Annotated in this window: 79 protein-coding genes and 1 pseudogene; 37 read left to right on the top strand and 43 right to left on the bottom strand. The window is 72.3% G+C overall.

The genetic code is table 11. The features are described from left to right. Positions 1-213: 213 nt before the first annotated feature. The gene (locus MKK68_RS06925) at positions 214-456 is read left to right on the top strand and encodes a hypothetical protein (protein WP_147729926.1); all 243 of its coding nucleotides are present in this window, start codon (positions 214-216) and stop codon (positions 454-456) included. 10 nt (positions 457-466) lie between these two features. Here MKK68_RS06925 and MKK68_RS06920 read toward each other — a convergent pair whose 3' ends face one another. Then, the gene (locus MKK68_RS06920) at positions 467-1957 is read right to left on the bottom strand and encodes an amidase (protein ID WP_244029463.1); all 1491 of its coding nucleotides are present in this window, start codon (positions 1955-1957) and stop codon (positions 467-469) included. A 74-nt stretch (positions 1958-2031) separates the two neighbouring features. Further along, positions 2032-2553: a DUF2244 domain-containing protein gene (locus MKK68_RS06915; protein ID WP_147728907.1), complete on the bottom strand. Its 522-nt coding sequence runs from the start codon at positions 2551-2553 to the stop codon at positions 2032-2034. Between the two features lie 20 nt (positions 2554-2573). Here MKK68_RS06915 and nth point away from each other — a divergent pair, with 20 nt between their 5' ends. Together nth and purC are read left to right on the top strand one after the other, a co-directional pair. Beyond that, the gene (nth, locus tag MKK68_RS06910) at positions 2574-3302 is read left to right on the top strand and encodes an endonuclease III (RefSeq protein WP_147728906.1); all 729 of its coding nucleotides are present in this window, start codon (positions 2574-2576) and stop codon (positions 3300-3302) included. Between the two features lie 328 nt (positions 3303-3630). Next, positions 3631-4425, top strand: a complete 795-nt coding sequence (gene purC / locus MKK68_RS06905; RefSeq protein WP_147728905.1) for a phosphoribosylaminoimidazolesuccinocarboxamide synthase — start codon at positions 3631-3633, stop codon at positions 4423-4425. On the opposite strand, the gene MKK68_RS06900 is transcribed toward purC, so the two are convergent. From MKK68_RS06900 to MKK68_RS06885, 4 genes are all read right to left on the bottom strand, one after another. Next, positions 4373-6121, bottom strand: a complete 1749-nt coding sequence (locus tag MKK68_RS06900; RefSeq protein WP_244029461.1) for a glycosyltransferase family 2 protein — start codon at positions 6119-6121, stop codon at positions 4373-4375. The two genes, purC and MKK68_RS06900, sit on opposite strands and share 53 nt — an antisense overlap. A 2-nt stretch (positions 6122-6123) precedes the next feature. Further along, complete coding sequence (locus tag MKK68_RS06895; protein WP_244029467.1) at positions 6124-7956, bottom strand: glycosyltransferase family 2 protein; 1833 nt, start codon at positions 7954-7956, stop codon at positions 6124-6126. A gap of 190 nt (positions 7957-8146) precedes the next feature. Further along, positions 8147-8800, bottom strand: coding sequence for a hypothetical protein (locus MKK68_RS06890; RefSeq protein WP_147859469.1), 654 nt, complete (start codon positions 8798-8800; stop codon positions 8147-8149). 17 nt (positions 8801-8817) lie between these two features. After that, the gene (locus MKK68_RS06885) at positions 8818-9354 is read right to left on the bottom strand and encodes an invasion associated locus B family protein (protein WP_243938115.1); all 537 of its coding nucleotides are present in this window, start codon (positions 9352-9354) and stop codon (positions 8818-8820) included. Positions 9355-9630: 276 nt separating this feature from the next. On the opposite strand from MKK68_RS06885, the gene MKK68_RS06880 reads away from it, so the two are divergent. Beyond that, positions 9631-10005: a hypothetical protein gene (locus MKK68_RS06880; protein ID WP_147727962.1), complete on the top strand. Its 375-nt coding sequence runs from the start codon at positions 9631-9633 to the stop codon at positions 10003-10005. Positions 10006-10212: 207 nt separating this feature from the next. Here the strand turns inward: MKK68_RS06880 and MKK68_RS06875 are convergent, their stop codons facing one another. The 4 genes from MKK68_RS06875 to MKK68_RS06860 form a co-directional block, all read right to left on the bottom strand. Beyond that, positions 10213-10947 (bottom strand): M48 family metallopeptidase, encoded by a 735-nt coding sequence (locus MKK68_RS06875; RefSeq protein ID WP_147727963.1) that lies wholly within the window; start codon positions 10945-10947, stop codon positions 10213-10215. A gap of 85 nt (positions 10948-11032) precedes the next feature. Then, positions 11033-12310, bottom strand: coding sequence for a polyhydroxyalkanoate depolymerase (locus tag MKK68_RS06870; protein WP_147727968.1), 1278 nt, complete (start codon positions 12308-12310; stop codon positions 11033-11035). A 209-nt stretch (positions 12311-12519) separates the two neighbouring features. After that, a complete protein-coding gene (locus tag MKK68_RS06865) occupies positions 12520-13596 on the bottom strand; it encodes a tartrate dehydrogenase (RefSeq protein ID WP_147727964.1) in 1077 nt (358 codons plus the stop codon). 42 nt (positions 13597-13638) lie between these two features. Beyond that, positions 13639-14937 (bottom strand): MFS transporter, encoded by a 1299-nt coding sequence (locus MKK68_RS06860; protein ID WP_244029459.1) that lies wholly within the window; start codon positions 14935-14937, stop codon positions 13639-13641. A 156-nt stretch (positions 14938-15093) separates the two neighbouring features. Between MKK68_RS06860 and MKK68_RS06855 the strand changes: the two genes are divergently transcribed. The 4 genes from MKK68_RS06855 (at position 15094) to MKK68_RS06840 (ending at position 18527) form a co-directional block, all read left to right on the top strand. Further along, a complete protein-coding gene (locus MKK68_RS06855; RefSeq protein WP_147859472.1) occupies positions 15094-15798 on the top strand; it encodes a GntR family transcriptional regulator in 705 nt (234 codons plus the stop codon). Positions 15799-16106: 308 nt separating this feature from the next. Beyond that, positions 16107-17198, top strand: coding sequence for a pilus assembly protein TadG-related protein (locus MKK68_RS06850; protein WP_147729039.1), 1092 nt, complete (start codon positions 16107-16109; stop codon positions 17196-17198). A gap of 11 nt (positions 17199-17209) precedes the next feature. Continuing rightward, positions 17210-17878 carry a TadE/TadG family type IV pilus assembly protein gene (locus tag MKK68_RS06845; protein ID WP_147729038.1) on the top strand — a complete coding sequence of 223 codons (669 nt, stop codon included), beginning with the start codon at positions 17210-17212 and terminating at the stop codon, positions 17876-17878. 16 nt (positions 17879-17894) lie between these two features. Then, positions 17895-18527 carry a TadE/TadG family type IV pilus assembly protein gene (locus MKK68_RS06840; protein WP_147729037.1) on the top strand — a complete coding sequence of 211 codons (633 nt, stop codon included), beginning with the start codon at positions 17895-17897 and terminating at the stop codon, positions 18525-18527. A gap of 79 nt (positions 18528-18606) precedes the next feature. Here MKK68_RS06840 and MKK68_RS06835 read toward each other — a convergent pair whose 3' ends face one another. Together MKK68_RS06835 and MKK68_RS06830 are read right to left on the bottom strand one after the other, a co-directional pair. Further along, positions 18607-19224, bottom strand: coding sequence for a YqgE/AlgH family protein (locus MKK68_RS06835; protein ID WP_187274848.1), 618 nt, complete (start codon positions 19222-19224; stop codon positions 18607-18609). Positions 19225-19288: 64 nt separating this feature from the next. After that, positions 19289-19573 carry a hypothetical protein gene (locus tag MKK68_RS06830; RefSeq protein WP_147859474.1) on the bottom strand — a complete coding sequence of 95 codons (285 nt, stop codon included), beginning with the start codon at positions 19571-19573 and terminating at the stop codon, positions 19289-19291. A gap of 488 nt (positions 19574-20061) precedes the next feature. Between MKK68_RS06830 and MKK68_RS06825 the strand changes: the two genes are divergently transcribed. Continuing rightward, a complete protein-coding gene (locus tag MKK68_RS06825) occupies positions 20062-20544 on the top strand; it encodes a peroxiredoxin (RefSeq protein WP_147728447.1) in 483 nt (160 codons plus the stop codon). A gap of 108 nt (positions 20545-20652) precedes the next feature. Then, positions 20653-21294, top strand: a complete 642-nt coding sequence (locus MKK68_RS06820; protein WP_147728441.1) for a DedA family protein — start codon at positions 20653-20655, stop codon at positions 21292-21294. 20 nt (positions 21295-21314) lie between these two features. On the opposite strand, the gene rnhA is transcribed toward MKK68_RS06820, so the two are convergent. The 6 genes from rnhA to MKK68_RS06790 form a co-directional block, all read right to left on the bottom strand. Continuing rightward, positions 21315-21785 (bottom strand): ribonuclease HI, encoded by a 471-nt coding sequence (rnhA, locus tag MKK68_RS06815; RefSeq protein ID WP_244029457.1) that lies wholly within the window; start codon positions 21783-21785, stop codon positions 21315-21317. Continuing rightward, positions 21782-22747 (bottom strand): homoserine kinase, encoded by a 966-nt coding sequence (locus tag MKK68_RS06810; RefSeq protein ID WP_147728443.1) that lies wholly within the window; start codon positions 22745-22747, stop codon positions 21782-21784. The genes rnhA and MKK68_RS06810 overlap by 4 nt, the downstream gene beginning before the upstream one ends. A 114-nt stretch (positions 22748-22861) precedes the next feature. After that, positions 22862-23872 carry a 4-hydroxy-3-methylbut-2-enyl diphosphate reductase gene (gene ispH, locus MKK68_RS06805; RefSeq protein WP_243931827.1) on the bottom strand — a complete coding sequence of 337 codons (1011 nt, stop codon included), beginning with the start codon at positions 23870-23872 and terminating at the stop codon, positions 22862-22864. A gap of 165 nt (positions 23873-24037) precedes the next feature. Further along, positions 24038-24445: a type II toxin-antitoxin system HicB family antitoxin gene (locus tag MKK68_RS06800; RefSeq protein WP_243931825.1), complete on the bottom strand. Its 408-nt coding sequence runs from the start codon at positions 24443-24445 to the stop codon at positions 24038-24040. Positions 24446-24501: 56 nt separating this feature from the next. Further along, entirely contained in the window at positions 24502-24711 is a 210-nt protein-coding gene (locus MKK68_RS06795; RefSeq protein ID WP_243938135.1) for a type II toxin-antitoxin system HicA family toxin, read from the bottom strand. A gap of 211 nt (positions 24712-24922) precedes the next feature. Next, the gene (locus tag MKK68_RS06790) at positions 24923-26611 is read right to left on the bottom strand and encodes a methyl-accepting chemotaxis protein (RefSeq protein ID WP_244029455.1); all 1689 of its coding nucleotides are present in this window, start codon (positions 26609-26611) and stop codon (positions 24923-24925) included. Positions 26612-26878: 267 nt separating this feature from the next. Here MKK68_RS06790 and MKK68_RS29890 point away from each other — a divergent pair. The 3 genes and pseudogenes from MKK68_RS29890 to MKK68_RS06780 form a co-directional block, all read left to right on the top strand. Continuing rightward, a pseudogene (locus tag MKK68_RS29890) lies at positions 26879-28783 on the top strand (monovalent cation:proton antiporter-2 (CPA2) family protein); the annotation flags it as partial. A gap of 249 nt (positions 28784-29032) precedes the next feature. After that, complete coding sequence (locus tag MKK68_RS29885; RefSeq protein WP_409567187.1) at positions 29033-30436, top strand: MATE family efflux transporter; 1404 nt, start codon at positions 29033-29035, stop codon at positions 30434-30436. A gap of 201 nt (positions 30437-30637) precedes the next feature. Continuing rightward, positions 30638-31432 carry a DUF937 domain-containing protein gene (locus MKK68_RS06780; RefSeq protein WP_147728603.1) on the top strand — a complete coding sequence of 265 codons (795 nt, stop codon included), beginning with the start codon at positions 30638-30640 and terminating at the stop codon, positions 31430-31432. 6 nt (positions 31433-31438) lie between these two features. Here MKK68_RS06780 and MKK68_RS06775 read toward each other — a convergent pair whose 3' ends face one another. The 3 genes from MKK68_RS06775 to MKK68_RS06765 form a co-directional block, all read right to left on the bottom strand. Next, the gene (locus MKK68_RS06775) at positions 31439-31648 is read right to left on the bottom strand and encodes a Flp family type IVb pilin (protein WP_147728602.1); all 210 of its coding nucleotides are present in this window, start codon (positions 31646-31648) and stop codon (positions 31439-31441) included. A gap of 221 nt (positions 31649-31869) precedes the next feature. Next, the gene (locus MKK68_RS06770; protein WP_147728601.1) at positions 31870-32166 is read right to left on the bottom strand and encodes a DUF3072 domain-containing protein; all 297 of its coding nucleotides are present in this window, start codon (positions 32164-32166) and stop codon (positions 31870-31872) included. A 127-nt stretch (positions 32167-32293) separates the two neighbouring features. Then, entirely contained in the window at positions 32294-33181 is an 888-nt protein-coding gene (locus MKK68_RS06765) for a branched-chain amino acid aminotransferase (protein ID WP_147728600.1), read from the bottom strand. Between the two features lie 249 nt (positions 33182-33430). Between MKK68_RS06765 and MKK68_RS06760 the strand changes: the two genes are divergently transcribed. Together MKK68_RS06760 and MKK68_RS06755 are read left to right on the top strand one after the other, a co-directional pair. Further along, positions 33431-33943, top strand: coding sequence for a MarR family winged helix-turn-helix transcriptional regulator (locus tag MKK68_RS06760; protein ID WP_147859478.1), 513 nt, complete (start codon positions 33431-33433; stop codon positions 33941-33943). Then, entirely contained in the window at positions 33943-34656 is a 714-nt protein-coding gene (locus tag MKK68_RS06755; protein ID WP_147729183.1) for a response regulator, read from the top strand. The genes MKK68_RS06760 and MKK68_RS06755 overlap by 1 nt, the downstream gene beginning before the upstream one ends. A gap of 16 nt (positions 34657-34672) precedes the next feature. Here MKK68_RS06755 and MKK68_RS06750 read toward each other — a convergent pair whose 3' ends face one another. From MKK68_RS06750 to MKK68_RS06740, 3 genes are all read right to left on the bottom strand, one after another. Beyond that, positions 34673-36604: a potassium transporter Kup gene (locus MKK68_RS06750; RefSeq protein WP_147843773.1), complete on the bottom strand. Its 1932-nt coding sequence runs from the start codon at positions 36602-36604 to the stop codon at positions 34673-34675. 310 nt (positions 36605-36914) lie between these two features. After that, positions 36915-38153: a type II toxin-antitoxin system HipA family toxin gene (locus tag MKK68_RS06745; protein WP_244029451.1), complete on the bottom strand. Its 1239-nt coding sequence runs from the start codon at positions 38151-38153 to the stop codon at positions 36915-36917. Continuing rightward, positions 38137-38457 (bottom strand): helix-turn-helix transcriptional regulator, encoded by a 321-nt coding sequence (locus MKK68_RS06740; RefSeq protein ID WP_147729654.1) that lies wholly within the window; start codon positions 38455-38457, stop codon positions 38137-38139. Before MKK68_RS06740 ends, MKK68_RS06745 begins: the two co-directional genes overlap by 17 nt. A gap of 292 nt (positions 38458-38749) precedes the next feature. Between MKK68_RS06740 and msrA the strand changes: the two genes are divergently transcribed. From msrA to MKK68_RS06725, 3 genes are all read left to right on the top strand, one after another. Then, complete coding sequence (gene msrA, locus MKK68_RS06735) at positions 38750-39490, top strand: peptide-methionine (S)-S-oxide reductase MsrA (protein ID WP_409567186.1); 741 nt, start codon at positions 38750-38752, stop codon at positions 39488-39490. Positions 39491-39780: 290 nt separating this feature from the next. Further along, on the top strand, positions 39781-41088 hold the full coding sequence (locus tag MKK68_RS06730; protein ID WP_147729794.1) for an MFS transporter: 1308 nt from the start codon (positions 39781-39783) through the stop codon (positions 41086-41088). 180 nt (positions 41089-41268) lie between these two features. Next, the gene (locus MKK68_RS06725) at positions 41269-42138 is read left to right on the top strand and encodes an amidohydrolase family protein (RefSeq protein WP_244029449.1); all 870 of its coding nucleotides are present in this window, start codon (positions 41269-41271) and stop codon (positions 42136-42138) included. 13 nt (positions 42139-42151) lie between these two features. On the opposite strand, the gene MKK68_RS06720 is transcribed toward MKK68_RS06725, so the two are convergent. Beyond that, on the bottom strand, positions 42152-42460 hold the full coding sequence (locus tag MKK68_RS06720; protein ID WP_147728656.1) for a YciI family protein: 309 nt from the start codon (positions 42458-42460) through the stop codon (positions 42152-42154). 298 nt (positions 42461-42758) lie between these two features. Between MKK68_RS06720 and MKK68_RS06715 the strand changes: the two genes are divergently transcribed. Further along, positions 42759-43988 carry an ABC transporter substrate-binding protein gene (locus tag MKK68_RS06715; RefSeq protein WP_409567185.1) on the top strand — a complete coding sequence of 410 codons (1230 nt, stop codon included), beginning with the start codon at positions 42759-42761 and terminating at the stop codon, positions 43986-43988. A gap of 48 nt (positions 43989-44036) precedes the next feature. On the opposite strand, the gene catC is transcribed toward MKK68_RS06715, so the two are convergent. After that, entirely contained in the window at positions 44037-44312 is a 276-nt protein-coding gene (catC, locus tag MKK68_RS06710) for a muconolactone Delta-isomerase (RefSeq protein ID WP_147728655.1), read from the bottom strand. A gap of 163 nt (positions 44313-44475) precedes the next feature. On the opposite strand from catC, the gene MKK68_RS06705 reads away from it, so the two are divergent. From MKK68_RS06705 to MKK68_RS06685, 5 genes are all read left to right on the top strand, one after another. Then, a complete protein-coding gene (locus tag MKK68_RS06705) occupies positions 44476-44724 on the top strand; it encodes a FitA-like ribbon-helix-helix domain-containing protein (RefSeq protein ID WP_147728654.1) in 249 nt (82 codons plus the stop codon). Next, positions 44721-45143 (top strand): type II toxin-antitoxin system VapC family toxin, encoded by a 423-nt coding sequence (locus tag MKK68_RS06700; protein ID WP_243986722.1) that lies wholly within the window; start codon positions 44721-44723, stop codon positions 45141-45143. Before MKK68_RS06705 ends, MKK68_RS06700 begins: the two co-directional genes overlap by 4 nt. A gap of 205 nt (positions 45144-45348) precedes the next feature. Next, positions 45349-46686, top strand: coding sequence for an aspartate aminotransferase family protein (locus MKK68_RS06695; protein WP_409567184.1), 1338 nt, complete (start codon positions 45349-45351; stop codon positions 46684-46686). Between the two features lie 154 nt (positions 46687-46840). Next, positions 46841-47902, top strand: a complete 1062-nt coding sequence (locus MKK68_RS06690; RefSeq protein ID WP_244029446.1) for an SDR family oxidoreductase — start codon at positions 46841-46843, stop codon at positions 47900-47902. A 183-nt stretch (positions 47903-48085) separates the two neighbouring features. After that, the gene (locus tag MKK68_RS06685; RefSeq protein ID WP_244029444.1) at positions 48086-49765 is read left to right on the top strand and encodes a methyl-accepting chemotaxis protein; all 1680 of its coding nucleotides are present in this window, start codon (positions 48086-48088) and stop codon (positions 49763-49765) included. 10 nt (positions 49766-49775) lie between these two features. Here the strand turns inward: MKK68_RS06685 and MKK68_RS06680 are convergent, their stop codons facing one another. Then, positions 49776-51059 (bottom strand): ArgE/DapE family deacylase, encoded by a 1284-nt coding sequence (locus MKK68_RS06680; RefSeq protein ID WP_147843007.1) that lies wholly within the window; start codon positions 51057-51059, stop codon positions 49776-49778. Positions 51060-51270: 211 nt separating this feature from the next. Then, on the bottom strand, positions 51271-51468 hold the full coding sequence (locus MKK68_RS06675; RefSeq protein ID WP_243986715.1) for a hypothetical protein: 198 nt from the start codon (positions 51466-51468) through the stop codon (positions 51271-51273). A 178-nt stretch (positions 51469-51646) separates the two neighbouring features. Here MKK68_RS06675 and MKK68_RS06670 point away from each other — a divergent pair, with 178 nt between their 5' ends. Both MKK68_RS06670 and MKK68_RS06665 read left to right on the top strand, forming a co-directional pair. Continuing rightward, positions 51647-51856: a hypothetical protein gene (locus MKK68_RS06670; RefSeq protein WP_243937249.1), complete on the top strand. Its 210-nt coding sequence runs from the start codon at positions 51647-51649 to the stop codon at positions 51854-51856. A 231-nt stretch (positions 51857-52087) separates the two neighbouring features. Continuing rightward, on the top strand, positions 52088-52819 hold the full coding sequence (locus MKK68_RS06665) for a Crp/Fnr family transcriptional regulator (protein ID WP_243937247.1): 732 nt from the start codon (positions 52088-52090) through the stop codon (positions 52817-52819). 233 nt (positions 52820-53052) lie between these two features. Here MKK68_RS06665 and MKK68_RS06660 read toward each other — a convergent pair whose 3' ends face one another. Beyond that, positions 53053-54171, bottom strand: a complete 1119-nt coding sequence (locus MKK68_RS06660) for a molybdopterin-dependent oxidoreductase (protein WP_244029442.1) — start codon at positions 54169-54171, stop codon at positions 53053-53055. Positions 54172-54333: 162 nt separating this feature from the next. Further along, complete coding sequence (locus MKK68_RS06655; RefSeq protein WP_147727309.1) at positions 54334-54855, bottom strand: DUF1993 family protein; 522 nt, start codon at positions 54853-54855, stop codon at positions 54334-54336. Positions 54856-55041: 186 nt separating this feature from the next. Here MKK68_RS06655 and MKK68_RS06650 point away from each other — a divergent pair, with 186 nt between their 5' ends. Both MKK68_RS06650 and MKK68_RS06645 read left to right on the top strand, forming a co-directional pair. After that, complete coding sequence (locus MKK68_RS06650) at positions 55042-55551, top strand: DUF2268 domain-containing putative Zn-dependent protease (RefSeq protein ID WP_244029441.1); 510 nt, start codon at positions 55042-55044, stop codon at positions 55549-55551. A gap of 345 nt (positions 55552-55896) precedes the next feature. Beyond that, positions 55897-56130 carry a hypothetical protein gene (locus tag MKK68_RS06645; protein ID WP_244029439.1) on the top strand — a complete coding sequence of 78 codons (234 nt, stop codon included), beginning with the start codon at positions 55897-55899 and terminating at the stop codon, positions 56128-56130. 29 nt (positions 56131-56159) lie between these two features. On the opposite strand, the gene MKK68_RS06640 is transcribed toward MKK68_RS06645, so the two are convergent. Then, positions 56160-57539 (bottom strand): HD-GYP domain-containing protein, encoded by a 1380-nt coding sequence (locus tag MKK68_RS06640; RefSeq protein WP_147728367.1) that lies wholly within the window; start codon positions 57537-57539, stop codon positions 56160-56162. Positions 57540-57701: 162 nt separating this feature from the next. Further along, positions 57702-60116 carry a PAS domain S-box protein gene (locus tag MKK68_RS06635; protein WP_244029437.1) on the bottom strand — a complete coding sequence of 805 codons (2415 nt, stop codon included), beginning with the start codon at positions 60114-60116 and terminating at the stop codon, positions 57702-57704. Positions 60117-60388: 272 nt separating this feature from the next. On the opposite strand from MKK68_RS06635, the gene MKK68_RS06630 reads away from it, so the two are divergent. Continuing rightward, the gene (locus MKK68_RS06630) at positions 60389-61597 is read left to right on the top strand and encodes an FIST N-terminal domain-containing protein (RefSeq protein ID WP_244029435.1); all 1209 of its coding nucleotides are present in this window, start codon (positions 60389-60391) and stop codon (positions 61595-61597) included. Further along, on the top strand, positions 61594-62970 hold the full coding sequence (locus tag MKK68_RS06625) for a hybrid sensor histidine kinase/response regulator (protein WP_244029433.1): 1377 nt from the start codon (positions 61594-61596) through the stop codon (positions 62968-62970). Before MKK68_RS06630 ends, MKK68_RS06625 begins: the two co-directional genes overlap by 4 nt. Positions 62971-63055: 85 nt before the next feature. Here the strand turns inward: MKK68_RS06625 and MKK68_RS06620 are convergent, their stop codons facing one another. Next, entirely contained in the window at positions 63056-63355 is a 300-nt protein-coding gene (locus MKK68_RS06620) for a hypothetical protein (RefSeq protein WP_244029431.1), read from the bottom strand. A gap of 244 nt (positions 63356-63599) precedes the next feature. Then, positions 63600-67349: a trifunctional transcriptional regulator/proline dehydrogenase/L-glutamate gamma-semialdehyde dehydrogenase gene (putA, locus tag MKK68_RS06615; RefSeq protein ID WP_244029429.1), complete on the bottom strand. Its 3750-nt coding sequence runs from the start codon at positions 67347-67349 to the stop codon at positions 63600-63602. A 133-nt stretch (positions 67350-67482) separates the two neighbouring features. Between putA and MKK68_RS06610 the strand changes: the two genes are divergently transcribed. After that, complete coding sequence (locus MKK68_RS06610; protein ID WP_244029427.1) at positions 67483-67944, top strand: Lrp/AsnC ligand binding domain-containing protein; 462 nt, start codon at positions 67483-67485, stop codon at positions 67942-67944. Positions 67945-68243: 299 nt separating this feature from the next. Here the strand turns inward: MKK68_RS06610 and MKK68_RS06605 are convergent, their stop codons facing one another. Then, on the bottom strand, positions 68244-68606 hold the full coding sequence (locus MKK68_RS06605; protein WP_147729553.1) for a darcynin family protein: 363 nt from the start codon (positions 68604-68606) through the stop codon (positions 68244-68246). A 76-nt stretch (positions 68607-68682) separates the two neighbouring features. Between MKK68_RS06605 and MKK68_RS06600 the strand changes: the two genes are divergently transcribed. Next, entirely contained in the window at positions 68683-69297 is a 615-nt protein-coding gene (locus tag MKK68_RS06600; RefSeq protein ID WP_244029423.1) for a TetR/AcrR family transcriptional regulator, read from the top strand. Positions 69298-69442: 145 nt separating this feature from the next. On the opposite strand, the gene MKK68_RS06595 is transcribed toward MKK68_RS06600, so the two are convergent. Both MKK68_RS06595 and MKK68_RS06590 read right to left on the bottom strand, forming a co-directional pair. Continuing rightward, a complete protein-coding gene (locus MKK68_RS06595) occupies positions 69443-69850 on the bottom strand; it encodes a hypothetical protein (RefSeq protein ID WP_244029421.1) in 408 nt (135 codons plus the stop codon). 106 nt (positions 69851-69956) lie between these two features. After that, positions 69957-70241, bottom strand: coding sequence for a hypothetical protein (locus tag MKK68_RS06590; protein WP_147860344.1), 285 nt, complete (start codon positions 70239-70241; stop codon positions 69957-69959). 321 nt (positions 70242-70562) lie between these two features. Here MKK68_RS06590 and zwf point away from each other — a divergent pair, with 321 nt between their 5' ends. Beyond that, positions 70563-72035, top strand: coding sequence for a glucose-6-phosphate dehydrogenase (gene zwf, locus MKK68_RS06585; RefSeq protein WP_244029419.1), 1473 nt, complete (start codon positions 70563-70565; stop codon positions 72033-72035). Then, positions 72032-72388, top strand: a complete 357-nt coding sequence (locus MKK68_RS06580; RefSeq protein ID WP_244029417.1) for a hypothetical protein — start codon at positions 72032-72034, stop codon at positions 72386-72388. The genes zwf and MKK68_RS06580 overlap by 4 nt, the downstream gene beginning before the upstream one ends. Before the next feature lie 304 nt (positions 72389-72692). On the opposite strand, the gene MKK68_RS06575 is transcribed toward MKK68_RS06580, so the two are convergent. The 3 genes from MKK68_RS06575 to MKK68_RS06565 form a co-directional block, all read right to left on the bottom strand. After that, positions 72693-72986, bottom strand: a complete 294-nt coding sequence (locus tag MKK68_RS06575) for a hypothetical protein (protein WP_244029415.1) — start codon at positions 72984-72986, stop codon at positions 72693-72695. Positions 72987-73040: 54 nt separating this feature from the next. Further along, positions 73041-73313: a hypothetical protein gene (locus MKK68_RS06570; protein ID WP_244029413.1), complete on the bottom strand. Its 273-nt coding sequence runs from the start codon at positions 73311-73313 to the stop codon at positions 73041-73043. A gap of 107 nt (positions 73314-73420) precedes the next feature. Continuing rightward, positions 73421-73648 carry a hypothetical protein gene (locus tag MKK68_RS06565; protein ID WP_147729635.1) on the bottom strand — a complete coding sequence of 76 codons (228 nt, stop codon included), beginning with the start codon at positions 73646-73648 and terminating at the stop codon, positions 73421-73423. Positions 73649-73789: 141 nt separating this feature from the next. Between MKK68_RS06565 and MKK68_RS06560 the strand changes: the two genes are divergently transcribed. Next, the gene (locus MKK68_RS06560; RefSeq protein ID WP_244029411.1) at positions 73790-74290 is read left to right on the top strand and encodes a hypothetical protein; all 501 of its coding nucleotides are present in this window, start codon (positions 73790-73792) and stop codon (positions 74288-74290) included. 36 nt (positions 74291-74326) lie between these two features. On the opposite strand, the gene mdoH is transcribed toward MKK68_RS06560, so the two are convergent. Continuing rightward, entirely contained in the window at positions 74327-76288 is a 1962-nt protein-coding gene (gene mdoH / locus MKK68_RS06555; protein WP_147860341.1) for a glucans biosynthesis glucosyltransferase MdoH, read from the bottom strand. A gap of 238 nt (positions 76289-76526) precedes the next feature. Between mdoH and MKK68_RS06550 the strand changes: the two genes are divergently transcribed. Together MKK68_RS06550 and MKK68_RS06545 are read left to right on the top strand one after the other, a co-directional pair. Next, a complete protein-coding gene (locus MKK68_RS06550; RefSeq protein WP_147863031.1) occupies positions 76527-78116 on the top strand; it encodes a glucan biosynthesis protein in 1590 nt (529 codons plus the stop codon). 266 nt (positions 78117-78382) lie between these two features. Further along, positions 78383-79078 (top strand): TetR/AcrR family transcriptional regulator, encoded by a 696-nt coding sequence (locus MKK68_RS06545; protein WP_147729814.1) that lies wholly within the window; start codon positions 78383-78385, stop codon positions 79076-79078. A 486-nt stretch (positions 79079-79564) separates the two neighbouring features. Here MKK68_RS06545 and MKK68_RS06540 read toward each other — a convergent pair whose 3' ends face one another. Both MKK68_RS06540 and MKK68_RS06535 read right to left on the bottom strand, forming a co-directional pair. Further along, on the bottom strand, positions 79565-80584 hold the full coding sequence (locus tag MKK68_RS06540) for an ABC transporter ATP-binding protein (RefSeq protein WP_244029409.1): 1020 nt from the start codon (positions 80582-80584) through the stop codon (positions 79565-79567). After that, positions 80581-81561 (bottom strand): ABC transporter ATP-binding protein, encoded by a 981-nt coding sequence (locus MKK68_RS06535; protein WP_244029408.1) that lies wholly within the window; start codon positions 81559-81561, stop codon positions 80581-80583. The genes MKK68_RS06540 and MKK68_RS06535 overlap by 4 nt, the downstream gene beginning before the upstream one ends. Positions 81562-81837: the final 276 nt, after the last annotated feature.

Below are 81837 nucleotides of genomic sequence, written 5' to 3'. Positions count from 1 at the left end.
CCGCCGCCCCGTCTCGATGAACAGGGGTATACGGACCACCCAGCAGCCCGTCAACAGCCAAAACGGAACTTTCTCCGATTTCGACGACAGAACCACGACAGGCCGCCCGAAAGGCCCTCCAGCGATCCCGAGACGGGTGCGCCCTCTCCGGGAACGATCGGCCTCTCCATCCGTAGAACCGCGTCGCCGCGGGGGCGGCACGGAGCATGCGCGATGGCGATCCAGGCCCTGAACGACCGCAAGAAGCTGTCGAGCGATTTCAACGAGGCCAACGACGCCTTCATCGATGCGGTGCTCAACGCGCTGAAGGCCGGCGAGATGCCGCTGGAGCTGGCCCGCGCCTACCTCGCCCACCCGGTGGCGATGATGCATGCGGACGGGGCGCAGGCGGTGGCCAACTACTTCGACCGCATCCTGGCGCAGCGCCCGACGATCGACTGGGCGCCAGGCGCGTAGGGACGACCGGTCAGATCGCGGGCGGCGCGAAGCCCCCGAAGCTCGCCTCGAGATGACGGCCGAGGGCGAGGGCCACGTCCTCGCGCCACGGGTGGGCCGCCACCTGCACCCCGATCGGCATCCCCTCGGGCGAGGTGCCGACGCGGACCGCCACCGCCGGCCAGCCGGTGAGGTTGTGGTTCTGGGCGTAGCCGACCCCGCGCTGCAGCGCCGGATCGAAACTGGTGCCGTGCGCCGGCGCGACGTAGGGCGCCACCGGCGACAGCACCGCGTCGTAGCCCTGCAGGAAGGCGAGCTGCGCGTTGCGGAACGCGTCCCAGCGGGCGAACGCCGCCAGCGCCTCGGTGATGCCGGCCATGGCCGGCGCCGCGCGCGTGCCGAGCGACTGCTCGAACAGCGGCGAGATCCGCTCGGTCCCGATCGAGCGCAGGAAGGCGCGGGTGCCGGCGCCCCCGTCGCCGCGGGTCATGTCGAAGTAGACCGCCGCCGCCGTCTCGGCCTCCGGCAGGCGGCGCTCCTCGACCGTCAGGCCGGCCTCCGCGAACGCCCTCGCCGCCGCGCGCACGGCCGCCGCGATCTCCGGCGTCGGGGCCGAGGCGCCGTCGTCGTCGAAGAAGGCGAGCTTCAGCCCGCGCAGGCCGACGGCGTCCGGATCGCGCAACGGCATGTCGACGATGGTGTAGTCGCGAAAATCCGGCCCGGCGACGATGGGCAGCGCGAGGGCGAGGTCGTCGACGCGGCGGGCGATCAGGCTGACGTGGAACACGCTGTTGCGGGCACCCATCGGCCGGGGAAACTGCCCGGTGCGCGGGATGCGGCCCGAGGTCGGCTTGAGCGCGGCCAGCCCGCAATAATGCGCCGGCACGCGGATGCTGCCGCCGGCATCGGTGCCGAGGCCGAGGGGCGAGCCGCCGGCCGCGACGATCGCCGCCTCGCCGCCGCTGCTGCCGCCCGGCGTGCGGGCGAGGTCGTAGGGGTTGTTGGTGCGGCCGTAGACGAGGTTGCCGGTCTCCAGCGCGCCGGCGAGCTCCGGCACGTTGGTCTTGCCGAGCACGATCGCGCCGGCCGCGCGAAGGCGGGCCACCGCAGTCGCGTCGGCCTTCGGCACGTAGGCGGCCCGACCCAGCGTGCCGCCGGTGCAGACCACGCCCGCGGTCTCCAGTGTGTCCTTGATCGTCACCGGGACGCCGTGCAGCGGTTTCGGCGCCTCGCCCCGCGCCAGGGCGGCGTCGGCGGCCGCCGCCTCGCGCCGCGCGGAGTCGGCGGTGAGCTGCACGACGGCGTTGAGCTGCGGGTTGACCGCGGCGATGCGGGCCAGATGCGCCTCGACCACCTCCGCGGCGGTGACGCGCCGGGTGCGGATCGCCTCGGCCAGCGCGCTCGCGGAGGCGGCGGTGAGCGCGTTCGTGCCGCCCGCCCGGGCGGGCGATGCCGCGAGGGCCGCAGCCGTCGCGATTCCGCCGAGCAGGGCGCGTCGGTCGATGGTGGAGGTGTCGTGCACGGGCGTCATCCGCTGGGGTGTGGGGGACGAGGCATCTTCCGTGCCGACGAGCCGGGAAACACGCGGCGCGCCGGTCAGTACCCCTTCTTCACCTGCGCCAGCGCGCCGGTGAGGCCGCGGGCGATGCGGGCGCGCTCGTCGGGCGAGGCGTCGCGGGCGACGACGACGTATTCCCGGCGCGAGACCAGGGTCAGGCGCTGCAACCCGAACTCCTCGTCCTCGACCTGGGTGAGCTTGGTCCAGAGCGGGTTGAAGCGCCATTGGTGGCGCTCGCCGCGGTGGCTGACGCGGGTGAGCAGGATCTCGAGCTGGGAGATCATCACCTCCTCGAAGGAGCGGCCGCGGCGGAAGCTGACCTTGAGCGCGGCGTAGATCGCCAGCATGTCGAGGCCGAAGAAGCCGGCGACCGGCCAGAAGCCCATGCGCCAGCACCAGACCGAGATCACCAGCGAGACCAGGCAGCAGCCCGTCATCACCACCTTGAAGCCGGCGCGGCTCAGGGACTGGGCCGGCCGGATGGTGGCCGAGAACACCGGCCGGTCGATGGTATCGGGATCGAGGCCGTCCGGGTGGACGTGGAGGTTGCCGCTCGCCATGGGGCCAATATAACCCGACGATGCCAGCCAGGAAGCCGCCCGCCGTGAAGAAAGCCGCGATCGGGGGCACGCTCGCCCGACCGATCGTCGCACGCGCCACCCGCGCGCCCGATCCGGTCGGCCCCGAGGCCGTCGTCGCGATCTTCTCGCGCCTGCGGGCGGCCAATCCCGAGCCGCGGGCCGAGCTCACGTTCCTCAACCCCTACACGCTGCTCGTCGCGGTGGTGCTGTCGGCCCAGGCGACCGACGTCGGCGTGAACCGGGCGACCGGGCCGCTCTTCGCGATCGCCGACACCCCGGAGGCGATGCTGGCGCTCGGCGAGGACCGGGTGCGCGACTTCATCCGCACGATCGGGCTGTTCAACACCAAGGCGAAGAACGTGATCGCGCTCTCGCGCATCCTGGTCGAGCAGCACGGCGGGGTGGTTCCGCGCAGCCAAGCGGAGCTGCAGGTGCTGCCCGGCGTCGGCGCCAAGACCGCGAGCGTGGTGCTCAACGTCGCCTTCGGCGAGGCCCGCATCGCGGTCGACACCCACATCTTCCGCGTCGCCAACCGCATCCCGCTGGTGGTCGCCGCCACCACCGACAAGGTCCAGGCCGGGCTGGAGGCGCTGGTGCCCGAGCCCTTCCGCCTCAATGCCCACCACTGGCTGATCCTGTTCGGCCGCTACGTCTGCAAGGCGCGCAAGCCCGACTGCCCGAACTGCCCGATCGCCGACCTGTGCCGCTACCCGGACAAGACGGCGTGAGGGGCGCCCCGGTGTGAGGCCTGCAAGGGGGAAGGCATCCCGTCATCCCGCCCGCCATCCCGGGGCGCCGAAGGCGAGCCCGGGATGACGGGGCGGGGGCGGGAAGCGTGCGCGCGACGGACGAACGCCGCCGTCGACCAAGGCCGAGGAAGGCGCGCCGCGCGTATCCCCCACCCGGCTAACGCGTTGTGCTGCCAGCGCGCTTCGGGTAGTTTGCGGCACGGTCGCCGGGGTTCCCAGCCATGACATGTGCCCGCGGCCCGACCTCTCCCGAGGTCTGAACGCCGCGGAATCCGCGCACGTCTCGTCGCCAAGGAGCCACGGCCCGATGGACTTCCTCAAACCACGGTACACGCCTATGAACCGCCGCCGTCGCATCTACGAGGGCAAGGCGAAGGTCCTCTACGAGGGTCCGGAGCCGGGAACGCTCATCCAGCACTTCAAGGACGACGCGACCGCCTTCAACGCGAAGAAGCACGAGATCATCGACGGCAAGGGCGTGCTGAACAACCGGATCTCGGAGTTCGTCTTCCAGCACCTCAACGACATCGGCGTGCCGACCCATTTCATTCGCCGGCTCAACATGCGCGAGCAGCTGATCCGCGAAGTCGAGATCATCCCGCTCGAGGTGGTGGTGCGCAACGTCGCCGCCGGCTCGCTGGCGACGCGGCTCGGGCTCGAGGAGGGCACCCAGCTGCCGCGCTCGATCATCGAGTTCTACTACAAGAACGACGCGCTCAACGACCCGATGGTGTCGGAGGAGCACATCACCGCGTTCGGCTGGGCGACGCCCCAGGAGATCGACGACATCATGGCGCTGGCGATCCGCGTCAACGACTTCCTGTCGGGCCTGTTCCTCGGCGTCGGCATCCGCCTGGTCGACTTCAAGATCGAGACCGGCCGCCTGTGGGAGGGCGACATGATGCGCATCGTCGTCGCCGACGAGATCTCCCCGGATTCGTGCCGGCTGTGGGACATCAAGTCCGCCGACAAGCTCGACAAGGACCGCTTCCGCAAGGATCTCGGCGGCCTGATCGAGGCCTACACCGAGGTCGCCAAGCGGCTCGGGATCATGTCGGAGAACGAGAAGGTCCAGACCGGCGGACCGCGCCTGGTCCAGTAGGGCCGTCGACGGCGCCCGCGCGCAGCCGGGCGTGGGTCGAGAGATCGGGATCGAAGCCCGGATGATAATGGGGGTCCTGCACCAGCAGCGGCCCCCATCGAATTTTGAATGCCGCGACCTCGCGGGCGTGGCGGCTTTCGGCCTCCGGCGAGCGCCTTCGGCTCGCGCCCTCGCGGTGATGCAGCACCGCGCCTGGCACCATCAGCGTGCGGTGGCCGGCCGCGTTCAGGCGCAGGCACAGGTCGACGTCGTTGAAGTCGACCGCGAAATGCGCGGCGTCGAAGCCGCCGACCGCGTGGAACTTGGCCGCCTCGACCACGAGGCAGGCGGCGGTGACGGCCGAGACCGCATGCGTCGCCCGCAGGCGCATGCCGTCGCCGGGAGCGTCCCCGGGGAAGTGCCGATGCGCATGGGTGGCGAGGCCTCCGGTGCCGAGCACGATGCCGCCGTGCTGGATCCGGCCCTCCCCGTCGAGCAGCTTGGCGCCGACCGCGCCGATCTCGGGCCGCAGCGCCTCGCGCGCCATCCGCCCGAGCCAGTCCGGCCTGAAGGCCTCGACGTCGTTGTTGACGAAGGCGAGCAGCGCGCCCCGCGCCAGCGCGGCGGCCGCGTTGTTCATGCCGGCGAAGTCGAACGGCCCCGGGCAGGCGACGACGCGCACCCCCTCGCCTTCGAGGGCGCGGAAGTAGGCCAGGGTCTCGGGCGCGCGGCTGTCGTTGTCGGCGATCAGGATCTCGAGGCTCGGCCAGTCGGTGCGGGTGCGCAGGCCGTCGAGGCACGCGCGCAGCAGATCGACCCGGTCGCGGGTCGGGACGATGACGCTGACCAGGGGAAGCGGATCGGGCAGCGGATGCAGGGCCGAGACGACGCCGTCGGGTTCGCGCGCGAGCCGGGTCGCGGCCCGACCGGTGCGGTCGAGGTGCCGGCGTAGGCTGGCGAGCCGGGTTTCGAGATGGGCGTCTCGCGGCCCCCGCCTTCCCTCGCCCTGAAGCGGGAGAGGGTGGGCCTCGCGCGAGCGAGGGTCGGGAGCGGGGAGCGCCGTGACCGGATCGGTCGCTCCCCTCTCCCGCTCGCCTTCGGAGGGTCCCCTCCCCCGCAGAGGGGGGAGGGAAGGCGCGCGGTCGGAAGCGAGGTCCGGCCCGATCCGAACCGACACGATCCCCGGCAGGTGCCCGATCGCGTCCGGGCCGAAGCGCTCGACGATGCGCAAGGCGGCGTCGAGGGCCGAGATCTCCGCGTCCCCGCCGGCGATCGCGCAAAGGCTCGTCCGGCGCACGGCGAGCACCGGGCCGAGCCAATCGACGGCCATCAGGTAGTCGGGATCGAAGGCCGGGCGCAGCAGCGGGAACACCGGGCCGCTGGGCGAAGCCTGGACCAGCGCGTCGCCGTAGACTGCGTGCAGGCTCGGATCGGCGGCGAAGGCGGTGGCGAAGGCCCGGCGGGCGCCCGCGACGAGCGCGTGACCCGGTGCCGTGAGCAGGCGGAGGTCGGGATCGTCGGACGGGACGGGCTCGGTCGGAAACCGGTCCAGGATCCCGGGCGGCAGCGCCAGGCGGTGATCGATGCCGACGAGGGCCGCGCATTGCTGGCGCGCGCGCAGGCGCCGGCCGGTGAGGCGGGCCCAGAGGATCGCGAAGGTCCGCCGCGGATGACGCGCCAGGGTGGCGGCGACGGCGCGCGTGCCCGAGCCAGCCATGGCTATTCCAGGTCCTCGCCGAAGGTCGTGAGCGACAGGGCGGGATGATAGAACGGATCGTGCCGGACCACGTCGCGCCAGCGCTCGGTGAAGCGGGCGGCCTCCGCCTCGAACCGGATGCGCTTGGCGCCCACCGACGGGCCGCGGCTCACCGATTCGAGGTGGGCCAGGGTGGCGGCCGGCGTCCACACCGTCTTGCAACCGGCCGCCCCGAGGCGGAGGCAGAAATCCACGTCGTTGAAATCGACCGGGAACGCCTCCGCGTCGAAGCCGCCGACCGCCCGATAGTTTTCCCGTGAAACAGCGAGGCACGCGGCGGTGACGGCCGAGACCTCATGCGCGACCCGCATCTGCCCGAGACGGCCGGGGCTGCCCGCGGGGCGCTTGCGCAGGATGTGCCCGGCCCGCCCGCCGAGCCCGACGACGACGCCGGCATGCTGCAACGTGCCGTTCGCGTAGAGCAGCTTGGCGCCGACCGCGCCGACCTCCGGCCGCAGCGCCTGCCGGACCATCGCGTCGAGCCAATCCGGGTGCAGCACCGCCACGTCGTTGTTGAGCAGCACCACGACGGCGCCGGTCGCGGCCGCCACCCCGGCATTGACCATCGCCGAGAAGTTGAAGGGCGCATCGAACGCGACGATCCGCACCCGCCGATCGCGCCGGAGCGCGTCGTAGTGAGCGAGCACCGCCGGATCGGTCGAGCCGTTGTCGACGATCACGCACTCGATCGCAGGGTAGGCGGTCTCGTGCAGCACGCCGCGGCAGACCCGCTCGATCAGGTCGAGCCGGTCGCGCGACGGGATCACGATGCTGACGCGCGGCGCCGGCTCGGGCAGCGGCCAGAGCAGGTCGACGACGCCGTCGCGGATCGCCGGCTCGGCGGCGTCGGTGCGATGCCGGGCGAGCGCGGCGGCGCGCGGCGCGGCATCCGGCGCGGCCCCGGTGGTCTCGGCGAGGATGCGCGGGAGGTGCGCCACACGGGTCGCGCGGGCGCCGAGCCACAGGTCGAGGGCGAGCGGAAACGCCGCGATCGCCCCGGCCGGGTCTTCGGGAAGGCGCGCGAGCAGGGCCGGCGCGGCGAGCCACGGCCGGCCCTGGTAGCCGGTGGTGCGGGCGAGATCCGGGCTCCAATCCGGTTTCAGCCGGGGCGCGCCGTCGCGCAGCTCGTCGGCGTAGATCAGGTCGGCGGTGCCGATCTCCGCGAAGAGCTGAGCGAGCGCCTCGGGCCTCAGCCGGTCGCCGGCGCGGAGCAGGCAGAGGGGCGCGGTTCCGAGGACATCCCCGAGGCCGCGATCGTCGCGCCAGGCCTCGTGCGCGATGCGAGGGTCGTCGGGCGTGGCCTGCAAGGTGGCGGCGTGCAGGACGATCGCGCGCCAGTCGGGATGGGTCTGCGCGCGCAGGCTCGCGAGCGTCGCGGCGAGGCTTTCGGCATCCGCGTCGGCCAGGACGAGCACGCGGATCATGCCGAACGCCCCCTTCCCTCCCCCGCCTTCGGGGGAGGGCGGGGGGAGGGCGCGGTCCGCCGCCCAATCTGAGAACCGCGCGCGCGGCGTCACCGCGCAGGTCCCGCGGAGGGTGTCGCGATAGCGGCGCTCGTCGCCGCGCAGGCGTTCGTAGAGGGCGGAGACGGCGCGGAGCGGCCGGGTCGCGAGCGCTTGCAGGAACAAGCTCGCCTCGGTGCGGCGGCCGACGCGCTCCAGCACGAAGCCGGGTCCGGCGGCGAGGCGGATCTCGCGAAGGTCGTCCGGGAGCAGGCCGAGCCAGTGGGCGCAGGGCTGCGCGACGCCGGGCAGCACCACGTCCTGCGCGCCCTCGGCGCGGATCAGGCGCAGCATCGGCCGGCGCGGCCGGGCGGTCGGCGGCTCGCGATAGGTCAGGACGACCCAGCCGCCGCGGCCGATCTCCGGCAGCACGAGGCGGCGGTCGAAGACCGGGTCGGCCGCCGGCACGCAGTGGAACGCGGTCGCGCGCCCGAGGTCGAGCCGGGCGGTCAGGCGCGGAACGGGCCGTCTCCCGGCTTGGGCTTCACTGCGCGGCGCCCGCCTCGGCCGGGGCTTCGGAGGGCGCCTCGGACGGGGCCTGGGCCACCGGCGCGCGGCGGCGGGGTTTCGGCTTCGCCGCCGCCGCCTTCGGGGCGCCGCCCAGGCCGACGACGATCTCGTAGTCGGCGCTCACGGCGGCCGGCACGGGGATGTCGTCCTCCACCACCGTGGCGAAGCCCTGGGCCTCGCCCGACCCGACCGAGACCGCGACGCGGCGGGTGCGGGTGCTGACGGTCTTGTCGTCGTGCTTGATCGCGATGGTGAAGGGCACGTCGAACCGGCCGGGCGCGCCGGAGGGACCGAGCAGGACGCGGGCCTCGATGCCGACCTTGACCGTGATCGACCCGTCCGCGCGCCGGGTGCACTCGCGGGCGATGCGCCCGAGGGAGACCTGGCTGCGGATGCCGGCGCCGGTGGCGCCGGCCGGGTTGGTGAGCGCGGCGCCGCCGTCCGGCACGTCGACGGTCGGGCAGTTGGGCGCCTCGAGCTCCTTGGGCTGCGACGGCGGCACGGTGGTGCCGCCGTACTTGAGCAGGTTGGAGAAGATGTTGCCCTCCTCGGCGCCCGCGGGCGCCGCGCCGAGCGCGAGGGCGAGCCCGCAGAGGGCCGTTCGCCCGATCCCCAAAGCCCCGATCATGCCGCGCCTCCCGATGGTCACTTCAGGCTGTCGAACCCGGCCGCGAAGCCCTTCATCGACAGCGGGATGCCGACGCCCTCTTCCGGCGTCTGGAACACGATGAAGGTCGCCTGCGTGCCGGCCTTGAACTGGCGCACGAGGCCCTCGTCCATCACCACCTCGGCGACGCAGCCGGTGGTGAGGCAGCGCACGAAGCCGGCGCGGCCGACGTCGGTCTGGTCGATCTTCAGACCGAGGCCCGACGGCAGCAGCACGCCGAGCGGCGCGACCACGCGCAGCAGGTAGCCGCGGTTGTCGGCGGTCTTCAGCACGATGACCACCAGGGTGAGGTTCGGGCGGTCCTCGGCGGCGAGATACTGCACCATGGCGCATTGCTCGGCCTTGGCGCCGGCCGGGGTCTCGCAGCGCAGCTGCCAGTCCTCGAAGGTCTTGCGCACCATGCCCTGCGCCTGCGCCGCGCCGCCGAGGCCGCCCAGCAGGCCGCCGGCGAGGGCCACGGTTGCCAGCGCCGACGACAGGCGCCTGACACGGTCGAAACTCCTGTGCAGCCGCACCGACGATCCCTTCACGAGCGCGCCCCCGAGCCCGTTGCGGGCGGGAGGCCTTGCCGAAAACCCGGGTGTTCCGACCATGCGGGGCCCGGCGCTGTCAAGCGAGCCGCGCCGGCGCGCGCGGCAAACGCGCGGGCCTCAGCGCCGCCTCGTCCCGCCCGGGCCCGAAACGCGGCGGCCGGACACCGTGCGGACCGAATGTTGCCACAATGCGCTATCGCCGGGACGCGCCGCGACCTAGATATCGCAGCGATGCATCATCACACGAGAGCCGGCGCCATGCGTGTCCTCGCCCTGACGGTCCTGCTGCTCGGCGCCACCGGCGTCGCGGCGACGGCCGAGCCGCTTCCGATCGGCGAGACGACCTACGTCGAGCGCTCGCTCAACCGCAGCGGCCTGCTCACGGTCGAGCATCCGCCGGTGGAGGTGAACCCCTACGGCCGCCGCAACGGCAACGCCGCCATCGCCGGCTTCTGCCGCGAGGGCGGGCTGATCCGTCGCCGCGACGAATTCGGCAACCCGATCGTCGTGCGCCAGCGCGAGCTCTGCGACAGCGTTGCCCCGCGCACCCTCGATCCCGGCGAGGTCGACCCCCGCCCGGCCTGGCCGGCGGAACGGGTCTCGCGCGAGCGGGTGCTGCGCGCGAAGGGGTGAGATTCGCGAAGCCGCACCGTTCGCCCACGCGGTTTCACGCTCCTTCCCGTCATTCCGGGGCGCCGAAGGCGAGCCCGGGATCCAGAACCGCAGGTCGTGTTCCCGTATGCGCCGTCGCGGTTCTGGATTCCGGGCTCCGCTGCGCGGCCCCGGGATGACGGGGAGGGACCGGTGGAATGGCGCGTCCTCGGTCCGCGATCCGCACCCTCACCCGTAGCGATGCAGCGCCGTGCCGTTGCGCTTGAGCCAGGCCTCGGCCGCGTCGACCTCGGGGCAGAGCTGGCCGAGCAGCGTCCAGAACCGGGCCGAATGGTTCATCTCGCGCAGGTGCGCCATCTCGTGGGCGACGAGGTAGTCGAGCACGACGGGCGGCGCGAGGATCAGGCGCCAGGAGAAGTTCAAGGCGCCGCCGGCGGTGCACGAGCCCCAGCGGCTGCGCGTGTCGCGCACCGTGATCCGCACCGGGCCCTGGCCGAGCTTGGCCGTGTAGTGCGCCACCGCACGCGCGAGGTCGCGGCGCACCTCCCCGTCGAGGAAGGCCTGCACCCGGCGGGCGACGTGCTCGGGCCCGCAGGAGACCGACAGCACCGGCTCGGCCGCGTCGGCCTCGATCCGGGTGATGCCGCTCCGCGAGCCCCGCCGCACGATCCGGTGCGGCACGCCGCGCAGGGGCACCATCGCGCCCTCCGCGAACGGCACCCGCTCGGGCACGCGGGCGAGGCGCGCGGCGATCCAGCCGCCGTGGCTCACGGCGAAGCGCTGGGCGGTGCTGATCGCGCTGCGGGCCGGCAGGGTGATCACCACCTCGCCGGTGGCGGCCGAGACCCGCAGCGTCAGGCGCCGCGCGGTCGGGCGCCGACGCACCGCGACGCGGTAGGTCTCGCCGTCGTGCACGATATCGAGATGGTCGGGATCGGGGCGTCGCAGCAGCGCGAAGGGCATGGTGCCAGTCTAGCTGCGTGGCCGCCGCCCCTCCAGGGCGGCGACGCCAGATTCCGGCGCGTTTTCGCCCCGTCGGAAGCGCCGCTCAGCTCGCGAGCTGAATCGGCGCCGCGGCGTCGGCCGGAAGCCCCTGCATCGCGCGCACGAAGGCGGCGATCCGCGGGGCGATGATCGTGCGGTAGCGCGAGCCGTTGAACACGCCGTAATGCCCGACGCCCGGCTGCAGGTGGTAGGCCTTGCGCTCCTGGGGCAGGTTCGGCGTCAGGTCGAGGGCTGCGAGCGTCTGGCCGACGCCGGAGATGTCGTCGTTCTCGCCCTCGACCGCGAGGATCGCGCAGCGGCGGATCGCCGTCAGGTCGACCGGCACGCTGCGGTGGCGCATCGTGCCCTTGGGCAGGTCGTGGTTCACGAACACCGTCTCGACGGTCTGGAGGTAGAACTCGGCCGTCAGATCCATCACCGCCAGGTACTCGTCGTAGAACTCGCGGTGCTTCTCCGCCGAATCGCCGTCGCCCTTCACGAGATGGTCGAACATGTCGGAATGGGCCGTCACGTGCCGGTCGAGGTTCATCGCCATGAATCCCGAGAGCTGCAGGAAGCCCGGATAGACCGCCCGCCACGCGCCCGGATGGATCGGCGGCACGTAGGAGATCGTGTTGGTCTCGAACCAGGCCTGCCCGCGCTCCTGCGCCATGCAGTTCACGGCGGTGGGCGAGCGGCGGGTGTCGATCGGCCCGCCCATCAGGGTCATCGAGACCGGCACGCCGGGATCGCCCGCGGCCTCCATCACCGCGATCGCCGCCAGCACCGGCACCGCCGGCTGGCACACGGCCATCACGTGCAGGTCCGGCCCGAGCGCGGCGAAGATCGCCTTGCAATAGTCGATGTAGCTGTCGAGATCGAACCGGCCGGCGAGCAGCGGCACCATGCGCGCATCCGACCAGTCGGTGACGAAGACGTCGTGGTTCGGCAGCATCGCCTCGACGGTGCCGCGCAGCAGCGTCGCGTAGTGGCCCGACATCGGCGCGACCACGAGGAGCTTCGGCTGCGGGCTGGCCGGCGGGGTCGCGAAGGCGCGCTCGAACGCGATCACCCGGCAGAACGGCCGCTCCCACACGATCCGCTCGGTCACCGGCACGGCGACGCCGTCGACGACGGTCTCGGACAGCCCGAAGGCCGGCTTGCCGTAGCGGCGGGTGGCCCGCTCGAACATCTCGCAGCCGGCGGCCATCGAGCGGGCGTAGGGCGAGTAGGCGAGCGGGTTGGCCGGGTTCTGCAGGCCGAACCGCGCCATGTCGGCGGCCATGCGCGCCGGCGCCATCAGGAACCGCATGCCCTCGAAGGCGGTGTAGGCGAGATCCATCCGGGCCATCGAACGCTCCTTCGCCCGGACGCGGCCGTCGGGCGTCGCAGGCAACCACCTTACCCGGGCGATGGTTCCGGTGAAGGCCCGTCGCGCGGACGTGATGCGATGGTCCTCGGCTCGTTACGCGACACGGCGTGGTCGAGGCGCGGGTCCCCTCTCCCGGACGGGAGAGGGGCGGGGCGGTGCTTCCCGGCCCCCCGAACGACCTACGCGTTGTCGCCGCGGATCGCGGCGATGACCGCGTCGGTGACCTGGCGCGTGGTGGCGGTGCCGCCGAGGTCCGGCGTGTGCAGGCTCGGGTCGGCGGTGACGCGCTCGACCGCGCGCATCAGCCGGTCGGCCGCCGGCGCCTCGCCGAGATGCTCCAGCATCTGGCACGCGGTCCAGAAGGTGGCGATCGGGTTGGCGATGCCCTTGCCCGTGATGTCGAAGGCCGAGCCGTGGATCGGCTCGAACATCGACGGGTAGGTGCGCTCCGGGTTGATGTTGGCGGTCGGCGCGATGCCGAGCGAGCCGGCGAGCGCCGCGGCGAGGTCCGAGAGGATGTCGGCGTGGAGGTTGGTCGCGACGATGGTGTCGAGGGTCTGCGGCTTCATCGTCATGCGCATGGTCATGGCGTCGACCAGCATCTTGTCCCAGGTCACGTCGGGAAAGTCCCGGGCGACCTCCGCCGCGATCTCGTCCCACATCACCATGGCGTGGCGCTGGGCGTTCGACTTCGTCACCACGGTCAGGAGCTTGCGCGGGCGCGACTGCGCGAGCTTGAAGGCGTAGCGGATGATCCGGTCGACCCCGGAGCGGGTCATCATCGAGACGTCGGTGGCGACCTCGTTCGGATGGCCCTGGTGCACGCGCCCGCCGACGCCCGCATACTCGCCTTCCGAGTTCTCGCGCACGATCACCCAGTCGAGCTCCGGCCCCGACACGTGGCGCAGCGGCGAGGTGATGCCGGGCAGGATCCGGGTCGGGCGGACGTTGGCGTACTGGTCGAAGGGCTGGCAGATTGCGAGCCTGAGGCCCCAGAGCGTGATGTGGTCGGGCACGTCGGGCGCGCCGACGGCGCCGAAGAAGATCGCGTCGTGGTGGCGGATCTGGTCGCGCCCGTCGGCGGGCATCATCACGCCGTGGCGCTTGTAGTAGTCCGAGCCCCAGTCGAAGTGGTCGAACCGGAAATCGAAGCTGCCGGCCTTCTCGGCGAGCGCGTCGAGCACCTCGATGCCGGCGGCGATGACTTCGATGCCGATGCCGTCGGCGGGAATGGCGGCGATTCTGTAGGTGGTCATGACGGGTCTCCGTGGGATGCGGTGCGCGGATCGAGCGGGGTTCTAGCGCGCGGTGGCGCCGGCCGGCTCGGCCCGCCGCCCGGAACGGGCGACGACGAGCGTGAGGACGGCCGAGAGGACGAGGAGCGCCGCCACGAAGACCAGGCCGCCGGTGAAGCTGCCGGTGCGGTCCTTGATCCAGCCGATCGCCCAGGGGCCGACGAAGCCGCCGAGGTTGCCGATCGCGTTGATCGTGGCGATGCCCACCGCCGCGGCCGAGCCGGACAGGAACATCGTCGGCATCGCCCAGAGCGGGGGCTTGGCCGAGCTGATGCCGACGTTGACGAGGCTCAGGGCCGCGACGACCGCCAGCGTCGAGGCGGCGCCGCCGGCCAGCATCAGGCCGGCCGCCGCGACGAGGCAGGCGACGACCACGTGCCAGGTGCGCTCGCCGGTCCGGTCGGAATGGCGCGCCCACAGAATCATCGCGACCACCGCGATCGTCGGCGGCACGGCATTGAGGAAGCCGACCGCCAGCGTCGACAGGCCGAAGCTCCTGATGATCTGCGGCGCCCAGATGCCGAGCGTGTAGAGGCCGGCGGAGGTGCCGAGATAGATCAGCGCGAGCGCCAGCACGCGGATGTCGGTGATCCCGGCCATGAGGCCGTGCTTGGCGTGCACCCGCTTGCCGGCGCGCTCGGCGTCCATCTCCGCGACGAGCCAGGCGCGCTGGTCGTCGGCGAGCCACGTCGCCTTCTCGGGCCGGTCGGTGAGGTAGAACAGCACGACGACCCCGAGGATCACGGCCGGCACCGCCTCGACGATGAACATCCACTGCCAGCCGTGCAGGCCGAGGAGGCCCTCCATCTCCAAGAGCGCGCTGGAGAGCGGCGAGCCGAGCAGCACCGAGATCGGCGCCGCCGCCATGAACAGCGAGACCACCGCCGCGCGGTAGCGGGCCGGGAACCAGTAGGTCAGGTAGAGGATGATGCCGGGAAAGAACCCGGCTTCCGCCGCGCCGAGCAGGAAGCGCAGCACGTAGAAGCTGGTCTCGCCTTGGATGAAGGCGAAGGCGCCCGACAGCATCCCCCAGGTGATCATCACCCGGGCGATCCACAGGCGCGCGCCGACCTTGTCGAGGATGTAGTTCGAGGGCACCTCGAACAGGAAGTACCCGAAGAAGAACACCCCGGCGCCGAAGCCGAACACCGCCGAGGTGAAGCCGAGGTCCTTGTTCATCGTCAGGGCGGCGAAGCCGATGTTCACCCGGTCGATGAAGGCGACGAAGTACAGCAGGCAGATAAACGGCACCAGGCGCCACGCGACCCGGCGCATGGTCGCCTGCTCGAGCGAGCGGTCCATCGTGTCCTCCTCGGATGGGCTCCGGCGATCGAGTCGGTCTTCAGTGCCAACTTCCATGCAAGATGGCATGTGGTAAGATATTGCAGGCGGCCGCGTCAAGCCTGCATTGCAGCCTCCATGGAAGCTGATAGGCCTGCGCCGCGGTGGGAGGTCGTGATGGTTCGGGTGCGTGCGGAGAAGGCCGAGGAGGGCGACCGGCGTCCCTCCCTCGTCGACGACGCCTATGCGGCGATGAAGGAGGAGATCCGCGAATCGCGGTTTCCGCCCGGGTACCAGGCCTCCGAGCAGGAGATCGCGCTGCGCCTCGGCATGAGCCGGACGCCGGTCCACGAGGCCGCCATCCGCCTGCAGGAGGACGGCCTCGTCCGGATCCTGTCGCGCAAGGGCATCGTCATCTGCGCGCTGGCGCCGGCCGACATGCGCGAGATCTACGACGTGGTGATCGCGGTCGAGGGGCGGGCGGCGGCGCTGATCGCGGGCCTGCCGGAAGCGGAGCGCGAGGCGGCGGCGGCGCGGCTCGCCGCCGCCACCACCGCGATGGCCGAGGCCCGGGCGGCGGGCGACCACGCGGCCTGGGGCCATGCCGACGAGGATTTCCACCGCACCCTGGTCGAGCGCGCCGGCAATGGCCGCATGATCCGGATCAACCAGACGATCAACGACCAGTCGCACCGCGCCCGCATGCTGACGCTCAAGCTGCGCCGGGAGCTCGGAGCCTCGGTCGCCGAGCACGAGCGGATCGTCGCGGCGATCCGCCTCGGCGACGCCGCCGCGGCCCAGGAGCGCGCGCAGAGCCACCGCCTGCGCGCCCGCGACGAGCTGCTTCCGCTGCTCGAGAGCTTCGGGCTGAAGCACCTCTGACCCGAATGCGGCCGTGTCCCGGCGCCGTTCGGTCCCGCCGGGGACGGAGGCGGCGGTGGACGCCCGGTCTCACGCCGTCCTTCGCGCCACCGCCGGCCCCTCGTTTCGGCGCGGAAACGATGAGATCGGGACGCGTTGCTGTGCGTTAAGCGCTTTTTTACGGTCTTCGGAAAATCGAACCGAGCAATGACGCCTCATGGACGGTCGTTCGCGCGGAACAACTTCACGTTAAATATTGCGGTTCTATACATGCACCGTGGATTGCAGGCTCGGTGATCTCGGGCCTGGGTTGCGTGTGGAGATGTCGGATGCGTCGGGCCGTGTCGCGCGCGAGACCAGCGCTGGCTCGAAACCAGAGCGGCAACGTCGTCGTGATCTTCGCCCTGAGCCTGCCGTTGCTGCTCGGCGCCGGCGGGCTCGCGATCGACTACGGCAATGCCGTCCGCATCCGCGCCGTCGCGGCCAGCGTCGCGGACGCGACCGCGCTCCTCGTCGCCAACGCCGATACGGTCGCGGCGGCGGCCGAGGGTTTCCGCCTCGCCAACGCCCAGCTCACGTCCCGCCTCGGCACGGCCAATGCGGCGAACGGCTATCAGATCAACGGCACCTGGATCGACGGCGCGAACTATCGCGTGACCATCTCGACGACGCTTCGGACGAGCCTGCTGCACCTGCTGCCCGGCATGCCGCGCCAGATCACCGTCGCGACCGCGACCACGGTCAACCGCGTCGCCCCCGTCTACGAGACGGCTCCGCCGACGGTGAGCCAGCTGTCTCCCGATGCCGCCGACTACAATCGGATCTACATCTACTGCTATTCGTCCGACCCGGCCCGGCAGGCCTCCGCCGACAAGGGCCGCACGATCCCGGTGCCGATCGCCGACAACGCGACGCCGCCGTCGGACTATTCCAAGTACAAGGCCCCGACCTGCGGCGCCAACGAGGCGCCGTCCTACATGCTGCGGAACGTCCGGAACGGGCGCAGCAACAAGTCCGCCTGGGACGACCCCAATCAAGAGGTGTATCAATACTACACCGATACGATGATCGACACCGGACTGCGCGTTCAGACGATGGGCATGAAGGGCTATCGCGTCAATTCCAACGGCAGCATGACCACGGTCAACATGGTCTCGAACCCGATCCTCGAGACGATCGTCTGCGACAACCTGAGCCAATGCCGGAACAAGTCCAACGGCGGCATCCTGCCGAACAACAACACCACCCATACGCCGGCGACCTCCACCGCGAGCTGCAGCGAAGGGAAGTACATGTATTACGGGTGGGAGGATCGGCCGCCGAGCGCGGGAAGCGATCGCGACTACGACGACATCCGCATCGTCGTCTCCTGCCCAACCACGACGAAAGTCTCCGACAAGAAGCTCCGGATCGTGGAATAGGCGTTGTGTTCATGAACGCCCGCCCGACCCGTGAACCCCCTCCCCTGAGCCCGGGAATTGTCGTCGATCCGATCCGCCATCCTCGTCATCGGCAGCGGAAGACCGGCCCGGCCCTGCGTCGCTTCCCGGCGGCGCGCGATGGAGCCAGCGCCGTCGAGTTCGCGCTGGTCGCGATGCCGTTCATCGCCCTGCTGGCCATGGTCCTGCAAACGGCCCTGCTGATCTGGGCCTCGCGCGATCTTGACGATGCGCTGCAACGCGCCGGGCGGACGATCTACACGGGAGAATTCCAGACCTCGAACGCGGGTCAGAGCGACGCCGGCACCCTGCTCGCCGCCATGAAGACCGCGATCTGCGGCACCACCGCATCGCGCGTCGTCACCGTGTTCGATTGCGACACCCTGAAGCTCGACGTGGCCTTGGGCAGCTCGTTCGCCGGCAGCACGATCCCGACCCCGTTGGACACAAAGACGCGCGACTGGTCCAAGGGCTTCGGCTCGAACTATGCGTGCGCGCAGCCCGGATCGATCGTCGTCGTCACCGCGGCCGTCAAGCAACGCGTCGCGTTCGGCTTCCTCTACGCGAGCCTGCCGAGCTTCGGCGACGGCTCGCGCCTGCTTCAATCCACGGCGGTGTTTCGAACCGAACCCTATGACACGTCTTCCAGCAAGAGCTGCTAGGCCGAGGAACCGGGCGATGCTGCGGACGGCCGATCGGCCGGCATCGTCCTCCGCCTTCGGATCCGATGCCCGCGGCGTCTCGGCGATCGAGTTCGCGCTCGTTCTTCCGATCCTGCTGACGATCTCGCTCGGCATCTCGGAATTCGCGCGTGCGATCGACCATTACCGGAAGGTCACGCTCCTGGCGCGGACGGTCGCGGATCTCACCGCGCAGGGCGACGCCGCGACACCGATGGCGACCGCCACGATGACCGACATACTGGCCTCGGCCAAGCTCGTCCTCACGCCCTATGCCAGCGGCTCGGCCAGCATCGTGGTCAGCGCGCTCGGCGTGTACGCCGACGGCGGCGGCCAGCGTCCCAAGGTCTGCTCCAGCTACGCCACGAGCAACGGCACGGCCCGCGGGCTCGGGACGGCGGCCGACCTCACCGTTCCCGACGGCTTCCAGATCGGCGGCATGCGCTACGTGCTGGCCGAGGTGAGCGTTCCCTACGCGCCGCTGCTCGGCAGCAACCTGATCCGCTTCGTCGGCGGGGCCAACAACCAGTTCACGTTCAAGGCCAACGTGCCCTGGCCGGTCCGCGGCGGCCAGCCCGCCAAGTCGACCTACAACGAGGTCGTCATGCCCGGCGGCAAAGCCTGCACCTGACGAGGCTTGCACCTGAGCGCGCCTCGCCGATCTGCAAGGCGCGCGACAGCCGGCCCTTCGCGCGGGCGGGACCGCGCCGTCAGGCCCGGCCCATGCTGACCGAGAGCATCGCCGGGTCGATGCCGTTGCCGCGCAGCGCCCGGTCGTACTTTCCGGCGAGGTCGGCGTGGAAGATCAGGTCCGGGTCGGCCGGGCAGTTGAGCCAGCCGTTGGCCATGATCTCGCTCTCGAGCTGGCCCGCCTGCCAGCCGGCATAGCCGAGCGCCAGCACGGCGCTGGCCGGCCCGTCCCCCGCCGCGATCGCGCGCAGGATCTCGACGGTGGCGGTGAGGCAGATGCCGTCGTCGATGATCAGCGTCGACTGGTCGATGTGGAAGTCGTCGGTGTGGAGCACGAAGCCGCGCTTGCCCTCGACCGGGCCGCCCATCAGCACCGGCATGTGGCCGACCCGCTCGCGCAGGCGGATCGCGTCGGCCTCGCCCGCCACGTCGAGCTGCACCAGGAGGTCGGGCATCGACAGGTCGGTCACCGGCTTGTTGACGATGATGCCCATCGCGCCGTCGGCGGAGTGCGCGCAGACGTAGATGACGGAGCGGGCGAAGCGCGCATCCGTCATCCCCGGCATCGCCACGAGGAACTGGCCGTCGAGGTAGGCGGGATCGCCGGAATCGGGCATCGGTATCGAAGGCCTGGGCATCCGCGCATGCTACGCTCCGCCCCCCCGATGTCCAGCGGACAAAACGCCGTGCGGGTGTCGCCGGTCACGCGGGCGGGTCGCGCTCCGGCGTCGCCCGGTCCGGCAGCGCTCCCCGCCCTTGGGCGGTCGCCGGCGCCGAAGCGAGCACATGAGCGAGCACGCGCGCGCGCAGCAGCGGGTCGTCGATCCCCTGCCACAGGCGAAGCAGCTCCGCCGTGTCGCCGAGCGGGCCGCCGAGCGGGCAGGCGCGCGGGTCGTCGAAGGCGGAGACCGGGATCGCGAGGGACCGGGCGATCTCCGCCAGCCTGGCGGCCGCTCGGCCGGAACCTGCTACGGATTCGGAACCCATGCGCATCACCGATCGAATGATCGGAAATCAGTTTTACAGTCGGCCATGCGGTCAGCGTAACCGATCTACGTCCGACAAAAACTATCGGATGATGGCACGACAGCTCGATGTTTTCGGGCCGCGCGTCAAACCCGTATCGAGGACGGATGAATTCGCATCGCGATCTCGCGACGACGGTCGATGCCTGCATCGCGGCGCAGGCGGCGGTCGAGGCGGCGGGGACGCCGGAGATGCGGACCCTCGTCCGCATCCTCCTGTTCCGGCCCAGCCGGGAGCTGGCGCGCCTGGAGCGCGCGCGGGCGAAGGCGGTGCGCCGAGGCGCGCGGCCCGAACCGGCGACCGCATCCCGATCCCGCGGCGCCATCCCTGCGATCACCCTGGCGATCGCCCTTGCGCGCGCCGCCTCGCTCGACAGCCCCCGCGGGCCGCGCTACGTCACCGCCGATCCGAAGCGGCGCGATGCCGCGATGCGCGAGGAACGGTCCAACATGACGATTCAGGTCGGCGATCACCTGCCCCAGGCCACCTTCCGCATCACCGGCCCCGAGGGCCCCCTCGCCAAGACCACGGACGACGTGTTCAAGGGCCGCCGCGTCGTGCTGATCGGCGTGCCGGGCGCCTTCACCCCGAGCTGCCACCGCAACCACCTGCCGGGCTTCGTCAACAACAAGGACGCGATCCTCGCGCGCGGCGTCGACGCCATCGCGGTCACCTCGGTCAACGACGTGTTCGTGCTCGACGCGTGGTCGAAGGCCAGCGGCGCGGAAGGGCTCGAGTTCCTCGCCGACGGCAACGGCGACTTCGCCAAGGGCCTCGGCCTGGAGATGGACGGCAGCGGCTTCGGCCTCGGCATCCGCTCCAAGCGCTACGCGATGCTGGTCGAGGACGGCGTGGTGCGCGTCCTCAACGTCGAGGAATCGCCCTCGAAGGCCGAGACCTCGAGCGCCGAGGCGCTGCTCAAGGTGATCTGATCCCGGCGGGGACGCCCTTGGGAGGGCGCGCCGGCCGAGGCCGGACATGCGCCCTCGAATGGCCACCTTCCCGTTGCGAATTGCGGCCCGATCAACCTCAGGGGCCGCATGTCCTTCCTGCACGAACTGCCGATCGCCGACCTGATCGCGTCCTACGGCTACGTCGCGATCTTCGTCATCATCACCCTGGAGAGCGCCGGCGTGCCGATGCCGGGCGAGACCGTGCTGATCTCCTCGGCCGTCTATGCCGGCAGCACCGGCAACCTCAACATCGCGCTGATCATCGCCGCCGCGGCCGCCGCCGCGATCATCGGCGACAACCTCGGCTACTGGGTCGGCCGGCGCTGGGGCATGCCGCTGCTGCTGCGCTACGGCCGCATGATCGCCCTCGACCACGGCCGGCTCAAGCTCGGGCAGTACCTGTTCCGCGAGCACGGCGGGAAGATCGTGTTCTTCGGCCGCTTCACCGCGATGCTGCGCGCCTACGCGGCACTGCTCGCCGGGGTGAACCGGCTCGATGCCCGCCGCTTCATGCTGTTCAACGGGCTCGGCGGCCTCGCCTGGGCGACCAGCATGGGGCTGGGCTCCTACTATTGCGGCCGCTCGATCGAGCAGATCGCCGGCCCCGTCGGGCTGGCGCTGCTGGCCCTGGTGATCTTCGGCGGCCTGGCCCTGTGGCTGTTCGTGCGCCGCCACGAGACGCGGCTGCTCGCCGAAGCCGAGCGCGCGATCCCCGGCCCGCTCGCCTGAGCGGCGCGGGTCCTCCCCCCTCAGCGGCGGGTCTTGAACGGCGCCATCGCGGCCACCGCCAGCGCGTCGACGCGGTTGTTCAGCGGGTCGCTGGCGTGGCCCTTGACCCAGTGCCACTCGACCGTGTGGCGGGTGCGCGCCGCGTCGATGCGGCGCCACAGGTCCTCGTTCTTCACCGGCTTCTTGTCGGCGGTGCGCCAGCCCCGCGCCTTCCAGCCGTGGATCCAGCTGGTGACGCCCTGGCGCAGGTACTGCAAGTCGGTGAACACGTCGACGCGGCAGGGGCGCTTGAGCGTCTCCAGCGCCTCGATCGCGGCGAGCAGCTCCATGCGGTTGTTGGTGGTGTGCGCCTCGCCCCCCGAGATCTCGCGGCGCGTGTCGCCGTAGATCAGGATCGCGCCCCAGCCGCCGGGGCCGGGATTCCCCGAGCAGGCCCCGTCCGTGTAGATCTTGACCCGGGTGGGGGCCGCGTCGGTCGCCGCCTCGCTCATCGCGACCATCCGTAGGCCGAGGCGTCCGCGGCCTGCCGGTGGAAGCTCAGGCGGCGGTCGTACTCGCGCGGGTCCTTCGGCTGCACCAGGGCGCCGGGCGGCACGTTCAGCCAGTCGACCAGCCGCGTCAGCATGAACCGCAGCGCCGCGCCGCGGCACAGGATCGGCAGGGCCTCGATCTCGGCGGCCTCCAGCGGGCGCACCGCCTCGTAGCCGGCGATCAGCGCCGCGCCCATGTCGCGGTGGTAGGTGCCCTCAGGAGAGAAGCACCACGCGTTGAGGCAGATCGCGAGGTCGTAGGCGAAGGCGTCGGTGCAGGCGAAGTAGAAGTCGATCAGCCCCGACAATCCGTCGCCGATGAAGAACACGTTGTCGGTGAAGAGATCCGCGTGGATCACCCCGCCGGGCAGGTTCGCCGGCCAGCGCGCCTCGAGCAGGGCGAGGTCGTCGCGGGTGCGCGCGGCGAGCCCGGGCGCGACGCCGTCGGCCTGGCGCTCGGCCTGGTCGAACAGCCCCCGCCAGGCGCCGACCGAGAGGCTGTTGTCGCGACGCATGCCGAAATCGGCGCCCGCCGCATGGAGCCGGGCCAGGGCGCGTCCGAGCTCGGCACAGTGATGCGCGGTCGGCGCCTTCACCGAGACCCCGTCGAGGAAGCTGACGATCGCCGCCGGGCGGTCGCACAGGGTGCCGAGCGCCGTGCCGTCGCGGTTGCGGATCGGCTGCGGGCAGGCCAGCCCGCGGCTCGCCAGGTGCTCCATCAGGCCGATGAAGAACGGCAGGTCGCCGGCCCGCACCCGCTTCTCGTACAGGGTGAGGATGTAGGCGCCGCCGGTGGTGTGCAGGAAGAAGTTGGTGTTCTCGACCCCTTCCGCGATGCCCTTGTAGGAGAGCAGCCCGCCGATCTCGTAATCGGCGAGGAAGTCGGTCAAAGCCGCGTCGGATACCTCGGTGTAGACGGCCACGGCGCTTCTTTTCTACGGATCTTCAGATCAATCGGCACGCGACGATGTTCCCCGCCGGCCCGAGCCGGCGAGACGGGCGGGCGATGGCACCCGCCGCCCAAAGTCGCAGAGAACCTACTCGGCGGCTTCGCTGCGCAGCTCGCGCGGCAGCGGGAAGACCATGTCCTCGACCACGGTCTGCACCGTGTCGACCGTCACCGTGTAGCGGGCGGCGAAGGCGTCGATGATCTCCTCGACCAGCACCTCGGGTGCCGAGGCGCCGGCGGTGAGGCCGAGCTTGGTGATGCCCTCGAAGGCGGGCCAGTCGATCTCCTCGGCGCGGAGCACGAGGCGGGTGATCGGGCAGCCGACGCGCTCGGCGACCTCGCGCAGGCGCTGCGAGTTCGAGGAGTTCGAGGAGCCGACGACGATCAGCGCGTCGACCAGCGGCGCGATCTGCTTCACCGCCTCCTGACGGTTGGTGGTGGCGTAGCAGATGTCGTCCTTGTGCGGCCCGGTGATGGTCGGGAACTTCGCCTTCAGGGCCGCGACGATGTGCAGGGTGTCGTCGACCGACAGCGTCGTCTGGGTGACCCAGGCGAGGTTGTTCGGGTTCTCGGGCTCGAGCGCGGCGATCTGCTCGAGGTCCTCGACCAGGGTGATCGAGCCCTTGGGCAGCTGGCCCATGGTGCCGACGACCTCCGGGTGGCCGGAATGGCCGACGAGGAGCACGTGGCGGCCGCGCTTGTGGTGGATCTCGGCCTCGCGGTGGACCTTGGTCACCAGCGGGCAGGTGGCGTCGATGGTGATCAGGCCGCGGGTGTCGGCGTTGGCCGGCACGGTCTTGGCCACGCCGTGGGCGGAGAAGATCACCGGCGCCTCGCCGTCGGGGACCTCGTCGAGCTCGCGCACGAACACCGCGCCTTTGCGCTTCAGGCTCTCGACCACGTACTTGTTGTGCACGATCTCGTGGCGGACGTAGACCGGCGGCCCGTAGATCGCGAGCGCGCGCTCGACCACGTCGATCGCCCGCACCACGCCGGCGCAGAAGCCGCGGGGGGCCGCGAGCAGGATCTCCAGCGGCGGCTTTGCGGCCGTTGCGGTGGCCCCGTCCGAGGCGGTGTCGAGATTCGTGATGGCGCTCATGATCCGGGATGTGGCGAGGAGGGGCCCGCCCTGTCAACCGGGCGGCCGCGGCAAACCCGCCGCGTGGGCACGCGCTATAGCACGTTTGCCGGCGCGGGTGACCCCCGGAACCGGCGTTCGTCGAAGGGTGGGGATTCGGGGGCGCTGCGCGGTTCGCGTCGGGGTTCAGGTCCCGGCGCCGACGAGTCGCGCCTTGGCGGCCGAGGCGAGAAAGCCGGACCGGGTCTCGCCGGCCGAGGCGGCCGCGCGATCGATCCGCTTCAGCAGATTCTCCTCGACCGAGATGTTCACCCGCACGGCGCGCCCGGGGAGGTCGACGTCGAGGACAGCGACGATCGCATCGGCGCTGTCCTCCCGGAACACGCGATCGCGGCGCAGCGCGTCGAGCGAGCGGATGCCGGGGATCGGCTCGCCATCCTCGGCCAGGCCGCCGACATGGAAGGCCAGCATCTCGGCCGCCTTCACGTAGAGCGTGTCGAGGTCGTCCGCGCCGGTGGTGGCGCCGGGGAAATCGGGGAACGAGGCGCCGTAGTTTCCGGCCTCGCCGTGGATCAGCATGACGACACGGGCCATGGGCGGTGCTTCCCGTCGGGCCGACGATCCGGCCTCGTCCTCGAAGGGCGGAGGCGTCACCACGCCCACCCGGCTTGCCGATACACGCTTCGCAGCGGGCCGATCGCCTGCTCGCGCCGACCGGCATCCACCGTCACCCGTCCTGGCCTGGTCGGATGCTTGAGCTGGACATGGTCGCCCGGGCCCTTCCGTGCGATCCCCCATCCGTCGGCTTCGAGGGCGGCCAGCAGGTCGCGGGTCTTCGAGAGGCGGACGCGAGGCGGCATGGCGATCCCGTCCGGGTCGCTCGCTGCGGCCGCAGAGCGGTCGATCCGCGGGCCTGCAATCCGGATTATAAGCGTCGCCCGTCGTTGCGCAAGCTTGTGTATGGCAAGCGCGCGTGCGGACGGCGCGATCGGCAGCGCGCGCCTGCCGTCCGACCTTCGTGACCGCGCGTCCCGCATCCGGGACGCGACCGCCGCCCCCTCCGGCCCCGCCTCAGGCGGCGCGGAGCGAAGCCAGCATGCGGCTCATCTCGGCGTTGAGGTGCTCGGACTGGCGCGACAGCTCGGTGGCGGAGGTCAGCACCTGCGAGGCCGCGGCGCCGGTCTCGTCGGCCGCCGCCGCGAGCCCGCCGATGTTGGCCGTCACCGCCCCCGTCCCGGAGGCCGCCTCGCCGACGTTGCGCACGATCTCCTGGGTCGCCGCGCCCTGCTCCTCCACCGCCGCCGCGATCGAGGCCGACACCCCGGAGATCTCCCGGATCCGTCCCGCGATCGCGTCGATCGCCGCGACCGCCTGGCGGGTCGAGTCCTGGATCCGCCCGATCTGGCTGCCGATCTCGCCGGTGGCCCGCGCCGTCTGCGCGGCGAGCTCCTTCACCTCGGCCGCTACCACCGCGAAGCCGCGGCCGGCCTCGCCGGCGCGCGCCGCCTCGATCGTGGCGTTCAGGGCGAGCAGGTTGGTCTGCCCGGCGATCGACGAGATCATCGCCACCACGTCGCCGATCCGGGCCGCCGCCTCGCTCAGGTCCTGCACCACGGCCGCCGTCTGCGCCGCCTCGGCCACCGCCCCCTGCGCCAGCGCCGAGGAGCCGCCGACCTGCCGCCCGATCTCCAGCACCGACGAGCCGAGCTCCTCGGCCGCCGCCGCCACCGTGTTGACGTTCGAGGCCGCCTCCTCGGCGGCCATCGCCACCGTCGTCGACTGCGATGCCGTCTGCGTCGCGGTCGCCGTCATGCTCTGCGCCGTCGCCTGCAGCTCGGTCGCCGCCGCGGTCACCGTCGCGACGATGCCGCCGACCGAGCGCTCGAAGGTGTCGGCCATCTGCCGCATCGCGGCCTTGCGCTGCGCCTCCGCGCCGGCCCGCGCCAGGGCGGTCTCGCTCTCCAGCGCCCGCATGCGCAGCAGCGCAGCCTTGAACACCTGCACCGCGTCGGCGATGCGGCCCATCTCGGTGCGCGTGCCCTGGAGCGGGATCGCGGTCTCGAGGTCGCCCTCGGCCAGGGCCTGCATCGGCCGGACGACGCGGTCGATCCCGCGGCCGATGCCGGCGATCAGCAGCACGGCCATCGCGACCGCCAGGGCCAGGGCCGTCCCGAGGGCCGCGACCATCCAGAACCGGGTGCGCGCGACGGATGCCGCGGCGGACGCTTCCGCGCGCGCGGCGCCCTCCGTGTTGAGGGCGATGATCCTCTCCAGGGCGATCGAGGCGTTGCGGCGCGCGCCGATCCCCTTGCTCTGGTAGGCGAGCAGCGCCTCGGCCTTCTCGCCGGCGCGGGAATGGGCGAGGATCGGCGCCTCGGTGGCGGTGAAGGCGCCCCACTCGCGCAGGAAGCTCTCGTACAGCGCCCGCTCCTCGGGCTGCGCGATGCCGCGCGCGTAGGCGGCCATCCCGGTCTCGATCGCCTGGCCGCGCTGGGCGATGTCGCCCTCGATGGCGGCCAGCGCCTTCGGCTCGGTGGTGAGCATGTGCCGCAGCAGGCTGGTGGTGTACCGCCCGGTCAGCGCGTCGAGGGCGCCGGCGTCGCGGACGTTCGGCAGCCACCGCGTCTGCACGTCGACCAGCCGTTCCTCGACCGTCGCGATGCCGGACAGGCCGGCGAGCCCGAGCCCGAGCACGAACAGGGTCAGCGTCGCGAAGGCGGCGACGAGCCGCGTGCGGATCGAAACATTTCTCAGGGACACGCGCGACTCCGGGAATAAAGTCTTCATGGGCTTCGGCGCCCGAACATTTGCTCGCAATAAAGTATAGGTGGCCCGCGTTAAGGAATACAAAAGCGCAACCCCGATCCGTGCCCGACGCCCGGGGGACGGCGTTCCGCGCCGGCCGTTCCGGCGGGCCCGCGCGCCGCCGCGGGCCGGCCGGGTGACGAACGGCACCCGCAAGGCCCTCGCGCCTCCGCGCCGTCCGCGGTAAGGGCAGGACGTCCCGTCCTCGCGATCAGGCGCTTCATGGCGAGCCCGGCCGAACATGCGAGCTTCCTGCCGCCGGTGCTGACGTTCCTGTCGGCGGCGGTGATCGGCGTGCCGATCTTCCGGCTGCTCGGGCAGAGCGCGGTGCTGGGCTACCTCGTCGCCGGGGTGCTGATCGGCCCGTCCGGCCTGTCGCTGATCGCCGAGCCCGAGACGGCGGCGAGCGTCGCCGAGATCGGCGTGGTGCTGCTGCTGTTCATCGTCGGGCTCGAATTGCACCTGTCGCAGCTCGTCTCGATGCGCCGCGACATCTTCGGGCTCGGCACGGCGCAGCTCGTCGTCTGCGCGATCGTGCTCGGGGGCCTCGGCGTGCTGCTCGGCGCGGCGCCCAGCGCCAGCGGCATCATCGGCATCACGCTGGCGCTCTCGGCCACCGCGGTGGCGCTGCAGCTCCTGGAGGAGCGCGGCGACCTCGGCACCGCCTACGGCAGCCGCGCCTTCGCGGTGCTGCTGTTCCAGGACATCGCCGTCGTCGGCATCCTGGCGCTGATGCCGCTCCTGGCATCGGCCGGCGGCGGCAGCCGCGCGCCCTGGCTCGGGGACGCGGCGCTCTCCACCGGCAAGGCGCTGGCGGCGATCGTCGCCGTGGTGCTCGTCGGCCGCTACGGCCTGAACCGCTTCTTCCGCCTGCTCGCCGCGAGCGGCGCCCGCGAGGTGATGACGGCGGCGGCCCTCCTGGTGGTGCTCGGCACCGCGCTGCTGATGGCCGAGGTCGGCCTGTCGATGGCGATGGGCGCGTTCCTGGCCGGCATCCTGCTGTCGGAATCGAACTTCCGCCACCAGCTCGAGGCCGACATCGAGCCGTTCCGCGGCATGCTGCTCGGCCTGTTCTTCATGAGCGTCGGCATGTCGATCGACGGCGGGCTGGTGCGCGCGGTCTGGCCGCTGCTGTTCGGGGCGACCTTCGCGGCGATCCTGGTCAAGGTCGCGCTGGTGGCCGGGCTGTTCCGCCTGTTCGGCTCGACCTGGCTCGACGCGGTGCGCGGCGCCGCGATCCTGGCGCCGGCCGGCGAGTTCGCCTTCGTGCTGCTGCCGCTCGCCGGCTCGCTGGGCTTGACCGACGCCACCGCCACGCGCTTCGCGGTGGCGCTCGCCGCCCTCACCATGCTGATCGGCCCGGTGGCGGCCAAGGGCCTCGACAAGGCGCTCGACCTCGCCCGCGCCCGCCGCGGCGGCGAGGCGCTGCCGGCCACCGACGTGGTCGAGAGCGCCGAGGCCCGCGTCCTGGTGATCGGCTTCGGCCGGTTCGGGCAGATCCTGACGCAGGTGCTGCTCGCCGAGGGCATCGGCGTCACGGTGATCGACAAGGACGTCGAGCAGATCCGCTCGGCCTCGCGCTTCGGCTTCCGGATCTACTACGGCGACGGCACCCGCCTCGACGTGCTGCGCGCCGCCGGCATCGGCCGGGTCGACCTGGTGTGCCTGTGCATCGACGACGCCGAGGCGGCGCTGAAGATCGTCGACATCGTCCACGAGGAGTTCGAGTCGGTCCGCACCTACGTCCGCGCCTACGACCGGATGCACGCCGTCGAGCTGATGAACCGCGACGTCGACTTCCACATCCGCGAGACCGCCGAATCCGCCCTGGTGTTCGGCCGCGCGACGCTGGAGGGCCTCGGGCTGTCCGCCGACGCCGCCGCCGCGCGGGTCGAGGACGTGCGCAAGCGCGACGTCGCCCGCCTCGTGCTGCAGCAGGCCGGGGCGCTCCCCGAGGGCGGCGGCTGGCTGCGCGGCATCGGCGTGCCCGAGATGAAGCCCGAGCCGCTCACCGCCCCGCAGCGCCCGGCCCGCGCGCTCTCGGCCGAGACCCGCGACATCATCGGCAACGACCGCCGCGAGGCCACCGGCCGCCGGTCGACACCGCCGAGCGGGAGGCCGAGCGCGAGGCCGAGGCCGCGGCGCAGGCGGAGGCGGACGCCCAGGCCGCGCGCGCGATCCGCACGCCGGCGATGGAGGTCCAGAGCGGTGAGCGGTGAGGCGGACGCCGCCCTTCCCCCTCCCCCTGAAGCGGGGAAAGGTCCCCCCCGCAGCAGGGGGAGAGAGCGGAGCGCGTCGTCCCGAGACGGCGCTCCCCTCTCACGGCCCTCGCCGACGCGAGCCCCTCCCTCCCCCGCTTCGGGGGGAGGGAAGACTGTGCCACCCGATGCCGGCCGCTTCGTCACCGGCTCGATCCTGCGCCACGTGGTGGTGATGAGCGCCACCGGCTCGATCGGCCTGATGGCGGTGTTCGTCGTCGACCTGCTGTCGCTGCTCTACGTGTCGAAGCTCGGCGACACCGACCTCACCGCCGCGGTCGGCTTCGCCGCGATCGTCCAGTTCTTCGCCATCGCCATCAACATCGGCCTGATGATCGCCGCCGGCGCCCTGGTCAGCCGCGCGATCGGCGCCGGCGACCGGGACGGCGCGCGGCGGATCGCGACCTCGTCGACGCTGCTCGGGCTCGCCGCCTCCGCCCTCCTCGTGGCGCTGCTGCTGCCGCTGTCGGACCCGCTGCTGCGGGCGATCGGCGCGGAGGGCGAGACGCTGACCGTGGCCGAGCGCTTCCTCTGGATCGCCCTGCCCTCGAACGTGCTGATGGGCCCGGGGATGATGTTCTCCGGGCTGCTGCGCGCGGTCGGCGCCGCGCGCCAGGCGATGTTCGTGACGCTCGGCGGCGCGCTGGTGACGGTGGGGCTCGATCCGCTGCTGATCTTCGGGGCCGGGCTCGGGGTCGACGGGGCGGCGATCACCACCTGCGTGGCGCGCGCCACCTTCGCGCTGATCGGCTGGCACGGGGTGCGCCAGCACCGGATGCTGGCGCCCGCGAGCCTCGCGGCGACGGTCGCCGACGCGCCGCTGGTGTTCCGGATCGCGCTGCCGGCGGTGCTCACCAACCTCGCGCCGTCGGTGGCGAGCGCCTTCCTCGCCCACGTGCTGGCCCGCTACGGCGCGGTGGCGGTGGCGGCCAACGTGGTGATCGACCGGCTCACCCCGGTGGCCTTCGGCGGGCTGTTCGCCCTGTCGGGCTCGATCGGCCCGATCCTCGGCCAGAACTGGGGCGCCCGCCGCTTCGACCGGATGCGCGGCGTGCTCCGCGACGGCGCGCTCGTGACCTTCCTCTACGTGGCGGTGGTGTGGGCCGCCCTGGTGCTCGCCCGCGGCCCGCTGATGCGGCTGTTCGCGCTCGACGGGGTCGCCGCCGACCTGTTCGGCTTCTTCTGCCTCGTCAGCGGCGGGGTGTGGTTCTTCAACGGCCTGCTGTTCCTGGCCAACGCCGCGTTCAACAACCTCGGCTTCCCGTTCCGCTCGACCCTGCTCAACTGGGGCCGGGCGACGCTGGGCACGATGCCGCCGGCGCTCGCGGGTGCCGCCCTGTACGGGCCGCGCGGGGTTCTCGCCGGCGTCGGCATCGGCTCGCTCGCCTTCGGGCTGGCCGGCATCCTGATGGCCGCCCGCACGGTCACGCTGCTCGAGCGCGACGTCGTGGTGCCGGCGCGCGCGCCCGATCCCGAGGCGAGCGTCGCCGCTGGCCCGGCCCATGGCGGCGCGCTGGTGTAGCGCGCCGCGTCGCGTCGGCGGGCGCGACATCCCCGGCATCCCGGCCGCGACGCGATCCCCGGTGGATGCGCGGCACCGATCGCGCCGGGACGCGCCCGAACGTTGGCCGGCAACTGGCCAGCGGCGTCGATAAGGGTCTAGACTTGGAACGCGCGGCCCGCGATGCGGTTTTCCGCGCGGCGAACAGACCAAGGCCGCGTGATGTTCAACCCGCTCGACATGCTTCAGGCCCAGAACGGCGCCGGGATGCAGAGTGTGGCCCAGCAGTTCGGCCTCACCCCCGAGCAGACGCGCCGGGCGATGGAGGCCCTGATGCCGGCCTTCGCGCTCGGGCTGCAGCGCAGCGCCGTCCCTGACCCGACCGGCCTGTCGCAGATGTTCGGGCTGGCCGGCGCCCGCCCCGCCGCGAGCCCGGCACCCAGCCCGGCCGAGACCATGCTCGGGCAGATGTTCGGCTCGCCGGCCCTCACCCAGGCGATCCTGCAGCAGGCCTCCTCGGCCAGCGGCGTCGGCTCGCAGGTGCTGCGCCAGATGCTTCCGATGATGGCCGGCGCGGTGGTCGCGAGCATCGTCCACATGCTGCTGAACCAGCAGGCTCCGGAGGCCAAGCCGGCGCCCGCCCCGGCGCCCTCGCCGTTCGCGGTCGCGCCGGGCTGGGCCGAGATGATGAAGGCGTTCGTCCCGGCGCAGGCCGCGCCGGAGGCGCAGAAGCAGGCCGCCAGGCCCCCAGTCTCGAAGCCCCAGGTCTCGAAGCCCGCGCCGAAGCCGGAACCCGATGCCGCCGGCGGCATGTTCCAGCAGATGCTGAAGACCGGCGCCGAGGTTCAGGAACAGAACGTCAAGGCGATGCAGGGCCTGTTCGAGGCGTTCTGGGCCGAGGCCGACCCGGCCAAGGCGGCCGCGGCCAAGCCCTCGGGCACGACGCCGAACGCCGACCCCGCTTCGGAGCCGGACGCGTCGCACCGGTCGCGCAAGGGCCGGCCGGGGACGCGCTGAGGTTGGTCAGTTCTGGCTGACCGCGTTTCCGATGGTCTGGTAGACGGTGCTGACCTTGGACGCGTAGAGGCGCAGGCTGCCGACGATGGCCAGGAAGACCAGCCCCGAGATCAGGGCGTACTCGATGCTCGTCGCGCCGCGCGCGTCGGCGGCGAAGCGGCGCTTCGGCGGCACGGCTCCGGCCCCTTTCGACAGTTCGACGGCCGTCCTCGACATCGATGATCGCCTTCCTCGGCCGAACCGGCACACGGCGACCCTATCCGCGCGACCTTGAGGATGTTTTAACTCGATCGGCGACGGGCGACGGTCGCGGCATCCGCCGAAGCAGGATCCGTGCGACCGGCCGTTTTGCGGGTCCCCTCCCCCGCTTGCGGCGAGAGGGGATGGGCGCTCGGGCGACCCGTCGGGAGCGGGCCCCGCGGGCGCCTTCGCCCCGCTCAGCCGTGGCCGGCTTCCTTGCGCAGGGCGTCGATGCGCTTGGAGGCCTCGGCCTTGTCGATGTCGGGATCGAACGCCTCGGGCTCCTTGGTCTCCTCCGACAGGGTCTTGAGATAGGAGGCCTGCGCACCGGTCATCGGCTCGCCGCCGGTGGTCCACTGGTCGGGATCCTTGATCTGGTTCGACACGTCCTTCGGGTCGGTCTTCGGGTTCTCGTTCGAAGCGGACTTCGTGTCGGACTTGGCGTCGGACTTCGAATCGGACTTCGCCGTGGTCTTGGCAGCGGCCTTGGTCATCGGGCACTCACGCGTTCATGGAATGTTCCGTCAGAACGCGGCCCGCATCCCCGAGGTTCCCCGCCGGCCGGAACCGGCGGGGGATAAGACGCCTCAGGCCGCGCGAACCTTCAGGCTGCGCGAACCTTCAGGCTGCGCGCGCCTGCGGCTGCACCTCGGCGAGGTAGTCGTCCATCAGCGTCCGGGTGATCGCGCCCGGCGCGAACCGGTAGGGCCCGATCTCGGAGACCGGGGTGACCTCGGCGGCCGAGCCGGTGATGAAGCATTCCGAGAAGTCGGCCATCTCCTCGGGGCGGATGCGGCGCTCGGTGACCGCGAGGCCGCGGCGGCGGGCCAGCTCGATCACCGTCTGCCGGGTGATGCCGTTGAGGAAGCGGTCGGCGGTGGGGGTGTGGATCGCCCCGTCGCGGATGAAGAACACGTTGGCGCCGGTGCACTCGGCGACGTTGTCCTCGAAGTCAAGCATCAGCGCGTCGGCATAGCCCTTGTTCTCGGCCCTGTGCTTGGAGATCGTGCAGATCATGTACAGGCCCGCCGCCTTCGAGGCGCAGGGGGCGGTGCGGGGATCGGGCCGGCGATACTCGGCGATGTCGAGGCGGATGCCCTTCATCTTGGTGGCGGCGTCGAAGTAGCTCGGCCATTCCCAGGCGGCGATCGCCAGGTGGATGGTGTTGCCCTGGGCCGAGACGCCCATCATCTCCGAGCCGCGCCAGGCGACCGGGCGGAGATACGCGTCCTGCAGGCCGCTGACCTTGAGCACGGCCTCCTTGGCCGCGACGATCTCGGCGGCCGAATACGGCACCGCGAAGTCGAGCAGCTCGGCGGAGCGGCGCAGGCGCTCGGCATGGGCGAGGCTCTTGAAGATCACCCCGCCATAGGCGCGCTCGCCCTCGAACACCGACGAGCCGTAATGCAGCCCGTGGCTCAGCACGTGGATCTTGGCGTCCCGCCACGGCACCATGGCGCCGTCGAACCAGATGGTGCCCTCGCGCTCGTCGAACGGGATCACGGACATGGGAACGTCTTCCTGGAAATCGTCGCGGCCCGCGCAACCTGCGGGCCCTTCGGCGGGGACGATGTCGATGGGCGCGCATGCGGGCGGCGCCGGCGGGGTTGACGGGTACCAACCGGCCTGGAATATGTCAACGACACTGACGTATATCGCGCGCACGCTCCTGTTCCCATCCTCTCCGCTCCGACGTCCTTCGCGCCGACGTTCGTCTCCTCTCCCGCCCTTCGCGCCGCAACCGGACCCGGGCCGCACGTGACATCTCCCGCCCTCCGCGAACGCAAGGACGCCGCCGAGCCGGCCGCCGCCTGCAGCAGCGACGACCTGATCGAGCTCCTGTTCTTCGCCTATCGCGACTTCGTCGGCGATCCGGACCGGATCCTGGCCGAGTACGGCTTCGGCCGGGCGCACCACCGGGTGCTGCACTTCGTCGACCGCTATCCCGGCCTGACCATCGCCGAATTGCTCGACATCCTGCGCATCACCAAGCAGAGCCTCAACCGGGTGCTGAAGGACCTGATCGGCCAGGGCTACATCGCCCAGCGGCCCGGCACCCAGGACCGGCGCCAGCGCCTGCTCACCTGCACGCCGAGCGGCGCGGCGCTGGCCGCCGACCTCACCCGCGTGCAGGCGCGGCGGCTGGCCCGCGCGCTGGCCTCGCCGGAGGATGCGGCCGCCCCCGAGAGCTTCCTGATGGCGATGATCGAGCCCGACGAGCGGGCGGTGGTGCGCCGCCTGATGGCCCGCCGCGGCGGCGGGGCCGCCTGATGGCCGCCCATGCCCGCACCGAGCTCTCCGACGGGGCGCCGCACGTCCTCGTGGTCGACGACGACCGGCGCCTGCGCGAGCTGCTCGCCCGCTACCTCGCCGAGCAGGGGTTCCGCGTCACCGCCGCCGCGAGCGCGGCCGAGGCGCGGGCCAAGGCGCAGAGCCTGGTCTTCGACGCGATGGTGCTCGACGTGATGATGCCGGGCGAGGACGGCTTCGCCTATGCGCGCAGCGTGCGCGAGACCTCGCGCGTGCCGATCCTGATGCTCACCGCCCGCTCCAACCCGAACGACCGGGTGATGGGCCTCGAGATCGGCGCCGACGACTACCTGCCGAAGCCGTTCGAGCCGCGCGAGCTGACGCTCCGGCTCACCAACATCATCAACCGGGCGTCGGGCCCGCGCCGCGACACCGGCACCGGCGACGTGGTGACCTTCGGGCCGTTCTCCTACCGGATCGAGCGCGGGGAGCTGCGCCGCGAGGACGAGATGATCCGCATCACCGAGCGCGAGCGCGAGATCCTGACGATCCTGGCCGGCGCCCACGGCGCCAACGTCGAGCGCGAGGTGCTGGCCGGAGGCGGAGGGCTCGCCGCCGAGCGCACCATCGACGTGCAGATCAACCGCCTGCGCCGCAAGACCGAGGTCGACCCGGCCAACCCGACCTTCCTGCAGACCGTGCGCGGGGTCGGGTACCGGCTCGCGGTGGATTGAGGGGCGATGGCGCCCCTCAGATCTCGATCTCGGTCCCCACCTCCACCACCTGCCGCGTCGGCAGCCCGAAATGGGCGCCGGTGCGCTCGGCGTTGCGCTTCATGAAGGCGTAGAGGCCCTCGCGCCAGCTGTGCATGCCGGGGTTGGTCGGCGACGGGATGATGGCCTCGTGGCCGACGAAGTAGGTGATGTCCTCCACGAACTCCGCCGGCAGCAGGCCGCTCGCCACCGCGCATTGCAGCCCTTCGGGAATCGAGGCCGTCTGCATGAAGCCGTAATGCAGCACCACGCGCTCCATCCCGGGCGTGTATTTCGAGATCGCCTTGCGGATGCCCGAAGCCACGAGCGTCACCTCCGCGCGCTGCGACGCCGGCACGATCGGCTCCTCCTCGTAGATCACGGTGATCAGGAGGATGCGCTCGTGCAGGCAGCGGCTGCGCTCGACCAGGCGCCCGAGCGCCATCGGGATGCCCTCGCTCGCCGCCGAGAGGAAGGCGGCGGTGCCGGGCAGCGTCACCGGCGGGTGCGAGGCGAGGCGGGCGAGGAAGGCGTCCTCCTTCTGCCGCAGCGGCTCGCGCACCGCCTCCAGCACCCGGTTGCCCTTCATCCAGGTCAGCATCAGGAAGGCGACCGAGAAGGCCAGCACCAGCGGGAACCAGCCGCCCTCGAGGAGCTTCGCGCTGTTGGCCGCCAGGAACACCAGGTCGATGGCGAGGAAGAAGCCGTTGACCGCGAGCACCGCGGCGAGGCCGTAGCCCCAGCGCAGCGCGATCAGCGCGGCGAGCAGCGTGGTGATGCCCATCAGCGCCGAGACGGCGATGCCGTAGGCGCCGGCCAGCGCATCGGAGGAGCCGAACAGCACCACCGCGACGAGGGTGGCGAGCGCCAGGAGCCAGTTCACCGCCGGCACGTAGATCTGCCCGCGCTCGTGCTTGTCGGTGTGGACCACCCGCATCGCCGGCATGAAGCCGAGCTGGATCGCCTGCTGCGTCAGGGAATACACCCCCGAGATCACCGCCTGCGAGGCGATGACGGTGGCCATGGTGGCGAGCGCCACGAGGGGATAGTGCGCCCAGTCCGGTGCGAGCCGGTAGAACGGGTTCTCGATCGCGTCCGGCTCGGCGATGAGCAGCGCGCCCTGCCCGCAATAGTGGATCAGCAGCGCCGGCAGCACGAGGCCGAACCACGCGGTGCGGATCGCCGGCGCCCCGAAATGCCCGAGATCGGCATACATCGCCTCGCCGCCGGTGACCGCGAGGAAGGCCGCGCCGAGCATCAGGAACGAGACGTGCCAGCCGGCATGGACCAGGAAGTCGACCGCCCGCCACGGGTTGACCGCCGCCAGGATCTGCGGCGCGTGCCAGATGCTCGGGATCGCCAGCAGCACCAGGACGGAGAACCACACCAGCATCACCGGGCCGAACACCCGGCCGATCACCGCCACGCCCTGCCGCTGGACCAGGAACAGCCCGATCAGGATCAGGATCGTCAGCGGGACGACGAAGGGGCTCAGCACCGGCGCGTCGACCTTCAGGCCCTCGATCGCCGACAGCACCGAGATCGCCGGGGTGATCGCGCCGTCGCCGTAGAGAAGCGCCGCGCCGACGAGCCCGACCACCAGCAGCAGCGCCTGCCAGGTGCCGGCCTTGGCGTGGCGGGCGCCGAGCAGCGCCAGCATCGCGACGATGCCGCCCTCGCCGCGGTTGTCGGCGCGCAGGATCAGCACCGCGTATTTCAGCGAGACGATCAGGATCAGCGCCCACAGGATCAGCGAGACCGCGCCGGTGGCCGCCGCCGCGACCGGCGCCCCGCCGGAGATGCCGGCCTTCACCGCCTCCTTGAAGGCGTAGAGCGGGCTGGTGCCGATGTCGCCGTAGACGACCCCGAGCGCCCCGAGCGTCAGCGCCGGCCCGGCCGCGTGCCGCACCGCCCCGGGCTTTCGCGCCACCGGGGCGACCGGAAGCGCACGCTCCTGCGAAGGGCTGACGGCTCGGCTCACGGACACGCCCCTCGGATCGAAGATCGGCGCGAGGCTGCCTGCATCCGCGCGGCCGTTCAAGATGCCGGTGCGGGCGAATGCTGTGGGAACACGGCGATGTGTCCGGGTTGCACAAGTCGGGACGGCCCGGAATCGCGGAGAGACGGGATCCGATCCGTCGACCGCCCCGACGTGGCCTGCCTCGACGTGACCTGCACCGACGGGATCTGCACCCAGTCGGTCCGGCTGCGCCCCGCGTGCGGCCGGGGCCGGCACGATTTCAGGACGCGCGTGCGGCCGGGGCGAAACTCGCGGCGAGCATCGTCCGGTCCCCGGCCGGCATCCCACGCGCCGCCATGAACTCCGGCACGCGCCGCATCGCCGCCTGGACCGCCTCGCGAATGCTGTCGGCCGCGATGCGCGACAGCTTGAACCGCGGATGGGACGCGAACGCCCGTTCGGCATCCCATTCGGGACCGAGGCCCGGCGCCGGCGCGCAGACATGCCGCATCACGCCCGGATGCGGTGCGATGTCGAAGACCGGCGACAGCCGCCACCCGTCGCCCGCACCGAGGAACGCGTGGTTGCGCAGGTGGTCGTCGGTGTTGTGGAGGCACGCGTTCACCAGGAGCCGCCGGAACATCTCCGGAAACGCGTTCGCGACGCCGATCGACTCCGCGACCGCCGCGATGTCGACGTAGGTCTTCCGGGTGCCGTAGCCGAAGCTCGGCTCCTTGAGCAGCGTGGCCGCACTCAGATAGGCGATCGGCTCGCCTTCCGAGGTGCGGTCGAACCGTTCGACGAGAAGCACGCTTCGACCGCCGATATCGAGAAGCTCGCGAGCCGGGACCGACAGGCCGGCCGCCTCGGCGACGTCGAGGCAGACCGCCTCCGCGCGCGGATCGTCGAACCTGTCGCCCCAGGCGGGAAACTTCGCGATCCACTGGCGCCCGCGGTGCCGCAGCCGCGCCTTGGGGCGGGCGCCCCCGACGTCGGCGCTGTTGCGGAGGAGCACCTGCAGGTGATGCGAGGCGCTGCGGCCGTCCTCGATCGCCTCGGCCGCCGCCAGCAGCGCCGCGATGTCGTCCTCCGCGGCGGGCAGGTGCAGGAGCGGGGCTTCGTCCGGAACCCAGGTTCGGGGACCGTCCGGGGTCGGGCCGAAGGCGAGGTCCCCCGTTCGCGTGGTTCCGCCCAGGGCAAGATACTCGGCCATCCCGAGGCGTCGATGCGGGAAGGCCCGATCGAGGATGCCCTTGCCCCAGCCGTCGGGCCCGGCATCGTGAAAGGCGAGGTGGACCTCGTCGGGATGAGCCGACCTCGACCGGCCGCTGATCGGAAGCCCGATCGGATCGATCGGCCTCGGGGTCCCGGAGCGAAGGACGGACTTGGCGTAGACGAAGCGGCCGATCCGCCTGTCGCCCCCTTCGAAGCGGAGCGAGCCGACGGGGACGTAGCGCGCCGCATCCCATCGGAAGACGACGAGCTCGTCGAGGCGGCCGGATTCAGAAATCCGCCACATGGGCAGACCTCCTCGATCGCCGGCGGCCGAGCACGGCGTCCATGTCGTCGCCGATCGGATCGGCGGCGACGATCTCCCCGAGGCGTTCGGTATAGCCGAGGACGGTCAGCGCCTTGAGCAGGATGCCGACCGCCACGCCCGGACGCCCGTTCTCGATCGCGACCACGGATGGGCGGCCGACCCCCATGCGCTCGGCGAACGCGGCCTGGGTGAGGTTTCGGCGCAGCCGTGCGAGCCGGATGGTCTGGCCGAGCCTCGCGAGGCTCGCCAGTTCGTCGCTCGACAGGACCGTGGTCGTGCGCATGGCTAGAACTCCATACGTTATCTTGGTTTGTGATATATCTTCTGATCGCCTGAAGGACTAGCACGGACTGCCGGGCGGCAACCCTCCGCCGAACCGACCGGACACGGGCTCGCGTCGCCTCCGTGGGCTCGCCGACGCGCCGGCCGCCTGAGCTGGGCGCCGCGACGCACCCGGCGCGCTCCGGTGCCCACGATGCCGCGTAACCGATGGCCTCGGCTGCGCGTACATGAGGATCGGCCCCCGCCCCGCGCGCGCCGCGCCCCCTCGCTCGGAGACCGCCATGTCCAAGAACATGTCCCTGACACCCAAAGCGTCCGGCCTGCGCGGGATCGCGCTCGCGACGGTCGCGGGCCTCGCCCTGATGGCCGGTGCGGTCTCGCTGCGCGGCCTCGCCCATGCGGAGGAGCCCGGCCGGCGCCTGCCGGAGGCCGCCGTGACCGCCCGGGAGACCGCGAAGGAGACCGGCCTGCGCACCGCGACGCTCGCCGGCGGCTGCTTCTGGGGCGTGCAGGGGGTGTTCCAGCACGTGCGCGGCGTCCGCCGGGCCGTGTCGGGCTATGCCGGCGGCGACGCGTCGGATGCGCGCTACAGCGCGGTCAGCACCGGCGGCACCGGCCATGCCGAGGCGGTGCGCATCACCTACGATCCCAAGGTGATCCGCTACGACGAGCTGCTGCGGATCTTCTTCTCGGTGGCGCTCGACCCGACGCAGGTGAACCGCCAGGGCCCGGATTCCGGCCCGCAATACCGCTCGGCGATCTTCCCCGCCGACGCGGAGCAGGCGCGGGTCGCCGAGGCCTACATCGCCCAGCTCGACGCCGCGCACGCCTACGCGAAGCCGATCGCCACGCGGATCGAGCCGGGCGCGACCTTCTACCCGGCGGAAGGCTACCACCAGGACTTCATGGCGAGCCACCCGAACCACCCCTACATCGCCGCCAACGACGCGCCGAAGCTGCGCGACCTGCAGGCGCTGTTCCCCGAGCGCACCGCGCCGGAGCCGGTGCTGGTCGGCGGCCGCCCGCCGGCCTGAGGCGGGCAGCGTCCGCGCCGCCTCGTCCCACCCGACCCCCTCATCCTGAGGCGCCGCGTGAGCGGCCTCGAAGGAGGGCTCCAGGGATCGCACCGACGGCGGGAGGGCTCCTTCGAGGCCCCTTGCCGAGGCAAGGGGCACCTCAGGATGAGGGGGTGGGTGGGATGACCGGCTCCGTGCGGCGCACCGCGACAATCCTTCGTCCTTCCCCCCTCCCGTGCCGCCGGCGCCCTTGTCCTGCCGCTCCGATCCGCGCCAGGATCGCCGGGTCGGCGAAAGGGGACCGGATCATGGCTGTGGCGTCGGGACCCGGAGCCCCAAACCCCCTCGACCTCGTGCCGATCGAGGATGCCAGCCTCGGGGCGTTCTACCGGATCATGACCACGCCCGAGCGGCGCACCTTCTGGGCCTGCGCCGCCGGCTGGGCGCTCGACGGCATGGACTTCATGATCTACCCGTTGGTGATCGGCACGATCATCAGCCTGTGGAGGGTCGATCCGGGCACGGCCGGCCTCGCCGCCACCGTCACGCTGCTGGCCTCCGCGCTCGGCGGGTGGCTCGCCGGCTTCGTCGCCGACCGCATCGGCCGCGTGCTGACGCTGCAGATCACCATCCTCTGGTTCTCGGTCTTCTCGCTGGTCTGCGCCTTCGTGCAGAACTTCGAGCAGCTGCTCGTCGCCCGCGCGCTGCTCGGCCTCGGCTTCGGCGGCGAGTGGGCGGCCGGCGCGGTGCTGATGGGCGAGACCATCCGGGCGCAGTATCGCGGCCGGGCCGTCGGCTCGGTGCAGTCCGGCTGGGCGATCGGCTGGGGGATGGCGGTGCTGTCGCAGGCGGTGCTGTTCTCCTATCTCCCGCCCGAGAGCGCGTGGCGCTGGATGTTCGCGATCGGCGCGCTGCCGGCGCTGCTGGTGTTCTACCTCCGCCGCTACGTCGCGGAGCCGAAGGTCGCCGCCGAGACCCGCGCCAGGGCGCGCGCGGCCGGCGAGGAGCCCAAGCTCTGGGAGATCTTCGCCGGCCCGCTGCTGCGCACCACGATCCTGGCCTCGCTCGCCGCCGCCGGCTGCCAGGGCGGCTACTACGCCATCACCACCTGGCTGCCGCGCTACCTCACCACCGAGCGCGGCCTGTCGATCGTCTCCTCCACCGGCTACCTCTCGGCGCTGATCGTGGGCTCGTTTGCCGGCTACCTCGTCGGCGCCTGGCTCGCCGACCGGCTCGGGCGGCGCCCGCTGTTCCTGATCTTCTCGATCGGCGCGATCCTGGTCATCGTCGCCTACACCCAGCTGCCGCTCTCGAACGCGGTGCTGTGGGTGCTGGGCTTCCCGCTCGGCTTCTTCGCCTCGGGCTACTTCTCGGGGATGGGCGCCTTCCTCACCGAGCTCTACCCGACGCGGCTGCGCGGCTCGGGCCAGGGCTTCTGCTACAATTTCGGGCGGGGCCTCGGCGCGCTGTTCCCGTTCCTGGTGGGCGAGCTCTCGAAATCGATCGGCCTCGCCTCGGCGATCGCGGTCTTCGCCGCGGGCGCCTACGGCGTGTTCTTTCTCGCCGCCTTCGCCCTGCCGGAGACGCGGGGGAAGGTGCTGCACGCCGACGGGTAGGGGGACGGGTTTGTCCCTCCCCCATCTGCGGGGGAGGGTGGGCCTCGCGTCAGCGAGGGTCGGGAGAGGGGAGCGACCTCTCCGGACAACGCGCTCCCCTCTCCCGACCCGCTGCGCGGGCCACCCTCCCCCGCTCAGGGGGGAGGGAAAGACTGCGTCGAGTTCGGAGGAGAGGACGCCATGATCCCGATCCGCGATTGCCCCGCCCCCGATCCGCATCCCGCCGGCCCGACGCGCTACGCGGTGCCGGCGGGCGCGGTCGACAGCCATGCCCACGTGATCGGCCGGCCGCCGGCCCATCCGTTCGTGGAGAATCGCAGCTACACCCCGCCGGCGGCGCCGGCGCAGGCCTACCTGGCGATGCTCGACGCCACCGGCATGGCCCACGGCGTGCTGGTCCAGGTCAGCGTCCACGGCACCGACAACCGGCTGCTGCTGGAGACGCTGGCCGCGAACGCCGAGCGCCTGCGCGGCATCGCCGTGATCCCCCTCGGGCTGCCCGAGCGCGACCTCCGCGCGATGAAGGACGCCGGCATCGTCGGCCTGCGCCTCAACGTGCTCTACGGCGGCGGCATCGATTTCGCGGCGGTCGAGGCCTACGGCGCGCTCGCCCGCGAGATGGGCTGGCACCTGCAATTCCTGATCGACGCCCGCATCCTGCCGCCGCTGGCCCAGCGCCTCTCGCGGCTGCCGGTGCCCTTCGTCGTCGACCACATGGGCCACATGCCGACCGCGGCGGGCCTTTCGGACCCGGGCTTTTCCACCCTCGTGGCGCTGGTGCGCGACGGCGCCTGGGTGAAGCTCTCGGGCGCGTTCCGCACCTCGGTGGCGGGCGCGCCCTACGCCGACACCATCCCCTTCGCCCGGGCGCTGAACGACGCCGCACCCGAGCGCTGCCTGTGGGGCTCCGACTGGCCGCACGTCGCCGCCTGGGACGGGCCGCCGAAGCTCGCGACGCTCCTCGACCTGATCGCCGACTGGGTGCCGGACGAGGCCAGGCGCCGAAGGCTCTTCGTCGAGAACCCGCGCGCGCTCTACGGCTTCGGCTAGGCCTGGGCTTCGGCTAGGCCTGGGGCTTCAGGTAGCTCCGACCGTCGAGATAGGCCTTGCGCCAGCGCTGGATCGCGACCCGCTCGAACAGGCCGGCCTTCGCGAACGGGTCCTCGGCGATGAAGCGCTCGGCCTCCGCCCGCGTCTCCACGTCGACGAGGTAGAGGCCGCCGCCCGCATCCGACCCGTCGTCGGACAGTTTCGCGCCGCAGGCGAGCAGCCGCGCGGCCTGGGCCTCCAGGAAGGCGAGGTGCTCGGCCCTCGCCGCGCGGCGCAGGTGCTCGTGGCCGGGCTTGTCGAAGGTCTCGATGATGAACGGCATGGCGGCTCCGGGGGCGGGCTGCGGATGGCGGCGATCGTTTGTGTAGCGCGGCGCAGGCGATGGCGCGCCCGGGCTTCCTGACACCCGCGGGCGGTTCTCACCGGTTCGCCCCGGCCGGGCGCGATCGCGCACCGGGACGCCGCTATAGGTGAAGCCGGCCGCGCGCGAGGCCTCGCGCACGGCGTTGGCCTGCCTCCGGACGCGGGGAAAAACCGCCAACCGGGCGAGGCCGGATCACCGAATCCGCGGGCGGGCACGCGAATCGGATTCGCGACCACAAGCCCCCGGGAGGACGATCGTGGCAAGGACCATTCCCGCATCCGCGCTCGCTGCAGCGCTGTCCACGGCCGTGCTGCTCGCGGCCACGCCGGCCTCCGCCCAATACGCCGACGGCGGCATCAGGATCGGCGTGCTGACCGACATGTCCGGCGGCTACTCGGACCTCGCTGGCAAGGGCTCGGTGACGGCGGCGCAGCTCGCGATCGAGGATTTCGGCAGGGCGATCGGCGGCCGCAAGGTCGAGCTGATCTTCGCCGACCACCAGAACAAGGCCGACATCGCCTCGACCATCGCCCGCCGCTGGTTCGACACGGAGGGGGTGGACGCGATCTTCGACACGAACTCGTCGGTGGCGGGGCTCGCCGTGCGCGAGGTCGCCCGCGCCAAGGGCAAGGTCGACATCAATTCCGGCGCCGGCTCGATGGCGCTGACCAACGCCGCCTGCTCGGCCACCGGCGCGCACTGGTCCTGGGACACCCACGCGCTCGCCGCCGGCACCGCCGCGGCGCTGGCCGACGACCCGAAGAACACCTGGTTCTTCATCACCGCCGACTACACCTTCGGGCACGACCTCGAGGCCCAGGTCACCCGCGTGGTGCGGGCCAAGGGCGGCACGGTGCTCGGCTCGGTCAAGCACCCGTTCCCGAACGCCGACTTCTCGTCCTACCTGATCCAGGCGCAGGCCTCGGGCGCCCGGATCATCGGCATGGCCAATGCCGGCGCCGACACGATCAACACCATCAAGCAGGCCGCCGAGTTCGGCATCGCCGAGGGCGGCCAGTCGCTCGGCGGCCTCAACATCTTCCTCACCGACGTCAACTCGGTCGGCCTGAAGGCGGCACAGGGCATGATCCTGACGACGGGCTTCTACTGGGACCTCGACGACCGCACCCGCGCCTTCGCGAAGCGCTTCGGCGAACGCATGGGCGGGCGGATGCCGACCATGGTCCAGGCCGGCGACTACTCGGCGGTGCTGCACTACCTCAAGGCGGCCGAGGCGGCGGGCACCGACGACGGCCTCGCGGTGATGGCCAAGATGCGTGCGCTGCCGATCGAGGACGCCTTCGCGCGCAACGCCAAGCTGCGCCCCAACGGCCGCATGGTCCACGACATGTACCTGGCGCGGGTGAAGACCCCGGCCGAGTCGAAGGGCCCGTGGGACTTCTACACGATCCTCAAGACCATCCCCGGCGACGAGGCCTTCCAGCCGCTGGCGCAGAGCACCTGCAGGCTGGTGACGAACCCGTGACCCCAGCCTTCCCTCTCCCGCAGAGGGGAGAGGGAAGGGGCCCCCCGCTCACAAGGCCGACGGGTGCCGGGCCAGCGGCGTCACCGTCACGCTCATGAACGGGAACAGCGGCAGGCCGGAGAGGATCGCGTGCAGCTCGTCGTGGTCGGCCACGTCGAACACGCTGATGTTGGCGTACTGCCCGGCGATGCGCCAGAGGTGCACCCACCGGCCCGATTCCTGGAGCGCCCGCGCCTGCGCCTTCTCCTCGGCCTTCAACCGGTCGAACTCGGCCGGCGGCAGCTGCGTGGGCGGATGGACGTCCATCCTGACGTGATACAGCATCGATGCGTCCTCGCGTCACGAGCCGGCGCTCGCCCCTCCCGGGAGCGCTCGGCCATCGCGTATCATGGACGGCGACCGTGCGGATGACGACCGCAGGCCCGAGCGATCCTTGCCGGTCGATCCGTCAAGGAATAATCTGCAGTCATTGACGACAGGCGCGCCCATGGCCGTGATGACGATCCGCAACATCGACGACGCGCTCAAGGCGCGCCTTCGCATCCGTGCCGCGATGCACGGCCGATCGATGGAGGACGAGGCGCGCGACATCCTGCGCTCGGCGCTCTCGAGCGAAGTTTCCCGCCCGCGCGATCTCGGCCGGGCGATCCATGAGCGCTTCGCGGCGCTCGGCGGCGTCGACCTGCCGGAGGTGCCGCGGGACCCGGGCCGGGAGCCGCCGAGCTTCGAGGCGTGATCGTCCTCGACACCAACGTCCTCTCCGAGCTGATGCGGGCGAGCCCCGAGCCGAAGCTCCTCGCCTGGCTCACCCAGCAACCGATCGCGGGCCTGTTCACGACGACCCTGACGCAGGCCGAGATCTTCTACGGCCTCGCCCTCCTGCCGGAAGGGCGGCGGCGCATCGGGCTGACGGAAGCGGCACGGACGATGTTCGAGGTCGAGATGGCGGGGCGGGTCCTGTCCTTCGACGGCGAAGCCGCCTCGGCCTACCCGGAGATCGTCGTCGGACGGCGTAAGGCCGGCCAGCCGATCAGCCAGATCGACGGACAGATCGCGGCAATCGTGCGGTCGCGCGGAGCGCGCCTCGCGACGCGCAACGCCCGGGACTTCACCGGATGCGGGATCACCGTCATCGATCCCTGGGCGTCCGCCTGACGGACGCGTCTCGACGGCGCGGGGCGACCCGGCGCCGGCCGAGCGCGTCGGCGCAGCCGGGAATGCGGCGCGCCCTCGACCGCCGCCCACGCCGGGCGGCCGTTGCCGGGCACATGCCGGAGGCGCCCGGCTTGCGCGAAAGGGGGTTGTTGCGGCGCGCGAAACCGGGTCCCCTGCCGGCACGATCGCGAGCCGAGGAGCCCTCATGTCCGACCTGAACGCACGGAAGAACGCGCCCTCGCTGGAGGCGTTCTGGATGCCGTTCACGGCCAACCGCCAGTTCAAGGCGGCGCCGCGGATGTTCGTGGCCGCCGACGGGATGCACTACACCACCGACGACGGCCGCCAGGTGCTCGACGGGACGGCGGGCCTGTGGTGCTGCAACGCCGGGCACGGCCGCCGCGGGATCGCGAGCGCGGTCGAGCGCCAGCTCGCGACGATGGACTTCGCCCCGACCTTCCAGATGGGCCACCCGATCGCGTTCGAATTCGCCGAGCGCCTGGCCGAGATCGCGCCTGGGCCGGCCGGCGCCGCGCTCGACCGGGTGTTCTTCACCGGCTCGGGCTCGGAATCGGTCGACACCGCGCTCAAGATCGCGCTCGCCTACCAGCGGGCGGTCGGCCAGGGCACCCGCACCCGGCTGATCGGGCGCGAGCGCGGCTATCACGGCGTCGGCTTCGGCGGCATCTCGGTCGGCGGCATCGTCTCGAACCGCCGGGCCTTCCCGACGCTGCCGGGCACCGACCACCTGCGCCACACCCACGACCCGGCCCGCAACGCCTTCACCAAGGGCCAGCCCGAGCACGGGGCCGAGCTCGCCGACGACCTCGAGCGCCTCGTGGCGCTGCACGGCGCCGAGACCATCGCCGCCTGCATCGTCGAGCCGGTGGCGGGCTCGACCGGCGTGCTGGTGCCGCCGAAGGGCTACCTCGAGCGCCTGCGCGCGATCTGCGACGCGCACGGCATCCTGCTGATCTTCGACGAGGTGATCTCCGGCTTCGGGCGGCTGGGCGCGCCCTTCGCCGCCGACTTCTTTGGGGTGACGCCCGACCTCGTCTGCACCGCCAAGGGGCTGACCAACGGCACCATCCCGATGGGCGCGGTCTTCGCCGGCCGCCACGTCCACGACGCGCTGATGAACGGCCCGGACGGGATCGAGCTGTTCCACGGCTACACCTATTCCGGGCACCCGGTCGCCTGCGCGGCGGGGCTGGCGACCCTCGACATCTACCGCGACGAGGGCCTGCTCACCCGGGCGGCGGACCTCGCCGACGACTGGGCCGCGGCGATGCACGACCTGCGCGGGCGCGCCCGCGTCGTCGACATCCGCACCATCGGCCTGATCGCCGGGATCGAGCTGGAACCGCGCCCCGGCGCGCCGGGCAAGCGGGCCTACGACGTGTTCGTCGACTGCTTCGCGCGCGGCCTGCTGATCCGCGTCACCGGCGACATCGTCGCGCTCTCGCCGCCGCTGATCCTGGAGCACGGCCAGATCGGCGAGATCGCGCAGGTGCTGGGCGACGCGATCGACCGGGTGGCGTGAGGCCGGGGGCCCGGTTCCGCAATCCGGGCGATGCGGGCACCTCCCCTCCCCCGCAGAGGGGGAAGGGAAGAGGCGTCTTCGCTGCAACGCAACGCACGCCCGCTGGTTGAACCCGCATACGAAGGCCGCGCGCCTTCGGCAGCGAGGGTCATGCATGACGGGTTCGGTTCTGATCGTGGGCGCCAGCGGCATCGTCGGGAGCGCGGCCGCCGAGCGGTTCTCCGCCGAGGGCTGGGCGGTGGCGGGGCTGGCGCGCAAGCCCATGGCGCAGGACGGCGTCGTGCCCGTCGCCGCCGACCTGCAGGATCCGGCCTCCCTCCAGCGGGCGCTCGCGGGCCTCAAGCCGAGCCACGTGGTGCTCGCGACCTGGATGCGCCGCGACACCGAGGCCGAGATGATCCGCGTCAACGGCGCGATGGTGGAGAACCTGCTCGACGCGCTGCGGCCGGCGGCCTCGCTCCGGCACGTCGCCCTGGTCACCGGCCTGAAGCACTATCTCGGCCCGTTCGAGGCCTACGGGAAGGGCTCGGTGCCGCAGACCCCGTTCCGCGAGGACCAGGGCCGGCTCGACGTCGAGAACTTCTACTACGCCCAGGAAGATGCGGTGTTCTCGGCCGCCGCCCGCGACGGCTTCCGTTGGAGCGTCCACCGCCCGCACACGATCATCGGCAAGGCGGTCGGCAACGCCATGAACATGGGCACGACGCTGGCCGCCTACGCCACCCTGTGCCGCGAGACCGGCCGGCCGTTCCGCTTCCCAGGCTCCGGCATGCAGTGGAGCGGGCTGACCGACATGACCGACGCGCGGCTGCTCGCCCGCCACCTGCTCTGGGCCTCGACCAGCGCCGACGCGGCCAACCAGGACTTCAACGTCGTCGATGGCGACGTCTTCCGCTGGAGCTGGATGTGGGGCCGGATCGCGGCCTGGTTCGGGCTGACGCCCGAGCCGTTCGACGGCACGGTGCGGCCGCTCGAGGCGCAGATGGCCGAGGACGGCCCGGTCTGGGCGGAGATCGCTTCGCGCCACGGCCTCGCCGAGCCCGACCTCGCCAAGCTCGCCTCGCCCTGGCACACCGACGCCGACCTCGGCCGGCCGATCGAGGTGGTCACCGACATGAGCAAGAGCCGTCGGCTCGGGTTCCTCGCCTACCAGCCGACCGACGACGCGTTCTTCGACCTGTTCGCCCGCCTGCGGGCCGACCGGCTGATCCCGTGAGCCGCGCCTGACGGGACGGCCGGCGCGATCCCGCATCGAGCCGGCCGATGCCTCGCCCCGGCGGCGTAGACCGGCAAGGTCGCGCCAAGGGGAGATCTTGCGCATCCGAGGACCGTCCGGTCCTTATAGGGTGATCTTAACCGGGATCGACAATCACGGAGCCTTGCGACGAAGGATTCCGCGATGCTGGCCCATTTCTCGATCCGTGCGCGCCTGGTCGGCGCGGTGCTGGTGCTGTTCCTGCTGACGGCCGGGCTCGGCGGCTTCTGCTACGCGCGCCTGCACGCCCTCAGCACCGTGACCGACGCGCTCGCGGGCAATGCGCTGCCGTCCACCCGCATCCTCGGGCGGCTCGCCACCAACTTTGAGGCGCTGCGCAGCCGGCAGCTCGCCTACCTCGTCTCCAGCGACGAGCGGCGGCCGCAATCGCTGCCGCGGCTGCGCGCCAGCATGGCCGAGCTGGACGCGGACCTGAAGGACTATGCCGCCTTCGTCAGCCCCGGCGAGGAGGCGCTGTGGGAGGCGGTGAAGGCAACCGTGCCGGCCTACTCGGCGATGGGCGAGGAATTCCTGCGGCGGCTGCAGGCGGGCGACGCGAAGGGCGCGAGCGCGCACCTCCTCGACGGCATGCTCCCCGCGCTCAACGCCGCGCGCGCCGCGCTGAAGGCCGACCTCGCCTTCAACGACGCCGCCGGCCGGGCGAGCGCCGAGAGCGCCACGGCGCTCGGCGAGCAGGCGCGCTTCGCCATCGCCGTCGGCCTCGGCCTCGTCGCGGCGACGGCGTTGGCGGTCGGGTGGATGTCGGTGTTCACGATCTCCGTGCCGGTGCAGCGGATGGCCCGGGTGATGGACACGGTGGCGGCGGGCGACACCGCGATCGCCGTGCCGCATACCGGCGAGCGCAGCGAGATCGGCGCCATGGCGGCGGCGGTGCAGGTGTTCAAGGACAACCTGATCCGCACCCGCAAGCTCGAGGCCGACACGGCGCAGGCGCGGCTGGCGGCCGAGGCGCAGCGCAAGGCCGGCATGCGCCAGATGGCCGACGACTTCGAGGCGGCGGTCGGCGGGATCATCGGCATGGTGTCGTCCTCGGCGACCGAGCTGCAAGCCACCGCCCAGACCCTGACCGCGACGGCGACCGAGACGGCCGGCCAGTCCACCACGGTCGCGGCCGCGGCCGAGGAGGCCGGCACCAACGTCAACACGGTGGCGGCGGCCGCCGAGGAGCTCGGCTCCTCGGTGGCCGAGATCGGCCGGCAGGTCGGCGGCTCGGCCGAGCTCGCGCATCTGGCCGTGCGCGAGGCCGACCAGACCGGCGCCCGGGTGCAGGAGCTGAGCGCGGCGGTGTCGCGGATCGGCGCCGTGGTCGGGCTGATCTCGGACATCGCCGGCCAGACCAACCTGCTGGCCCTGAACGCCACCATCGAGGCGGCCCGCGCCGGCGCGGCCGGCAAGGGTTTTGCCGTGGTCGCCTCCGAGGTGAAGGCCCTGGCCGAGCAGACCGCCAGGGCGACAAGCGAGATCTCGGGCCAGATCGCGCAGATCCAGGCCTCGACCGGTCAGGCGGTCGCCTCGATCGGCGGGATGACCGGGCGCATCCGCGAGATCAACGCGGTGGCCACCGCGATCGCGGCGGCGGTCGAGGAGCAGGGCGCGGCGACCCAGGAGATCGTGCGCAACGTCGGCCAGGCGGCGATGGGCACGGCCGAGGTGACCAGCAACATCACCGGCGTCGCCGGCGCCGCCGAGGAGACCGGGGCGGCCGCGACCCAGGTGCTCGGCGCGGCGTCCGAGCTGTCGCGCCAGTCCGAGCACCTCGCCGCCGAGGTCGGGCGCTTCCTCGCCACCGTGCGCGCCGCCTGACCGGGCGGGATCAGGCCGGCTCGGTCCCGCACCATTCGGCCACGAACAGCGCCATCGCCGTGGTGATGCGCCGGACCGAGGCGAGGCTGACGCGCTCGTCGAAGCCGTGAATGTTCTCGCTCCGCGGGCCGTAGCACAAGGCCGGCACCCGCTCGTAGAGGGCGTGCACCCGGGTATCGAGGTAGCAGGGCGACATGACGCTCGTGAGCGCCGTCCCGACCGCCGCGCGGTGGGCGGCGGCGAGCACGTTCTCGGCGTCCGAGCCCGGCTCCAGCACGTAGCCCTCGGCGAAGAAGCCGTCGAAGCTCACCCGCGGCGGCGTGCCCGACAGGAACGGGTCGGTGCGGGCGAAGGCGCCGACCGCCGCCTCGATCTCGGCGGCGGCGTCGGCCGCGCGGAGACCGGGATAGAGCGCGATCCGGCAGCCGATGCGGCACCAGGCCGGCACCGAGGAGATCCAGTCGCCGCCCTCGATCCGGCCGATATTGAGGTTGATCGGGTGCTCGGCCTCGGCGAAGTGCGGCCGGCCGGCCCGGTCGGCGTTCCAGCGCGCCTCGACCGCGCGCAGGGCGCCGATCACCCGGTAGGTCGCGTCGATGGCGTTGGCGCCGGCCCCCATCTCGCGCACGTGCACCGGGCGCCCGCGCACCTCGACCGTGAACCACAGCACGCCGGTGTTGGCCCGCACCAGGGCCTCGTCCATCGGCTCGGGGATCAGCACCGCGTCGGCGCGGTAGCCGCGCAGATGCGCCGCGAGCGCGCCGTTGCCGGTGGATTCCTCCTCGACCACCGACTGGATCGTCACGGTGGCGGCCGGCTGCAGGCCGATGCGGCGCAGGGCGTCGAGGGCGAATAGGTTGGCCGCGTGCCCCGCCTTCATGTCGGCGGCGCCGCGCCCGTACATCCAGTCGCCGGCGATCACCGGATCGAAGGGCGGGTGCGTCCACAGATCGAGCGGCCCGGGGGGCACCACGTCGACATGGGCCTGGAGGATCAGCGAGCGCCCGCGCTCGTCCCGCGGCCGGTGGATGCCGACCACCACCGGCGCCTCGGAATGCCCGGCCGCGACCTTGGCGCCGCCGGGATGGGCCTCGACCGCGGCGGCGTCGATGCCGAACCGCTCGGTGGCGTAGCCGCGCGCGCGGAAGCCGCGGAACACGAAATCCTGGATCGCGTGCTCGGCGCCGCGGGTCGAGCCGAACCGCACCAGCGCCTGGGTGTGGGCGACCTGGTCGGCGAACCCGTCCGCGACGGAAGCCGCGATGCGGGCGGCCAGGGCAGGATCGAGGCGCATGCGGGGTCCTCAGGGCTCGCGACGGCGGAACGCCGCGAGCCTACCGCGCCCGCGCGCGCCGGCCTAGGCGAAGGCCGGCGCGGCATGCCTTCGCGCAGCGGTCGCCGGCGAGACGACCGGAAGCCCTGGGCCGGATCGCACGCGTCGCCCCATCGAATGCGGAACGCGATCGGGACATCGCCTCGTTCCGACGCCGCGATTCGCCCCGAGGTCACCCGACCTCGTCGCCTCGGAGATCTTGCGGTTCGCGCGCAGGCCGGCTGCGCTGGGCGATCGCCTTGCCGACCGTGAACAGGAGCATCCGACTCATCGTCTTCATCTCGTGCGTGCCGTGCTCGTCGATGACGGCATGCGCGGCCATGACCGCGTCGGCGACCGCTTTCAGATCAGGCGTGTGATCCACAAGCATTTCCTTCCTGCACGGGAAGATAAAATGTAAAATTTTTACAGAGCTGTGCCTGTCTCTATTTTTGTACATTATTTACGATTTTACTACCCCCTCTGCAATGCTAAGATGCATTCCCGTCGAGCTAGAGACGGATACACGAGGGAATAGGATGGATATGCCGACACCTAAGGGGACCGACATGGCCCCTGAAGTCAGCGGTTCCGAGACGCTCGCTCAGCTCGCGCTGATGCTCGGCTGCTCCCCAGACTCATTCTTCGAGCAGTCCAACGCCGGCTACCCGAAGGATGCCTCGCTGCTCATCCAGACTTGGCTGGCGATCAAATCGCCGAAAGGGCGCGACGCGGTGTTCGCGTTCGCCCGCGAAATGCTGCGGGCGGAGAAGCAGTAAGATCACGCGGATTGCTCGGCACCTCTCCCTTGGATGGAGAATCGGATCACGCTCGATAAGTAAAAATATGACGATTTATCCGGGAATTCCACCTGATTGATGTCCATGGTACGGCTCGGAGCGATTGCTGATCTATGTATCGCGCACCATGTATTCTTGGTGGTCGGCTCGTTTCAGGGCGCTGACGATTGAGGGACAGCGTGTGCTCTTGCCCGCAACGCGAGAGCACACGTGGCAGATCTCCAGCAGCCCGCCCTGCGCAACCGCCTCCTGCGCGCGCTGCCTCCGGAGGACTTCGCCGCCCTGGCGCCTGCGCTGCGTCCCGAGGCGATCCCGCTCCGGCGCGTGCTCATCTCGGCCAACACGCAGATCACGAGCGTCCACTTCGTGGAGGCGGGCATTGTCTCCGTCACCTCCGATGCGCCCAGCGGCCGCATCGAGATCGGGCTGCTCGGCCGCGAAGGCTTGGTCGGGGCCGCCCCGGTCCTGCTCGACGACGATCGCAGCCCGTTCACCCACTTCGTGCAGGCGGCCGGGCACGTCTTGACAGTCGATGTGCCCGACCTGCGCGCCGAAGTGGAGCGACGCCCCGCCCTACGGAGCCTCCTGCACCGATACATCCAGACCCAAACCATCCAGACCGCACAGACCGCGTTCGCGAACGCCCGCGGCGGTACGCCGACCCGCCTCGCCCGTTGGCTGCTGATGTGCCACGATCGCGGCGAGGGCGACGACATCACGGTCACGCAGGAGTTCATGTCGCTGATGCTGGGCGTCGAACGGCCCGGCGTGACGATGGCGATGAAGGTTCTCGAGAAGGACGGCCTCGTCGGCAAGCGCCGGGGCCACGTCCAGATCATCGACCGCGAGCGTCTGCTCGATGTGGCGGGGGACGGCTACGGCTTGGCCGAGACCGAGTACGCCCGGCTGATCGAGGGAAGCGACGCTCCGGAGGCGCGGTAGTCCGCGCCACGACCGCGTCACGGGTCGGGCCGACACCGAGCCGCGGAGGGGACTTGCCGCCGGTGGATGCCCGCGGGGCGGACGCCTCGGGAGCGGCCGTCGCGCGCCCGCCGGCTCGCGACCCGCCTCATGCCAAGCCTCGCCGAGCGTGACGCATCGCGGCTTGGCCCCCGCGACTGCGGGGCGGCGGTCGTCCGCCGGACCTCATGGGTCCTGACCCATGAGACCCGGTATCAGTCGTGCGCCGCGGGGATCGCGCTATCGATGCGCGCTGCGGTGACGCTCACCCGCACGCGGTGCCAGCAGGCGCAGAGGTAGCCCTTGTGGTTCCAGGTGTCGTCCGGCAGCGCCGGCTGCGTCTGGCTGGCGGCGTCCCAGGCGCGGACCGCGAGCTCGTGCTCGCCCGGCGGCAGATCGAGCTCCACCGCCCAGAACGTCCAGGCGAACGGCGCGCCGGCCGCGTGCTCCAGGTCGGCCTGCCGCCAGGACCGGCCGCCGTTGCCGGAGACGTCGACACGCACGATGGCCCGGTCGCCGCTCACCGCGTAGCCGCGAACCCTGGTGCGACCGGCGCGGAGGGCGGCGCCGCGCTCCGGCTCGCAGATCGCGGCGTTCAGCGGCATCGTGTCGATGGTGTGCCCCCGGGCCGGGTCCGCCGTCTCGGCGCCGACGTCGGGCGGGTACAGCTTGTAATCCTCGGCCTGGATCGGGTTGTCGGACGGGCGATCCTGCACGGCGAGGCGCCGGAGCCATTTGGGGCTGCGCACGCCGGCGAATCCCGGCACCACCGCGCGGACCGGGAAGCCGTGCTCAGGCAGCAGGGCTTCCCCGTTCATGGCGTAGGCGAGCAGGGTCTCGGGCGCCATCGCCTTGGCGAGCGGGATCGAGGCGCCGTACGGGCGGCCGTCCACCCGGTCGTGGCTCTCGAAGGCCACGTGGAGATCGGCGCCCTCGGTGACGCCCGCCGCGCGCAGGAGGTCGCCGAGGCGCACGCCCGTCCACGCGGCCGTGCCGATCGCCCCGGCATCCCACGGGTCGCCCGAGACCGGGGCGACCGCCCGCATGTCGGCGCGCCGGTTGCCGGCGCACTGCAGCGTCGCCGTGACCGTGACCTGCGGGAAGCAGGTCCGCAGGTCGTGCAGCGAAAGCGCCCGCGCGGCACCGTCTCCGCCCTCGACGGCGAGGCGCCAGGTGTCGGGGTCGAGGTCCGGCAGGTCGCCGTGCGAGCGGACGTAGAAGTCCTCCGCCGGGGTCCGGTAGGCGGCCCGCAACCGGGCGAGCGGCGGCTCGGCGTTGTAGGGCCGATCGCCGTGGACGATCAGGCGTGCCTTTCGCTCGGCCAGGCTCGACATCGGGGCTCCCGTTCGGATGCGGACACGGGCCATGAACGCGCCGGCGGCGCGAAGGCTCACGCGCCGCCCCGAAACGGCCCGGGCGACATCGTCACAGGCGTTGGCGCGCTCCCGCGCGCGCCCGATCCCGGGGATCGGGTCCGGGCCGGGGAGCCCGAGCGGCTACTTCGTGGCGTGGAGGGTCGGCGGCCCGAGATGCTGCAGGAAATCCGGCTTGCCGAGGCTCACCCCGGCGGCCCGCAGAATGCCGTAGGCCGTGGTGACGTGAAAGAAGAAGTTCGGAAGCGCGAAGCCGGTGAGGTAGCCCTGCCCGCTGAAGCGGTATCCCATGCCGTTCGGGAACGTCAGCTCCACCGCGCGCTCCGCACCGAGGGCCAGAGCCGCCGGATCGACGCCCTCGACGAAGGCGATCGTCCGGGCGCAGCGCGCCTTGAGCTCGGCGAAGCTCGCCTCGACGTCGGGCATCGCGGGCGCCGCGATCCCGGCGAGCCGGGCCACCGCGTTCTTCGCGCTGTCGGACGCCATCTGATACTGGGCCGGCAACGGCTTCATGTCCGGAGCCAGCCGCCGGCCGAGCAGGTCGGCCTCCGGCTTCTCCGCCGCCGCCTTGTCGAGCCACGCGCTCATGTTGCCAAGCGCGTGGACGAAGACCGGGACGCTGACGTCGTGGATGCTGATGCTCATCCGGCCTGGCTTAGGCGGCGGCCCGGGACGACGCGGTGACGGGGCGCACACCGCGCGCGGGCACGCCGGGCGACGGGGCCGCACGGCCGGCGGGTCGCGTCGGGACCGTGCGGTCCGGGCGCCGGCCTGGGCTGCCGGTCGAAGGGCGGTTCGCCGCGACGCGGTCGGCAGCGCCTGCCCGGCGCGGTGATTCCGGAGACCGGCACGACGGGAGAGGCGGTGCGCCCCGGCCTGTTCTCCCTCACCATCGACCACGGCACCCCCAACTTCGCCCGCGCGCTGCGTGACGGGGATCTGCGCCGGACCGTCGCGCACGAGGCGCACCACGGCATGCGCATGGCCGGGCCCGGCTACGGCTGGACGCTCGGCGAGGCCCTCGTGAGCGAAGGCTTGGCGGGGCGGTTCGTCGGCCACCTGTTCGATTCGCCGCCCGAGCCGTGGGAATGCGCGGTGACCGACGCGGAACTCGCGGCCAACCTGCCGGACGACGCGACGCTCGCGGGCGCCGGGCACGACCACCGCGCCTGGTTCTTCGGGGCAGGACGGTATCCGCGCTGGCTTGGCTACACCCTCGGCTACCGGATTGTGGGCGACTGGCTCGAAGCGGACGCCGACACCGGCGGTGGCGCATGGGTCGACATCCCCGCGCCCGACGTCATCGTGGCGGCGCGCGGGCGCACGCTGCCGAACCTCTGACCGCCGGCCCGGGCCGCCTCCCAGCCCCGAGGCGGAATGGCCAAGCCGGTCGATGACGGCGGCTTCCGACACCGGCGGATGCTTGTCCGCACGGCCGGCACGGGCCGAGATCGGCCGGTCCGCTCTGCGACCGGATCGGATGGAAAGCGGCCCCTGGCGTTTTCCCCGGAAGCAGACGTCCGGAGTCGGACCCGACCACGCCCTTGACGCCGACGTCGGTGGTTTTCGAAAGCCGACGAAGGCGGCGTTCCGGACGGTCAGCGCGATCGAAGACTTGCACTCCTAGAAGTTGTACTTCCGGTTGCATCAAATGCGATCGACTTTGCTATCACCCTGTCCTGCCGGATGCTGCATGATGAACTCACACGGCGGGTGCCAGACTTTTCAGCCGACGCCTTCAGCGCAAGCCAACATCAGAAAGCTCAGATCATGCTGACCCGCGGCCTCAATTGGCTTTTCCTCCGGGCCTTGGGTTCGCCCGCCTGCGGTTGGGTGGTGCGCACGGTCATCGTCTCGACGTCGGGAGACGCATCACCTCGTGCCGACGGCAGGGCCTCCAAGATGATCCTGATCCGGTAGTCGGAGGGTTCGCCGAGAGGCGGCTCGGCTCAAGCCGCCCGCGCAAGATCGCCCTCGATCGAGGCGAGCGCACGCTCCAGCGCCGCGAAGCAGATCGGGTCGAACGCAGTGCCGAGATCCGCGCGCATGATGCCGAGCGCCTTCTCGAGCGACATGGCCGCCCGGTAGGGCCGGTCGGCTGTCAGCGCGTCGAACACGTCGGCGACCGAGACGATGCGGGTCTCGGGCTCGATCGCGTCGCCGCTCAAGCCGCGCGGATAGCCCTTCCCGTCCAGCCGTTCGTGGTGTCCGCCACCGATGCGGGCCATCTCATGGAACACGGCCGCGCGGGTCAGGATGGTCTCGGAGAGGGACGCGTGATTGCGCATGTCCCGCCACTCCGCGTCATCCAGCTTGCCGTTCTTGTCGAGGATCGCGTTCGAGACCCCGAGCTTGCCGACGTCGTGAAGCAGCGCAGCCCGCTTCAGCCAGCGGCGGCGCTCCGACGTGTAGCCAAGCTCGGCCGCAATCATGTCGGCGTAGACGGCAACCCGCTCCGAATGGCCGGAGGTGAACGGGCTCTTGGCGTCGATGATCTGCGCGAAGGCACGGGCGATGTCGTCGAGGTAGTCCTCATCAACGACGATCGGGCTGACCGGTGCCAACGCGAACACCGCCTCCTCGACCTCATCCGAGGCCAGGGTATCCCAGAAGCCGGGTTCGGATGCGGCCGCTTCGAAGCAGGCGACGATCTGAGGATCGAACCATGTGCCCGAGCGCGCCCGCACCTCGGCCATCGCGGCCGCGGGGCCGGCTGCGGTGTGGAACACGTCCACGACCTGAGCGAGCAACGCCATCCGTGCGTAGAGCGGGATCCCCGGGCCGACCAGGCGGTCCGGTCTGCCGCCGCCGTTCCAGTGCTCGTCCAGCGCGTGGATGGCCTCGCAAACGCTCGCGGGGAAGCGAAGCTGCCGGGCGATCTGGGCACCGCGCTGGCAGCGGGTTTGGATCAGTTCGTCGGTGATCGCTCCGCCGTTCTGCAGGATGTTGAGCACGGCACGGAAGCGTTCGGCGAGGCCGGCCTTGAGGCCGGTATGAGAGAAGACGAAGCCGAGCACCTTCGGCAGGCTGTCGCTCACCGTCTTGAAGTCGCGTTTGAAGCTGAGATCGTCGGACAGATAGAGCTCGCAGATGCGCGCGGCGTTGCTGGAGCACCCGAGATCCTTCAGCATCACCGTGTGGTAGAGTTCCCAGAGCTGCAAGTCCGGGAGGCCCATCTCGCGGCCGATGTGGAAGCCGATCCAGGTCGCGCGCACGCAATGCCCGACGGGCTGACCTTCCGTCAGGTCGAGGGCGTGGCTCAAGGCACCGAGCACTTCCGACAGCTGGATCGTCCTGGCTTCCTCGTCGCCGCCTGATACAATCCGCATCGTTCTCGTCCGGCCTCTTGGCTTATCGGTCTCGATAGGCGGCAAGACTGCCTCAAGAACCTGATCAAAGCGTTGCGTTGCCTTGCGCGCGCCGATCCGCCCCGAGCGGACCTTTCCAGCGTCCGCAAAGCGTCGCAGCTTCTCGGATCGCCGGCAGAGCCCCTACCGCCCCGCGATCAGCGCCTTGAGGCGGGTGGCGAGGGCGTCCATCGGGAAGGGCTTGGTCAGCACCTCCATGCCGGGGTCGAGGTGGCCGTGGCCGAGGATCGCGGTCTCGGCGTAGCCGGTGATGAACAGCACCTTGAGGTCGGGCCGGCCGACGCGGGCCGCGTCCGCCATCTGGCGGCCGTTCATGCCGCCGGGCAGGCCGACGTCGGTGACGAGCAGGTCGATGCGCATGTCCGATTGCAGCACCGCCAGGCCGGCGACGCCGTCGGCCGCCTCGATCGCGGTGTAGCCGAGATCCTCCAGCACCTCGGTGACCAGCATGCGCACCGAGGGCTCGTCGTCGACGATCAGCACCGTCTCGCCCTGCTCGGCACGGGCGGCCTCGGCGGGGACGGGCGCCCCGTCGTCGCCGTCGGCCTCGCCGTGGTGGCGCGGCATGTACAGGCAGACGGCGGTGCCCCGGCCGGGCTCGGACCGGATCCGCACCTGGCCGCCCGATTGCCGGGCGAAGCCGTGGATCATCGACAGGCCGAGGCCCGTCCCCTGGCCCATCGGCTTCGTGGTGAAGAACGGTTCGAACACCCGGGCCACCACCTCGGGCGGCATGCCGGTGCCGGTGTCGGTCACGCACACCGCGAGATACTCGCCCTCGGGGATGTCGTGCGCGGTCGCGGCCGCCCGGTCCAGCCGGGAGTTGGCGGTCTCGATGGTGATGCGGCCGCCGTTCGGCATCGCGTCGCGGGCGTTGATGCAGAGGTTCAGCAGCGCGTTCTCGAGCTGGCCCGGATCGATCAGTGCCGGCCACAGGTCCGCCGCGCCGACCCGCTCCAGCGCGATCTCGGGGCCGATGGTCCGGCGGATCAGCTCCTCCATCCCGCCGATCAGCCCGTTCACGTCGGTCGGCTTCGGCGTCAGCGTCTGCCGGCGCGAGAAGGCGAGCAGGCGGTGGGTCAGCGCGGCCGCGCGGCGGGCCGCCCCCTGCGCCACGCCCATGTAGCGCTCGAGGTCGTCGAACCGGCCCTGGCCGATCCGGCTCTGCATCAGCTCCAGCGCGCCGGAGATGCCGGCCAGCAGGTTGTTGAAGTCGTGCGCCAGGCCGCCGGTGAGCTGGCCCACCGCCTCCATCTTCTGCGATTGCCGCAAGGCCGCCTCGGTCTGCATCAGCTCGGCCGTCCGCTCGGCGACGCGCTGCTCCAGGGTCTCGTTGAGGGCGCGCAGCGCCGCCGCCGCCCGGTCGCGCTCCGCCTGCACGGCGCGGCGCTCCTCGACGTCGATCAGCACGCCGGGGAAGCTCGACGGGGTGCCGTCCTCGGCCCACTCGACCCGGCCGTTGGCCTCGATCCAGTAGTAGCGCCCGTCCGTCCGGCGCACGCGGTACTGATGCGCGTAGGCGCCGCCCTTCCGGATCGCCGCGTCGATCGCCGCGGCCAGGCCGACCTGGTCGTCGGGGTGGACGGTGGCGACGATCTGGGCGAGCGGGATGCCGGTGCGGCCGAGCGCCGGGTCGAGACCGAAGCTGCGGGCGAAGGCCTCGTCGACGGTGAACCGGTCGGTCGGCAGGTCCCAGTGCCAGGTCCCGATGATCGCGCCGGCCTCGAGGGCGAGCTGCACCCGCTCGGCATTCTCGCGCGCCAGGGTCTCGCTGACGCGCAGGCGCTCCTCCGCGCGCTTGCGCTCGGTGACGTCGTTGAAGAAGATCGCGATCTGCCGCTCGGCCGGATCCCCGACCCGCACGGCGCGCACGTCGAACCAGCGCGCGAACGCCTCCGCATAGCTCTCGAACGTCGCCGGCTCCCCGGTCCAGGCGACGCGGCCGTAGGTCTCGAACCAGAACCGCTCCAGGTCGGGCGCGAACTCGGTGACCCACTTGCCGCGCAGGTTGACCCCGGCCTGGCGCTCGAAGGCCGGGTTCGCCTCGATGAAGCGGTAATCGATCGGGCGCTCGCCCTCGAACCGCACCTCGACGATGGCGAAGGCGGTCTCGATGGTCTCCAGGAGCGTGCTGAAGCGGTCCTGCGTCGCGCGCAGGCGCTCGCCGGCCTCGTGCTGCTGGGTGCGGTCGCGGACGATCTTGACGTAGCCCTGGTGGACGCCGTCCTCGTCGCGCAGCGGCATCAGCGCGCCGGAGGCCCAGAACCGGCTGCCGTCCCGGCGCAGGTGCCAGCGCTCGTCGCTCGCCTGGCCCTCGGCGAGGGCGGCGCGCATCTCCCGCTCGACGCAGCCCGCGGCCCGGTCCTCCGCGGTGAAGATGCGCGCCGACGACCCGCCGACGACCGCCTCGCGGGGCCAGCCGAAGATGGTCTCCGCCCCCGCGTTCCACTCCGTCACCGCGCCTTCCGGGTCGGTGACGATGACGGCGAAGTCGATGGCGCTCTCGATGACGTTCTGAAGGCGGTGGCGTCCGGGCATGGCCCCGGTTTAGCCGCATCCGCCGCGCGATTTATGTAGCCGCCCGGCCACGCCGGCGCGTCGGTTGCGGAGCGACCCTTTTGCGGGTCGGCCGTTCCGATGCCGCGAGACCCGCTTGCCCCTGCCGGGCCGCGCGGATCCCGGCCGCGCCGGGCGCGGTTCCGCCACCGGTTGCACGTTTCGGTTGCCCGCCACATACTCGCGCGTGCCGCCTGCGGACCAACCCGGGGGCCGACGGCGATCGGGGGCGGGGCGTGGCACAGGGAACGCAGATGCGCACGCATCTGTGCGGCATCAGGACGGCGTGGACGGAGCGCGGCTCCGCCGGGGAGGCCGTCGCCGAGATCGCGCGGGCGGTCGGCGCCGACGCGGCCCAGCTCCTGGTGTTCTTCTCCCCCGACTACGACCCCGAAAACCTGAGCCGGCGGCTGGCCGAGGCGTTTCCGCGGGCCGAGATTTCCGGCTGCACCATGTCGGGCGGGATCGCGCCGGCCGGCGGGCTCGACCGCGGCCTGGTGGCGATCGCGTTCCCGGCGGACGGCTTCCGCATCGTCTCGACGGTGCTCGACGCGATCGACCACCTCGACGTCGAGCGCACCGCGGGCGCGGTGCGGGCGCTGCGCCGCCGGCTCGAGCCGCACGGGCCCGACCACGCCCAGCCGACCCGCTGCTTCGCGCTCTCGCTGATCGACGGGCTCGCCAACGCCGAGGAGACCGTGGTCTCGGCCATCGCCTGGGCGCTGGAGGGCATCCCGCTGGTCGGCGGCTCGGCCGGCGACGACCTCACCTTCCGCGACGCGGTGCTGCTGCACGGCGGCGCGATCCACCGCAACGCCGCCGTACTGCTCCTCGTCGAGAGCGACTTTCCGGTGCAGATCTTCAAGAGCGACAACTTCGAGCCGACCGACGTGAAGTTCGTGGTGACCGCCTCGGACGGCGAGTCGCGCACCGTCTACGAGCTCAACGCCGAGCCGGCCGCGCGCGAATACGCCATGGCGGTGGGGCTCGACCCCGAGCGGCTGACGCCGATGAGCTTCGCCGCCTACCCGCTCGCGGTGAAGGTCGGCGGCGAATACTTCTGCCGCTCGATCCGGCGGCTCAACGCCGACGGCTCCCTCAGCTTCTTCTGCGCCATCGACGAGGGCGTGGTGCTGACGCTGGCCGAGCCGCGCGACATCGTCGCCTCGACCCGGGCGGAGCTCGCCCGGCTCGACCGGGCGCTCGGCGGCGTCGACCTGATCATCGGCTTCGAATGCGTGCTGCGCCGGCTCGACGCCGAGAGCCGGCAGGTGCGCCAGGGCATCGCCGACCTCTACCGGCGCTACGACATGGTCGGCTTCGAGACCTACGGCGAGCAGTACCGGGCGATGCACCTCAACCAGACGTTGACCGGCATCGCCATCGGCAAAAGGCCCGCGGACGAGAGGCTTGCGAGCGAAGGGCCTGCGGAGGCGACGTCCGCCCCGCCGGCGCTCCCGTGACCCTGCACGACGCCGGTCTGGAGGGCGAGGCGTCCCTGCGCCGGCGCATCGCCAAGCTCGAGCGGATCAACGCCGCGCTGATGGCGCATGTGGAGCGCAGCACCGACCAGCGCGGCGGCGCCTATGCTTTGTTCCAGACCGCGATCACCCTGGAGGGCCGCGTCCGCACCCGCACCGAGGAGCTGACGGCGCTGATGCACCGCCTCGAGCGCTCGAACGAGGCGCTGGTGGCGGCCAAGGAGGAGGCCGAGACCGCCAACCGCTCCAAGACCCGGTTCCTGGCCGCCGCCAGCCACGACCTGCTGCAGCCGCTGAACGCCGCCCGCCTCTCGATCTCGGCGCTCGCCGACCTGCCGCTCGGGCCCGAGGCGAGCCTGATCGGCGCCCAGGTCGAGCGCGGCCTGCAGACGATCGAGGACCTGATCAAGACCCTGCTCGACATCTCCAAGCTCGATGCCGGCATCGTCCACCCGCAGGTGCGGCCCGTGCCGCTGCCCGACCTGCTGGCGGGGCTGGCGGCGAGCTTCGCGCCGTTCGCCGCACGCAGGGGCCTGCGCCTGGTGGTGCGCAGCCCGGAGCTGGCGGTGTCGAGCGACGGCATCCTGCTGCGGCGCATCCTGCAGAACCTGCTCTCCAACGCGATCCGCTACACCGCGTCCGGCGGCGTCGCCCTGGTCGCGCGCCGCCGCGCCGGCACGGTCCGGGTCGACGTGATCGATACCGGCTGCGGCATCGCCGCCGACGAGCACGCGCTGGTGTTCGACGAGTTCTACCGCGGCAGCGCGAACGGCGCCGGGACGCCGCCGCGCGCCGCCGAGGGCGACGGGCCGGGCCTCGGCCTCGGGCTCTCGATCGTGCGGCGCCTGGCGCTGGCGCTCGACCACCCGCTGGCGCTGGCCTCCCGCCCGGGGCGCGGCACGCGGGTGTCGCTCACCCTGCCCCCGAGCGCCGTGCCGGCCGCGTCCGAGCCCGCGGCGCGGCCCGGGCCGGTGGCGACGCGGCTCTCGGGCGCCCGCGTCGTCGTGGTCGAGAACGACGCCGCCACCGCCGACGCGCTCGAGCGGCTGCTTAAGAACTGGGATGCGCGCGTCGCCACCTTCCGCGATCCCGCCGGCGTCGCGGCCGCCCTGCGTGCGGGCGCGCTCGCGCCCGACATCCTGATCCTCGACTACCACCTCGACGACGGCGCCCGCGGGCTCGACGTCGCCGCCCTGCTCCGGGAAGGGCGCACCGCGCCGCTGCCCGTCATCGTCACCACCGCCGACCACGCCCCCGAGATCGCGGCGGAGGCGGCAGCCCTCGGCGCCGAGCTGGTGCACAAGCCGATCAAGCCGGCGCAGCTGCGCGCGCTGCTGACCTCCATGCTGACGTGAGGACGGGCGAGCCGGCGCCGCGTCGTCGTCGCGAGACCGCGTATCGGCCCGGTCCCGCCCCTCGGAGGGCCCGCAGCCCTCGGCCTCAATGCGCCGGCGCGATCTCGGCCGCGGCGGGCGCGTGCTTCTTCCGCTTGCGCTTGCGCACCGTCACGACCGCGTCGGCCTCCTCGTCGGCGCCGCGCTCGGACAGGGCGAAGCCGTGCAGGTCCGCCGACGCGTCCGCGGCCGGGGCCTCGGCAAGGGCGTAGAACGCGGCGCGGACGATCTCCTTCTTGCTCGCCTCCGGGTGCTTCTCCCGGATGGCCGCGCGGATCGCCTTCGGCGTCATCCCGGGCGTGACGACGCTGCGCATCGTCGCCGCGATCTCCTGCATCGATGCCATGGGTTCGTTCCTTCATGCGACGGGCCGCCCGCGCTCCGGCTCCGGCTTAACCCAAGTTACATTTCGATGACACGGCCACACTGCTGGCATATCGCCGACCAGACCTTGCCCGCGCCGCGCCGACCCCGTATCCCACCCGGGTTCCTTCACGAGACCGGAACCAACTCAGGGCGCACCTCTGCCAAGAGGCGCGCCTTTTTCGTCGGCGCCGATCCCGGCACGGGCGCTGCCGAATCGCATGGGATCATGCGTCGAGCGCCATCAGGCTGGCGTTGCCGCCCGCCGCCGCCGTGTTGATCGACACCGTGCGTTCCGCGAACAGGTCCGAGAGCTCGTAACCCGCCTCCGGATCGGAGGCCGTGGGGATCGACAGGATCGTGAGGATCGGCCCGTCGCGCTCGGCGATCCGGCGGACCAGCCCCGCGAGATCGGCCCGCTCGCCCGCGTGCAGCACCCCGCCGAGGCCGGGGGCGCCCGCGGGATCCTCGGCGGGGACGATCCTCCGCAGGACCGCCGCGGGCAGGCCGTCGAGCAGGCCCGACGACGCCCGCTCCGCCGCGATCACCGCGCGCTGGCCGGTGGCCAGGATCGCGCCGAGCTGGCGCAGGGTTCCCGCCTCGTCCGAGGCGAGCCCCGCGATCGGGCCGCGCGGGCGGAGGCCGTAGCTGTTGCGCTCGCCGACCGGGCCCGGCAGCACCGATTCGGTCAGCGCGGGCATCCGGGCGAGATCGCGCTCGACCCGGGACGCGACCTCGGCGTGGCCCCGCTGCCGGAGCCAGCCGATGTAGGCCCGAGCGACCGGATCGACGACCGCCTCGGCCGGGGACCGGGCCGCGTCGGCGGGGGCATCGGCCCAGGACGGGGCCGGGCGCGTCATCAGCCGGCGGAGGTAGCGCGGCCCGCCGGCCTTCGGCCCCGTGCCGGACAGGCCCGTGCCGCCGAACGGCTGCACGCCGACGACGGCGCCGATGGTGTTGCGGTTGACGTAGACGTTGCCCGCCCCGATCCGGTCGAGGACGCGCGTCACCGTCTCCTCGATGCGGGTGTGCAGGCCGAAGGTCAGCCCGTAGCCGGTGGCGTCGATGGCGTCGACGAGGGCATCGAGGTCGTCCCGCCGGTAGCGGAGCACGTGGAGAACCGGTCCGAACACCTCGGCCTCCACGTCCGAGACCCGGTCGATCGCGATCACCGTCGGGGGCACGAAGCTGCCCGCGTCCAGGGCCGTATCCTTCCGCCCTTGCGGGTTCTCGCCCCCTTGCGTGATCGCGTGGCCCCGGCTCCGCATCGTCTCGATGTGGCGGAAGATCCCTTCGGCCGCCTCGGCGGTGATCACCGGGCCGACGTCGACGGACAGGCGCCGGGGATCGCCCACCGCGAGCTCGCGCAGGGCCCCGTGCAGCATAGCGAGCGTCCGCTCGGCGATCTCCTCCTGCAGGCACAGGATGCGCAGGGCCGAGCAGCGCTGGCCGGCCGAATCGAAGGCGGAGGCGAGGACGTCCGCCACCACCTGCTCGGGCAGGGCGGAGGAATCCACGATCATCGCGTTCTGCCCCCCGGTCTCAGCGACGAGCGGCACCGGCCGCCCGTCCGCGGTCAGGCGGTCCGCCAGCGTCCGCTGGATCAGGCGGGCGACGGCGGTCGAGCCGGTGAACATCACGCCCTGGACCCGGGCATCGCCGACGAGCGCCGCGCCGACCGCGCCCGCACCGGGCAGGAGATGCAGCACCCCCGCCGGGATCCCGGCCTCGCCCAGCAGCCGGACGGCCTCGGCCGCGACGAGCGGGGTCTCCTCGGCCGGCTTGGCGAGCACGGGGTTGCCGGCCGCGAGGGCGGCCGCGACCTGCCCGGTGAAGATCGCGAGGGGGAAGTTCCAGGGGGCGATGCAGGCGACCGGGCCGAGGGGCCGTGCCTCCGGGCCGCAGACCCGTTCGGCCTCGCCGGCATAGTAGCGCAGGAAGTCCACCGCCTCCCGCACCTCGGCGACGGCGTTCGCCAGGGACTTGCCCGCCTCCCGCACGATCAGGCCGAGCAGGACCGGCATCCGCGCCTCGAAGGCGTCCGCGGCGGCGCGGAACAGGCCGGCGCGAAGGGCCGGCGCCGTCGCCGCCCAGCCCGGGGCCGCCGCCGCTGCGGCCGCCAGGGCGCGGGCGATGTCGGCGGGCTCCGCCGCGCGCACGCGGCCCACCACGTCGGTGCGATCGGCAGGGTTGAGGACCGGGTCGCGGGCCTCCGCGGCGGAGCGCCCGGACGGGACGGCGGCCCAATCCGCGGCGGCACGCGCCGGCAGGTCGGCGGCGAGCCGGGCGAGCACGGCCTCGTCGTTCAGGTCGAGCCCGGCCGCGTTCGGCCGCCCGGCGCCGAACAGGTCGCGCGGGGCCGCGATCCGCGGGTGCGGCGCCCCCGGCGGGCGCATCGCCCGCACCGTCGCGACCGGATCGGCGACGAGGTCGTCGAGCGAGACGGAGGCGTCGGCGATGCGGTTGACGAAGGAAGCGTTCGCGCCGTTCTCCAGGAGCCGGCGGACGAGGTAGGCGAGCAGGGTCTCGTGGGTGCCGACGGGGGCGTAGATCCGGCACGGCCGGTCGAGCCCGCCCGGGCCGACCACCGCCGCGTAGAGCGGCTCGCCCATTCCGTGCAGGCACTGGAACTCGTAGTCGCCGGGCCGGAAGCCGGGGCCGGCCATCTCCAGGATGCTGGCCACGGTCTGCGCGTTGTGGGTCGCGAATTGCGGGAACACCGCGTCCGGCGCGGCCAGCAGCATCCGGGCGCAGGCGAGGTAGGACACGTCGGTGTGGGCCTTGCGGGTGAAGACCGGGAAGTCGGAGAGCCCCTCGACCTGCGCCCGCTTGATCTCGCCGTCCCAGTAGGCGCCCTTCACCAGCCGGACCATCAGGCGGCGGCCGCTCCGGCGGGCGAGGTCGACGAGCCAGTCGACGACGAAGGGGCAGCGCCGGCCGTAGGCCTGGATCACGAAGCCGAGCCCGTCCCAGGCCGCGAGGTCCGGGTCGGTGGCCAGCGCCTCGAGGATGTCGAGGGAGAGGTCGAGCCGGTCGGCCTCCTCGGCGTCGATGTTCAGGCCGATGCCGTACCCCCTGGCCAGCACGGCCAGCGCCTTCGCCCGGGGGATCAGCTCCGCGAGCACGCGGGCGCGCTTCGTCCGCGTGTAGCGCGGGTGCAGCGCCGAGAGCTTGATCGAGATGCCCGGCCCCCCGATGACGCCCCGCCCGGCCGATTCCCGCCCGATGGCATGGATCGCCGCCGCGTAGGCGGCCTGGTAGCGGGCGGCATCCGCTTCCGTGGCCGCGGCCTCCCCGAGCATGTCGTAGGAATAGGCGAACCCCTTCGCCTCGTTGGGGCGCGCCCGGCGCAGGGCCTCGGCGATGGTCTCGCCCATCACGAACTGCTCGCCCATCAACCGCATGGCGAGGTCCACGCCCCGGCGGATCAACGGCTCCCCGCCCCGCCCGATCAGGCGCGTCAGGGCCGCGGACAGGCCGCGCTCGCGCGTCGTCGCGGTGAGCTTGCCGGTCACCAGCAGGCCCCAGGTCGCCGCGTTGACGAACGGCGAGGGGCTGTGGCCGAGATGGGCCCGCCAGTCGCCGGGGGCGATCTTGTCGCGGATCAGCGCGTCGCGGCTCGCCGCGTCCGGGATGCGCAGCAGGGCCTCGGCGAGACACATCAGGGCGACGCCCTCCTGGCTCGACAGGTCGTATTCGTGGATCAGGCCCTCGACGCCGCCCCGCTTCGCCGTCCGCCGCAGGCCCGCGACCAAGCCGCGCGCCGTCGCCGCGACGCGCGACGCCGCCTCGGGCGGAAGCTGCGCGCGGTCGAGGAGCGGCGCCAGGCACGCCGCCTCCGGGCGCCGGTGCGCCGCGACGATCGCCGCGCGCAGCGGCGACGACGCGGGCAGGTCGTCGGCGAGATCCGCGAAGGACGGACGGGCGGGCACGACGGGCCGAGGGGAAGACACGATCGACGACGACACGATCGACATGGCAGACCCCGCCTCCCTCCGCCGCCGGCCGCCGGCCGGGCACGGACCACTTTGTAGCCGCGGCGGCGCAGTGCTAAAATCCGTGGGTCGCGTCGAAGACCGGCGGATTCCCCATCGGAATGGCGTTCTGCGCGTGAAGACCACCGATTCGACCGATGCCGCCATCCTGCGCATCCTGCAGCAGGACGGGCGCATCGCCACCGTCGATCTCGCCGAGCGGCTCAGGCTCTCGCCCACCGCCACGGCCGAGCGCCTGAAGCGGCTGACCCGCGCGGGCTACATCACCGGCTACGGTGCCCGCCGCGATCCGGCGATGCTCGATCTGGGATTGCTGGTGTTCATCGAGGTGCTGCTCGACAAGACCACCGGCGCGGTGTTCGACCGCTTCTCGCAGGAGGTCCGCCGCGTGCCGGAGATCCTGGAATGCCACATGGTGGCCGGCGGGTTCGACTACCTGCTCAAGGCCCGGGTGAAGGACATGGCCGCCTATCGCCGCTTCCTCGGGCAGGTCATGGTCGACCTGCCCGGCGTGAAGGAGACGCGCACCTACGCGGTGATGGAGGAGGTCAAGACGGACAGCCCGCTGCCCGTGTGAGCCGCGACCGGGCGACGAGCCGGCCCACATCCGGTCCGAGCGAACATCCGGTTCGTGAATATCGCCGCAAGACAGCCGATCGGCAGAGATCCGCCCTGAGCCGATGTTGCCGGATCGCCCACAGGCGGCTTCATCCGGGGCGAGCCGCCGGCGACCCGGACACCCCATACGGGTCGTGGGCGCACGGGGTGGCGCCAGCCGCCTCGCTGTATTGCTGTCCGTGTGCGGACCGCCGCGGAATCACCCGACGCCGACTTTGGCAGGTCCCTGGTGCAACGAGCGAGCGGCCCGCACCCAGATCAGGCCGTGATCGGCTCGCGGCCGTAATGGGTGGCGTAGGCATTCTCGAGGCCCGGCAGGATGTCCACGATCTCGAAGTAGCGGTCCCAGAACGGGGTCTCGCGTATCGCTTCGACGAGAAGCTGGTAGCTCTGGTGATCCCTTGCGTCCCACATCCACAGGTCGGTGACACGAGCGGAGTAGAACTCGATGTCGAAGAACCGCAGCGTCACATCGGCGGCATGCGCCTTCAGGATCGGCGTGAACGTCTCGCGAAAGAGCTCGAAACGTTTCTCGACCGGAAAGCCCAGCCACTCGGTGGTGGTCTTCACGAGCATGAACACTGTCAGGGCCGAATCGAAGGGTTTGCCGGATCTCGTCATCTTGCGTCCTTGCACTGTCGCGTGACGCCCCTAGGATGCGAGCGATCGCTCGCTTCCGCTACTCGCATTCGTTCGCATGACCGATTCCCTGACGGCGCAGCGCCCCCGCCCCCGGAAGAGGCCGCAGCAGGCCCGTTCTCTCGCCACCGTCGAGGCGATCGTCGAGGCGGCGGCTCGCATTCTGGAGGCGGTGGGCCACGGCGGTTTCTCGACGAATGTCGTGGCCGAGCGTGCGGGGGTCAGCGTCGGCTCGCTGTACCAATACTTCCCGCGGAAGGAGGCGCTCGTCGGCGCTCTCATCGTCCGCGAGAAGAATCGATTGATCGAGGATGCACGGGCGGCAGCGTCACGGCCGGCCGGAACGGATGCGCTCGTCGCGGTGATCGAAGCGTGCGTCGGTCATCAGCTCCGTCGCCCCGCCCTGGCACGGCTGCTGGACTTCGAGGAGGCCCGCCTGCCCTTCGACGCCGAGATCCACCGCAGCGCTGCGGCTCTGAACACGCTCGTGTCCGGCCTGCTCGAGCGGCCGGACCTGCCACGGCAGCCGGACACGCCGACGGCCGCCGCAGACCTGCTGGCGATCATCAAGGGTATGATCGACGCGGCCGGCGAGCGCGGCGAAACGGGCGAGGTGCCGCTCGTCGATCGTGTTCGCCGGGCCGTGCTCGGCTACCTCGGCGCCGGCGCGTGACCGTCCCCAGGTGCCCGTGATCCCCCTGTCGCGAGACCCGCGGACGGCACCCGATCGTCGGGCGCCGGCGACTCGCCCAAGAGCCGGTGTCACGGCAGGGCGCCCGAAAACGCCCCGTCCAGGCATCGTTCGAAGGCCGGGCGCGTCAATGCCCCGAATGGCGCACCGCCATCTTGAGGCGCTGGTCGACGTCGTCGATGCGGGCGGCGACGCCGCGGCGGATGCATTTGCCGAGGGTGTCGCCGGCGAAGAAGCCCAACGTCGCCTCCTGCTCGCGGCAGGCGACGGTCGGCGGCCAGGCCAGGTAGATGCCGGCGATGGCGGCGATGACCACGAGCTCGACCACGAGCCAGCCGCCCCAGCCGAGGCGGAAGCCCTCGCGCCGGCCCGCGCCGTGCCGGCGCCGGCGCCGGGCGTCCGCGGCGCGGGCCCCCTCGGGCGTCGGGCGCACCGGCTCCTGCGCGGTGCGGGCGATCCGGTCGAGGCGGGCGCGGGCCGCCTCCGCCTCGGTGAGGGTGGGCTGCGCGTCGGTTCCGGGGGGCGGGGCGTGCATGGTCGGCTCGTTCGAAAGGGCGGGCGGGCGGCGCGGGTCGCGTCGTCGGGGCGGGTGTCTCGGGGGGCGTCGCCTCGTCCGAGGCCGTCCCGTGCGCGGCGCGCGGTCAGTTCATCGCGCGGCGCAGGGTGCCGAGGTCGTCCGGCAGGGACAGGGCGCGGTTCAGCATCTCGTTGCGGGCGCAGGCGCCGGCCTTGAGCAGCTGGCCGAGGCCGCCGCCCGAGCGCGACCCGCAATCGGTCACGAGGTAGCTCGCTGCGAACAGCGCGATCGGGGCGAGGAACAGCACGAGCTTGAGCAGCCCGAACACCCGCCCGATCGCGCTCCGGCGGCGGGGCCGCGCATCCTCCCAGTCCGCGTCGCGATCGAACCGCTCGTAACCCTGCTGCATGGCCGGACCGACCTCCCGGAGACCCGCGTGCGACCGCGCGAAGACCGGCGGCGACACCGTGAGGATGATGGTCCCATTTGAAGATCTCGCTAAGCGACGTGCTTAACGGCACCGGACCTGCCGCATCCGTCCCCGCCCGCCGCCTGGCCACCCCTCTTGGCCGCTCCCCTTGGCCGCGCCTCTCGGCCGCTCCTCGGCGAAGCCGTCGCGAACCTTGGCGAAGCAATTGCAAAGGCCTAAGCCGCGGGGTGTGATCGGGCCGGCGGCGCGAGCCGCCCGCCGGCGGACCGCCACGCCGCCGCATCGAACCGGGAGCAGCCCTTGGCCACCATCATTCCCGTCGCCTCCTTCGACTACGTCGTGTTCGGCGCGACCGGCGACCTCACCACCCGCAAGCTGCTGCCGGCCCTGTACCACCGCTACAAGGACGGCCAGATCCCGGCCACCTCCCGGATCATCGGCGCCTCGCGCTCCGAGCTCGCGGTCGAGGCGTTCCGCGCCCGCACGCAGGACGCGCTGAAGCGCTTCGTGGCCCCCGACGACCTCGACCCGGAGACGCTCGCCGCCTTCCTCGACCATCTCGACTACGTCGCGGTCGACGGCGCCGGCGACGACGGCTGGACCGAGCTCGTGGCCAAGCTCGACGAGCGGCCGGACCAGGTGCGCCCGTTCTACCTCGCCACCTCGCCCGACCTCTACGGCTCGATCTGCCGGAACCTCGCCAAGTTCGGCCTCGTCGGCCCGAAATCCCGCGTCGTGCTCGAGAAGCCGATCGGCAAGGACCTGACCTCGGCCCGCGCGATCAACGACGCGGTCGGCGAGGTGTTTCCCGAGGAGCAGATCTTCCGGATCGACCACTACCTCGGCAAGGAGACGGTGCAGAACCTGCTGGCGCTGCGCTTCGCCAACACGATCTTCGACCGGCTCTGGACGGCCGACGTCATCGACCACGTCCAGATCACGGTGGCCGAGACCGTCGGGGTCGAGGGCCGGGCCGGCTACTACGACACGTCCGGCGCCCTGCGCGACATGCTGCAGAACCACATCCTGCAGCTGCTCTGCCTCACCGCGATGGAGAGCCCGCTCAACCTCGACGCCAACTCGGTGCGCGACGAGAAGCTGAAGGTGCTGCGCGCCCTCAAGCCGATCACCGCGGGCGACGTGCAGCACGTGACGGTGCGCGGCCAGTACGTCCAGGGCGCCGTCGACGGCAAGCCGGTGGAGGGCTACCTCAACGAGCTCGGGCACGACAGCCGCACCGAGACCTTCGTCGCCTGCAAGGTCGAGGTCCAGTCCTGGCGCTGGGCCGGCGTGCCGTTCTACCTACGCACCGGCAAGCGGCTGCCGCAGAAGCTGTCCGAGATCGTGGTGCAGTTCCGCGCCGCGCCGTTCTCGATCTTCCCGGAGGAATCGTTCGGGCGCGAGCCCAACCGCCTCGTCATCCGCCTGCAGCCGCAGGAGGGCATGAAGCTCGAGGTGATGACCAAGGATCCCGGCCCCGGCGGCATGCGCCTGCGGCCGACCAACCTCGACATCTCGTTCGAGGAGACCTTCAAGCAGCGCTATCCCGACGCTTACGAGCGCCTGCTGATGGACGTGGTGCGCGGCAACGCCACCCTGTTCATGCGCCGCGACGAGGTCGAGGTCGCCTGGGCCTGGGCCGACAGCCTGCTCAAGGCCTGGGCCGACCGCCGCGAGCCGCCGCGCGCCTACCCGGCCGGCAGTTGGGGCCCCACCGCCGCCATCGCCCTGATCGAGCGCGACGGGCGGACCTGGCACGAGGAGCTGGGGTGACCGCACCCGCCGCCCGGCGCCGGCTCGCCCTCGCCCTGACGCTCGCCTGCCTCGCCCACCCGGCCCGGGCGCAGGGGCCGGCGACGGGGCAGGATGATGCGCCGAGCGGGGGCGGGGGACGGCCCGACACCCGCGCGCTCACCTGCGCCGCCGCCGCGGGCCTCGTCGCCCGCGCAGGCGCCGTGGTGATGAGCACCGGCCCGCTCACCTACCTGCGGATCGTGCGCGACGGCGGCTTCTGCACCATCGAGGAGACGACGCGGCCCGATTACGAGGCCACCCGCGACGAGCGGCAATGCTTCGTCGGCTACCGTTGCGTCGACCGGCTGCAGGAGGGCCCCGAGGGACCTTGAGGGGGAGGAAACCTTGAAATTCCGGCCTGCGCGTGCCTTATTCCGTGCCTGGGGACGGATCGCCTGAGCGGCTTGCCGCGATAGCCCCAGGCCGCCGACGACGGGCAACCGCAGTCGGTCCACGCGCAACGCGAGATAGCCAAGTGTCCCGGCGAGTGATGGCCCCTCCTCCCCGTGAGCGAGGGGCCTTTCACGTCCGGAGCCGTCCCGAACCGTGGATGCCGGTCCGCCGGAAATGGCGCGGCCCTGTCGTGAGATCGCATCTTCCTCACGCGAGCCGGGCTCCACCGCGCTTGAGAATGCCTCAGCGCCGCGCCCGGGGCCGCACCCGATCACCCTGGTACACCTTCGCGCACAGGACCGCGAAGCTGATCTTGGTCGTGCCGGCCAGCACCCGCCGCCGATCCTGCACCGGGTACGCGCTCTCGACGACGATGAGCAGTTGCTGCCGATGCCCGGCCGCCGCCCGGCGGAGGCTGAAGTACATCGGATAGCACGCGCCATCGGCCAGCACGACGTTGGTGAGATAGACGTAGTTCCGATCCGTCGGCGTCATGTAGACCGAGGCACCCGGCAAAGCGTCGACGATGGCCGGCAATCGGCGGGAGAGTTCGTGCCGCGCGGGATCGTATGCGCGACGGCTCCGATGGTCTCAGATCAGGTGCTGGCGGTCGTGACGTTCGTCGTCCAAACCGACGGTGAAGCAGTGATTCGAGAAGCGTACCTCGATCGACAACGCACGGCCGATCTTGTCGACGAAGAACGTCAGACGGCGCGGCTCCAGATGGGCAAGGTCGAGCCTCACGCCATCGATCACGTGGTCGAAATAGGCCATGGCCCATTCCGGATAGGTCTTGGGGCCGAGGCCGCGCAACCGGCAAAGCTTGCATGCCGCAAGGCTCGCCACCGAACCCGTCATGGCCACCGGCCCGAGCGAATCGGGAAACGCAAGAGCCTGGCGGAGATCGCCGCACCGGTTCGCGGCACCGTCGCGTGCGCGAACCGGATCTCGATCCGCCCCGCCGCCCGGCGTCAGGCCGCCGGGACGCCGATCAGCTCGGCCTGGAGGCCGCCGAGATAGGTGGTGAGCCGGGCCGAGATCGCCGGGTCGGCGCACTGGACCCAGAGCGGCACCGGCAGGGCGGCGCGCGGGCAGCGCAGGATGATCCGCTCGGCCGACAGGGCGGCCTGCCGCTCGCTCGCCGCGGCCAGGAGCTTCGAGCCCGTCGGCGTTCCGATCATGATGGCGATGCTCGTCATGCCGGGCCAACCCGTGAGCGGGCCGTCCGTTGCCTGCCGCCGGGGGCCGGGACGGCGTGTCGCGTGCGCGATCCCGATTCCCGGTCTACCCTGTCGCCGTCGCGGCTCATGAGCCTCGGCCGCGAGGGAGGATGGAATGCCGTGCGACGCCTCCTGAAGTTCCTGCACACGATGGGCGCGGTCGGGCTGATGGGAGCGTTGGCCTGCCTGCTCGTGCTGTTCACGTTCGTGCCGCCGCCGGCCGACCGGGCCGGATACGCGCTGATGCGCGGCGCGATGGGCGCGGTCGCCACCTGGATCTTCCTGCCCGCGCTGGCGCTGACGCTGCTGGCCGGCCTCCTCGCCCTGGCGCAGCGCGCCTTCCACCGGGCGGTCTGGGCCTGGGCGAAGCTCGCCACCGGCGTGCTGATGTTCGAGGGCGGCCTCGTCTACGTCCAGGGGCCGATGCGGCAGGAGGCCGACTTGAGCGCCGCGGCCTTGGCCGGCCGCCTCGACCCGGCGACGCTGGCCCAGTCGCTCGGGCCGGAGCGCAACACCCTGTGGCTGCTGCTGGTCGTCGCCACCGCCAACGTGGTGCTCGGCGTCTGGCGCCCGCGGCTGATGCGGCGGGCGCCCGTCGGGCAGACGGCGGCGCGCGGATAGGGTCCGCATCACGCCCGCCCCGGCCCCCGTCCGGCGTCACGCCTCGTCGGCGGCCGGGACCCAGAGCGGCCCGCGCAGCACGGGGGCGCGCTTGGGCGGCGGCAGGGCGCGGCTGCCGGCGAGGTCGGCGAGCTCGGGCGCCTGGGCGGTGTCGTCGACGGTGAGGAACAGGCCGCGGGCGCGGGCCGCCCGGCCGAGATCGGCCCGGCTGGTCAGCACGCTCTGGGCCGGGCTCGTCAGCAGCGCGATCACCACCGGCGACAGCCACAGGGCGAGCCACGGGTCGCCGACCAGCGCCAGCGCGAGGCCGGCGAGCGCGCCGACCACGAGGGCGTCGGCCTGCAGGCGGCAGGCTTCCGCCCAGCTCACCTTGCGGTCGTCGCGGGCCTGGGCGTCCCAGCGCACCACCCGGCCGAAGAAGGTCGAGATCACCGCGCCGGCGGTGAACAGCGTCATCACCGGCCAGAGCAGCACCCAGATGCCCTGCTCGAGCGCCGCGCTCGCCAGCAGCGAGCGGGTGCCGCCGAAGGCGTCGCGCCGCGCCTTGGAGGCGAGCACGTGGCCGAGGCTCAGGAGCTTCGGCAGGGCCAGCACCGTGAGGGTGAGCGCGGCGAGCCCGTGCGCGGCGGCGCCGGTGCCGGTCAGCCCGTAGCCGAGCAGGCCGAGCTCGCCGGTGCGCGCGGCCAGCCACGCCCCCGCGACGAGGTAGGCGATCCACAAGGGCAGCACCCCGTAGGAGACGATGCCGACGGCGAGGTGCCAGCGGCTCGCCGCGCGCAGGCCCGGCCAGGGCAGGACGCGCAGGTGCTGCATGTTGCCCTGGCACCAGCGGCGCTCGCGCCCGAGGAGGTCGACGAGGTTCGTCGGCATCTCCTCCCAGGTGCCGCCCATCTCCGGCAGCAGGCGGACCTCCCAGCCGGCGCGGGCCAGCATCCCGCCCTCGACGATGTCGTGGCACAGGATTTCGCCGCCCAGGGGCGCCCTGCCCGGCAGCACCGGCAGCTGGGCGTGGTCGGCGAACGCCGCGACCCGCAGGATCGCGTTGTGGCCCCAGTAGCTCCCGTCCGGCCCCTGCCAGGTCTCCAGGCAGCGCAGGGCCAGCGGCGCGTAGAGCCGCACCGCGAATTGCTGGATGCGGGCGAACAGCGTGTCGCGGCCGGCGGCGTAGGACACGGTCTGGATCAGGCCGGTCGCCGGGCTCTCCTCCATCAGCCGGGCGAGGCGGCGCATCGTGGCGCCGGTCATCAGGCTGTCGGCGTCGAGCACGATCATGAAGTCGTACTGGTCGCCGTAGGTCCTGGTGAACTCGGCGATGTTGCCGGCCTTGCGCCCGATGTTCTCGGTGCGGCGGCGATAGCGGATCCGCGGGATGCCGGGGCCGGCGGTCTCGCGCCAGGCCTGGATCCGGGCGAACTCGTGCTCCTCAACCGCCGCGATCGCGCCGTCGCGGGTGTCGGAGAGGACGAAAAGGTCGATGTCGCCGCCGAGGGACTCGTCGCGGGCACCGTCCCGCGCGGCGTCGCGGGCGAGCGAGCGCGCCATCACCCGCAGCGCTGCGAACACCGCCACCGGGTCCTCGGCGTGGATCGCCACCACGGCCGCCGTGCGCGACAGGCCCGACGCCTGCGCCGGCACCGTCTCCGAGCGGCGCTCCAGGGCGGATTTCGCCCGCGCGCCGAGGCCGGCGGCGATCAGGCCGTAGAGGTACTGCCACGCGACGAACGACTGCCAGGTCATCACCACCGCGAACAGGACCAGCACGGTGCGGGCGAGCCAGGCGCCGGTCGGGTCGGCCGGGGCCGGGTAGGCGACGGCCGCCAGCCACGCGATCGCCGCGCCAGTGGCGAGCGACGGAACCGCGAGCGCCAGCCGCCGCCCGCCCAGCGAGCCGATGCGCCCGGCGCACTGCCAGGTTTCGGCCGCGCACCTCTCGACAGGGCGCCCGTCGGCGTGGGAGGCCGGCACTTTCGTGGATGGAATGGGGCGCGTGGCGGGCATGGAGCGCATCGAACTCGAAGGTGAGGACCACCCGCCGGAGGCGGGGCCGCAGCGCGGCGCCGGCGAGGGCCGGGGCGACGGGCCGGGGCCGGGCCTGCCGGCGCGAGGAAGCCCCGAGGCCTCCCCGCGATCGGCCGCCAGCTTGTCCCCCTCCCGCCGCCGCGTTCTCCGCACGGCCCTGACCGCGATGGTCGGCAGCGTCGTTCCTAGCGTCATCGATCTGAATGAGGCCCGAACGATGGCGCAGGAGCGGCAAGCGGTGACGGACGGGCCGACCACCTTCGCCACGGTGTCCGCGATGGCCGAGCGGCTGGCCGGCGCGCCCTACGTCGCGCCGCCCGAGGACCTGCCGGGCGCCCTCGCCGGGCTGACCTACGACCAGTACCGCGCCATCGTCTTCCGCCCGGCGGCGGCCCTGCGCCTCGGGCGGCACTTCAGCGCGCAGCTGTTCCACCGCGGCTTCCTGCAGCGCAAGCGCTGCGCGCTGTACCTGCAGCCGAAGGCCGGGCCGGCCCAGGCCGTCGCCTACGAGCCCGGCCTGTTCGAGCTGGGCCGGGCGCTCGACGGCCAGAGCTTCCCGACGACGCTCGGCTTTGCCGGCTTCCGACTGCACTTCGCCGCCACCGAGACCCCGCCCGGCCGCCCGCGCGGCTTCCAGGAGGAGTTCCTGGTGTTCCTCGGCGCGTCGTACTTCCGCCTGCGCGGCGAGGGCCAGGAATACGGGCTCTCGGCGCGCGGCGCGGCGATCGGCACCGGCTCGGCCGCGGGCGAGGAGTTTCCCGACTTCACCGCCCACTGGATCTGCGAGCCGGAGGACGATGCGAAGACGATCACCGTGCTCTCGCTCCTCGACAGCCCGAGCCTGTCCGGCGCCTACCGCTTCGAGATCGCGCCGGGCGACCCGGCGCACATCCAGGTCACCGCCGCGCTCCACCCGCGGAAGGACATTCCCCAGCTCGGGCTGGCCCCGCTCACCAGCATGTTCCTGCACGGCCAGAACGGGCCGGGCGCGCGCGGCGCCAGGCCCTTCGACGACTTCCGGCCGCAGGTGCACGATTCCGACGGGCTGGTGGTGCGCTCCGGCGCCGACCGGCTGTGGCGCCCGCTGGTCAACGGCCGCCCGAGCCCGCAGATCTCCGCCTTCCGCGCGGCGCCGCTCTCCGGCTTCGGGCTGATGCAGCGCGAGCGGACCTTTGCCGCCTACCTCGACGTCGAGGCGCGGCAGGAGGCCCGGCCCGGCCTGTGGGTCGAGCCCGCCGCCCCCGCGACGAAACCCGAGATGGTCGCGGCCGGCGCCTCGCCGCGGGCCGGCGACGCGTTCGCGGCCGGCCAGGTGCAGCTGTTCGAGATCCCCTCGGTCGAGGAGTACATGGACAACATCGTGGCGGCCTTCGTGCCGGACGCGCCCGTCCGCCCCGGCCACCCGATCGCGCTCGCCTACGGGCTCACCACGGTGGGAGCCGAGCCGGTGCCGGCGCTGCCCGGCACCCTCGCCCGCGTGATCTCGACCCGCATCGGCTCGCCCGACCGCCTGCGCCCGGTCGACCCGCCGATCCCCGGCCGGCGGCTGTACTGCATCGACTTCGCGGGGCCGGATCTGCCGCAGGGCGCCCTCGACGCCGAGGGGGCGGGCGTCGCCGCGATCGTCTCGGCCAGCGCCGGCACGATGCACGATCCCGTCGCCGCGCCGGTGCCGCAGACCGGGGGCTGGCGCATCTACGTCGAGTGGCGCCCCCCCGCCGCGATGCCCCCGGGCGACGTGGTGCTGCGCGCCCACCTCACCCGGGCCGGGCGCCGCATCAGCGAGACCTGGGACGCGGCGGCGTAGGCGCGCGCGGGCGGGCGAACCCCGGAAAGGCCTCCCTTCGCCCTCGCTTCACCGGAGGCGGGCCCTCCCGACCTCGGCGGGCGCGCCCGGAGCGCGGGCAGGCCCCGGATCCGTGCGGGGCCGGGGGGAGGCGCGGCCGCCCGCGCCTCGGCATCGGTGTTCACCCCAGGTTGCCCTCGGCGCGCCGACCCGTCAAACCTTGACGTCTCGTCGCGACAACGTTCGGTGGATGGGGACCGACGCGGGGGAGGAAGGGCGGAGCCAGCGTGGACGGGGACGATTCCGAAGGGCCGCCGCGCCGCCGCCGCCACCTGCCGGGTGCCGAGCGCGAGCGGCAGATCGTCGAGGCGGCGACCCGCTTCTTCGCCGAGCAGGGCTTCGGCGGCCAGACCCGCGAGCTCGCCGCGCGGATGGGCATCACCCACTCGGCGATCTTCCGCTACTTCCCAACCAAGGAGGCGCTGATCGAGCGGGTCTACGACCGGGTCTTCGTCGCGCGCTGGAACCCGGATTGGGGCCCGATGGTGCGGGACCGCAGCCATCCGCTGGAGGCGCGGCTGGTGCGGTTCTACCAGGAATACGCCGCCCGGATCTTCGACTACGAATGGGTGCGGATCTTCGTCTTCGCCGGCCTGCGCTCGGTCGACATCACCCCGCGCTACCTCGCCATCCTGCGCGAGGCGCTGATCCTGCCCGTCTGCGCCGAGTTGCGGGTCGAATTCGGCCTCGCGCCGCCCGAGGTGCTGCCGTTCCAGGAGCGCGAGATCGAGGCGGTCTGGGCGCTGCACGGCAAGGTGTTCTACATCGCGGTGCGCAAGTACGTGTACAACCTGCCGACCCCCGACGACGTCGGCCCGATCCTCGCCGACGACGTGCTGGTGTTCATGCGCGGTGCGCCGACGCTGTTCCGGGCGATCCACGCGGACGCGGCAGCGCTGCGCGGGTCGGCGGAGCCGGGCTGACACAGGTTCGAACGGATCGTTCGCATCGCCGACTCGGCCCCCTCTCCCGGACGGGACGAGGGGACCCGCGCCGCCTCCGGCAGAAGCGGGGATCCGTGAACCCGACCACGCTGGCGAAGCGGCGCGATCGCATCGTCCCTACCGGAACGCCGCCCGGTCACGGCGCGCGCGCTTCGCGAAGCGTCCATTCTCCGGATACGCGGCGTCGAACTCCGCATCGAATGCCTTGGCGATCAGATCGGCGAAGGCGATTTGCACGTGACTGGGTCGCGCTCTCATCGGCCGGCATGCGTTGTGCGGGTTTCCTCGAAACCGGTACAACAGAACCGCAGGGTCCGAACCTCGTGGCCGGGGTGTGGACGCGGCCCCGAGGCGAAGGTGCCGGGCGGCCGATGGACGACCGCTCTCGGGGGACATCGACGGCCGTCCGCAGGCGCGGCATGGGCCGGATGCAGGCCATCGTCATGAAGGCCATCCGCCGACATCTCACGCCGTGCGGTCCCCCGTCCCGAGCTCGCCGCGGTCCCGGTGGCACGCCACCTCATGCTCCGGCCCCACCGAGCGGCGCAGCGGAAGCTCGGTGCGGCAGACGGCGATCGCGGCCGGGCAGCGCGGGTGGAACGGGCAGCCGGGCGGGGGCGCGAGCGGGGACGGCGGCTCCCCGGGGAGCGCCTGGAACCGGCGCTTGCCCGGCACCAGCTTCGGCGTCTGGGCGAGCAGGCTGATCGTGTAGGGGTGGGCGGGGGCGCAGAACAGGGTCTCGGCCGGCGCCACCTCGACGAGGCGGCCGAGATACATCACCGCCACGCGCGAGGCGACGTGGGCGATCACCCCGAGGTCGTGGCTGACGAACAGGTAGGTCAGGCCGAGGTCGCGGCGGAGCTCCAGGAACAGGTTCAGCACCTGCGCCTGGATCGAGACGTCGAGCGCCGCCACCGACTCGTCGCAGACCAGCATCCGCGGCTTCACCGCCAGGGCCCGCGCGATGCCGATGCGGGCGCGCTGGCCGCCGGAGAACTGGTGCGGGTAGCGCGCCATCGCGTCGGCCCCGAGGCTGACCCGGGCGAGCTGGTCGGCCACGTAGGCGCGCTTGTCGCGAGCCGCGACGAGGCCGTGGGCGACGGGGGCCTCGCCGACGATGTCGAGCACCCGCAGGCGCGGGTTGAGGGACGCGGTGGCGTCCTGGAAGATCATCTGGACGGACAGCGCGGCCGCGCGGCGCTCCGCGGCGCTCGACCCGGCAAGGTCGCGCCCGTCCCGCAGCACCCGGCCCCGGCTCGGGGCGTGGAGGCCGGCCGCGAGCCGGGCCAGGGTGGATTTCCCGCAGCCGGATTCGCCGACGAGCCCGACCACCTCGCCGGCCCCGATCGCGAGGTCGACCTCGGTCACGGCCTGCACCGCGCTCGGCGGCCGGCGCTCGCCCAGCAACCCGGCGAGCCGGGCGGCCAGCGACGGGCTCGACCCGAACCGCTTCGAGACGCCCTCGAGGCTGACCAAAGGTTTCACGTGAAACGCGCCGGCTGGAGGGGATGGCGGCAGAGGGCGAACCGCGACGGCTCGGCGCGCGCGGTTGGCGGCGGCGCGGCGCAGTCCGGCGTGGCGCAGGCGCAGCGCGGGGCGAAGGCGCAGCCCGGCGGGCGGTCCGTCAGCGCGGGCGCCATGCCGGGGATCTGCGCCAGCGGCACGCCGCGGGCGTTGCGGCTCGGGGCGGAGGCGATCAGCCCGGCGCTGTAGCGATGCAGCGGCGCCTCGATGACGTCGGCCACCGGCCCGGCCTCGACGATGCGGCCGGCATACATCACGCAGAGCCTGTCGCCGAGCCCGGCCACCACCGCGAGGTCGTGGGTGATCCAGATCAGGGCGGTGCCCATCTCGGCGCAGAGCGCCTGCGCCTCGGCCAGGATCTGCGCCTGGATCGTCACGTCGAGGGCCGTCGTCGGCTCGTCGGCGATGAGCAGGGCCGGCGCGTGCAGCAGCGCGATGGCGATGGCGATGCGCTGGCGCATCCCGCCCGAGAGCTGGTGCGGATAGGCGCGCAGGCGCGCGTCGGGTGCCGGGATCCCGACCTTGACCAGGGCCTCGCGCGCCCGCGCCCGGGCGGCCGCCGCCCCGACGCGCTCGTGCGCGCGGATCGCCTCGACCACCTGGGTCTCGACCCGCAGCACCGGGTTCAGGGTGGTCATCGGGTCCTGGAAGATCATCGCCATCCGCCTGCCGCGCAGCGGCCGGAGCTCGGCCTCCGGCAGACCGGCGATGTCGCGGCCCTCGAGCAGGATCCGGCCGCCCGAGACCCGGCCGGGCGCCTCGATCAGCCCCATCAGCGCGAGCCCGGTCACCGACTTGCCCGAGCCGGATTCGCCGACGAGCCCCAGCACCTCGCCGCGGCCCACGGTGAGGCTCACCCGGTCGACGGCGACGTGCTCGCGCCCGCCGGCTTTGAAGCTCACGCTGAGGTCTTCGAGGGCGAGGACGGGGGCGGTCATGCGGCCGCGCTTCCCTCCCCCCTCTGCGGGGGAGGGAAGCCGCCTGCTTCGCCCGCGCGGCAAGTTTCCCGACCCGCTCAATCCGAAAACCTCGGGTACAGCACTCCGCGCAGCGCGCCGCCGTCGCGCTAGACCGCGACGCTCACCGCCACCAGCGCCCCGCCGGGGAGGGAGGAAGTCCAGTAGTTGCCCGATCGCAGGAAGTCGCAGCCGGTCCGCAGCAAGAGCGCGACGGATGACGCGGTGCGCGCACCCCCTCCGCCGCGGCGGTGCATG

Source organism: Methylobacterium sp. E-016 (assembly GCF_022829745.1).
GTDB lineage: Bacteria > Pseudomonadota > Alphaproteobacteria > Rhizobiales > Beijerinckiaceae > Methylobacterium.
Note: the sequence above shows the minus strand (reverse complement) of the source record. Positions and strands in the feature narration are given on the sequence as shown.

Excerpts from the sequence above, each read along its gene's own strand:
- MKK68_RS06925 (WP_147729926.1), top strand. The coding sequence starts at position 214 with ATGGCGATCCAGGCCCTGAACGACCGCAAGAAGCTGTCGAGCGATTTC.
- MKK68_RS06915 (WP_147728907.1), bottom strand. The coding sequence starts at position 2,553 with ATGGCGAGCGGCAACCTCCACGTCCACCCGGACGGCCTCGATCCCGAT.
- nth (WP_147728906.1), top strand. The coding sequence starts at position 2,574 with ATGCCAGCCAGGAAGCCGCCCGCCGTGAAGAAAGCCGCGATCGGGGGC.
- purC (WP_147728905.1), top strand. The coding sequence starts at position 3,631 with ATGGACTTCCTCAAACCACGGTACACGCCTATGAACCGCCGCCGTCGC.
- MKK68_RS06900 (WP_244029461.1), bottom strand. The coding sequence starts at position 6,121 with ATGGCTGGCTCGGGCACGCGCGCCGTCGCCGCCACCCTGGCGCGTCAT.
- MKK68_RS06895 (WP_244029467.1), bottom strand. The coding sequence starts at position 7,956 with ATGCTGCGCCTGATCCGCGCCGAGGGCGCGCAGGACGTGGTGCTGCCC.
- MKK68_RS06890 (WP_147859469.1), bottom strand. The coding sequence starts at position 8,800 with ATGATCGGGGCTTTGGGGATCGGGCGAACGGCCCTCTGCGGGCTCGCC.
- MKK68_RS06880 (WP_147727962.1), top strand. The coding sequence starts at position 9,631 with ATGCGTGTCCTCGCCCTGACGGTCCTGCTGCTCGGCGCCACCGGCGTC.
- MKK68_RS06875 (WP_147727963.1), bottom strand. The coding sequence starts at position 10,947 with ATGCCCTTCGCGCTGCTGCGACGCCCCGATCCCGACCATCTCGATATC.
- MKK68_RS06870 (WP_147727968.1), bottom strand. The coding sequence starts at position 12,310 with ATGGATCTCGCCTACACCGCCTTCGAGGGCATGCGGTTCCTGATGGCG.
- MKK68_RS06865 (WP_147727964.1), bottom strand. The coding sequence starts at position 13,596 with ATGACCACCTACAGAATCGCCGCCATTCCCGCCGACGGCATCGGCATC.
- MKK68_RS06860 (WP_244029459.1), bottom strand. The coding sequence starts at position 14,937 with ATGGACCGCTCGCTCGAGCAGGCGACCATGCGCCGGGTCGCGTGGCGC.
- MKK68_RS06855 (WP_147859472.1), top strand. The coding sequence starts at position 15,094 with ATGGTTCGGGTGCGTGCGGAGAAGGCCGAGGAGGGCGACCGGCGTCCC.
- MKK68_RS06850 (WP_147729039.1), top strand. The coding sequence starts at position 16,107 with ATGCGTCGGGCCGTGTCGCGCGCGAGACCAGCGCTGGCTCGAAACCAG.
- MKK68_RS06845 (WP_147729038.1), top strand. The coding sequence starts at position 17,210 with ATGAACGCCCGCCCGACCCGTGAACCCCCTCCCCTGAGCCCGGGAATT.
- MKK68_RS06840 (WP_147729037.1), top strand. The coding sequence starts at position 17,895 with ATGCTGCGGACGGCCGATCGGCCGGCATCGTCCTCCGCCTTCGGATCC.
- MKK68_RS06835 (WP_187274848.1), bottom strand. The coding sequence starts at position 19,224 with ATGCCCAGGCCTTCGATACCGATGCCCGATTCCGGCGATCCCGCCTAC.
- MKK68_RS06830 (WP_147859474.1), bottom strand. The coding sequence starts at position 19,573 with ATGGGTTCCGAATCCGTAGCAGGTTCCGGCCGAGCGGCCGCCAGGCTG.
- MKK68_RS06825 (WP_147728447.1), top strand. The coding sequence starts at position 20,062 with ATGACGATTCAGGTCGGCGATCACCTGCCCCAGGCCACCTTCCGCATC.
- MKK68_RS06820 (WP_147728441.1), top strand. The coding sequence starts at position 20,653 with ATGTCCTTCCTGCACGAACTGCCGATCGCCGACCTGATCGCGTCCTAC.
- rnhA (WP_244029457.1), bottom strand. The coding sequence starts at position 21,785 with ATGAGCGAGGCGGCGACCGACGCGGCCCCCACCCGGGTCAAGATCTAC.
- ispH (WP_243931827.1), bottom strand. The coding sequence starts at position 23,872 with ATGAGCGCCATCACGAATCTCGACACCGCCTCGGACGGGGCCACCGCA.
- MKK68_RS06800 (WP_243931825.1), bottom strand. The coding sequence starts at position 24,445 with ATGGCCCGTGTCGTCATGCTGATCCACGGCGAGGCCGGAAACTACGGC.
- MKK68_RS06795 (WP_243938135.1), bottom strand. The coding sequence starts at position 24,711 with ATGCCGCCTCGCGTCCGCCTCTCGAAGACCCGCGACCTGCTGGCCGCC.
- MKK68_RS06780 (WP_147728603.1), top strand. The coding sequence starts at position 30,638 with ATGTTCAACCCGCTCGACATGCTTCAGGCCCAGAACGGCGCCGGGATG.
- MKK68_RS06775 (WP_147728602.1), bottom strand. The coding sequence starts at position 31,648 with ATGTCGAGGACGGCCGTCGAACTGTCGAAAGGGGCCGGAGCCGTGCCG.
- MKK68_RS06770 (WP_147728601.1), bottom strand. The coding sequence starts at position 32,166 with ATGACCAAGGCCGCTGCCAAGACCACGGCGAAGTCCGATTCGAAGTCC.
- MKK68_RS06765 (WP_147728600.1), bottom strand. The coding sequence starts at position 33,181 with ATGTCCGTGATCCCGTTCGACGAGCGCGAGGGCACCATCTGGTTCGAC.
- MKK68_RS06755 (WP_147729183.1), top strand. The coding sequence starts at position 33,943 with ATGGCCGCCCATGCCCGCACCGAGCTCTCCGACGGGGCGCCGCACGTC.
- MKK68_RS06745 (WP_244029451.1), bottom strand. The coding sequence starts at position 38,153 with ATGTGGCGGATTTCTGAATCCGGCCGCCTCGACGAGCTCGTCGTCTTC.
- MKK68_RS06740 (WP_147729654.1), bottom strand. The coding sequence starts at position 38,457 with ATGCGCACGACCACGGTCCTGTCGAGCGACGAACTGGCGAGCCTCGCG.
- msrA (WP_409567186.1), top strand. The coding sequence starts at position 38,750 with ATGTCCCTGACACCCAAAGCGTCCGGCCTGCGCGGGATCGCGCTCGCG.
- MKK68_RS06730 (WP_147729794.1), top strand. The coding sequence starts at position 39,781 with ATGGCTGTGGCGTCGGGACCCGGAGCCCCAAACCCCCTCGACCTCGTG.
- MKK68_RS06725 (WP_244029449.1), top strand. The coding sequence starts at position 41,269 with ATGATCCCGATCCGCGATTGCCCCGCCCCCGATCCGCATCCCGCCGGC.
- MKK68_RS06720 (WP_147728656.1), bottom strand. The coding sequence starts at position 42,460 with ATGCCGTTCATCATCGAGACCTTCGACAAGCCCGGCCACGAGCACCTG.
- catC (WP_147728655.1), bottom strand. The coding sequence starts at position 44,312 with ATGCTGTATCACGTCAGGATGGACGTCCATCCGCCCACGCAGCTGCCG.
- MKK68_RS06705 (WP_147728654.1), top strand. The coding sequence starts at position 44,476 with ATGGCCGTGATGACGATCCGCAACATCGACGACGCGCTCAAGGCGCGC.
- MKK68_RS06695 (WP_409567184.1), top strand. The coding sequence starts at position 45,349 with ATGTCCGACCTGAACGCACGGAAGAACGCGCCCTCGCTGGAGGCGTTC.
- MKK68_RS06690 (WP_244029446.1), top strand. The coding sequence starts at position 46,841 with ATGACGGGTTCGGTTCTGATCGTGGGCGCCAGCGGCATCGTCGGGAGC.
- MKK68_RS06685 (WP_244029444.1), top strand. The coding sequence starts at position 48,086 with ATGCTGGCCCATTTCTCGATCCGTGCGCGCCTGGTCGGCGCGGTGCTG.
- MKK68_RS06680 (WP_147843007.1), bottom strand. The coding sequence starts at position 51,059 with ATGCGCCTCGATCCTGCCCTGGCCGCCCGCATCGCGGCTTCCGTCGCG.
- MKK68_RS06675 (WP_243986715.1), bottom strand. The coding sequence starts at position 51,468 with ATGCTTGTGGATCACACGCCTGATCTGAAAGCGGTCGCCGACGCGGTC.
- MKK68_RS06670 (WP_243937249.1), top strand. The coding sequence starts at position 51,647 with ATGGCCCCTGAAGTCAGCGGTTCCGAGACGCTCGCTCAGCTCGCGCTG.
- MKK68_RS06660 (WP_244029442.1), bottom strand. The coding sequence starts at position 54,171 with ATGTCGAGCCTGGCCGAGCGAAAGGCACGCCTGATCGTCCACGGCGAT.
- MKK68_RS06655 (WP_147727309.1), bottom strand. The coding sequence starts at position 54,855 with ATGAGCATCAGCATCCACGACGTCAGCGTCCCGGTCTTCGTCCACGCG.
- MKK68_RS06645 (WP_244029439.1), top strand. The coding sequence starts at position 55,897 with ATGCTGCATGATGAACTCACACGGCGGGTGCCAGACTTTTCAGCCGAC.
- MKK68_RS06640 (WP_147728367.1), bottom strand. The coding sequence starts at position 57,539 with ATGCGGATTGTATCAGGCGGCGACGAGGAAGCCAGGACGATCCAGCTG.
- MKK68_RS06635 (WP_244029437.1), bottom strand. The coding sequence starts at position 60,116 with ATGCCCGGACGCCACCGCCTTCAGAACGTCATCGAGAGCGCCATCGAC.
- MKK68_RS06630 (WP_244029435.1), top strand. The coding sequence starts at position 60,389 with ATGCGCACGCATCTGTGCGGCATCAGGACGGCGTGGACGGAGCGCGGC.
- MKK68_RS06620 (WP_244029431.1), bottom strand. The coding sequence starts at position 63,355 with ATGGCATCGATGCAGGAGATCGCGGCGACGATGCGCAGCGTCGTCACG.
- putA (WP_244029429.1), bottom strand. The coding sequence starts at position 67,349 with ATGTCGATCGTGTCGTCGTCGATCGTGTCTTCCCCTCGGCCCGTCGTG.
- MKK68_RS06605 (WP_147729553.1), bottom strand. The coding sequence starts at position 68,606 with ATGACGAGATCCGGCAAACCCTTCGATTCGGCCCTGACAGTGTTCATG.
- MKK68_RS06600 (WP_244029423.1), top strand. The coding sequence starts at position 68,683 with ATGACCGATTCCCTGACGGCGCAGCGCCCCCGCCCCCGGAAGAGGCCG.
- MKK68_RS06595 (WP_244029421.1), bottom strand. The coding sequence starts at position 69,850 with ATGCACGCCCCGCCCCCCGGAACCGACGCGCAGCCCACCCTCACCGAG.
- MKK68_RS06590 (WP_147860344.1), bottom strand. The coding sequence starts at position 70,241 with ATGCAGCAGGGTTACGAGCGGTTCGATCGCGACGCGGACTGGGAGGAT.
- MKK68_RS06565 (WP_147729635.1), bottom strand. The coding sequence starts at position 73,648 with ATGACGAGCATCGCCATCATGATCGGAACGCCGACGGGCTCGAAGCTC.
- mdoH (WP_147860341.1), bottom strand. The coding sequence starts at position 76,288 with ATGCCCGCCACGCGCCCCATTCCATCCACGAAAGTGCCGGCCTCCCAC.
- MKK68_RS06550 (WP_147863031.1), top strand. The coding sequence starts at position 76,527 with ATGGCGCAGGAGCGGCAAGCGGTGACGGACGGGCCGACCACCTTCGCC.
- MKK68_RS06535 (WP_244029408.1), bottom strand. The coding sequence starts at position 81,561 with ATGACCGCCCCCGTCCTCGCCCTCGAAGACCTCAGCGTGAGCTTCAAA.